Origin of the sequence: Burkholderia sp. SRS-25 (assembly GCF_004343765.1) — a bacterium.
Taxonomy (GTDB): Bacteria; Pseudomonadota; Gammaproteobacteria; order Burkholderiales; family Burkholderiaceae; genus Burkholderia; species Burkholderia contaminans.
On the sequence record NZ_PTXM01000022.1, the window covers coordinates 55,881 to 171,223 of the forward strand.

At 65.6% G+C, this 115,343-nt stretch carries 99 protein-coding genes, 1 tRNA gene, 3 pseudogenes and 1 riboswitch (1 of these 104 only partly in view); of the genes and pseudogenes, 79 read left to right on the plus strand and 24 right to left on the minus strand.

The annotated features are described in order from the left end of the window. The 9 genes from pilQ to ugpQ all read left to right on the plus strand — a co-directional run. A protein-coding gene (gene pilQ, locus C5O79_RS28775) for a type IV pilus secretin PilQ (protein WP_122473506.1) crosses the window boundary here: on the plus strand, nucleotides 1–218 show its 3' portion. Its footprint begins 1,414 nt before the window's first position; the window shows 218 of its 1,632 coding nt (coding positions 1,415–1,632); its start codon lies beyond the left edge, outside the window; it ends in the stop codon at nucleotides 216–218. Between the two features lie 40 nt (nucleotides 219–258). Then, complete coding sequence (gene aroK / locus C5O79_RS28780; protein WP_039366741.1) at nucleotides 259–813, plus strand: shikimate kinase AroK; 555 nt, start codon at nucleotides 259–261, stop codon at nucleotides 811–813. Continuing rightward, nucleotides 810–1,889 (plus strand): 3-dehydroquinate synthase, encoded by a 1,080-nt coding sequence (gene aroB / locus C5O79_RS28785; protein WP_122473507.1) that lies wholly within the window; start codon nucleotides 810–812, stop codon nucleotides 1,887–1,889. Before aroK ends, aroB begins: the two co-directional genes overlap by 4 nt. Nucleotides 1,890–1,930: 41 nt before the next feature. Further along, entirely contained in the window at nucleotides 1,931–3,139 is a 1,209-nt protein-coding gene (locus C5O79_RS28790) for a deoxyguanosinetriphosphate triphosphohydrolase (RefSeq protein WP_081421164.1), read from the plus strand. Nucleotides 3,140–3,229: 90 nt separating this feature from the next. Then, nucleotides 3,230–4,564, plus strand: a complete 1,335-nt coding sequence (ugpB, locus tag C5O79_RS28795; protein WP_046544777.1) for a sn-glycerol-3-phosphate ABC transporter substrate-binding protein UgpB — start codon at nucleotides 3,230–3,232, stop codon at nucleotides 4,562–4,564. 103 nt (nucleotides 4,565–4,667) lie between these two features. After that, a complete protein-coding gene (gene ugpA, locus C5O79_RS28800) occupies nucleotides 4,668–5,552 on the plus strand; it encodes a sn-glycerol-3-phosphate ABC transporter permease UgpA (protein ID WP_039366730.1) in 885 nt (294 codons plus the stop codon). Continuing rightward, the gene (ugpE, locus tag C5O79_RS28805; RefSeq protein WP_039366729.1) at nucleotides 5,549–6,394 is read left to right on the plus strand and encodes a sn-glycerol-3-phosphate ABC transporter permease UgpE; all 846 of its coding nucleotides are present in this window, start codon (nucleotides 5,549–5,551) and stop codon (nucleotides 6,392–6,394) included. Before ugpA ends, ugpE begins: the two co-directional genes overlap by 4 nt. Nucleotides 6,395–6,426: 32 nt before the next feature. Beyond that, nucleotides 6,427–7,512 carry a sn-glycerol-3-phosphate import ATP-binding protein UgpC gene (locus C5O79_RS28810; protein WP_039366725.1) on the plus strand — a complete coding sequence of 362 codons (1,086 nt, stop codon included), beginning with the start codon at nucleotides 6,427–6,429 and terminating at the stop codon, nucleotides 7,510–7,512. Between the two features lie 28 nt (nucleotides 7,513–7,540). Further along, a complete protein-coding gene (ugpQ, locus tag C5O79_RS28815) occupies nucleotides 7,541–8,311 on the plus strand; it encodes a glycerophosphodiester phosphodiesterase (RefSeq protein WP_122473508.1) in 771 nt (256 codons plus the stop codon). A 188-nt stretch (nucleotides 8,312–8,499) separates the two neighbouring features. Here the strand turns inward: ugpQ and C5O79_RS28820 are convergent, their stop codons facing one another. Further along, the gene (locus tag C5O79_RS28820) at nucleotides 8,500–9,225 is read right to left on the minus strand and encodes an OmpW family outer membrane protein (protein ID WP_046544779.1); all 726 of its coding nucleotides are present in this window, start codon (nucleotides 9,223–9,225) and stop codon (nucleotides 8,500–8,502) included. Nucleotides 9,226–9,418: 193 nt separating this feature from the next. Between C5O79_RS28820 and C5O79_RS28825 the strand changes: the two genes are divergently transcribed. The 5 genes from C5O79_RS28825 to thpR all read left to right on the plus strand — a co-directional run bounded on the left by C5O79_RS28825 (nucleotide 9,419) and on the right by thpR (nucleotide 19,089). Beyond that, nucleotides 9,419–10,132 carry a transposase gene (locus C5O79_RS28825; protein WP_006477151.1) on the plus strand — a complete coding sequence of 238 codons (714 nt, stop codon included), beginning with the start codon at nucleotides 9,419–9,421 and terminating at the stop codon, nucleotides 10,130–10,132. Nucleotides 10,133–10,421: 289 nt separating this feature from the next. After that, nucleotides 10,422–15,125, plus strand: coding sequence for a glutamate synthase-related protein (locus C5O79_RS28835; RefSeq protein ID WP_122473509.1), 4,704 nt, complete (start codon nucleotides 10,422–10,424; stop codon nucleotides 15,123–15,125). A gap of 85 nt (nucleotides 15,126–15,210) precedes the next feature. Continuing rightward, nucleotides 15,211–16,677 (plus strand): glutamate synthase subunit beta, encoded by a 1,467-nt coding sequence (locus C5O79_RS28840; protein ID WP_046544782.1) that lies wholly within the window; start codon nucleotides 15,211–15,213, stop codon nucleotides 16,675–16,677. A 358-nt stretch (nucleotides 16,678–17,035) separates the two neighbouring features. After that, entirely contained in the window at nucleotides 17,036–18,526 is a 1,491-nt protein-coding gene (locus C5O79_RS28845; protein WP_046544783.1) for a sodium:alanine symporter family protein, read from the plus strand. Next, on the plus strand, nucleotides 18,523–19,089 hold the full coding sequence (gene thpR, locus C5O79_RS28850; RefSeq protein WP_047851547.1) for an RNA 2',3'-cyclic phosphodiesterase: 567 nt from the start codon (nucleotides 18,523–18,525) through the stop codon (nucleotides 19,087–19,089). Before C5O79_RS28845 ends, thpR begins: the two co-directional genes overlap by 4 nt. A gap of 100 nt (nucleotides 19,090–19,189) precedes the next feature. Here the strand turns inward: thpR and C5O79_RS28855 are convergent. From C5O79_RS28855 to C5O79_RS28870, 4 genes and pseudogenes are all read right to left on the minus strand, one after another. Beyond that, nucleotides 19,190–20,521: pseudogene (locus tag C5O79_RS28855) on the minus strand (D-amino acid dehydrogenase); the annotation flags it as partial. A gap of 13 nt (nucleotides 20,522–20,534) precedes the next feature. After that, on the minus strand, nucleotides 20,535–21,797 hold the full coding sequence (locus C5O79_RS28860; RefSeq protein ID WP_046544786.1) for an MFS transporter: 1,263 nt from the start codon (nucleotides 21,795–21,797) through the stop codon (nucleotides 20,535–20,537). A gap of 234 nt (nucleotides 21,798–22,031) precedes the next feature. Next, on the minus strand, nucleotides 22,032–22,808 hold the full coding sequence (locus C5O79_RS28865) for an SDR family oxidoreductase (protein WP_122473510.1): 777 nt from the start codon (nucleotides 22,806–22,808) through the stop codon (nucleotides 22,032–22,034). After that, nucleotides 22,805–24,574: an ABC transporter ATP-binding protein/permease gene (locus C5O79_RS28870; protein WP_046544788.1), complete on the minus strand. Its 1,770-nt coding sequence runs from the start codon at nucleotides 24,572–24,574 to the stop codon at nucleotides 22,805–22,807. The genes C5O79_RS28865 and C5O79_RS28870 overlap by 4 nt, the downstream gene beginning before the upstream one ends. A gap of 269 nt (nucleotides 24,575–24,843) precedes the next feature. After that, nucleotides 24,844–24,967, plus strand: a riboswitch (TPP riboswitch). Between the two features lie 225 nt (nucleotides 24,968–25,192). On the opposite strand from C5O79_RS28870, the gene C5O79_RS28880 reads away from it, so the two are divergent. The 29 genes from C5O79_RS28880 to tatC all read left to right on the plus strand — a co-directional run bounded on the left by C5O79_RS28880 (nucleotide 25,193) and on the right by tatC (nucleotide 46,651). After that, complete coding sequence (locus C5O79_RS28880) at nucleotides 25,193–26,329, plus strand: FAD-dependent oxidoreductase (protein WP_122473511.1); 1,137 nt, start codon at nucleotides 25,193–25,195, stop codon at nucleotides 26,327–26,329. A gap of 32 nt (nucleotides 26,330–26,361) precedes the next feature. Then, entirely contained in the window at nucleotides 26,362–26,559 is a 198-nt protein-coding gene (thiS, locus tag C5O79_RS28885; RefSeq protein WP_039366679.1) for a sulfur carrier protein ThiS, read from the plus strand. Nucleotides 26,560–26,597: 38 nt separating this feature from the next. Beyond that, complete coding sequence (locus C5O79_RS28890) at nucleotides 26,598–27,413, plus strand: thiazole synthase (protein WP_122473512.1); 816 nt, start codon at nucleotides 26,598–26,600, stop codon at nucleotides 27,411–27,413. Beyond that, the gene (thiE, locus tag C5O79_RS28895) at nucleotides 27,410–28,534 is read left to right on the plus strand and encodes a thiamine phosphate synthase (protein WP_122473513.1); all 1,125 of its coding nucleotides are present in this window, start codon (nucleotides 27,410–27,412) and stop codon (nucleotides 28,532–28,534) included. The genes C5O79_RS28890 and thiE overlap by 4 nt, the downstream gene beginning before the upstream one ends. An 84-nt stretch (nucleotides 28,535–28,618) precedes the next feature. After that, a complete protein-coding gene (locus tag C5O79_RS28900; protein WP_006477138.1) occupies nucleotides 28,619–29,440 on the plus strand; it encodes an ABC transporter ATP-binding protein in 822 nt (273 codons plus the stop codon). After that, nucleotides 29,437–30,204, plus strand: a complete 768-nt coding sequence (gene mlaE / locus C5O79_RS28905) for a lipid asymmetry maintenance ABC transporter permease subunit MlaE (RefSeq protein ID WP_039366670.1) — start codon at nucleotides 29,437–29,439, stop codon at nucleotides 30,202–30,204. Before C5O79_RS28900 ends, mlaE begins: the two co-directional genes overlap by 4 nt. Nucleotides 30,205–30,228: 24 nt before the next feature. After that, nucleotides 30,229–30,789: an outer membrane lipid asymmetry maintenance protein MlaD gene (mlaD, locus tag C5O79_RS28910; protein WP_039366668.1), complete on the plus strand. Its 561-nt coding sequence runs from the start codon at nucleotides 30,229–30,231 to the stop codon at nucleotides 30,787–30,789. Nucleotides 30,790–30,817: 28 nt separating this feature from the next. Then, nucleotides 30,818–31,783, plus strand: coding sequence for a VacJ family lipoprotein (locus C5O79_RS28915; RefSeq protein WP_046546273.1), 966 nt, complete (start codon nucleotides 30,818–30,820; stop codon nucleotides 31,781–31,783). Nucleotides 31,784–31,894: 111 nt separating this feature from the next. After that, nucleotides 31,895–32,524 (plus strand): ABC transporter substrate-binding protein, encoded by a 630-nt coding sequence (locus C5O79_RS28920; protein WP_046546274.1) that lies wholly within the window; start codon nucleotides 31,895–31,897, stop codon nucleotides 32,522–32,524. Beyond that, on the plus strand, nucleotides 32,521–32,796 hold the full coding sequence (locus C5O79_RS28925) for an STAS domain-containing protein (protein WP_039366665.1): 276 nt from the start codon (nucleotides 32,521–32,523) through the stop codon (nucleotides 32,794–32,796). The genes C5O79_RS28920 and C5O79_RS28925 overlap by 4 nt, the downstream gene beginning before the upstream one ends. Nucleotides 32,797–32,988: 192 nt before the next feature. After that, the gene (locus tag C5O79_RS28930; protein ID WP_011350722.1) at nucleotides 32,989–33,915 is read left to right on the plus strand and encodes an ABC transporter ATP-binding protein; all 927 of its coding nucleotides are present in this window, start codon (nucleotides 32,989–32,991) and stop codon (nucleotides 33,913–33,915) included. Next, nucleotides 33,912–34,667 carry an ABC transporter permease gene (locus C5O79_RS28935; protein WP_039366662.1) on the plus strand — a complete coding sequence of 252 codons (756 nt, stop codon included), beginning with the start codon at nucleotides 33,912–33,914 and terminating at the stop codon, nucleotides 34,665–34,667. Before C5O79_RS28930 ends, C5O79_RS28935 begins: the two co-directional genes overlap by 4 nt. Nucleotides 34,668–34,723: 56 nt before the next feature. Further along, on the plus strand, nucleotides 34,724–34,963 hold the full coding sequence (locus C5O79_RS28940; RefSeq protein ID WP_006477131.1) for a BolA family protein: 240 nt from the start codon (nucleotides 34,724–34,726) through the stop codon (nucleotides 34,961–34,963). 14 nt (nucleotides 34,964–34,977) lie between these two features. Further along, nucleotides 34,978–36,327, plus strand: coding sequence for a UDP-N-acetylglucosamine 1-carboxyvinyltransferase (gene murA / locus C5O79_RS28945; protein ID WP_122473514.1), 1,350 nt, complete (start codon nucleotides 34,978–34,980; stop codon nucleotides 36,325–36,327). Further along, nucleotides 36,324–36,977, plus strand: a complete 654-nt coding sequence (gene hisG / locus C5O79_RS28950; protein WP_011350725.1) for an ATP phosphoribosyltransferase — start codon at nucleotides 36,324–36,326, stop codon at nucleotides 36,975–36,977. The genes murA and hisG overlap by 4 nt, the downstream gene beginning before the upstream one ends. 24 nt (nucleotides 36,978–37,001) lie before the next feature. Further along, nucleotides 37,002–38,318 (plus strand): histidinol dehydrogenase, encoded by a 1,317-nt coding sequence (gene hisD, locus C5O79_RS28955; protein WP_122473515.1) that lies wholly within the window; start codon nucleotides 37,002–37,004, stop codon nucleotides 38,316–38,318. A 144-nt stretch (nucleotides 38,319–38,462) separates the two neighbouring features. After that, nucleotides 38,463–39,536, plus strand: coding sequence for a histidinol-phosphate transaminase (gene hisC / locus C5O79_RS28960; RefSeq protein WP_122473516.1), 1,074 nt, complete (start codon nucleotides 38,463–38,465; stop codon nucleotides 39,534–39,536). A 65-nt stretch (nucleotides 39,537–39,601) separates the two neighbouring features. Then, entirely contained in the window at nucleotides 39,602–40,189 is a 588-nt protein-coding gene (hisB, locus tag C5O79_RS28965; protein WP_011350728.1) for an imidazoleglycerol-phosphate dehydratase HisB, read from the plus strand. Nucleotides 40,190–40,255: 66 nt separating this feature from the next. Then, the gene (locus C5O79_RS28970) at nucleotides 40,256–40,876 is read left to right on the plus strand and encodes a YchE family NAAT transporter (RefSeq protein ID WP_039366649.1); all 621 of its coding nucleotides are present in this window, start codon (nucleotides 40,256–40,258) and stop codon (nucleotides 40,874–40,876) included. Beyond that, the gene (hisH, locus tag C5O79_RS28975) at nucleotides 40,873–41,514 is read left to right on the plus strand and encodes an imidazole glycerol phosphate synthase subunit HisH (RefSeq protein ID WP_011350730.1); all 642 of its coding nucleotides are present in this window, start codon (nucleotides 40,873–40,875) and stop codon (nucleotides 41,512–41,514) included. Before C5O79_RS28970 ends, hisH begins: the two co-directional genes overlap by 4 nt. 163 nt (nucleotides 41,515–41,677) lie before the next feature. Beyond that, a complete protein-coding gene (hisA, locus tag C5O79_RS28980; protein ID WP_039366646.1) occupies nucleotides 41,678–42,433 on the plus strand; it encodes a 1-(5-phosphoribosyl)-5-[(5-phosphoribosylamino)methylideneamino]imidazole-4-carboxamide isomerase in 756 nt (251 codons plus the stop codon). A gap of 105 nt (nucleotides 42,434–42,538) precedes the next feature. After that, on the plus strand, nucleotides 42,539–43,312 hold the full coding sequence (gene hisF, locus C5O79_RS28985; protein ID WP_039366643.1) for an imidazole glycerol phosphate synthase subunit HisF: 774 nt from the start codon (nucleotides 42,539–42,541) through the stop codon (nucleotides 43,310–43,312). Next, a complete protein-coding gene (gene hisI / locus C5O79_RS28990) occupies nucleotides 43,312–43,728 on the plus strand; it encodes a phosphoribosyl-AMP cyclohydrolase (protein WP_039366640.1) in 417 nt (138 codons plus the stop codon). Before hisF ends, hisI begins: the two co-directional genes overlap by 1 nt. After that, nucleotides 43,725–44,090: a phosphoribosyl-ATP diphosphatase gene (locus C5O79_RS28995; protein ID WP_006485344.1), complete on the plus strand. Its 366-nt coding sequence runs from the start codon at nucleotides 43,725–43,727 to the stop codon at nucleotides 44,088–44,090. Before hisI ends, C5O79_RS28995 begins: the two co-directional genes overlap by 4 nt. Before the next feature lie 69 nt (nucleotides 44,091–44,159). Next, nucleotides 44,160–44,552, plus strand: a complete 393-nt coding sequence (locus C5O79_RS29000; RefSeq protein WP_046544796.1) for a membrane protein — start codon at nucleotides 44,160–44,162, stop codon at nucleotides 44,550–44,552. Nucleotides 44,553–44,583: 31 nt separating this feature from the next. Beyond that, on the plus strand, nucleotides 44,584–44,949 hold the full coding sequence (locus C5O79_RS29005; RefSeq protein WP_122473517.1) for a histidine triad nucleotide-binding protein: 366 nt from the start codon (nucleotides 44,584–44,586) through the stop codon (nucleotides 44,947–44,949). A 93-nt stretch (nucleotides 44,950–45,042) separates the two neighbouring features. Further along, entirely contained in the window at nucleotides 45,043–45,273 is a 231-nt protein-coding gene (gene tatA, locus C5O79_RS29010; RefSeq protein ID WP_021161850.1) for a Sec-independent protein translocase subunit TatA, read from the plus strand. Between the two features lie 26 nt (nucleotides 45,274–45,299). After that, nucleotides 45,300–45,821: a Sec-independent protein translocase protein TatB gene (gene tatB / locus C5O79_RS29015; RefSeq protein ID WP_046544798.1), complete on the plus strand. Its 522-nt coding sequence runs from the start codon at nucleotides 45,300–45,302 to the stop codon at nucleotides 45,819–45,821. Between the two features lie 41 nt (nucleotides 45,822–45,862). Continuing rightward, complete coding sequence (gene tatC, locus C5O79_RS29020; RefSeq protein WP_122473518.1) at nucleotides 45,863–46,651, plus strand: twin-arginine translocase subunit TatC; 789 nt, start codon at nucleotides 45,863–45,865, stop codon at nucleotides 46,649–46,651. A 207-nt stretch (nucleotides 46,652–46,858) separates the two neighbouring features. On the opposite strand, the gene C5O79_RS29025 is transcribed toward tatC, so the two are convergent. Beyond that, nucleotides 46,859–48,064, minus strand: coding sequence for a Do family serine endopeptidase (locus C5O79_RS29025; protein WP_039366626.1), 1,206 nt, complete (start codon nucleotides 48,062–48,064; stop codon nucleotides 46,859–46,861). Between the two features lie 21 nt (nucleotides 48,065–48,085). On the opposite strand from C5O79_RS29025, the gene C5O79_RS29030 reads away from it, so the two are divergent. The 7 genes from C5O79_RS29030 to C5O79_RS29060 all read left to right on the plus strand — a co-directional run bounded on the left by C5O79_RS29030 (nucleotide 48,086) and on the right by C5O79_RS29060 (nucleotide 53,227). Continuing rightward, nucleotides 48,086–48,832 carry a Nif3-like dinuclear metal center hexameric protein gene (locus C5O79_RS29030; RefSeq protein ID WP_122473519.1) on the plus strand — a complete coding sequence of 249 codons (747 nt, stop codon included), beginning with the start codon at nucleotides 48,086–48,088 and terminating at the stop codon, nucleotides 48,830–48,832. A 218-nt stretch (nucleotides 48,833–49,050) separates the two neighbouring features. Continuing rightward, complete coding sequence (petA, locus tag C5O79_RS29035; protein WP_039366620.1) at nucleotides 49,051–49,671, plus strand: ubiquinol-cytochrome c reductase iron-sulfur subunit; 621 nt, start codon at nucleotides 49,051–49,053, stop codon at nucleotides 49,669–49,671. Beyond that, nucleotides 49,668–51,050 carry a cytochrome bc complex cytochrome b subunit gene (locus C5O79_RS29040; protein ID WP_122473520.1) on the plus strand — a complete coding sequence of 461 codons (1,383 nt, stop codon included), beginning with the start codon at nucleotides 49,668–49,670 and terminating at the stop codon, nucleotides 51,048–51,050. Before petA ends, C5O79_RS29040 begins: the two co-directional genes overlap by 4 nt. A gap of 21 nt (nucleotides 51,051–51,071) precedes the next feature. Then, nucleotides 51,072–51,830, plus strand: coding sequence for a cytochrome c1 (locus C5O79_RS29045; protein WP_039366615.1), 759 nt, complete (start codon nucleotides 51,072–51,074; stop codon nucleotides 51,828–51,830). Between the two features lie 92 nt (nucleotides 51,831–51,922). Beyond that, entirely contained in the window at nucleotides 51,923–52,534 is a 612-nt protein-coding gene (locus tag C5O79_RS29050; protein ID WP_006400565.1) for a glutathione S-transferase N-terminal domain-containing protein, read from the plus strand. A 71-nt stretch (nucleotides 52,535–52,605) separates the two neighbouring features. Then, nucleotides 52,606–53,133 (plus strand): ClpXP protease specificity-enhancing factor, encoded by a 528-nt coding sequence (locus C5O79_RS29055; RefSeq protein ID WP_071335457.1) that lies wholly within the window; start codon nucleotides 52,606–52,608, stop codon nucleotides 53,131–53,133. Between the two features lie 18 nt (nucleotides 53,134–53,151). Further along, nucleotides 53,152–53,227, plus strand: a tRNA-Thr gene (locus C5O79_RS29060). Nucleotides 53,228–53,568: 341 nt separating this feature from the next. Here the strand turns inward: C5O79_RS29060 and C5O79_RS29070 are convergent. From C5O79_RS29070 to C5O79_RS29085, 4 genes are all read right to left on the minus strand, one after another. After that, nucleotides 53,569–54,027, minus strand: a complete 459-nt coding sequence (locus tag C5O79_RS29070; protein ID WP_081421166.1) for a hypothetical protein — start codon at nucleotides 54,025–54,027, stop codon at nucleotides 53,569–53,571. Between the two features lie 444 nt (nucleotides 54,028–54,471). Beyond that, nucleotides 54,472–54,729 (minus strand): hypothetical protein, encoded by a 258-nt coding sequence (locus C5O79_RS29075; RefSeq protein WP_124473431.1) that lies wholly within the window; start codon nucleotides 54,727–54,729, stop codon nucleotides 54,472–54,474. A gap of 560 nt (nucleotides 54,730–55,289) precedes the next feature. Further along, nucleotides 55,290–56,024 (minus strand): LytTR family DNA-binding domain-containing protein, encoded by a 735-nt coding sequence (locus tag C5O79_RS29080; protein WP_122473521.1) that lies wholly within the window; start codon nucleotides 56,022–56,024, stop codon nucleotides 55,290–55,292. 1 nt (nucleotide 56,025) lies between these two features. Further along, nucleotides 56,026–57,111, minus strand: a complete 1,086-nt coding sequence (locus C5O79_RS29085; protein WP_236862306.1) for a histidine kinase — start codon at nucleotides 57,109–57,111, stop codon at nucleotides 56,026–56,028. A 414-nt stretch (nucleotides 57,112–57,525) separates the two neighbouring features. Here C5O79_RS29085 and C5O79_RS29090 point away from each other — a divergent pair, with 414 nt between their 5' ends. Continuing rightward, the gene (locus C5O79_RS29090; RefSeq protein ID WP_122473522.1) at nucleotides 57,526–58,068 is read left to right on the plus strand and encodes a hypothetical protein; all 543 of its coding nucleotides are present in this window, start codon (nucleotides 57,526–57,528) and stop codon (nucleotides 58,066–58,068) included. Between the two features lie 356 nt (nucleotides 58,069–58,424). After that, nucleotides 58,425–58,628, plus strand: coding sequence for a hypothetical protein (locus C5O79_RS29095; protein WP_011350748.1), 204 nt, complete (start codon nucleotides 58,425–58,427; stop codon nucleotides 58,626–58,628). Nucleotides 58,629–58,687: 59 nt separating this feature from the next. On the opposite strand, the gene C5O79_RS29100 is transcribed toward C5O79_RS29095, so the two are convergent. After that, the gene (locus C5O79_RS29100) at nucleotides 58,688–59,488 is read right to left on the minus strand and encodes a transporter substrate-binding domain-containing protein (protein ID WP_046544806.1); all 801 of its coding nucleotides are present in this window, start codon (nucleotides 59,486–59,488) and stop codon (nucleotides 58,688–58,690) included. Between the two features lie 323 nt (nucleotides 59,489–59,811). Between C5O79_RS29100 and tssI the strand changes: the two genes are divergently transcribed. From tssI to C5O79_RS29125, 4 genes are all read left to right on the plus strand, one after another. Then, nucleotides 59,812–62,991 (plus strand): type VI secretion system Vgr family protein, encoded by a 3,180-nt coding sequence (gene tssI, locus C5O79_RS29105; RefSeq protein WP_122473523.1) that lies wholly within the window; start codon nucleotides 59,812–59,814, stop codon nucleotides 62,989–62,991. A 37-nt stretch (nucleotides 62,992–63,028) separates the two neighbouring features. Beyond that, complete coding sequence (locus C5O79_RS29110) at nucleotides 63,029–67,690, plus strand: RHS repeat-associated core domain-containing protein (protein ID WP_236862307.1); 4,662 nt, start codon at nucleotides 63,029–63,031, stop codon at nucleotides 67,688–67,690. Further along, the gene (locus tag C5O79_RS29115; protein WP_122473524.1) at nucleotides 67,691–68,176 is read left to right on the plus strand and encodes a DUF4265 domain-containing protein; all 486 of its coding nucleotides are present in this window, start codon (nucleotides 67,691–67,693) and stop codon (nucleotides 68,174–68,176) included. 1,034 nt (nucleotides 68,177–69,210) lie between these two features. Next, nucleotides 69,211–69,528 (plus strand): hypothetical protein, encoded by a 318-nt coding sequence (locus tag C5O79_RS29125; RefSeq protein WP_046544809.1) that lies wholly within the window; start codon nucleotides 69,211–69,213, stop codon nucleotides 69,526–69,528. An 89-nt stretch (nucleotides 69,529–69,617) separates the two neighbouring features. Here the strand turns inward: C5O79_RS29125 and icmH are convergent, their stop codons facing one another. From icmH to tssJ, 3 genes are all read right to left on the minus strand, one after another. Further along, the gene (gene icmH / locus C5O79_RS29130) at nucleotides 69,618–70,400 is read right to left on the minus strand and encodes a type IVB secretion system protein IcmH/DotU (RefSeq protein WP_046544810.1); all 783 of its coding nucleotides are present in this window, start codon (nucleotides 70,398–70,400) and stop codon (nucleotides 69,618–69,620) included. Further along, nucleotides 70,397–71,743, minus strand: a complete 1,347-nt coding sequence (gene tssK / locus C5O79_RS29135) for a type VI secretion system baseplate subunit TssK (RefSeq protein ID WP_039352024.1) — start codon at nucleotides 71,741–71,743, stop codon at nucleotides 70,397–70,399. Before tssK ends, icmH begins: the two co-directional genes overlap by 4 nt. Nucleotides 71,744–71,846: 103 nt before the next feature. Beyond that, the gene (tssJ, locus tag C5O79_RS29140; protein WP_039352027.1) at nucleotides 71,847–72,458 is read right to left on the minus strand and encodes a type VI secretion system lipoprotein TssJ; all 612 of its coding nucleotides are present in this window, start codon (nucleotides 72,456–72,458) and stop codon (nucleotides 71,847–71,849) included. A 374-nt stretch (nucleotides 72,459–72,832) separates the two neighbouring features. Here tssJ and C5O79_RS29145 point away from each other — a divergent pair, with 374 nt between their 5' ends. The 13 genes and pseudogenes from C5O79_RS29145 to C5O79_RS29210 all read left to right on the plus strand — a co-directional run bounded on the left by C5O79_RS29145 (nucleotide 72,833) and on the right by C5O79_RS29210 (nucleotide 90,555). Continuing rightward, the gene (locus C5O79_RS29145; protein ID WP_046544811.1) at nucleotides 72,833–73,462 is read left to right on the plus strand and encodes a tetratricopeptide repeat protein; all 630 of its coding nucleotides are present in this window, start codon (nucleotides 72,833–72,835) and stop codon (nucleotides 73,460–73,462) included. 46 nt (nucleotides 73,463–73,508) lie between these two features. Continuing rightward, nucleotides 73,509–74,024, plus strand: a complete 516-nt coding sequence (gene tssB, locus C5O79_RS29150) for a type VI secretion system contractile sheath small subunit (RefSeq protein ID WP_027783377.1) — start codon at nucleotides 73,509–73,511, stop codon at nucleotides 74,022–74,024. Between the two features lie 15 nt (nucleotides 74,025–74,039). Beyond that, on the plus strand, nucleotides 74,040–75,530 hold the full coding sequence (gene tssC, locus C5O79_RS29155; RefSeq protein ID WP_006477094.1) for a type VI secretion system contractile sheath large subunit: 1,491 nt from the start codon (nucleotides 74,040–74,042) through the stop codon (nucleotides 75,528–75,530). A 70-nt stretch (nucleotides 75,531–75,600) separates the two neighbouring features. Next, on the plus strand, nucleotides 75,601–76,104 hold the full coding sequence (locus tag C5O79_RS29160; protein ID WP_006477093.1) for a type VI secretion system tube protein Hcp: 504 nt from the start codon (nucleotides 75,601–75,603) through the stop codon (nucleotides 76,102–76,104). 62 nt (nucleotides 76,105–76,166) lie between these two features. Then, nucleotides 76,167–76,652, plus strand: coding sequence for a type VI secretion system baseplate subunit TssE (gene tssE / locus C5O79_RS29165; RefSeq protein ID WP_046544812.1), 486 nt, complete (start codon nucleotides 76,167–76,169; stop codon nucleotides 76,650–76,652). A 77-nt stretch (nucleotides 76,653–76,729) separates the two neighbouring features. After that, nucleotides 76,730–78,565 (plus strand): type VI secretion system baseplate subunit TssF, encoded by a 1,836-nt coding sequence (gene tssF, locus C5O79_RS29170; RefSeq protein WP_039352038.1) that lies wholly within the window; start codon nucleotides 76,730–76,732, stop codon nucleotides 78,563–78,565. Further along, entirely contained in the window at nucleotides 78,529–79,629 is a 1,101-nt protein-coding gene (gene tssG / locus C5O79_RS29175; RefSeq protein ID WP_047851559.1) for a type VI secretion system baseplate subunit TssG, read from the plus strand. Before tssF ends, tssG begins: the two co-directional genes overlap by 37 nt. Nucleotides 79,630–79,672: 43 nt before the next feature. Continuing rightward, nucleotides 79,673–82,342 carry a type VI secretion system ATPase TssH gene (gene tssH / locus C5O79_RS29180; protein WP_047851560.1) on the plus strand — a complete coding sequence of 890 codons (2,670 nt, stop codon included), beginning with the start codon at nucleotides 79,673–79,675 and terminating at the stop codon, nucleotides 82,340–82,342. A 42-nt stretch (nucleotides 82,343–82,384) separates the two neighbouring features. Next, the gene (gene tssA, locus C5O79_RS29185) at nucleotides 82,385–83,503 is read left to right on the plus strand and encodes a type VI secretion system protein TssA (RefSeq protein ID WP_131931954.1); all 1,119 of its coding nucleotides are present in this window, start codon (nucleotides 82,385–82,387) and stop codon (nucleotides 83,501–83,503) included. A gap of 121 nt (nucleotides 83,504–83,624) precedes the next feature. Then, a pseudogene (locus C5O79_RS29190) lies at nucleotides 83,625–86,182 on the plus strand (type VI secretion system Vgr family protein). After that, on the plus strand, nucleotides 86,182–87,231 hold the full coding sequence (locus C5O79_RS29195) for a DUF4123 domain-containing protein (RefSeq protein WP_047851563.1): 1,050 nt from the start codon (nucleotides 86,182–86,184) through the stop codon (nucleotides 87,229–87,231). Before C5O79_RS29190 ends, C5O79_RS29195 begins: the two are co-directional and overlap by 1 nt. Nucleotides 87,232–87,386: 155 nt before the next feature. Then, nucleotides 87,387–88,307 carry a DUF3304 domain-containing protein gene (locus tag C5O79_RS29205; RefSeq protein ID WP_165935651.1) on the plus strand — a complete coding sequence of 307 codons (921 nt, stop codon included), beginning with the start codon at nucleotides 87,387–87,389 and terminating at the stop codon, nucleotides 88,305–88,307. Further along, on the plus strand, nucleotides 88,294–90,555 hold the full coding sequence (locus C5O79_RS29210; protein WP_046544819.1) for a DUF2235 domain-containing protein: 2,262 nt from the start codon (nucleotides 88,294–88,296) through the stop codon (nucleotides 90,553–90,555). Before C5O79_RS29205 ends, C5O79_RS29210 begins: the two co-directional genes overlap by 14 nt. 81 nt (nucleotides 90,556–90,636) lie before the next feature. On the opposite strand, the gene C5O79_RS29215 is transcribed toward C5O79_RS29210, so the two are convergent. From C5O79_RS29215 to C5O79_RS29230, 4 genes are all read right to left on the minus strand, one after another. Beyond that, a complete protein-coding gene (locus tag C5O79_RS29215; protein ID WP_122473528.1) occupies nucleotides 90,637–91,599 on the minus strand; it encodes an OmpA family protein in 963 nt (320 codons plus the stop codon). Between the two features lie 4 nt (nucleotides 91,600–91,603). After that, a complete protein-coding gene (tagF, locus tag C5O79_RS29220; protein WP_131931956.1) occupies nucleotides 91,604–92,593 on the minus strand; it encodes a type VI secretion system-associated protein TagF in 990 nt (329 codons plus the stop codon). Next, entirely contained in the window at nucleotides 92,590–96,534 is a 3,945-nt protein-coding gene (tssM, locus tag C5O79_RS29225) for a type VI secretion system membrane subunit TssM (RefSeq protein ID WP_122473529.1), read from the minus strand. Before tssM ends, tagF begins: the two co-directional genes overlap by 4 nt. A gap of 301 nt (nucleotides 96,535–96,835) precedes the next feature. Next, nucleotides 96,836–97,681 carry a M15 family metallopeptidase gene (locus tag C5O79_RS29230; RefSeq protein WP_046544823.1) on the minus strand — a complete coding sequence of 282 codons (846 nt, stop codon included), beginning with the start codon at nucleotides 97,679–97,681 and terminating at the stop codon, nucleotides 96,836–96,838. Between the two features lie 121 nt (nucleotides 97,682–97,802). Here C5O79_RS29230 and C5O79_RS29235 point away from each other — a divergent pair, with 121 nt between their 5' ends. Next, nucleotides 97,803–98,759, plus strand: coding sequence for a hypothetical protein (locus C5O79_RS29235; protein ID WP_047851565.1), 957 nt, complete (start codon nucleotides 97,803–97,805; stop codon nucleotides 98,757–98,759). Between the two features lie 207 nt (nucleotides 98,760–98,966). Then, the gene (locus C5O79_RS29240; protein WP_131931958.1) at nucleotides 98,967–99,992 is read left to right on the plus strand and encodes a transporter; all 1,026 of its coding nucleotides are present in this window, start codon (nucleotides 98,967–98,969) and stop codon (nucleotides 99,990–99,992) included. Nucleotides 99,993–100,019: 27 nt separating this feature from the next. On the opposite strand, the pseudogene C5O79_RS29245 reads toward C5O79_RS29240, so the two are convergent. Further along, nucleotides 100,020–100,169 (minus strand): annotated as a pseudogene (locus C5O79_RS29245) (DUF1427 family protein); the annotation flags it as partial. A 24-nt stretch (nucleotides 100,170–100,193) separates the two neighbouring features. Then, the gene (locus C5O79_RS29250; RefSeq protein ID WP_046544825.1) at nucleotides 100,194–101,171 is read right to left on the minus strand and encodes a zinc-binding alcohol dehydrogenase family protein; all 978 of its coding nucleotides are present in this window, start codon (nucleotides 101,169–101,171) and stop codon (nucleotides 100,194–100,196) included. A 161-nt stretch (nucleotides 101,172–101,332) separates the two neighbouring features. Between C5O79_RS29250 and C5O79_RS29255 the strand changes: the two genes are divergently transcribed. Then, nucleotides 101,333–102,253 carry a LysR family transcriptional regulator gene (locus tag C5O79_RS29255; protein WP_046544826.1) on the plus strand — a complete coding sequence of 307 codons (921 nt, stop codon included), beginning with the start codon at nucleotides 101,333–101,335 and terminating at the stop codon, nucleotides 102,251–102,253. Between the two features lie 123 nt (nucleotides 102,254–102,376). Here C5O79_RS29255 and C5O79_RS29260 read toward each other — a convergent pair whose 3' ends face one another. After that, a complete protein-coding gene (locus C5O79_RS29260; RefSeq protein WP_046544827.1) occupies nucleotides 102,377–104,545 on the minus strand; it encodes a M1 family metallopeptidase in 2,169 nt (722 codons plus the stop codon). A gap of 644 nt (nucleotides 104,546–105,189) precedes the next feature. Here C5O79_RS29260 and C5O79_RS29270 point away from each other — a divergent pair. The 3 genes from C5O79_RS29270 (at nucleotide 105,190) to C5O79_RS29280 (ending at nucleotide 107,925) form a co-directional block, all read left to right on the plus strand. Then, a complete protein-coding gene (locus C5O79_RS29270; protein ID WP_046544828.1) occupies nucleotides 105,190–105,684 on the plus strand; it encodes an LEA type 2 family protein in 495 nt (164 codons plus the stop codon). A gap of 127 nt (nucleotides 105,685–105,811) precedes the next feature. Continuing rightward, entirely contained in the window at nucleotides 105,812–106,945 is a 1,134-nt protein-coding gene (locus C5O79_RS29275; RefSeq protein WP_131931960.1) for a class I SAM-dependent methyltransferase, read from the plus strand. A gap of 89 nt (nucleotides 106,946–107,034) precedes the next feature. Continuing rightward, entirely contained in the window at nucleotides 107,035–107,925 is an 891-nt protein-coding gene (locus tag C5O79_RS29280; protein WP_039352243.1) for an SAM-dependent methyltransferase, read from the plus strand. 100 nt (nucleotides 107,926–108,025) lie between these two features. Here C5O79_RS29280 and C5O79_RS29285 read toward each other — a convergent pair whose 3' ends face one another. After that, complete coding sequence (locus C5O79_RS29285; protein ID WP_041492730.1) at nucleotides 108,026–108,598, minus strand: DUF1415 domain-containing protein; 573 nt, start codon at nucleotides 108,596–108,598, stop codon at nucleotides 108,026–108,028. Between the two features lie 55 nt (nucleotides 108,599–108,653). Continuing rightward, the gene (locus C5O79_RS29290) at nucleotides 108,654–109,274 is read right to left on the minus strand and encodes a TetR/AcrR family transcriptional regulator (RefSeq protein ID WP_046544831.1); all 621 of its coding nucleotides are present in this window, start codon (nucleotides 109,272–109,274) and stop codon (nucleotides 108,654–108,656) included. 219 nt (nucleotides 109,275–109,493) lie between these two features. Here C5O79_RS29290 and C5O79_RS29295 point away from each other — a divergent pair, with 219 nt between their 5' ends. From C5O79_RS29295 to C5O79_RS29305, 3 genes are all read left to right on the plus strand, one after another. Further along, nucleotides 109,494–110,777 carry an MFS transporter gene (locus tag C5O79_RS29295; protein WP_046544832.1) on the plus strand — a complete coding sequence of 428 codons (1,284 nt, stop codon included), beginning with the start codon at nucleotides 109,494–109,496 and terminating at the stop codon, nucleotides 110,775–110,777. A 164-nt stretch (nucleotides 110,778–110,941) separates the two neighbouring features. Further along, on the plus strand, nucleotides 110,942–111,547 hold the full coding sequence (locus tag C5O79_RS29300) for a nitroreductase family protein (protein ID WP_046544833.1): 606 nt from the start codon (nucleotides 110,942–110,944) through the stop codon (nucleotides 111,545–111,547). A 187-nt stretch (nucleotides 111,548–111,734) separates the two neighbouring features. Beyond that, nucleotides 111,735–112,985 carry an Hsp70 family protein gene (locus tag C5O79_RS29305; protein WP_046544834.1) on the plus strand — a complete coding sequence of 417 codons (1,251 nt, stop codon included), beginning with the start codon at nucleotides 111,735–111,737 and terminating at the stop codon, nucleotides 112,983–112,985. 99 nt (nucleotides 112,986–113,084) lie between these two features. Here the strand turns inward: C5O79_RS29305 and C5O79_RS29310 are convergent, their stop codons facing one another. After that, entirely contained in the window at nucleotides 113,085–113,288 is a 204-nt protein-coding gene (locus C5O79_RS29310) for a cold-shock protein (RefSeq protein WP_006477070.1), read from the minus strand. A 420-nt stretch (nucleotides 113,289–113,708) separates the two neighbouring features. Here C5O79_RS29310 and C5O79_RS29320 point away from each other — a divergent pair, with 420 nt between their 5' ends. Next, nucleotides 113,709–115,307, plus strand: a complete 1,599-nt coding sequence (locus C5O79_RS29320) for an APC family permease (protein ID WP_131931962.1) — start codon at nucleotides 113,709–113,711, stop codon at nucleotides 115,305–115,307. Nucleotides 115,308–115,343 lie beyond the last annotated feature (36 nt).

The window sequence follows — 115,343 nt, forward strand, 5'->3', positions numbered from 1 at the left end:
ATGTGACGCGCGTGCCGCTCTTGGGCAAAATACCGTTTCTGGGCGCGCTTTTCCGGCACCGCGCGCAACGCGATCAGCGTAACGAACTGGTCGTCTTCATCACGCCGACCGTCGTCGATGCGCGCTGCAATGCGCGCGGCGCGGGCGGCGCGGATGCCGAGAAAACGGGGCCTGAAGCCGCCGGCGCAGGCTCGACAAGGCAGCCGCTTTGCCAGTAAGCTGCGCCACACACCAGCAAGATTGAAGCAGAGGAAGCCGTTGCAAGCGCGGGACCCACATGCAAACGTATTTTTCGTCGGCCTTATGGGAGCGGGTAAGACCACCGTGGGCCGTGCGGTCGCGCGTCGTCTCGACAGGACGTTCTTCGACTCCGACCACGAAATCGAGGCCCGCACGGGCGCGCGCATTCCGGTGATCTTCGAAATGGAGGGCGAGGCCGGGTTTCGCGATCGCGAAACGCAGGTGATCGCCGATCTCACGCAGCGCGAGAACATCGTGCTCGCGACGGGCGGCGGTGCGGTGCTGCGCCCGGAAAACCGCGACTGCCTGAAAAGCCATGGGATCGTCGTCTACCTGCGCGCCAATCCGCACGATCTGTGGCTGCGCACGCGCAAGGACAAGAACCGCCCGCTGCTGCAGACCGAAGATCCGAAGGGGCGTCTCGAAGCGCTGTACGAGGTACGTGACCCGCTGTACCGCGAATGCGCGGATTTCGTCATCGAGACCGGCCGTCCCTCGGTCAACGGTCTCGTCAACATGGTGCTGATGCAACTCGAACTGGCCGGCGTCATCGCCAAACCGCTACAAGCATGATTACTGTCAACGTCGACCTGGGCGACCGCGCCTACCCGATTCACATTGGCGCCGGCCTGATCGGCCGCGCCGAGCTGTTCGCCCCGCACATCAAGGGTTCGTCCGTCACGATCGTCACGAACACGACGGTCGATCCGCTCTACGGCGATGCACTGCGCGCGGCGCTTGCGCCGCTCGGCAAGCGCGTGTCGACGGTCGTGCTGCCGGACGGCGAGGCGTACAAGAACTGGGAAACGCTGAACCTGATCTTCGACGGCCTGCTGACCGACCGCGCGGACCGCAAGACGACGCTCGTCGCGCTCGGCGGCGGCGTGATCGGCGACATGACGGGCTTTGCGGCCGCGTGCTACATGCGCGGTGTGCTGTTCATCCAGGTGCCGACGACGCTGCTGTCGCAGGTCGACTCGTCGGTCGGCGGCAAGACCGGCATCAACCACCCGCTCGGCAAGAACATGATCGGCGCGTTCTACCAGCCGCAGGCCGTGATCGCGGACATCGGCGCGCTGACGACACTACCCGACCGTGAACTGGCGGCCGGCGTCGCCGAAGTCATCAAGACCGGCGCGATCGCCGATGCTGAATTCTTCGACTGGATCGAGGCGAACGTCGACGCGCTGAACCGTCGCGATCCGGCTGCGCTCGCACATGCGGTGAAGCGCTCGTGCGAGATCAAGGCGAGCGTGGTGGCAGCCGACGAACGCGAAGGCGGCCTGCGCGCGATCCTGAACTTCGGCCATACGTTCGGTCATGCGATCGAGGCCGGGCTCGGCTACGGTGAGTGGCTGCACGGCGAGGCGGTCGGCTGCGGGATGGTGATGGCGGGCGACCTGTCGGTGCGGCTCGGCCTGCTCGACGAAGCTTCGCGGCAGCGCCTCGATGCGGTGATCGCGGCCGCGCATCTGCCGACCCGCGGGCCCGCGCTCGGCGACGCGCGCTACATGGACCTGATGCGCGTCGACAAGAAGGCCGAGGCCGGAGCGATCAAGTTCATCCTGTTGAAGCGATTCGGCGATACGCTGATCACGCAGGCGCCGGACGAGGTCGTGTCCGCTACACTGGCGCAGACCACCCGCTAACGGCGGCCCGGATGCCCCGGCGCCCCAGACATGGAGGAGACGTGAGCGAGACATCCAGCAGCACACTGCCCGAAGCCGGTCGCGCATCCGCTGCGCCGGTTGCCGAGCCGCCGACGCTGGCGGCGCTGGAAGCCCATCTCGCTCCGTATGCCGCACACGCGTCGCAGTCGCGCGGCCGCCGCCATCCGGAGACGCCGCCGGCGGCGCGTACCGAATTCCAGCGCGACCGCGACCGCATCGTTCACTCGACCGCATTTCGCCGGCTCGAATACAAGACGCAGGTCTTCGTCAATCACGAAGGTGACCTGTTCCGCACTCGCCTCACGCACAGCCTCGAAGTCGCGCAGATCGCGCGCTCGGTCGCGCGCAACCTGCGTCTGAACGAGGATCTCGTCGAGGCGATTTCCCTCGCACACGATCTCGGCCATACGCCGTTCGGCCATGCCGGGCAGGACGCACTGAATGCCTGCATGCGCGACCACGGCGGCTTCGAGCACAACCTGCAGAGCCTGGCGGTCGTCGACGAGCTCGAGGAGCACTATGGCGCGTTCAACGGACTGAACCTGTGCTTCGAGACGCGCGAAGGCATTCTGAAGCACTGCTCGCGCGAGAATGCGCGCAAGCTCGGCGCACTCGGCGAGCGCTTCCTGCAGGGCCGCCAGCCATCGCTCGAAGCGCAGCTCGCCAACATCGCGGACGAGATCGCGTACAACAACCACGACGTCGACGACGGCCTGCGTTCCGGCCTGATCACGATCGAGCAACTCGCGGAAGTCGAGCTGTGGCAACGCCACTACGAGGCTGCGCTCGCCGAATTCCCGAACCTCGAAGGCCGCCGCCTCGTGCACGAGACGGTGCGCCGCATCATCAACACGCTGATCGTCGACCTGATCGACGAAACCACGCGCAATCTCGCGCGCGTCGCGCCGGCGTCGCTCGACGACGTGCGCGCCGCGCCGCCGCTCGTGTCGCACAGCGAATCTGTCGCCGCGCAGGCGGCCGCCCTCAAGCGTTTCCTCTTCAAGAACCTCTATCGCCACTACAAGGTGATGCGCATGGCGAGCAAGGCGCAGCGCGTCGTCACCGGTTTGTTCGATGCGTTCATCGACGATCCGCGCCTGCTGCCGCCGCCTTACCAGTCCGACGACGCCGCGCAGCAGCCGCGCCTCGTTGCGCACTACATCGCCGGCATGACCGACCGCTTCGCGCTGAAGGAGTATCAGCGCCTGTTCGTCATCAGCGACAACTGACTGTCACAAACGATCACTAGACTTCGCCGGTTCAATGGCGACGGGAATGTTGCACACGCTGTTGGTAACGTTTTCATAGGAGAGAGGTCGATGAAGAAGAAGCCTGCGGGGACACTGGTTCGTTCGATCGCGCTCGGCGGCGCGCTGATGTTCGGGGCGCAGCACGTGGCGCTCGCCGCGACTGAAATCCAGTTCTGGCATGCGATGGAAGCCGCGCTCGGCGAGCGGGTCAATGCGATCGCCGACCAGTTCAACGCGTCGCAGAGCGACTACAAGATCGTGCCGGTATTCAAGGGCACCTACGACCAGGCGCTCGCAGCCGGCATCGCCGCCTATCGCAGCGGCAACGCACCGGCGATCCTCCAGGTCTATGAAGTCGGCACGGCCACGATGATGCAGGCGAAGAAGGCCGTCGTGCCGGTCTACGACGTGTTCAAGCAGGCCGGCGTGCCGCTCGACGAGAAAGGGTTCGTGCCGACCATCGCGAGCTACTACAGCGACGCGAAGACGGGCCATCTCGTATCGATGCCGTTCAACAGCTCGACGCCGGTGCTGTACTACAACAAGGACGCGTTCAAGAAGGCCGGCCTCGATCCGAACCAGCCGCCGAAGACGTGGGCCGACGTGCAGGCCGATGCCGAGAAGCTGCGCAAGTCGGGGATGGCATGCGGCTTCACGACCGGCTGGCAGGGCTGGATCCAGCTCGAGAACTACAGCGCGTGGCACGGGCTGCCGTTCGCGAGCCGCAACAACGGCTTCGACGGCGCCGACGCCGTTCTGGAGTTCAACAAGCCGCAGCAGATCGCACACATCTCGTTCCTGCAGCAGATGGCGAAGGACGGCACGTTCACGTACGCGGGCCGCAAGGATGAAGCGTCGGCGAAGTTCTACAGCGGCGACTGCGGGATCATGACGACGTCGTCGGGCGCGCTCGCGAACGTGCAGAAGTTCGCGAAGTTCAGCTACGGCACGGGCATGATGCCGTACGACGCGAACGTGAAGGGTGCACCGCAGAACGCGATCATCGGCGGCGCGAGCCTGTGGGTGCTGGCGGGCAAGGATCCGGCGACCTACAAGGGCGTCGCTAAATTCCTCGCGTTCCTGGCCTCCCCGGCGGTTGCCGCGAAATGGCACCAGGACACGGGTTACCTCCCCGTGACGACCGCCGCGTACGACCTCACGCGCCAGCAGGGCTTCTACGCGAAGAACCCGAGCGCCGAAACCGCGATCAAGCAGATGCTGAACAAGCCGCCGCTGCCGTACACGAAGGGGCTGCGTCTCGGCAACATGCCGCAGATCCGCACGGTGGTCGACGAGGAGTTCGAACAGGTCTGGGCGCAGAAGAAGTCGCCGAAGGACGCGCTCGATTCGGCCGCGTCGCGCGGCGACGAACTGTTGCGCCGCTTCGAGAAGTCGGGCGGCTGAGCCCGCATCGCACCGTGCCGCCTGCCGCGTCGCATCCTGTCCGGATGCACGCGCCGGCTGGCGGCACGGCCACCTTTCCGTTGCGCCTGACCGGATATCCGCGATGCAATCCCGTTCCCGTTTCGGTACGAGCCTGTTGCCGTACCTGCTGATCGCGCCGCAGCTCGCGATCACCGCCGTGTTCTTCCTGTGGCCGGCCGGCGTCGCGCTGTGGCAGTCGACGCAGATGCAGGACGCGTTCGGCACGTCGAGCGAATTCGTCGGCCTCGCGAACTTCACGCACCTGTTCGCCGATCCGCTGTATCTCGATTCGTTCCGCACGACGCTCGTATTCAGTTCACTCGTTACGGTGAGCGGACTGGTCGTGTCGCTGATTCTCGCCGCGTGCGCCGATCGCGTGATCCGCGGCGCGCGCGTGTACCGCACGCTGCTGATCTGGCCGTATGCGGTCGCGCCGACGATCGCAGCCGTATTGTGGGCATTCTTGTTCAACCCGAGCATCGGCTTGATCACCTATGCGCTCGCGAAGAGCGGCATCGTGTGGAACCACGCGCTGAACGGCGGCCAGGCGATGTTCCTGGTCGTGCTCGCGTCGGTGTGGAAACAGGTGAGCTACAACTTCCTGTTCTTCTACGCGGGCCTGCAGGCAATCCCGCGCTCGCTGATCGAGGCGGCCGCGATCGACGGCGCCGGGCCGGTGCGGCGCTTCTTCAACATCGTGCTGCCGCTGCTGTCGCCCACCAGCTTCTTCCTGCTGGTCGTGAACCTCGTCTATGCATTCTTCGACACGTTCCCGGTGATCGACGCAGCCACCGGCGGCGGCCCGGCGCAGAGCACGAAGACGCTGATCTACAAGATCTTCGCGGAGGGCTTCCAGGGGCTCGACATCGGCAGCTCGGGTGCGCAGTCGGTCGTGCTGATGATCATCGTCGTCGGACTCACGGTGATCCAGTTCCGCTTCGTCGAACGCAGGGTGCAATACGCATGATCGAAAATCGCAAGGGCTTCGACCTGTTCTGCCACGCGGTGCTGATCGCGGGTGTGGTGCTGATCGTGTTTCCCGTCTACGTCGCGTTCTGCGCGGCGACGATGAATGCGCAGGAAGTGTTCACGGTGCCGCTGTCGCTCGTGCCGAGCACGCACCTGTTCGAGAACGTCGCGTATATCTGGGGGCACGGCAGCGGCGGCACGACGGCGCCGTTCGGCCGCCTGCTCGTGAACAGCTTCGCGATGGCGCTCGGGATCGCGGTGGGCAAGATCGCGGTGTCGATCCTGTCCGCGTACGCGATCGTCTATTTCCGCTTCCCGTTCCGCAACACGGCGTTCTGGCTGATCTTCGTCACGCTGATGTTGCCGGTGGAAGTGCGGATCTTCCCGACCGTGCAGGTCGTGTCGACGCTGCATCTGACGAACACCTACGCGGGGCTCACGCTGCCGCTGATCGCATCGGCCACCGCGACGTTCCTGTTCCGCCAGTTCTTCATGACGCTGCCCGACGAGCTGATGGATGCCGCGCGCATCGACGGCGCGGGGCCGCTGCGGTTCTTCTGGGACGTCGTGCTGCCGCTGTCGAAGACGAGCATCGCGGCGCTGTTCGTGATCACGTTCATCTACGGCTGGAACCAGTATCTGTGGCCGATCCTGATCACGACGGAGGCCTCGCTGTCGACGGCGGTGGTGGGCATCAAGACGATGATCGCGAGCGGCGACGCCGCGACCGAATGGCAATACGTGATGGCGGCGACGCTGCTGGGAATGATCCCGCCGCTCGTCGTCGTGCTGGCGATGCAGCGCTGGTTCGTGCGCGGCCTCGTCGATTCCGAGAAATGAATGACGGACGGCAACCGGGAGAAAGACCAAGAATGGCTGCGCTGAGCTTGAAGGGCGTCAGGAAATCCTACGACGGCAAGCAGCACGTGCTGCATGGCATCGACGTGGAGATCGCCGACGGCGAATTCATCGTGCTGGTCGGCCCGTCGGGCTGCGGCAAGTCGACGTTGCTGCGGATGATCGCGGGGCTCGAGACGGTGACGGACGGCGAGATCGCGATCGGCGAGCGCGTCGTCAACGCGCTGGAGCCGAAGGATCGCGACATCGCGATGGTGTTCCAGAACTATGCGCTGTACCCGCACATGACGGTTGCGCAGAACATGGGCTACGGGTTGAAGATCCGCGGGATCGAGCGCGCGACGATCGACTCGCGGGTGGCCGCGGCCGCGAAGATCCTCGAACTCGAGCCGCTGCTCGCGCGGCGCCCGCGCGAACTGTCTGGCGGCCAGCGCCAGCGCGTCGCGATGGGGCGCGCGATCGTGCGCGAGCCGTCGGTGTTCCTGTTCGACGAGCCGTTGTCGAACCTCGATGCGAAGCTGCGCGTGCAGATGCGGCTCGAGATCCAGCGGCTGCATGCGCGGCTCGCGACGACGAGCGTGTACGTGACGCACGACCAGATCGAGGCGATGACGCTCGCGCAGCGCGTGATCGTGATGAACCGCGGCTACGCGGAACAGATCGGTGCGCCGGTCGACGTGTACGAGAAACCGGCGACGGTGTTCGTCGCGGGCTTCATCGGCTCTCCCGCGATGAACCTGATGCACGGCCGGCTGTCGGAAGACGGCGCGACCTTCACGGTCGCGGGCGGCGGCCCCGCGCTGCCGGTCTCCGGCGCGCCCGGCATCGGCCGCGAGATCGCCGTCGGGCGCGACTGGGTGCTTGGCGTGCGGCCCGAACACATGACGCCGCAGCCGGGCGTCGCGCAGGCGACGCTGCCGGTCGATTCATGCGAGCTGCTCGGCGCGGACAATCTCGCGCACGGCCGTTGGGGCAATCACGACGTCGCGGTGCGCCTGCCGCACGCGGATCGCCCGGCGCGCGGCACGGCGCTGGCGGCCGCGCTGCCTGCGCACCGGCTGCATTTCTTCGATCCCGAGACCGGCAAGCGTGCCGGCTGAACCTGCTGACCAAGCCAAGAGACCGACGATGATCACCCGTACCGACTGGCCCTATCCGCGCGTCGTCGCTCATCGCGGCGGCGGCACGCTCGCGCCGGAGAACACGCTTGCCGCGCTCGACGAGGGCGCGCGGCGCGGTCACAGGATGGTCGAGTTCGACGCGAAGCTGTCGGCCGACGACGTGACGTTCCTGCTGCACGACGACACGGTCGACCGGACCTCGAACGGCCACGGAGCGGCGGCGGGCATGCGTTATGCGGCGCTGGCCGCGCTCGATGCTGGCGCGTGGCGCGATGCGCGCTTCGCGGGCGAACGGATGCCGACGCTGGAGGCTGCAGCGGCGCGCTGCATCGCGCACGGGCTGGCCGCGAATGTCGAGATCAAGCCGTGCCCGGGGCGCGAGCGCGAAACAGGGCGGCGCGTGGCGGCCGACGCGGCCGCGTACTGGCGCGATGCCGCCGTGGCGCCGCTGTTGTCGTCATTCTCGTTCGACGCATTGCAGCAGGCGCGCGTGACCGTGCCCGGCCTGCCGCGCGGGATGCTCTACGAAGTCGTGCCGAACGACTGGCATGCGCAGGTGATCGATGCGCTGGACTGCGTATCGTTGCATGCAGACCACAGCCGGCTCGACGAACCGCTCGTGCGCGCGATCAAGGCTGCCGGGCTGCGCATCCTGGTTTACACGGTGAACGACCTCGAACGGGCACGCGAACTCGCGCGCTGGGGCGTCGATGCCGTCTGCACGGACCGTATCGACCTGATCGAGCCCGATGCGCTGGACGACATCGACGTCGTCTGATGGCCCCGGCCACGGCGTGAGCCATGGCGGCATCCGGCGAAACCCTTGCGCGGAACGTGCCTGACGCGAAAAAACGACGCCCCGACGGGATTTCCGCCGGGGCGTTTTGCATCGTGGAGACGTTACGCCAGGAAAAATCCGCTACAAATTGCAGCAGGATTAACCATTCCCCAAATATTCGACTACGCTTAGAAGCGGTAGCCGACGTTCAGGTACGTGACGATCGGGTTCAGCGAGATGTGGGCCTTCGACGTTTCCGTCAGCGTGCCGACCGGCGTCCGGCGGGCCGTCGTAAAGGTCGCCGTCACGCTGACCGGGATGTACGAGAGCGACAGGCCTGCGAACCAGTGTTTCGTGAAGTTGTACGTGAAGCCGGCGTTGAAGACAGGCGCCCACTGGTTGCTGGTCGTGGCGCTGGTCGGGCCGCCGAGCACGCCGTTCTCGAAGCTGCTGTTCGTGATCTTTGCACCGGTGAACCAGACGTACGTCGCGCCGATGCCGACATACGGACGGAACTTCGCGTTGGCGTCGTTGAAGTGGTAGCGCAGCAATACGGCGGGGCTCCACTGGTACGCACGGCCGAGTACGCCGAATCTTTCGAACTGACCCTTGCCGGTAATGTCGAACTTCGGCGGTATCCCCATGACGAGCTCGGTGGAGATATGGTCGGTGATGAAGTAGCCCGTTGCGAGCCCAAGCGTATCAGCGTCGTTGATGCCGGCACCGGTGTTGGGAATCGATTGGTTGATGGGCGTGCCGCCTACGCCGTAGACGAACAGCGGGTCGCTGCTGTCCTGCGGCGCGAGGTGGAACCAGCCGGTGCTGACGTAGAAATCACCTGCGGATTGTGCATGTGCCGTACCGCCCGCGAATGCGAGCGCTGCGGCCCCCGTAATGGCCAGTTTTCGTTTCATTGTGTCTCCTCCGATCAAAGGCGTGCTCATTATGACGACTGCGTTTAAAACCAAACAAGCTCGTAAGTTAGAGTTTTCTCCCTAGGTTTCGTACGACCGTACGCTTTCGCGCCCAGCGGGGACAGGCATTCTACGCAGGTGCGCAATTTCGGACCCCCGGGTATTTCCTAACGCGTTCAAACGGACATTCAGCATGGCACGGTTAGCACGACTCTACGTTCCCGACCAGCCGCAGCACGTGATACTGCGCGGCCTGGATCAGCAACCCGCGTTCGTCGACGACCAGGACTACGAACTCTTCATCGATTGCCTGAAGGCCGCCGCGCGCGATCATCACCTGTCGGTGCATGCCTACGTGCTGCTGCCGCGCCAGGTGCAACTGCTCGTGACGCCGAGCGACGAAGCCAGCCTGCCGAAGGCGATGCAGGCCGTCGGCCGTCGCTACGTCGCCCATTTCAACCGGCGCTATTCGCGGCGCGGCACCCTGTGGGAAGGCCGCTATCGCGCGACCGTGATCGAAGGCGAGCGCTATTTCTTGCTCGCGAGCCGCGTGGTCGAGATGAGCCCGGTGCGCGCGCAGCTCGTCGCGACGCCCGAGGCCTATCGCTGGTCGAGCTACCGGCACCACGTCGGGCTCACCGTCGACAGCCTGATCACCGACCATCCGCTCTACTGGGCGCTCGGCAATACGCCGTTCGACCGCCAGCGCGCGTACAAGGAGCTGTGCGAACAGCCGCTCGACGAGCGGCAGGCCGACCAGCTGCAGCAGGCGACGTTGAAGGGCTGGGTGCTCGGCGGCGAGAATTATCGCGAGTGGGCGGCGCGTACCGCGAACCGGCGTGTGTCGCCGCTGCCGCGCGGACGCCCCAGAAAGGTGCGTGAAAACACGCCGCCGATCCAGCAGTAACGCAGGAACGGCGGTTCAGGAGGCGGCGCTGCGGGCGCCGCTTCTTTTTGCACCAAAACGATACGGCCCCAATAAAACGGCACCAGATCGAGGCGTCCTTTTAATTGGGGATCAATCAAGCGGTTTTTGTTGCTATTCCTTTGATTCGTCGCGTATATTCCGAATTCCGGTGGCCCGGGCGAAGCATGCCCATCCACTGTCGGCCGTGCCGTCTCCCGTCGGGAGCGGGATCGACGGCAACAAGAAAATGGTTCAACGGCCTCCAGGCCCCCTTTACGACGGTGTCCCCATGAACGACCACCAGCAGCCGCTCGCCGCGGTGCCCGCCGCACAAGGTCTGTACGACCCGCAAAACGAACACGACGCCTGTGGCGTCGGCTTCGTCGCTCACATCAAGGGCAAGAAGAGCCACGAGATCATCCAGCAGGGTCTGAAGATCCTCGAGAATCTCGATCACCGTGGCGCGGTCGGCGCCGATCCGCTGATGGGCGACGGCGCGGGCATCCTGATCCAGATTCCGGACGCGTTCTATCGCGAGGAAATGGCGAAGCAGGGCGTGGACCTGCCGCCGGCCGGCGAATATGGGGTCGGCATGATCTTCCTGCCGAAGGAAAACGCATCGCGTCTCGCGTGCGAGCAGGAGCTCGAGCGGACGGTGAAGGCCGAAGGCCAGGTGGTGCTCGGCTGGCGCGACGTGCCGGTCGACCATGCGATGCCGATCTCGCCGACGGTCAAGGCGAGCGAGCCGCTGATCCGCCAGATCTTCATCGGCCGCGGCAAGGACATCATGGTGACGGACGCGCTCGAGCGGAAGCTGTACGTGATCCGCAAGACCGCGAGCCACCGCATCCAGGCGCTGAAGCTCAAGCACGGCAAGGAATACTTCGTGCCGTCGATGTCGGCGCGCACGATCGTCTACAAGGGGCTGCTGCTCGCGGGCCAGGTCGGCGTGTACTACCGCGACCTGCAGGACGCGCGCGTCGTGTCGGCGCTCGCGCTCGTGCACCAGCGCTTCTCGACCAACACGTTCCCGGCATGGGAACTGGCTCACCCGTACCGGATGATCGCGCACAACGGCGAGATCAACACCGTGAAGGGCAACGTGAACTGGCTGAACGCGCGTACCGGCGCGATCGCGTCGCACGTGCTCGCCGACGACCTGCCGAAGCTGTGGCCGCTGATCTACCCGGGCCAGTCGGATACCGCATCGTTCGACAACTGCCTCGAACTGCTGGTGATGGCCGGCTACCCGCTCGTGCATGCGGTGATGATGATGATCCCGGAAGCGTGGGAACAGCACACGCTGATGGACGAGAACCGCCGCGCGTTCTACGAATACCACGCCGCGATGATGGAGCCGTGGGACGGTCCGGCCGCGATCGCGTTCACCGACGGCCGCCAGATCGGCGCGACGCTCGACCGTAACGGCCTGCGCCCGGCGCGCTACATCGTGACCGACGACGACCTCGTCATCATGGCGTCGGAAGCCGGCACCCTGCCGATCCCCGAATCGAAGATCGTCAAGAAGTGGCGCCTGCAGCCGGGCAAGATGTTCCTGATCGACATGGAACACGGCCGCATCATCGACGACAAGGAACTGAAGGACAACCTCGCGAACGCGAAGCCGTACAAGAGCTGGATCGACGCGGTGCGCATCAAGCTCGACGAGATCGAGCCGAAGGCCGAGGAAGTCGCGGCCGGCCGCACGCAGGGCGCCGCGCTGCTCGACCGCCAGCAGGCGTTCGGCTATACGCAGGAAGACCTGAAGTTCCTGATGGCGCCGATGGCGCAGCAGGGCGAGGAAGCCGTCGGTTCGATGGGCAACGACTCGCCGCTCGCGGTGATGTCGAACAAGAACAAGACGCTCTATCACTACTTCAAGCAGCTGTTCGCGCAAGTTACGAACCCGCCGATCGACCCGATCCGCGAGAACATGGTGATGTCGCTCGTGTCGTTCATCGGCCCGAAGCCGAACCTGCTCGACACGAACAACATCAACCCGCCGATGCGTCTCGAAGTGTCGCAGCCGGTGCTCGACTTCAAGGACATCGCGAAGATCCGCGCGATCGACCAGTACACGGGCGGCAAGTTCAGCGCGTACGAACTGAACATCTGCTATCCGGTCGCCTGGGGCAAGGAAGGCATCGAGGCACGCCTCGCGTCGCTGTGCGCGGAAGCCGTCGACGCGGTGAAGTCGGGCTACAACATGCTGATCGTGTCGGACCGCAAGACGGACGCCGAGCACGTCGCGATTCCGGCGCTGCTCGCCACGTCGGCGATCCACACGCACCTCGTCCAGCAAGGGCTGCGCACGAGCACGGGCCTCGTCGTCGAGACGGGCTCCGCGCGTGAAACGCACCACTTCGCGCTGCTCGCGGGCTACGGCGCGGAAGCCGTGCACCCGTACCTCGCGATGGAAACGCTCGCGAAGATGGCCGAAGGCCTGCCGGGCGACCTGTCGCCGGAGAAGGCCGTCTACAACTTCACGAAGGCGGTCGGCAAGGGCCTGCAGAAGGTGATGTCGAAGATGGGCATCTCGACGTACATGTCGTACACGGGCGCGCAGATCTTCGAAGCGCTCGGCCTGTCGAGCGACCTCGTCGAGAAGTACTTCAAGGGCACGGCGTCGAAGGTCGGCGGCATCGGCCTGTTCGAAGTCGCGGAAGAGGCGATCCGCCTGCACCGCGACGCGTTCGGCGACAACCCGGTCCTGCGCGACATGCTCGACGCGGGCGGCGAGTACGCATACCGCGTGCGCGGCGAAGACCACATGTGGACGCCGGATTCGATCGCGAAGCTGCAGCACGCGACGCGCAGCAACTCGTACCAGACGTACAAGGAATACGCGCACCTGATCAACGACCAGACCAAGCGTCACATGACGTTCCGCGGCCTGTTCGAGTTCAAGGTCGAGCCGACCAAGGCGATCCCGATCGAAAACGTCGAGTCGGCGAAGGACATCGTCAAGCGCTTCGCGACGGGCGCGATGTCGCTCGGTTCGATCAGCACGGAAGCGCACGCAACCCTCGCGATCGCGATGAACCGGATCGGCGGCAAGTCGAACACCGGTGAAGGCGGTGAGGACGAGAAGCGCTATCGTAACGAACTGCGCGGCATTCCGATCAAGTCGGGCGAGACGCTGAAGTCGGTGATCGGCGATGAAATCGTCAGCGATATTCCGCTGCAGGACGGCGATTCGCTGCGCTCGAAGATCAAGCAGGTCGCGTCGGGCCGCTTCGGCGTCACCGCCGAGTACCTGGCATCGGCCGACCAGATCCAGATCAAGATGGCGCAGGGCGCTAAGCCGGGCGAAGGCGGCCAGCTGCCGGGCCACAAGGTGTCGGAATACATCGGCAAGCTGCGTTACTCGGTGCCGGGCGTCGGCCTGATCTCGCCGCCGCCGCACCACGACATCTACTCGATCGAGGATCTGGCGCAGCTGATCCACGACTTGAAGAACGTGAACCCGAGTGCGAGCATCTCGGTGAAGCTGGTGTCGGAAGTCGGCGTCGGCACGGTCGCGGCAGGTGTCGCGAAGGCGAAGGCCGATCACGTCGTGATCGCCGGCCATGACGGCGGCACGGGTGCGTCGCCGCTGTCGTCGGTCAAGCACGCAGGCACGCCGTGGGAACTCGGCCTCGCCGAAACGCAGCAGACGCTGGTGCTGAACCGCCTGCGCGGCCGCATCCGCGTGCAGGCCGACGGCCAGATGAAGACCGGCCGCGACGTCGTGATCGGCGCGCTGCTCGGCGCGGACGAATTCGGCTTCGCGACGGCGCCGCTCGTCGTCGAGGGCTGCATCATGATGCGCAAGTGCCACCTGAACACGTGCCCGGTCGGCGTCGCGACGCAGGATCCGGTGCTGCGTGCGAAGTTCAAGGGCCAGCCCGAGCACGTCGTGAACTACTTCTTCTTCGTCGCCGAGGAAGTGCGCGAGATCATGGCGCAGCTCGGCGTCGCGAAGTTCGACGACCTGATCGGCCGTGCCGACCTGCTCGACACCCGCAAGGGCATCGAGCACTGGAAGGCGAAGGGCCTCGACTTCTCGCGTGTGTTCTATCAGCCGGAAGAGTGCGAGGACGTTGCGCCGCGTCACGTGGACGTGCAGGATCACGGCCTCGAGCGCGCGCTCGACCACGTGCTGATCGAGAAGGCGAAGGCCGCGATCGAGAACGGCGAGCATGTGTCGTTCATCCAGCCGGTGCGCAACGTGAACCGGACGGTCGGCGCAATGCTGTCGGGCGTGATCGCGAAGAAGCACGGCCACGACGGCCTGGCCGACGACGCGGTGCACATCCAGCTGAAGGGCACGGCCGGCCAGAGCTTCGGCGCGTTCCTTGCGAAGGGCGTGACGCTCGACCTCGTCGGCGACGGCAACGACTACGTCGGCAAGGGCCTGTCGGGCGGCCGGATCATCATCCGCCCGACCAACGACTTCCGCGGCAAGTCCGAGGAAAACATCATCTGCGGCAACACGGTGATGTACGGTGCGATCGAAGGCGAATCGTTCTTCCGCGGTGTGGCGGGCGAGCGCTTCTGCGTGCGCAACTCGGGTGCGACGGCGGTCGTCGAAGGCACGGGCGACCACGGCTGCGAATACATGACGGGTGGCACGGTCGTCGTGCTCGGCGAGACCGGGCGCAACTTCGCGGCCGGCATGTCGGGCGGTCTCGCGTACATCTACGATCCGGAAGGCACGTTCGCGGCCAAGTGCAACAAGTCGATGGTCGCGCTCGAGCCGGTGCTGCAGCAGGCCGAGCAGGAGCGCACGGTCGACCGCGCGCTCTGGCACGAAGGCACGACGGACGAAGCGCTGCTCAAGGGGCTCGTCGAGCGTCATTTCCAGTTCACGGGTTCGCCGCGCGCGAAGTCGCTGCTGGAAAACTGGGACGCGGCGCGCCGCCAGTTCGTGAAGGTGTTCCCGCACGAATACAAGCGCGCGCTGGGCGAGATCGGTGCGAAAAAGGCGGCGAAGGAAGAACTGGCCGCCTGAGCGACGAACGACATAGCGAATGCCGCGCGCGCATGACTGCCGCGCGCGGCTCCCCCACCCGATACACCGAACAGAAGAGCACCTTATGGGCAAGGCAACCGGTTTTCTGGAGTTCGAACGCCGCCACGAGGCGTACGAAGCACCGCTCACGCGCGTGAAGCACTACAAGGAATTCGTCGCGGCACTGACCGACGCGGACGCGAAGGTCCAGGGCGCGCGCTGCATGGATTGCGGCATCCCGTTCTGCAACAACGGCTGCCCGGTCAACAACATCATTCCGGACTTCAACGATCTCGTTTACCGCCAGGACTGGCAGCAGGCGATCGAAGTCCTGCATTCGACCAACAACTTCCCGGAATTCACGGGCCGCATCTGCCCGGCACCGTGCGAGGCAGCGTGCACGCTCGGGATCAACAACGACCCGGTCGGCATCAAGTCGATCGAGCACGCGATCATCGACAAGGCCTGGGCGGAAGGCTGGGTGAAGCCGCTGCCGGCCGAGCACAAGACGGGCAAGAAGGTCGCGGTCGTCGGCTCGGGCCCCGCGGGCCTCGCCGCCGCGCAGCAGCTCGCGCGCGCGGGCCACGACGTGACGGTGTTCGAGAAGAACGATCGTGTCGGCGGCCTGCTGCGTTACGGGATCCCCGACTTCAAGCTCGAGAAGTGGCTGATCGACCGCCGCATGCGCCAGATGGAAGCGGAAGGCGTGACGTTCCGCACCAGCGTGTTCATCGGCAAGGATCCACTGCCCGAGTCGATCGGCAGCCTGGCAAAGGAAACCATCTCGCCGGAGACGCTGAAGGAAGAATTCGACGCGGTCGTGATCGCGGGCGGCTCGGAAACGCCGCGCGACCTGCCGGTGCCGGGCCGCGAACTCGCGGGCGTGCATTACGCGATGGACTTCCTGCCGCAGCAGAACCGTGTGAACGCGGGCGACAAGCTCGTCGACCAGCTGCTCGCGAAGGGCAAGCACGTGATCGTGATCGGTGGTGGCGACACGGGTTCGGACTGCGTCGGCACGTCGAACCGTCATGGCGCGAAGCAGGTCACGCAGTTCGAGCTGCTGCCGCAGCCGCCGGAAGAGGAAAACAAGCCGCTCGTGTGGCCGTACTGGCCGATCAAGCTGCGCACGTCGTCGTCGCATGAAGAAGGTTGCGAGCGCGACTGGGCGGTCGCGACGAAGCGTCTCGAAGGCAAGAACGGCAAGGTCGAGAAGCTGATCGCGGTGCGTGTCGAGTGGAAGGACGGCAAGATGCAGGAAGTGCCGGGCTCCGAGTTCGAAATGAAGGCCGACCTCGTGCTGCTCGCGATGGGCTTCACGCAGCCCGCGGCACCGGTGCTCGAGGCATTCGGCGTCGCGAAGGATGCGCGCGGCAATGCGCGTGCGGCGACCGAAGGCGATCGTTCGTACTACACGTCGGTCGACAAGGTGTTCGCGGCGGGCGACATGCGCCGCGGCCAGTCGCTCGTGGTGTGGGCGATCCGCGAAGGCCGCCAGTGCGCGCGCTCGGTCGATGCGTACCTGATGGGGCATTCGAACCTGCCGCGTTAAGCGCGGGTCGGTAGCCGTCGTAGAAACCGGGCGTCCGAAAGGGCGCCCGGTTTTTTTGTACGCGCGATTCGGTGACAGGCCGCGTGGGCGCTGCGCGTTCCGTATGCGGCCGGCGTATCGGTGCGTCTGCCACCGCGCCGGACATATCACGACTCTTCTCGGTATCGCGGTTTCACGATCCTGGTACCTCCGCATTTTCGCGAAGCGTCGCCTAATCTGGTCACATCCGGCCGCAATTTCCCGTCATCTCAAATCTTTCGTTTTGTAATGATCCTTGCAAATTGTCATATCATGTCGCCCCTCGGGCCGTGAAGCGAGCGGCCATCACATGTGACGACCCTATTTACAAGGATTCTGGATGGAAGCACTCGTGCAAGGGCTGATCGACGCCGTCAACGGCGTGTTGTGGAACTACGTGCTGATCGCGCTGCTGCTCGGCGTAGGCCTGTGGTTCACGTTGCGGTTCCGGATGATCCAGCTGAAGGCGCTGTTGCTCAGCGTGAAGCTGGTCGGCAGCAAGGGTGAGCCGGGCAGCATCTCGTCGTTCCAGGCGTTCGCGACCGGGCTCGCGAGCCGCGTGGGCACCGGCAACATCGCCGGCGTCGCGGTTGCGCTGACGGTTGGCGGTCCGGGCGCGATCTTCTGGATGTGGATGACGGCGCTCGTCGGGATGTCGTCCGCGTTCGTCGAGGCGACGCTCGCGCAGATCTTCAAGGTGTCGCACCCGGACGGCAGCTATCGCGGCGGCCCCGCGTACTACATCCAGACGGGCCTGCGCTCGCGCGGCTTCGGTGTGCTGTTCTCGCTGTCGCTGATCCTCGCGTTCGGCTTCGTGTTCAATGCGGTGCAGGCCAACGCGATCGCCGATGCATTCGACACGTCGTTCGGCTGGAGCCGCGCGAGCGTCGGTCTCGGGCTCGTGCTGCTGACCGCGCCGATCATCTTCGGCGGAATCCGCCGGATCGCGGCGGTTGCCCAGGTGATCGTGCCGCTGATGGCGATCGGCTACCTCGCGCTGGCGGTCTATGCGGTCGCGACACATATCGCGCTGGTGCCGGGCGTGATCGCGCTGATCGTGAAGAGCGCGTTCGGTCTCGAGCAGGCGGCGGGTGGCCTGACGGGCTATGCGGTTAGCCAAGCAGTTGCGATGGGTGTGAAGCGCGGGCTGTTCTCGAACGAGGCCGGCATGGGCAGCGCGCCGAATGCGGCGGCAACGGCCAGCACGCGGCATCCGGTCGTGCAGGGGCTGATCCAGATGCTCGGCGTGTTCGTCGACACGATCGTGATCTGCAGCGCGACCGCCTTCGTGATCCTGCTGTCGGGCCAGTACGAGCTGGGCACCGGCATGGAAGGCGCGGCGCTCACGCAGCGCTCGATCGCGAGCCACGTCGGCGACTGGGGCGGCATCTACATGGCGTTCGCGATCTTCTTCTTCGCGTACTCGTCGGTGATCGGCAACTACGCGTATGCGGAAGGCAACGTCGAATTCATCACGAAGCGGCGCGGCGTGCTGCCGCTGTTCCGCGTCGCGGTGCTCGCGATGGTGATGTTCGGCAGCGTCGGGCAACTGCCGCTCGTGTGGGCGATGGCCGATACGAGCATGGGGCTGATGGCGATCATCAACCTGATCGCGATCCTCGCGCTCGGCAAGTACGCGCACGCGGCATGGCGCGACTATCGCCGCCAGCGCGCGGAAGGCGTGGCTGATCCGGTGTTCACGCGCAACACGATTCCGGAACTCGCGAACGTGTTGCCGATCGACGTATGGGGCGAGCATGGCCCGCTGCCGCAGCGTCCGGTCGCGACTGATCCGACGCGCGTGCCGCGCGCGGTGGCGAGCGAGTCATGAACGGCGACCGGCTGCGCGTGTTCGTTGCGCTGATGCCCGATGCGGCATCGCGCGACGCGCTGCACGCGTTGCCGGTTACCCGGGGCGCGCGGCGTCCGCTGCCCGCTCAACTGCACGTGACGCTCGCGTTCGTCGGGGCGATCGAGCGGGTGTGCTGCGACGAACTGGCCGCGTGCCTGCCGGCGCTTGCGGCCGCGCATGCGCTGCCGTTGATGCCGGTCGAACGGATCGCATGGTGGCCGAGCCTGCCGCGCGCACGGCTGATCGTCGCGGAACTGGCCGCCGAGCCGGCGTGTGCGGCGTTGAATGCCGCGCTGTCGGCGAAGCTGCGCGAGCTCGGCGTGCCGGCCGACCGGCGGCCGTTCCGCCCGCATGTGACGCTCGCGCGGTTGCCGCACGATGCGGTCGGGCAGCCGGCGCATGGCGGTGCGGTGAAGCGGCCGGTCGCGCTGCGGTTCGACGCGCTCACGCTGTTCGAAAGCCGGCTGTCACATGAGGGCGTGTCGCATCGGCCGATCGTGTCGGCGCCAATTGCGCGGGCGGATGGCGAGGCGGCGGGTTGAGCCGTTGTGGCGAGACCTGGCGATGGCCCGCCGTCACCGTTGTCATGCCTCATGCGGGTGGATTGCTGCGCTTCGGTGACGTTGCGCGACGTTCGGCCTGCTACCCGTAGCGCGCGAGCGTCAACCCCGACAGATCGATCTCCGGTTCTCGCCCCGTGACGAGATCCGCCACCACCTTCCCCGACCCCATCGACATCGCCCAGCCCGTCGAGCCGTGGCCGACGTTCAGCCAGAGTCCGTCGATCCCGCTCGCGCCCAGCAGCGGCGGCCCGTCGGGCGTCATCGGCCGGCGGCCGACCCAGAAGCGTGCCGATGCCCGATCGGCCGCGTGCGGGAACCAGTCGTCGAGCACCTTCATCAGCGTATCGAGCGCCTGCTGGCGCAGCGCTGCGTGCCGGTTGCCGAGTTCCGCGGTACCCGCGACGCGCAGCGTCGGGCCGAAACGCGTGATCGCCGTCTTCAGCGATTCGTCCATCAGCGCGGCGTGCGGCGATTTTTCGTCGTCGACGACGGCGAGCGTCGCCGAGTAGCCCTTCACCGGATACAGCGGCACGTCGATGCCGTGCGGCCGCAGCAGGCCGGCGCTGTCGACGCCGAGCGCGACGACGATCGCATCGGCCGCAAGCCGCGCGTCGCGGTGCCGGCCGCCGGGGTTCGATGCGTGCGGATGCGGTCCGCCGTCCTCGTCGCCGTCGCCGTTGCCGACGATTCGCACGCCGCGCACCCGGCCGGCTTCAACGTCGAGCGCCTGCACTCCCGTGCGAAAGCGAAACGTCACGCCGTTGTTTTCGCACAGCGCTCGCAGTTCGCGCGTGAAGCGTGCGCAGTCGCCGGCTTCGTCGTCGGGCAGGTAGATGCCGCCGACGGGCGCCTGTCGTGCCCACCGCAAACCCGGCTCGATTGCCGTGCAGCCGGCCGCGTCGAGTTCGCGAAACGCGATGCCGGCGTCGCGCAGCACCTTCAGCGCGGGCTGCACCATCTCGACGTCGAACGCGCCGCGCAGCAGTTGCAGGTAGCCGCGGCTTGCGCCGTAGTCGAACGGATGGCTGTCGCGAAACGCATGCAGGCACGCGCGGCTGTAATACGCGATGCGTTGCATCCGCTGCTTGTTCACGCGGAACCGCTCGAATTCGCATTCGCGCAGCCAGCGCGCGATCCAGCGCCACTGCGCGGCGTCGAGCGTCGGCCGGAAAATCAGCGGCGAAGCGGGCTTGAACAGGTACTTGAGGATCTTGCCGGGCATCCCGGGCGCGGCCCATGGCGTCACGTAGCCGGGCGCGATCACGCCCGCGTTGCCGAGGCTCGTCGCCTGCGCGACATCGGACTCGCGCTCGATCACGGTGACGTCGCAGCCTGCTTCGCGCAGGTGCCAGGCGGTGGTGACGCCGATCACGCCGGCGCCGAGAACGATCACGTGCATGCGGTTTCCGGAACGAAGAGGCCGCTCACGACGCGACGGCCGGGTCGTCGACGAGCGACTTGCCGCGCGTTTCCGGCAGCACGAGCGCGGCGACGATCACGAGCAGGTAGCCGCCGCCCGCCACGAGGCCGATCGCCTTCACGAGCGACATCGACTGCGACAGCGAGCCGACGAGGATCGGGAAGAACGAACCGAGCCCGCGCCCGAGGTTGTAGCAGAAGCCTTGTCCCGAACCGCGGATCGCACCCGGATACAGCTCCGACAGGTACGCGCCGACGCCCGCGAAGATCCCCTGCACGACGATGCCGAGCGGGAAACCGAGCAGCAGCATCGCGGTGTCGGTGATCGGCAACATCGTGTACGCCATGCCGAGCGAGAACGAGCCGATCGCGAACAGGATGAACGACGCGCGGCGGCCGAGCCGGTCGGACAGGATCGCACCGACCACGTAGCCGACGAACGAGCCGACGATCAGCACGACGAGATAGCCGCTCGTGTTGAACACCGACAGGTGGCGGACGGTTTTCAGGTAGGTGGGCAGCCACGTCGTGATCGCGTAGTAGCCGCCGAGCATTCCGGTGCACAGCGCACTGCCGAACAGCGTCGCGCGCAGGTGCGGTGGCGAGAAGATCTCGAGGAAGTGGCCCGACACGCGACCTTCGTCGCGCGCGCGGCGGGTGGCCGTGTAAACGTCGGGATCGGTGACGTTGCGGCGGATGTACAGGATCCACAGCGCGGGCACGATGCCGATCCAGAAGCACGCGCGCCACGCGACCTGCTCGGGCAGCAGCGCGAAGAACGCCCAGTAGAGGATCGCGGCCGCGCCCCAACCGAACGACCAGCTGCTCTGCACGGTGCCGACCGCTTTCCCGCGGTGCTCGGGCGAGCGAATCGTCTCGGCCATCATGATCGTCACGACCGACCATTCGCCGCCGAAGCCGAAGCCCTGCAGCGTGCGCGTCGCGAGCAGTTGCCAGAACGAATGCGTGAAACCGGACAGGCAGGTGAACAGCGCGAAGGTCGCAATGGTCCACTGCAGCACGCGCACGCGGCCGTAGCGGTCGGCGAGGATGCCGGCGACCCAGCCGCCGAGCGCCGACGAGATCAGCGAGCTCGTCGCGATCATCCCGGCCTCGCTCTTCGTCATGCCCCAGGTGGCGATCAGCGTCGGGATCAGGAACGAATAGATCATGAAGTCGAACGCATCGACCGCGTAGCCGCCGAAGCCGGCGTACAGCGTCCTGCGTTCGCGCGTCGACAGTTCGTTGAACCACTGGAATGCCTGCATGCTTGCCGCCCCCTCTTTTGTCTCGTCTCGCGCTGCCGTCTGGCGGCTATTTTACGGGCGCGATGCGGGGTGCCAAAAAGGCGGGTGCGGGTGCGTGGCGGCGCAATGAACGGTGCGGGCGGTGGGCGTGCTTTCGGGGAAAGCGTGATGACCCGATCCGGTCGCGCTCGGGCGCCACGCAGGCCCGGGCAACGGTGTGACGGCCCGTGCGCCGGCACGGCGCACGCCCTTGCTTCAGAGCGTCAGGCCACCGTCGACATGAATGACCTGGCCGGTAATCTGTCGCGCGGCGTCCGACAGCAGGAACGCGATCAGCGCGGCGACGTCGTCGGGTTCGGCGATCCGGCCGAGCGGTGTCGCCTGTTCGGCCTGCACCCATGCGGCGGCGTTGCCGGCGCTCGGCCCATGGTCCTTGCGCGTGAAGCCGGGCGCGACCGCGTTGACGGTGATGCCGCGCGCGGCGAATTCGGCAGCGGCGGAGCGCACGAGCGATTCGAGCGCCGCCTTCGCCGCGGCGGTGGCCGCGAACGGTGCGTCGGCGCGGTAGCGGTGCGCGACGAACGAGCTGACCGCTACGATCCGCGGCGCCACCGACGCTTCGAGAAGCGGCCGCGCGCGGCCCGCGAGCGCGGAGAACGCGCCGGGCATCGCCGCGAAGGCGGACGCGAGCGCGTCCGAGGAAAGACCGGAAAGGGATTGCCGGGCGGCGAAGCCCGCGTTGGCGACCAGGTGATCGAGCCCGCCGAAGCGTGATGCGGTTGCATCGACGAGCGACGCGGCGACGCCCGGCTCGCCGAGATCGCCGGTGAGCGTGACGCATTCCGCGCCGGCCGCCGTGCACGCGTGGGCGACCTCGGCAAGCCGGGCGCGCGCCGCTTCGTCCGCGCCGCGCGCGTGCAGCGCCAGCGCGATGCCAGGCGCCGCGAGCCGCCGCGCGAGCGCCGCGCCGATCCCGGAACCCGCGCCGGTGATCAGCGCAATCCGTGCGATGTGCGCGGCGCGTGCGCTCAAGCCGCGACCTTGTCGCTGTCGTTCACGCGCTCGACGTTGATCGTGCCGACGTGGAACGCGGCCAGCGATTCGCGGTGCGCGATGCTGACGATCGCGGCCTTCGGCAGCCGTTCGGCGAACAGGTGGTACAGGCGCGCTTCGTTGTCGGCGTCGAGCGCGCTGGTCGCTTCGTCGAGGAACAGGAAGTCGGGCTTGTGCAGCAGTACGCGCGCGCCGGCCAAGCGCTGCTGTTCGCCCGGCGACAGCACGCGGGTCCAGTGCGCGGTCTCGTCGAGGCGGTCGACGTAATCCTCGAGGCGGCAAGCGCGCAGTGCGTCGCGGCAGGCTTCGTCGCTGAACGCGTCGGCCGTCGCCGGATAGGTGAGCGCGGCCTTCAGCGTGCCGATCGGCAGGTAGCTCGTTTGCGGCACGAACATCATCCGCGCGCCGACCGGCGCATCGATCGCGCCGTCGCCGAACGGCCACAGGCCCGCGAGCGCGCGCATGAACGTGCTCTTGCCGGAACCCGACTTGCCGATCACGAGCCAGCGCGAGCCGGGCTCGATCGTGACGCTGCCGATGGTCGCGAGCGCGTTGCCGTTCGGCAGCGCGAGCTTGAGCGACGACGTCGACAGCTTCGCATCGTCGACGTAGTGCAGGTTGATGCCGCCGTGCTCGGTCGCGGGCGACAGGCTTTCCTTCAGGTGCGACGTGCGCATCACGCGCTTGAATTCGCGCAGACGGTTGACGGTGGCGCGCCACTCGACGAGGGTCGAGTAACTGTTGATGAACCACGAGAATGAATCGCTGACGGTGCCGAACGCGGACGAGATCTGCATCAGCACACCGAACGAGAACGCGCCCGCGAAATAGCGCGGCGCGGCGACGACGAGCGGGAAGATGATCGCGATCTGCCCGTAGAAGCTCAGCACGAACGTGAGCCGCTTCGTGTACTTCATCACGCGCCACCAGTTGTCGCGGATGCGCATGAAGAGGTTTTGCGCGTTGCCGGTCTCGGTCTTCTCGCCGTCGTAGAACGCGATCTGCTCGGCGTTCTCGCGCACGCGGATCAGCCCGAAGCGGAAGTCGGCCTCGACGCGCTGTTGCTGGTAGTTGATCGATACGAGCGGATGGCCGACCTTCTGGATGATCAGCGAGCCGACCACCGCGTACAGTGCGGCCGCCCACACCATGTAGCCGGGGATCGCGATCGGCGTCGCGCCGAGCGAAATCGTCAGCGCGCCGGCGAGCGACCACAGGATCGTGATGAACGACACGAGCGTGACGACCGTCGACAGCAGGTCGAGCGACAGCGCGAGCGTGGTCGTCGCGAACGACTGGAGGTCGTCGGTGATCCGCTGGTCGGGGTTGTCGGCGAGGCGGTCACGCTCGATCCGGTAGAACGCGCGATCGCCGAGCCACTGGCCGAGAAAGCGGTCGGTGAGCCACTGGCGCCAGCGAAAGCCGAGCATCTGCCGCAAGTAGCGGCCGTACACGGCGAGGATGATGAAGGCGAACGCGAGCGCGGAGAATTGCATCAGCAGGTTCGGGAAGTCGTGGACGTCCTTCGACTGCAGCGCGTTGTAGAACTCCGCGTTCCATTTGTTCAGCCGGACGTTGATCCAGACCACGCAGAGGTTGATCGCGATGATCGTGACCAGCAGGCCCCACGCGATTTTCCATTCGGACGATACCCAGTAGGGCTTGATGAGGCTCCATGCGGATACCGGGCGCTCGTCCTGCGGCGCGTCGGAGGCGGAGCGGACGGGATCGATCGATTGGGTCATGTGCTTCCTGATGAGTAGCCGGCGCGCGGGCCGGGCGAAGCCGGGCGCGCGCCGCGATACGGCATGCCGGGACGCGGCGCCGACTGACGGCGGGCGTCCGGATGGTCGCCCGCGCGACTTAAACGGCACTTAAGGCCGGCGGTGACGCGGCAACCGGCCGCTCGCGCGGCCGGCCTGCGGGCATTGTGCCAGAGCGGCGCGGCACGACGGCGAATTTGCCGCAAGGGGGACAGTTTGCGGCGCTTTCCGCTTTTATGGTCTAATGGCCGACGACGAAACAGGGGTGCTTCGTGGCGCGGCCGGCAGATGTTCCGGACAGCGCGATGAGGCTGAGAAAGACCCTTCGCACCCGATCCGGGTAATACCGGCGAGGGAAGTTTCTGATCCCGCCGGGTCGCGCTGGCTGCCATCCCACATGGTCAGCGCCCTTGTCCCGCCCGGCCGGCCTTTGCTGCCGGTTTCGTCCTTTTGGGTACGCGCCTTGCGCGTTACGGAAGGAATGATGACCGCACAATCTTCAGTCTTTTGCATGGTTTCCGGCCCGATGCCGCGTGCGTTCGCATGCGGCGGCGCGTGCGCGTCGACGCTCGTCGTGCGTGCTCGTGCGGAGGGCGCGCGATGAACGCCCGGGATTCCCGACCCGATTTCGCGGTACTCGGCGGCGGCCTCGTCGGCCGCCTGATCGCCTGGCGGCTCGCACGCGACGGGCATCGCGTCGCGCTTTACGAGCGCGGCGGCCCGGACGGCGAGCAGTCGGCCGCGTGGATCGCGGCCGCGATGCTCGCGCCGCTCGCGGAGGCGGCGAGCGCGGAGCTGCTGATCACCGAGCTGGGCGCCGCGTCGCTTGCGCGCTGGCCGCAGTGGCTCGCGGAACTGCCCGAACCCGTCTTCTTCCAGCATCACGGCACGCTCGTCGTCTGGCATCACGCCGATCGCGCGGAGGCGCCGCTGTTCGAGCGGCGCGTGCGTGCGAATGCGCCGGCCGACCTGCTCGACCGCGGTTTCGTCACGCTCGCCGGCGCGCAGGTCGACGCGGCCGAGCCCGTGCTCGCGGGCCGCTTCGCGCGCGGCCTGCTGCTGCCGAACGAAGGCCAGCTCGACAATCGCCAGGCGCTGCGTGCGCTCGCGGCCGGCCTCGCCGAGCGCGGCGTCGACCTGCACTGGCACGTCACGATCGACGATGCGAACCTGCCCGCCGCGCATTTCACGATCGATTGCCGCGGGCTCGGCGCGAAACCCGCGCTGCCCGCGTTGCGCGGCATCCGCGGCGAAGTCGCGCGTGTGCACGCGCCCGGCATCGGGCTCACCCGGCCCGTGCGGCTGCTGCATCCGCGCTACCCGCTTTACATCGCACCGAAGCAGGACGATCTCTATGTGATCGGCGCGACCGAGGTGGAGGGCGAGGACATGTCGCCCGTCAGCGTGCGCTCCGCGCTCGAACTGCTGAGCGCGGCGTTCTCCGTGCATCCGGCGTTCGGCGAGGCGCGCATCCTCGAGCTCAATGCGCAGTGCCGGCCGACGCTGCCCGATCATCGCCCGGCGGTGATCTGGGACGGCGCGTCGACGCTCGCCGTCAACGGCCTGTACCGGCACGGCTTCATGATCGCGCCGGAAGTCGCGCACGCGGCGGTCGCGGTCGCCGAAGGCGCGCTCGGCGGCGCGTTCGGCGATGCCGATGCGTTCGCCGCGTGGCGCGACGCCGAGCGCTGGCCGGCGCTCCTTCATCACCGCAACGACGCGCGCCAGCCGGCCTGACGCGTGCTGCCGACCGAATTCGACGAAGCCTCATGGATATCCAGATCAATCAACAGAACCTGACGTTGCCCGACGGCGCCACGGTGGCCGACGCACTCGCCGCGTACGGCGCGCGTCCGCCGTATGCGGTCGCGCTGAACGGCGACTTCGTCGCGCGCACGCAGCACGCGGCGCGTGCACTCGCGGCGGGCGACAAGCTCGACGTCGTGCACCCGGTCGCGGGCGGCTGAGCGCCGCCGGTTCGTCCCCGCTCTTTCAGGAAAACGACATGAAGTCCCTCACCTCCGCCGACGCGTTGACGCTGTACGGCGAAACTTTCGCAAGCCGCGTGCTGCTCGGCACGTCGCGCTATCCGTCGCTGCAGTCGCTGTCCGATTCGATCGCCGCGTCGCGTCCCGGGATGGTGACGGTCGCGCTGCGCCGCCAGATGACGGGCGGCACGGCCGAAGCCGGCTTCTTCGACCTGCTCAAGCGTCACGCGGTGCCGCTGCTGCCGAACACGGCTGGCTGCCAGACCGTCGCAGAAGCCGTGACGACCGCGCACATGGCGCGCGAGGTCTTCGGCACCGACTGGATCAAGCTCGAACTGATCGGCGACGACTACACGCTGCAGCCCGATCCGGTCGGCCTGATCGAAGCGGCCGCGCAACTGGTCAAGGACGGTTTCAAGGTGCTGCCGTACTGCACCGAGGATCTGGTGATCGGCCGGCGCCTGCTCGACGTCGGCTGCGAGGCGCTGATGCCGTGGGGCGCGCCGATCGGCACGGGCAAGGGCGTCGTGAACCCGTACGGCCTGCGTGTGCTGCGCGAGCGGCTGCCTGACGTACCGCTGATCGTCGACGCGGGGCTCGGCGTGCCGTCGCATGCGTGCCAGGTGATGGAGTGGGGGTTCGACGGCGTGTTGCTGAACACCGCCGTGTCGCAGGCCACGCACCCCGAGATCATGGCGCGCGCGTTTGCGCAGGGCGTCGAGGCCGGCCGTGCCGCCTATCTCGCCGGGCCGATGGATGCGCGCGAGACCGCGCATGCGAGCACGCCGGTCGTCGGGATGCCGTTCTGGCACCAGGACGGAGGCGGCGCATGAGCGCGCGTTTCGCCGATGCATTCTGGCCGCCGGCCGACGAACTGGCCGAAGCGGCCGAACGGATTCGCGCGCGGCTCGGCGACTGGCCGCGCGGTGCTGCGCCGTGGCGGCTCTGCGTCGCGGTGCCCGATGTGCCGGCCGATGGCGACGTGCTGATCGTTTCGGCAGGCGACCGCGCCGCGCAGGCGCGCGCGTCGGCTGCGTCGCGGCCCGCGGCGCCCGGCGCGGTCGCGATCGAATTCGCCGAGCAGGGCGCGGTGCTTCACACGGCGGGCGCGCGCTACGCACTCGACGCCGCGCATCCGCTCGGAGACGACTGGATCGCGGCGCTCGCGGCGTTCCTCGATTGCGGCTTCGCGCCGATCGACGCGCTGGTGCTGGCGCTGGCCTGGCGCGACGGCGATGAAACGCGCGCCGCCGATGCGTGGCCGGTCGACGCCGCACAGTTCCCGCGTGTTGCCGGGCTGCCGGCCGCGCCCGAACCTGCGTTCGCGCCGTGCCCCGCGCAACTCGGCCTCTATCCGGTCGTGCCGGACGCCGAATGGGTCGAGCGCGTGCTCGATTGCGGCGTGCGAACCGTGCAACTGCGTGTGAAAGGCGCGACGCCGGATGTGATGCGGCGGGAAGTCGTCCGCTCGGTGGCGGCCGGGCGCCGCTATCCCGATGCGCGCGTGTTCATCAACGATCACTGGAAGATCGCCGCAGAAGAGGGTGCATACGGCGTTCATCTCGGCCAGGAAGACCTCGAAACGGCCGATCTGGCCGCGATCGCGCGCGCGGGCCTGCGGCTCGGACTTTCGAGCCACGGTTATTACGAAATATTGCGGGCGCTGCATGAGCGCCCGAGCTACCTTGCGCTCGGCCCCGTGTACGCGACCGCGACCAAGGCCGTTGCTGCGCCGCCACAGGGCCTCGCTCGGATCGCCCGCTATGCGCGCTTCGCGGGCGCCCGGGCGCCGCTCGTCGCGATCGGCGGGGTGGGGCTCGATGAGCTGCCAGCCGTGCTGGCAACGGGCGTCGGCAGTGTCGCGGTAGTCAGTGCGGTGACGGGCGCGACCGACTATCGGGCTACCATTGGTGCGTTGCGGCAATGTTTTCCCGGACAATTTGACAATCATTGACCGCAGGGCCCGGAACGGCTTCACGACATCATTCCAATGCAGGCCCTATAATTCGGCGTTCTGCGTAAAAGGACTGTCAGCTCCGTGAGCCCCACTCCTACCGAGACACTGCTGGAACTTCGCGACGTCGACTTTGGCTACGGCGACCGCCTCGTCCTGTCCAACCTGAACCTGCGCTTCGGGCGTGGGCAGGTTGTTGCGGTCATGGGCGGGTCGGGTTGCGGGAAGACGACCGTGCTGCGCCTGATCGGCGGCCTCGTGCGCGCACGCCGCGGCCAGGTGCTGTTCGACGGTGCCGATGTCGGCGCGCAAACGCGCGACGGCCTGTACGCGCTGCGCCGCAAGATGGGCATGCTGTTCCAGTTCGGCGCGCTGTTCACCGACATGTCGGTGTTCGAGAACGTCGCGTTCGCGCTGCGCGAGCACACCGACCTGCCCGAAGACCTGATCCGCGACCTCGTGCTGATGAAGCTCAACGCGGTCGGGCTGCGCGGCGCGCGCGACCTGATGCCGTCCGAGGTATCGGGCGGGATGGCGCGCCGCATCGCGCTGGCCCGCGCGATCGCGCTCGATCCGCAGCTCATCATGTACGACGAGCCGTTCGCGGGCCTCGATCCGATCTCGCTCGGCATCACCGCGAACCTGATCCGCACGCTGAACCAGGCGCTGGGCGCGACGTCGATCCTCGTCACGCACGACGTGCCGGAATCGTTCGCGATCGCCGACTACGTGTATTTCCTGGCCAACGGCGGCGTGCTCGCACAGGGCACGCCCGACGAGCTGCGCGCGTCGACCGATCCGAGCGTGCGGCAATTCATCGACGGCGCGCCGGACGGCCCGTTCAAATTTCATTACACGAGCCCGCCGCTCGCAGCGGATTTCGGGCTCGGCGGAGGGCGCGCATGATCAGCGCGATCGGACGTTACGTCATCGGCGGCCTCGAACGCGCGGGCTACGGCACGCGGCTGTTCGTGCGCCTCGTGCTGGAATTCTTCCCGCTGCTGCGCCGGCCGCGGCTGGTCACGAAGCAGATCCACTTCCTCGGCAACTATTCGTTCGTGATCATTGCCGTGTCGGGGCTGTTCGTCGGCTTCGTGCTCGGCCTGCAGGGCTATTACACGCTGAACCGCTACGGTTCCGAGCAGGCGCTCGGCCTGCTGGTCGCGTTGTCGCTCGTGCGTGAGCTCGGGCCGGTCGTCACCGCGCTGCTGTTCGCGGGCCGCGCGGGCACGTCGCTCACGGCCGAGATCGGTCTGATGAAAGCCGGCGAGCAGCTCACCGCGCTCGAGATGATGGCGGTGGATCCGATCAAGAACGTGATCGCGCCGCGCATGTGGGCCGGCATCATCGCGATGCCGCTGCTGGCGGCGATCTTCAACGCGGTCGGCGTGCTCGGCGGTTACGTGGTCGGCGTCGTGCTGATCGGTGTCGATCCGGGTGCGTTCTGGTCACAGATGCAGGGCGGGGTCGAAGTCTGGGCCGACGTCGGCAACGGCGTGATCAAGAGCATCGTGTTCGGGTTCGCCGTGACCTTCATTGCACTGTTTCAAGGGTATGAAGCGAAGCCCACGCCCGAGGGCGTGTCGCGCGCGACGACCAAGACGGTCGTGTTCGCGTCGCTCGCCGTACTCGGCCTTGATTTCCTGCTGACCGCGCTGATGTTCAGCTAAGCCTCAGCCAAGCCAAATTTTGGGATGACGATGAAAAAGACTGCTCTCGACTTCTGGGTCGGCCTGTTCGTGGTGGTGGGCTTCCTTGCGGTGCTGTTCCTGGCCCTGAAGGTCGGCAACATGAGCTCGCTGTCGTTTCAGCCGACCTATTCCGTGAGGATGAAATTCGACAATATCGGCGGGCTGAAGCCGCGCGCGGCCGTGAAGAGCGCGGGCGTCGTGGTCGGCCGCGTGAAGTCGATCGGCTTCGACACGAATACGTACCAGGCACTTGTCACGATCGATGTCGACGGCCAGTATCAGTTCCCGAAGGATTCGTCGGCGAAGATCCTGACGTCGGGCCTGCTCGGCGAGCAATATATCGGCCTCGATCCGGGCGGTGACACCGAAATGCTGAAGTCGGGCGATACGATCACGATGACGCAATCGGCGATCGTGCTCGAGAACCTGATCGGCCAGTTCCTGTACAGCAAGGCCGCCGATGCGGGCGGTGCGAAGCCGGCAGCCGGTGCGCCGGCCGCACCCGCACCGGTGGCGGTGCCGGCGTCGGCGGTGTCCGCCGCGTCCGGTTCGGCGGCCCAATAACCACACGAGAGAACAAGAGGGAATGACCATGCAGACGATCCGCATCAGGCAGGCCGCGCTGGCGGTAGCGGCAGTCGCCGCGTTGAGCGGCTGCGCGACCGTGCAGACGCCGACCAAGGGCGATCCGCTCGAAGGCTTCAACCGGTCGATGTACAAGTTCAACGACACGGTCGACACGTATGCGCTGAAGCCGGTCGCGAAGGGCTACCAGTACGTGGTGCCGCAGCCGGTGCGCGACAGCGTGACGAACTTCTTCTCGAACATCGGCGACGTCTACATCGCGGCGAACAACATCGTGCAGTTGCGGATTGCCGACGGCGTCGGCGACATCATGCGCGTCGTGATCAACACGGTGTTCGGCGTCGGCGGCCTGTTCGACGTCGCGACGATCGCGAAGCTGCCGAAGCACACGGCCGACTTCGGGATCACGATGGGCCGCTACGGCATGCCGTCGGGCCCGTACCTCGTGCTGCCGCTGCTCGGCCCGAGCACGCTGCGCGACACGGCGGGCCTGGGCGTCGACTACGTCGGCAACCCGCTGACCTACGTGAAGCCGGATGGCCTGAGCTGGGGCCTGTTCGGCGTCAACCTCGTCAACACGCGTTCGAACCTGCTCGGGGCGGGCGACGTGCTGGATGCCGCGGCGCTCGACAAGTATTCGTTCGTACGTAATGCGTACCTGCAACGCCGCCAGATGCTGATCAGCAATGCGCGCGGCGAGGCGGCCGCGACGTCGAGCAACGATGCGCTGCCGAAGTACGACCTGCCGGAAGACGGCGCGGCACCGGCGGCAGCCGGCGCGGCCGGTGCGGCGGGCGCAGCGGCGGTGGGCGGTGCAACGGCGCCGGCAGGCGCATCGGGCGCGGCGGTGGCCGCGCCGGCTTCGGGCACGGCCGAATCGCCGAACCCGGCCAGCGAAACGAACGTGCCGGCGATGCAGGTCGCACCGCCGTCGCCGGGCGGGTTCCGCTTCCCGAGCATCCGGCTGCACTGACGGATTTACATTCGTTACAGCCGGAAACGATTCAGTCGGTAGCGTGCGCGAACTTGCGCGTAAGCTACCTGCTCCAACCTCCGCATCGACTCATTCATGCAGGTCACTATGATGAAAAAACTGTTCCTGATCCCCGTTTTCGCGGCGCTGTTCTCGTTCGGCAGCGCAGCCCACGCGCAAGTCGACCAGTCGAATCCGCAGGCGCTGATCAAGACGGCGACGCAGCAGGTGCTCGACGAAGTCAAGCAGCAGACGATCAAGCAGGGCGACACCAACCGCATCATCACGATCGTCAACAAGGACATCCTGCCGTACACCGATTTCCGCCGCACCACGCAGCTCGCGATGGGCCGCAACTGGCGCACCGCGACGGCCGAGCAGCAGCAGCAGGTTCAGGAGCAGTTCAAGCTGCTGCTGATCCGCACGTACTCGGGCGCACTGGCGCAGCTGAAGCCGGACCAGCAGATCCAGTACCCGCCGTTCCGTGCCGATCCGGCCGATACCGATGTCGTGGTCAAGACGGTCGCGATGAACAACGGCCAGCCGGTCCAGATCGATTACCGCCTGTACAAGACGGCCGGCGGCTGGAAGGTGTATGACCTGAACGTGCTCGGCGCATGGCTGATCCAGACGTACCAGCAGCAGTTCAACGAAAAGATTCAGCAAAGCGGCGTGGATGGCCTGATCCAGTTCCTCACGCAGCGCAACCAGCAACTTGCCGCCGGCAAGCAAGCGTCGTGAGCGGCTTCGAAGCCGGCTCCTCGCTGACCGTCGCAAGCGCGAAGTCCGCGCTCGCGGACGGTCTTGCGCGCATCGGCGGAGGCGCGACCGCCGTCGATTGCGCGACGCTGACGCAGTTCGACTCGTCCGCGCTCGCCGTGCTGCTCGCATGGCAACGTGCCGCCAAAGCGCGCGGCGCGACCCTCGACATCCTCAATCTCCCCCCGAAGCTCGCCAGCCTCGCGCGCGCCTACGGCGTCGACACGCTCATCGAAGGCACCGGGCGACATTGACGCTGTCCGACCGGAGCCTGCCGCGCCGCCCGGCGCGCGCAAGCTTCAGGCCGCGTGCCGCCGGCACCGGCTCCCCCAGCCGGTTTGCCCTATAATCAAGCGTTTTGCGGGGCAGCCAATCGGCGTCCGGCCCCCATTTTCATTCGCAGCAAGCACAGAATAGGCGTCGCGGCCCTGGCGTCGCGCACAGTCATGTCAGCCATAGAAATCCGTCACGTCAAGAAGCGCTACAAGTCGCTTCAGGCGCTCAAGGGCGTCAGCCTGTCGGTCGAGGAAGGCGAGTTTTTCGGTCTGCTCGGCCCCAACGGCGCAGGCAAGACCACGCTCATCAGTATCCTCGCCGGGCTCGCCCGGGCCGACGAAGGCAGTATCTCGGTGCGCGGTCACGACGTCGTCAAGGACTTCCGTGGGGCGCGCCGCGCACTCGGCGTCGTGCCGCAGGAACTCGTGTTCGATCCGTTCTTCACCGTCCGCGAGACGCTGCGAATCCAGTCCGGCTATTTCGGGCTGCGCCGCAACGACGACTGGATCGACGAAGTGATGGCCAATCTCGACCTCACCGAGAAGGCCGATGCGAACATGCGCGCGCTGTCGGGCGGGATGAAGCGCCGCGTGCTGGTCGCGCAGGCGCTCGTGCACCGGCCGCCCGTGATCGTGCTCGACGAACCGACCGCCGGCGTCGACGTCGAATTGCGCCAGACGCTGTGGAAATTCATCTCGCGCCTGAACCGCGAAGGCCACACGATCGTGCTGACCACCCATTACCTCGAGGAAGCCGAGTCGCTGTGCGACCGCATCGCGATGCTGCGCCGTGGCGAAGTGGTCGCGCTCGACCGCACCGACGCGCTGCTGCGCCGCTTCGCGGGGCTGCAGCTCTACCTGCGCCTCGCGACCGGCGCGCTGCCGTCCGAGCTGCGCGGGCTGGAGTCCGACCCGGCCGCCCGCGCGCCGGGCGAGCACCTGCTGCGCCTGACGAGCTACGACGATGTCGAGCGCATCCTCGCACAATGCCGCGCGGCGGGCTGCACGTTCGACGAGATCGAGGTCCGCAAGGCCGACCTCGAGGATGTGTTCGTCCAGGTGATGAACGGGGCAGACGTTATCGAGGGATTGGCATGAGTGGTTTTCAAACGCTGTTCTACAAGGAACTGCTGCGTTTCTGGAAGGTGTCGTTCCAGACGGTGTGCGCGCCGATCGTTACCGCGCTGTTGTACCTGACGATCTTCGGCCACGCGCTGTCGGGCCGTGTCGAGGTGTATCCGGGCGTCGAGTACGTGAGCTTTCTCGTACCGGGCCTCGTGATGATGAGCGTGCTGCAGAATGCGTTCGCGAACAGCTCGTCGTCGCTGATCCAGTCGAAGATCACCGGCAACCTCGTGTTCATGCTGCTGCCGCCGCTGTCGTATCGCGACATCTTCGGCGCGTACGTGCTCGCGTCCGTGGTGCGCGGGCTCGCGGTCGGCGCGGGCGTGTTCGTCGTGACGATCTGGTTTGTCCCGATGCATTTCGCGGCGCCGCTGTTCATCATTGCGTTCGCGCTGCTCGGCTCGGCGATCCTCGGCACGCTCGGCCTGATCGCCGGGATCTGGGCCGAGAAGTTCGACCAGCTCGCCGCGTTCCAGAACTTCCTGATCATGCCGCTGACGTTCCTGTCCGGCGTGTTCTATTCGACGCACTCGCTGCCGCCCGTGTGGCGCGAGATCTCGCGTCTCAATCCGTTTTTCTACATGATCGACGGCTTCCGTTTCGGGTTCTTCGGCGCGTCCGACATCAACCCGTTCGCGAGCCTCGCGATCGTCACCGGTTTCTTCGTGCTGCTCGCGCTGATCGCGATGCGGCTGCTCGCGACCGGCTACAAACTGCGTCATTGATATCGACAGGCAGCGGCCGCCATCCGGGCGGCGCGCGCCGACAGGAGCCTTACACCATGTTGCCGACTCCCGAACAGGTCAAGCAATACATCGCCGGCGGTCTCGCCTGCACGCATCTGGAAGTCGAAGGCGACGGCCAGCATTTCTTCGCGACGATCGTGTCGGCGGCCTTCGAAGGCAAGCGGCCGATCCAGCGGCACCAGCTCGTCTATGCGGCGCTCGGCGATCGCATGAAACAGGAAATTCACGCGCTCAGCATGAAGACGCTGACGCCCGCCGAATGGCAGAACGCATAACCGGAAATCACTGAGTGCAAGTCACCGTCAACGAGCGCGACGCCGTCCAGAGCGTCGCCACGGCACACCCGGCCGCCAACGGGGAAGCGCATGGCCATGGGATGGACAAGCTCGTGATCGAAGGCGGCCGCCGCCTGTCGGGCGAGATCGTCGTGTCGGGCGCGAAGAATGCCGCGCTGCCGATCCTGTGCGCGGGGCTTCTCACCGCCGATCCGGTCGATCTCGACAACGTGCCGAATCTCAAGGACGTGCGTACCACGCTGAAGGTGCTGAACCAGATGGGCGTGAAGAGCGAGACCGACGGCTGCCGCGTGCAGCTCGACGCGTCGCGCGTCGACAACCTCGTCGCGCCGTACGAGCTCGTGAAGACGATGCGCGCGTCGATCCTCGTGCTCGGGCCGCTGCTCGCGCGCTTCGGCGAGGCGAAGGTGTCGCTGCCGGGCGGCTGCGCGATCGGCGCGCGTCCGGTTGACCAGCACATCAAGGGCCTGCAGGCGATGGGCGCCGAGATCAGCATCGAGCACGGCTTCATCGAAGCCCGCGCGAAGCGCCTGACAGGCGCGCGCATCGTGACCGACATGATCACGGTGACGGGCACGGAAAACCTGCTGATGGCCGCGACGCTCGCCGACGGCGAGACGGTGATCGAAAACGCCGCGCGCGAGCCGGAAGTGAGCGATCTCGCACACTTGCTGGTCGCGATGGGCGCGAAAATCGACGGCATCGGCACCGATCGCCTCGTGATCCAGGGCGTCGAGCGGCTGCACGGCGCGCGCCATTCGGTGATCCCCGACCGCATCGAGGCCGGCACGTTCCTGTGCGCGGTCGCGGCGGCGGGCGGCGACGTGATGCTGACGGGCGTGCGCCCGCACATCCTCGACGCGGTGATCGACAAGCTGCGCGAAGCCGGCGTGTCGATCGAGGAAGGCGATAGCTGGCTGCGCGTGAAGATGGACCGCCGGCCGTCGGCGGTGACGATCCGCACGTCGGAATACCCGGCGTTCCCGACCGACATGCAGGCGCAATTCATGGCCCTCAATACGGTCGCGACGGGCACGGCGCAAGTCGTCGAAACCATTTTCGAGAACCGTTTCATGCACGTGCAGGAGCTGAACCGGCTCGGCGCGAACATCACGATCGACGGCAACACCGCGCTCGTGACGGGGGTCGAAAAACTGTCGGGCGCGAACGTGATGGCGACCGACCTGCGCGCGTCGGCGAGCCTCGTGATCGCCGGGCTGCGTGCCGACGGCGAAACGCTGGTCGACCGCATCTATCATCTGGACCGCGGCTACGACCGCATGGAAGCCAAACTGACCGCCGTCGGCGCGAACGTGCGCCGCCTTTCCGGGAGCCAAGCATGACCGCGCCGCTGACCCTTGCCCTGTCGAAGGGCCGGATTTTCGAGGAAACCCTGCCGCTGCTGGCCGCGGCCGGCGTGCAGGTGACCGAGGATCCGGAAACGTCGCGCAAGCTGATCCTGCCGACGACGAACCCCGATCTGCGCGTGATCATCGTGCGCGCGAGCGACGTGCCGACCTATGTCGAATACGGCGCGGCCGATTTCGGCGTGGCCGGCAAGGACGTGCTGGTCGAGCACGGCGGCTCGGGCCTGTACCAGCCGATCGATCTGAACATTGCGCGCTGCCGGATGTCGGTGGCCGTGTCGGCCGGTTTCGACTATGCGAGCGCCGTGCGCCAGGGCGCTCGCCTGCGCGTCGCGACGAAGTACGTCGAAACGGCACGCGAACACTTTGCCGCGAAGGGCGTGCACGTCGACCTGATCAAGCTGTACGGCTCGATGGAGCTCGCGCCGCTGGTCGGGCTGGCCGACGCGATCGTCGACCTCGTCAGCTCGGGCGGCACGCTGAAGGCGAACAATCTGGTCGAGGTCGAGGAGATCATGGCGATCTCGTCGCGCCTCGTCGTGAACCAGGCTGCGCTGAAGTTGAAGCGCACGGCGCTCAAGCCGATCCTCGACGCGTTCGAACGCGCGTCGCAGAATGGCGGTTGAGCGCATCACCGTAACGGAACTCCCATGTCCATCACCATCCGCAAGCTCGATTCGACGAGCGAAGGCTTCGGCGCCGAGTTGCGCGCGCTGCTCGCATTCGAGGCGAGCGAAGACGCGGCGATCGAGCAATCGGTCGCGCAGATCCTCGCCGACGTGAAGTCGCGCGGCGACGCCGCGGTGCTCGAGTACACGAACCGCTTCGACCGGCTGAGCACGGCGAGCGTCGCCGCGCTGGAGCTGCCGCAGGACGCGCTGCAGACGGCGCTCGACGGCCTCGCGCCGAAGGCGCGCGCGGCGCTGGAAGCCGCTGCCGCGCGGGTGCGCGCGTACCACGAGAAGCAGAAGATCGAGTGCGGCACGCATAGCTGGCAGTACACGGAAAGCGACGGCACGGTGCTCGGCCAGAAGATCACGCCGCTCGACCGCGTCGGCCTGTACGTGCCGGGCGGCAAGGCCGCGTATCCGTCGTCGGTGCTGATGAACGCGATTCCCGCGCGCGTCGCGGGCGTCGGCGAGATCGTGATGGTCGTGCCGACGCCGGACGGCGTGAAGAACGACCTCGTGCTCGCCGCGGCGCTGCTCGGCGGCGTCGATCGCGTGTTCACGATCGGCGGTGCGCAGGCGGTCGGCGCGCTCGCATACGGCACGGCGACGGTGCCGGCCGTCGACAAGATCTGCGGCCCCGGCAACGCGTACGTCGCGTCGGCGAAGCGCCGCGTGTTCGGCACGGTCGGCATCGACATGATCGCCGGGCCGTCGGAAATCCTCGTGCTGTGCGACGGCACGACCGATCCGAACTGGGTCGCGATGGACTTGTTCTCGCAGGCCGAGCACGATGAACTCGCGCAATCGATCCTGCTGTGTCCGGACGGTGCGTTCCTCGAGCGCGTCGAAAAGGCGATCGACGAGCTGCTGCCGTCGATGCCGCGCCGGGACGTGATTCGCGCGTCTCTCGAAGGCCGTGGCGCGCTGATCAAGGTGCGCGACATGGCCGAAGCGTGCCGGATCGCGAACGACATCGCGCCCGAGCACCTGGAAATTTCCGCGCTGGAGCCGCAGCAATGGGGCCAGCAGATCCGCCACGCGGGCGCGATCTTCCTCGGCCGCTACACGAGCGAGAGCCTCGGCGACTACTGCGCGGGCCCGAACCACGTGCTGCCGACGTCGCGCACCGCGCGTTTCTCGTCGCCGCTCGGCGTGTACGACTTCATCAAGCGCTCGAGCGTGATCGAGGTCAGCGCGGAAGGCGCGCAGACGCTCGGCGAGATCGCGTCCGAGCTCGCGTACGGCGAAGGGCTGCAGGCGCACGCGAAGAGCGCCGAGTTCCGGATGAAGAACTGACCGCACGCTGCGCGGGGCCGCAGCCGGCGCTGATGTGCCGCCCGGCCGGCCCCCGAAGGCCGGGGCGGGAGACACCTGTGCAGGGCGGCAGCCGCCGCCCTGCCGACCCATTGACGCCGGCGCGACGTACGCCGGCTTGAGACCATGACGACGCCACAAGACATCATCCGCCGCGACGTGCTCGCGATGACGAGCTACCCGGTGCCGGACGCGAGCGGGTTCGTGAAACTCGACGCGATGGAGAACCCGTACCCGCTGCCCGAACCGCTCGCCGCGGCGCTCGGCGAGCGTCTCGCGCAGGTCGCGCTGAACCGCTACCCGGCGCCGCGCCCGACCGCGCTGCTCGACAAGCTGCGCCATGCGATGGGCGTGCCGGCCGGTTGCGACGTGCTGCTCGGCAACGGTTCGGACGAAATCATCAGCATGATGTCGATGGCCTGTGCGAAGCCGGGCGCGAAGGTGCTCGCGCCGGTGCCGGGCTTCGTGATGTACGAACTGTCCGCGAAGCTCGCGCAGCTCGAATTCGTCGGCGTGCCGCTGAAGGCCGACCTGACGCTCGACGTCGACGCGATGCTCGCGGCTGTCGCGGAGCATCGTCCGGCGCTCGTCTATCTCGCTTACCCGAACAACCCGACCGGCACGCTGTACGACGATGCCGACATCGAACGGATCGTCGCGGCCGCGCGGCACAGCCTGGTCGTGATCGACGAGGCGTACCAGCCGTTCGCCGTTCGCTCTTGGCTGCCGCGCGCCGCCGAGTTCGACAACGTCGTCGTGATGCGCACGGTGTCGAAGCTCGGCCTGGCGGGCATCCGCCTCGGCTATCTGGTCGGTTCGCCCGCGTGGCTGACCGAATTCGACAAGGTGCGCCCGCCGTACAACATCAACGTGCTGACCCAGGCGACCGCCGATTTCCTGCTCGACCACCTCGACGTGCTCGACGCGCAGGCGGCCGACCTGCGGGCGGAACGCACGCGTCTCGCACAGGAAGTGGCCTCGCTGCCGGGCACGACGGTGTTCCCGAGCGCCGGCAATTTCCTGCTGGTGCGCGTGCCGGACGCGGCCGCCGTGTTCGACGCGCTGCTCACCGAACGGGTTTTGGTCAAAAACGTGAGTAAAATGCATCCGTTGCTGGCTGAATGCGTGCGGCTGACCGTCGGTTCTCCCGACGAAAACGCGCGCCTGCTGGCCGCTTTGAAACTCGCGCTGCCCGGTTGAGCCTCTGGGCGCCGCAGCGCGAAACGATCAATCCCCATTTACATCGACTCAGTCAAGGAATTGCCATGCGTGTGGCGGAAGTCGTTCGCAATACCAGCGAAACGCAGATCCGTGTGAAGCTCAATCTCGACGGCACGGGCCAGCAGAAGCTGGCCACCGGCGTGCCGTTCCTCGACCATATGCTCGACCAGATCGCGCGACACGGTCTGGTCGATCTCGAGGTTGAAGCGCATGGCGATACGCATATCGACGACCACCACACGGTCGAAGATGTCGGCATCACGCTCGGGCAGGCCGTCGCGAAGGCGATTGGCGACCGCAAGGGCATCCGCCGCTACGGCCATTCGTACGTGCCGCTCGACGAGGCGCTGTCGCGCGTCGTGATCGACTTCTCCGGCCGGCCGGGCCTCGAATTCCACGTGCCGTTCACGCGCGCGCGGATCGGCACGTTCGACGTCGACCTGTCGATCGAATTCTTCCGCGGTTTCGTGAACCACGCGGGCGTCACGCTGCACATCGACAACCTGCGCGGGATCAACGCGCACCATCAGCTCGAAACGGTGTTCAAGGCCTTCGGCCGTGCGCTGCGCGCAGCGGTGGAGCTGGACGAGCGTGCGGCGGGGCAGATCCCGTCGACGAAGGGCAGTCTCTGAACCTGAACTGACCGGACGGAGCGTCAAGGACAACCTCACGGCTTCGGCGCGCGGCGCCGGCTTGCGATGGATCTGCTCAAATCGTTCATTTCGCTGCTGGCGCTGATCAACCCGGTCGGCGCGGTGCCGTTCTTCCTGAGCCTGACGGCGCAGCAGACGGATGCCGAGCGGCGGCGCACGATCCGGATCGCGTCGGTATCGGTGTTCTGCGTGATCACGGTGACGACGCTGCTCGGGCAGCAGATCATCGACTTCTTCGGCATTTCGGTCGGCTCGCTCGAAGTGGGCGGCGGGATCATCATGCTGCTGATGGCGATCAACATGCTGAACGCGCAGATCGGCAATACGCGATCGACGCCGGAGGAGCGCCACGAGGCCGAGCTGAAGGACAACATCGCGGTCGTGCCGCTGGCGATTCCGCTGCTCACGGGCCCCGGCTCGATCAGCACGGTGATCATCTATGCGGCGAACTCGCATCACTGGTATGAGCGGGCCGGGCTGGTCGCGATCGGCGCGGTCCTGGCTTTTCTGTGTTTCGTCGCGATGCGGCTCGCCGAGCCGATCGCGAACTGGATCGGCCGCACGGGCATCAACATCGCCACGCGGCTGATGGGTCTGATGCTGTCGGCGCTGGCGGTGGAATTCATCGTCAATGGACTGAGGGCGCTACTGCCTGCACTGAGATGAAAACTTCGATTGCGATTGTGGATTATGGGATGGGCAACCTGCGCTCGGTCGCGCAGGCGCTCAAGAAGGCCGAACCGGCCGCCGACGTGGCGATCGTCGACACGCCGGCCGCGATCCGCGCGGCCGACCGTGTCGTGCTGCCCGGCCAGGGCGCGATGCCCGACTGCATGCGCAGCCTCGGCGAATCGGGCCTGCAGGAGGCCGTGATCGAGGCCTCGCGCACGAAGCCGCTGCTCGGCGTGTGCGTCGGCGAGCAGATGCTGTTCGACTGGAGTGCGGAAGGCGACACGAAGGGCCTCGGCCTGTTGCCCGGCAAGGTCGTGCGTTTCGAGCTCGACGGCCGCCTGCAGGACGACGGCTCGCGCTTCAAGGTGCCGCAGATGGGCTGGAACCGCGTGCGCCAGTCGCAGCCGCACCCGCTGTGGGACGGCGTGCCCGACGACGCGTATTTCTACTTCGTGCACAGCTATTACGTGACGCCGGACAACCCGGCGCATACGGTCGGCGAAACGGCATACGGCGCGCCGTTTACGTCCGCGGTCGCGCGGGACAACCTCTTCGCGACCCAATTCCACCCCGAGAAAAGCGCGGAGGTCGGGTTGCGTCTGTATCGCAACTTCGTACACTGGAAACCGTAAACGTGGTGCGAGAACCACAGTCGGCAGGCCGGAAAGGCCCGTCGCGCGGGGCTTGCGCGCTTATGTGCCGAAAGAGTTGTACTAAACTAGCGAGACGGCGCGGTACCGGATTGGCCGGTACGCGCCGGATTCTTTTCTTTTTCCACGACGACACCCGATTGCTATGTTGCTGATTCCGGCCATCGACCTCAAAGACGGTCAGTGTGTGCGCCTCAAACAGGGCGATATGGACCAGGCCACGATTTTCTCCGAAGACCCGGCGGCGATGGCCCGCAAGTGGGTCGATCTCGGCGCCCGGCGGCTCCATCTCGTCGACCTGAACGGCGCATTCGCCGGCAAGCCGAAGAACCTCGAGGCGATCGAAGCGATCCTCGACGAAGTCGGCGATGAAATCCCCGTACAGCTCGGCGGCGGCATCCGCAGCCTCGAGACGATCGAGAAGTATCTCGACGCCGGCCTGTCCTACGTGATCATCGGTACGGCCGCCGTGAAGAACCCCGGCTTCCTGCAGGACGCGTGCACCGCGTTCTCCGGCAACATCATCGTCGGCCTGGACGCGAAGGACGGCAAGGTCGCGACCGACGGCTGGAGCAAGCTGACCGGCCACGAAGTGATCGATCTCGCGCGCAAGTTCGAGGACTACGGCGTCGAATCGATCGTCTACACGGACATCGGCCGCGACGGGATGCTGCAGGGCATCAACATCGAGGCGACCGTGAAGCTCGCGCAGGCGGTCGGCATCCCGGTGATCGCCAGCGGCGGCCTGTCGAACCTCACGGACATCGAGAACCTGTGCGAAGTCGAAGAGCACGGCGTCGAAGGCGTGATCTGCGGCCGTGCGATCTACTCCGGCGATCTCGATTTCGCGGCCGCGCAAAAGCGCGCGGACGAACTGAACGGCGAACTCGACAACGCGTAAGCGCGGTTGTCCCGCTCGCCGGGGCTGCCTGCAGGCGGCTCCACCGGAAGCCTCGCGCGAGGCTTCCGTAACCGGCCGTCCCAGCGCGGCATTTGGCGCAACATCATGGCTCTAGCTAAACGCATCATCCCCTGCCTGGACGTGACTGCCGGGCGTGTCGTCAAGGGCGTCAACTTCGTCGAGCTGCGCGATGCCGGCGATCCCGTCGAAATCGCCCGCCGCTACGACGACCAGGGCGCCGACGAATTGACGTTCCTCGACATCACCGCGACTTCCGACCAGCGCGACCTGATCCTGCCGATCATCGAAGCCGTCGCGTCGCAGGTCTTCATTCCGCTGACCGTCGGCGGCGGCGTGCGCGCCGTCGAGGACGTGCGGCGCTTGCTCAACGCGGGCGCGGACAAGGTCAGCATGAATTCGTCTGCAGTCGCGAACCCGCAGCTCGTGCGCGACGCGGCCGACAAGTACGGCTCGCAGTGCATCGTCGTCGCGATCGACGCGAAGCGCGTGTCGGCCGATGGCGAGACGCCGCGCTGGGAAGTCTTCACGCACGGCGGCCGCAAGAACACGGGCCTCGACGCGATCGAATGGGCCCGCAAGATGGCCGAACTCGGCGCGGGCGAGATCCTGCTCACGAGCATGGACCGCGACGGCACCAAGTCGGGCTTCGACCTCGCGCTCACGCGCGGCGTGTCGGATGCCGTGCCGGTGCCGGTGATCGCGTCGGGCGGCGTCGGTTGCCTGCAGGATCTCGCGGACGGCATCAAGGACGGCCGCGCCGATGCGGTGCTGGCCGCGAGCATCTTCCACTACGGCGAGCACACGGTCGGCGAGGCGAAGCGCTTCATGGCCGACCAGGGCATCCCGGTGAGGCTGTGATGAATACGGAAACGAATGCATTGCCCGCGTGGCTCGACAAGGTCCGCTGGGACGACAACGGTCTCGTGCCGGTGATCGCGCAGGAGGCGTCGACGAACGACGTGCTGATGTTCGCGTGGATGAACCGCGAGGCACTGGCGAAGACGATCGAGACGCAGCGCGCGGTCTACTATTCGCGCTCGCGCAAGCGCCTGTGGTTCAAGGGCGAGGAGTCGGGCCATGTGCAGCACGTGCACGAGGTGCGGCTCGACTGCGACGAGGACGTCGTGCTGCTGAAGGTCGAGCAGGTGTCGGGCATCGCGTGCCACACCGGCCGGCATTCGTGCTTCTTCCAGAAATTCGAAGGCACCGTCGACAGCGGCGATTGGGTCGCGGTCGAACCGGTGCTGAAAGATCCCGAACACATCTACAAATGACGCAATCGACCGAAGACACGCTGCTGCGCCTCGCGGCCGTGATCGATAGCCGCAAGGGCGGCGATCCCGATCAATCGTACGTATCGCGCCTGTTCCACAAGGGCGACGACGCGGTGCTGAAGAAGATCGGCGAAGAGGCGACGGAAGTCGTGCTGGCCGCGAAGGACGTGCGCCAGGGCGGCGCGCCGACCGCACTCGTCGGCGAGGTGGCCGACCTGTGGTTCCACTGCCTCGTGATGCTGTCGCATTTCGACCTGAGCCCGGCCGACGTGATCGCGGAGCTCGAGCGCCGCGAAGGGCTGTCGGGTATCGAGGAGAAGGCCCTGCGCAAGCGTCGCGAGCGCGAGGAAAACGGCGGGTGACAGGCCCTTGTCGCGGGATGGCGACAGTGCGGTAAGCTGTAAGAATTGTCATCTAACGGGGGTAGCATCATGACCGATACGCCAAGCCAGTTTCCGCCGCCGTCGGTGCCGGGGGCCGCGGACGCCGAGCGCCTGAACGGGCTGCGCACGCTGACTCACGTGCTCTACGGCCTCTATGCGTTTCATTGGCTGACGGGCGGCGTCACGGGCATCATCGCGATCATCATCAACTACGTGAAGCGCGACGATGTGGCCGGTACGCCGTATGCGGCTCACTTCGAGTGGCAGATCCGCACGTTCTGGCGTGCGCTGATTGCGTACGTGATCGGGTTCGCGCTGATGTTCGTGGTGGTCGGATTCGCCGTGATGTTTGTCACATGGATTTGGACGCTGTACCGTATCATCAAGGGTTGGCTGTACCTGAACGACAACAAGCCGCTCGATCCGCAGGCCTGGTTCTGACCGGCCGCGGGCGGGCGTCTGCAGGAGCAACATGAGTCACGATCCGAATTGCCTGTTCTGCAAGATCGCGGCAGGCGAGATCCCGAGCACGAAGGTGCACGAGGATGACGAATTCGTCGCGTTCCGCGACATCCGCCCGGCGGCCGAGACACACGTGCTCGTGATTCCGCGCCAGCATCTGCCGACGCTGTCGGCGGCGAGCGACGACGATGCACCGATGCTCGGCCGGCTGATGCTGCTCGTCTCGCGTCTCGCCAGCCAGCTCGGCGTCGCGTATACGGGGGGCGAAACCGGTTTTCGTACGGTGATCAACACGGGCCCGGGCGGCGGGCAGGAGGTCTACCACCTGCACGCGCATATCCTGGCCGGCCCGCGCCCCTGGCAGCGGATGGGTTGACGGCGCGGGGCGTTTCCCCGCATCGATGGTCGAAGCCGGCGCGTTGCCGGCGATTTACGCCGCCTGGCGGCGTGGTTGAGGAGAGGTTTCATCATGGGTGGATTGAGCATTTGGCACTGGCTGATCGTGCTGCTGATCGTCGCGCTGGTTTTCGGTACGAAGAAGCTGCGCAACATCGGCAACGATCTCGGCAGCGCCGTGAAGGGTTTCAAGGACGGCATGAAGGACGGTGAAGCACCGGCGGACGCGCAGCAACTGCCGCGCTCGGGCTCGGTCGACGTCAACGCGAAGGAAACGACGCGTTCCGACTCGAACAAGGCGTAACGCCGTTACGCTGACAGGCATTCGCGATGCTGGATCTCGGTCTTTCGAAGATGGCGCTGATCGGCGTCGTCGCGCTCGTGGTGCTCGGCCCCGAGCGCCTGCCGCGCGTTGCGCGTACGGCAGGCGCGCTGTTCGGCCGTGCGCAGCGGTACATCAACGACGTGAAGGCCGAGGTCTCGCGCGAAATCGAACTCGACGCGCTGCGGACGATGAAGACCGATTTCGAGACGGCCGCGCGCAATGTCGAGACGACGATTCACGACAACCTGCGTGAGCACGAGAAGGACCTGAACGACACGTGGCATTCCGCGGTCGGCGGTCTCAACGAAGCGGCGGGCGACGCCGGTTCGACGGGTTCCGACATGCCGTCGTGGCGCGGCAGTACGGCCGCGCTCGCGCCGAAGCGCCGCAACTGGCGCGTCAAGCAGGCGGCTGCGCCTGCCTGGTACAAGCGCGCGACCACCCGCCGTACGCACGTGCAGTCGGGCGCCGCGCGTGTCGCGCGCCACCAGCCGGCCAGCTTGCGCCGGCCGACGCGCTTCTTCTGAGCCGAGCGCATGCTCGCTCGTCAATCCTACCGAGGGCCGGCGTGAGCGACCCCCAGCAGAACCCGGGCGACGCCCCGGAAGAAACCTTCATTTCCCATCTCGTCGAGCTTCGCGATCGCATCATTCGCGCGGGCGCGGCCGTGATCATCGTGTTCCTCGGGCTCGTCTACTGGGCGCCCGACATCTTCCGGCTGCTCGCGCGGCCGCTGATGGAGAACCTGCCGAAGGACGGCAAGATGATCGTCACCGACGTCACCGGCTCGTTCTTCGTGCCGATGAAGGTCACGATGCTCGTCGCGCTGGTGATCGCGCTGCCGATCGTGCTGTACCAGATCTGGGCGTTCGTCGCGCCGGGGTTGTACCAGCACGAGAAGAAGCTCGTCGCGCCGCTCGTCGGCAGCAGCTACCTGCTGTTCCTGTGCGGGATGGCGTTCGCGTACTTCCTCGTGTTCCCGACGATCTTCCGCGTGATGGCGCACTACAACGCGCCGCTCGGTGCGGAAATGACAACCGACATCGACAACTACCTGAGCTTCGTGCTCGGGATGTTCATCGCGTTCGGGGTCACGTTCGAGGTGCCGATCGTCGTCGTGCTGCTCGTCCGGATGGGCGTGCTGTCGCTGAAGAAGCTGAAGGAAATGCGGCCGTACGTGATCGTCGGCGCGTTCGTCGTCGCGGCGGTCGTCACGCCGCCGGACGTGTTCTCGCAACTGATGCTCGCATTGCCGCTGGTCGTGCTGTTCGAGATCGGGCTGCTGGCCGCGCGGTTCTTCGTGCCGAAAAAGCCGGCCGAGGAAGGCGAGGCGGAGAACGGCGAAGCCGCCAGTTGATGAGCGCGCCGGGCGGCGCGCGGCCGCCGGGCCTCCGGCGCCAGGCTTGAGTAAAACCCGGTGACGTAGTCGGCCGGGACGCGGATGGCGGGGCCATCTTCCTGGCAACAAGGGTCTTTCGATACAAAGTAAAAAGGGCAGCCGACCGGCTGCCCTTTTTACTTTCCGACGGTGTCCGGTATGCGCCCGTGCGCCGCTCGCCCGACGTCACTCGGTATCGCTGTCCTGCTCGTCGAGCGTCTGCTTCGGCGGCGGCGGCCGTTTGCCGATCACGACGCTCACATCGAGCTCCTTGCCCTTGCGCACGACGTGCACCTTGGTCGGCGTGCCGGGCTTGATCTGCGCGACGGTGTTCAGCAGCTTCGTGGTGTCGGTGATTTCGTCGCCGTTGACCGAGACCAGGATGTCGCCCGGCTTGATGCCAGCCTTGTCGGCCGGACCACCCTGCAGCACGCCGGCGACGATCGCGCCCGATTTCTGCGTCAGCCCGAACGACTCGGCGATCTCCGGCGTGACGTCCTGCGGCTCGACGCCGATCCAACCGCGCGTGACCGAGCCCGTCGTGATGATGCTTTCGAGCACCGTGCGCGCGGTCGACACGGGGATCGCGAAGCCGATGCCGAGCGAGCCGCCCGAACGCGAGTAGATCGCAGTGTTGATGCCGAGCAGGTTGCCGTTCACGTCGACCAGCGCGCCACCCGAGTTGCCGGGGTTGATCGGCGCATCGGTCTGGATGAAGTTCTCGAACGTGTTGATGCCGAGGTGGTTGCGGCCCAGCGCGCTGATGATCCCCATCGTGACCGTCTGGCCGACGCCGAACGGGTTGCCGATCGCGAGCACGACGTCGCCGACCCGCGACTGGTCCGAGCGGCCGAGCGTGATCGTCGGCAGGTTCGTCATGTTGATCTTCAGCACCGCGAGATCGGTCTCGGGATCGCTGCCGATCACCTTCGCGGTGGCGGTGCGGCCGTCGGCGAGCGCGACTTCGATCTGGTCGGCGCCGTCCACGACGTGCTGGTTCGTTAGAATGTAACCTTCAGGGCTCACGATAACGCCCGAGCCAAGGTTCGCGGCCGGTTCGTCCTGCTGCTTGCGGGCGTTGCGGTCGCCGAAGAAGTAGCGGAACAGCGGATCTTTCGCGCGCGGGTCGGGCGGTAGCGAGCCGTCCTTGCTGGAGAATACGTTGACGACGGCCGGCATCGCCTTTTGCGCGGCTTCGGCGTACGACGTGGTCGCCGGTGCGCCGCCGATGCCCGGCGCGACTTCTCGCAGCGCAACGATCGGCGTGGCGAGCTGCTTGCCGAGCTGTCCTTGCCGTTGCAGCCATTGCGGCTTGAGCGTCACGACGATGAACATCAGCGCGAGCAGTACGGTGACCGCCTGCGCGAAGAACAGCCAGAAGCGTCTAAGCATCTGAATGGATTAGAGGTTTATATGGATCGGATCGAACTTGAATTGTACTTGAACAATACCCTTGAAACCGCGCGCTTCAAGGACTATTGCCCGAATGGCCTCCAGGTCGAGGGGCGCCGCAAGATCGAGAAGATCGCCACCGGCGTGACGGCGTCGGTCGCGTTTCTTGAAGCCGCGCTCGAATGGGGGGCGGATGCCGTGCTCGTCCATCACGGCTATTTCTGGCGCAACGAACCGCCGCAGATCACGGGCCGCAAGTACCAGCGCCTGAAGCTGCTGCTCGCGAACGACCTGAACCTGTTCGCGTTCCACCTGCCGCTCGACGCGCATCCCGAATACGGCAACAACGCACAGCTCGGCGAGCGGCTCGGCCTGATCGGCGAGCAGCGGTTCGGCGAAGGCGACCTCGGCTGGATGGCGACGCTGCCGATGCCCGTCACGCTCGAGCACTTCGTCGCGAAGGTCGAGCGTACGCTCGGCCGCACGCCGCTCGTGCTCGGTGATCAGGACATGCAGTTGCGCCGCATCGGGTGGTGCACGGGCGCCGCGCAAAGCTATTTCGACGCGGCGATCGACGCCGGCGCGGACGTGTTCCTGACCGGCGAAGTGTCCGAATACGTGACGCACACGGCTGCCGAGAGCGGCGTCGCGTTCGTTGCGGCAGGGCACCATGCGACCGAGCGCTACGGAATCCAGGCACTTGGCGCCCACTTGTCCGAAGAATTCGATATCGAACACCTTTTTATCGATATCCATAACCCGGTCTGAATGCCGGATTTGCGGCAGCGCATCGAAATTTCGCAATGTAGCAGATGCTTAAAAGTGAAATGATTTAATCGCTCCGATAGTGGGGGAAAACCCTTGACTATCAATCACTTCGAAGGGATTTTCATCTCCGGGCCTTGTAAATGGCGACTCCATTCGCGCAAACTAGCGGCGGAATGAAAAGTCGTGACGGAAAATCCAACTCAGAAGTGGGGCGTGTGATGCGAGACAAGGAAGAGAAACGCGTCGACAGCGGCCGCCGTACCTGGCTGATTGCGACATCCGTAGCAGGTGGCGTGGGAGGCGTAGCCACCGTCATACCTTTCGCGGCGTCGCTTGCGCCGTCCGCGAAAGCGAAAGCGGCCGGTGCACCGGTCGAAGTCGACATCAGCGGGCTGAAGCCCGGTGAAATGGTGACCGTACCGTGGCGCGGCAAGCCGGTGTGGATCCTGAACCGCACCGACGCAATGCTGGCCGACGTGGTCAAGGCCGACAAGGAAGTGGCCGATCCGACCACCGAAAAGCCCTATACGATGCCGTTGCCCGCGTATTGCGCGAACGAATATCGCGCGCGGGCCGATCGCAAGAACATTCTCGTCGTGATGGCCGTGTGTACGCACCTCGGCTGCACGCCAAGCCAACGCTTCACGCCGGGTCCGCAGCCGAACCTGCCGGACGACTGGCCGGGCGGCTTCCTCTGCCCGTGCCATGGTTCGACCTACGACCTCGCCGGCCGTGTGTTCAAGAACAAACCGGCGCCTCAGAATCTCGACATCCCGCCCTACATGTTCACGTCGGCAACGACCCTCGTGATCGGCAAGGACGAGAAAGGAGAAGCGTGATGGCCGACAACAAGGAAGTCTCCACGACAGGTCTCACCGGCTGGATCGATCAGCGCTTCCCGCTCACGTCCACCTGGAAGAAACACGTTTCCGAGTACTACGCGCCGAAGAACTTCAACTTCTGGTACTTCTTCGGCTCCCTCGCGCTGCTGGTGCTCGTCAACCAGATCGTCACGGGCATCTTCCTGACGATGAACTACAAGCCCGACTCGACGCTCGCGTTCGCGTCGGTCGAGTACATCATGCGCGAGGTGCCGTGGGGCTGGCTGATCCGCTACATGCACTCCACGGGCGCGTCGATGTTCTTCGTGGTCGTTTATCTGCACATGTTTCGCGGGCTGCTTTACGGGTCGTACCGCAAGCCGCGCGAGCTCGTGTGGGTCTTCGGCTGCGCAATCTTCCTGTGCCTGATGGCCGAGGCGTTCTTCGGCTACCTGCTGCCGTGGGGCCAGATGTCGTTCTGGGGTGCGCAGGTGATCGTGAACCTGTTCTCGGCGATCCCGTTCGTCGGCCCTGACCTGTCGCTGTGGATTCGTGGCGACTACGTCGTGTCGGACGTCACGCTGAACCGCTTCTTCGCGTTCCACGTGATCGCGATTCCGCTCGTGCTGGTCGGCCTGGTGATCGCGCACCTCGTTGCGCTGCACGAAGTGGGCTCGAACAACCCGGACGGCATCGAGATCAAGGCGAAGAAGGACGAAAACGGCATTCCGCTCGACGGCATCCCGTTCCACCCGTACTACTCGGTGCACGATTTCCTCGGCGTGTGCGTCTTCCTGATGGTGTTCGCGCTGATCGTATTCTTCTCGCCGGAGATGGGCGGCTACTTCCTCGAGGCGAACAACTTCGTCCCGGCGAACCCGCTGCAGACGCCGCCCGAGATCGCGCCGGTCTGGTACTTCACCGCGTTCTACGCGATGCTGCGCGCGACCACCGACCCGTTCAAGATCGTGCTGATGATCGTGATCGTGCTGCTCGGCGTGCTCGCGCTGATCCGCGCGCGCGGCAAGTGGAAGGTCGGCCTGCCGGTTCTGGCCGCGGCGATCGTCGTGTTCATGTACCTGACGGAGTCGAAGTTCTGGGGCGTCGTCGTGATGGGGGCGGCGGTGATCACGCTGTTCTTCCTGCCGTGGCTCGACCGCAGCCCGGTGAAGTCGATCCGCTACCGGCCGCTGTTCCACAAGGTGTTCCTCGGGATCTTCGTCGTGGCGTTCCTGACCCTCGGGTTCCTGGGCACGCGGCCGCCATCACCGGCCTCGACACTGATCGCGCAGGCCTGTGCGCTGATCTACTTCGCGTTCTTCCTCGGCATGCCCGTCTGGACGCCGCTTGGCACGTTCAAGCAGCCGCCGGAGCGGGTGCGCTTCAAGCCCCATTAACGTGAGCGAGGAGAGAACGACATGAAGAAACTGCTTTCGACACTCGCGCTGATCGGGGCGACCGCCTGTGCGCTGCTGGTGGCGCCGGCGGTTCGGGCGGAAGGTAATTTTCCGCTCGACCGGGCGCCCGATAACACGGAAAATCTCGTTTCGCTTCAGCACGGCGCGCAATTGTTTGTAAACTATTGCCTGAACTGCCACAGCGCGAACCTGATGCGCTACAACCGTCTGACGGATCTGGGCATATCCCAGAAGGAGATCGAAAAGAATCTCCTGTTCACGACCGACAAGGTCGGCAACACGATGTCCGTTGCGATGCGGCCCGAAGACGCGAAGAACTGGCTCGGCACCTCGCCGCCCGACCTGTCGGTCGAGGAGCGCGCGCGCGGCCGCGACTGGCTGTATACGTATCTGCGGAGTTTCTACCGCGACGATACGCGGCCGAGCGGCTGGAACAACGCGGTGTTCGAGAACGTCGGCATGCCCCATGTACTGTGGCAGCTGCAGGGGCAGCGCACCGCCAAATTCGAAGACAAGACAGACGAGGAGACGGGCGAGAAGGTCCATACGCTCGTCGGCTTCCAGCAGGTCACACCGGGGACACTGTCCGCGGTGGATTATGATTCTGCGGTTGCCGACCTGGTGGCGTACATGACCTGGATGTCCGAGCCGGCTCAGCAGACCCGCAAACGCCTCGGCGTATGGGTGCTGATCTTTCTCGGTGTCCTGACTTTCCTGGCCTGGCGGCTCAATGCCGCGTACTGGAAAGATATCAAGTAATCACGCCTGACCGGCGTGGGGCCGGCGCAAGGTGGAACCCCGGAAGGAGTTCGCCGCGTGCCGGCCCTCGGCTTTTTTGAGGAAACGCAAACATGATGGTTCTGTATTCCGGCACAACTTGCCCGTTCTCCCAGCGTTGCCGGCTGGTGCTGTTCGAGAAGGGCATGGATTTCGAAATCCGTGACGTCGACCTGTTCAACAAGCCGGAAGACATTTCGGTGATGAACCCGTACGGTCAGGTACCGATCCTGGTCGAGCGCGACCTGATCCTGTACGAATCGAACATCATCAACGAGTACATCGACGAGCGCTTCCCGCATCCGCAACTGATGCCGGCCGATCCCGTGCAGCGCGCACGTGCACGCCTGTTCCTGCTCAATTTCGAGAAGGAACTGTTCGTCCACGTCAGCACGCTCGAGAACGAGAAGGGCAAGGCAGCGGAGAAGAACCACGAGAAGGCACGCCTCGCGATCCGCGATCGCCTGACGCAGCTCGCGCCGATCTTCGTGAAGAACAAGTACATGCTCGGCGAAGAATTCTCGATGCTCGACGTTGCGATCGCGCCGCTGCTGTGGCGTCTGGATCACTACGGCATCGAGCTGTCGAAGAACGCCGCGCCGCTGATGAAGTACGCCGAGCGGATCTTCAGCCGTCCGGCCTATATCGAAGCACTGACGCCGTCCGAAAAGGTCATGCGTCGTTGATGGTGCAATGAGTGCATGACGGAGAGGGCGGCGCGGCGTGCCGCGCCCCCGCTCCGGGTTCGAGGATTGTGATGCAAGAGATTTCAACGAAGCCTTATCTGCTGCGCGCGTTGTACGAGTGGTGCACCGATAACGGTTACACGCCGCATATCGCGGTGAGGGTCGACAACTCGACGCGCGTGCCGCGTCAGTTCGTGCGTGACGGCGAGATCGTGCTCAACATCAGCTTCGAGGCGACGAGCCAGTTGCAGATGGGCAACGAGTGGATCGAGTTCACGGCCCGGTTCTCGGGGAAGGCGCACAAGATCGAGATTCCGGTTGCCAACGTGCTCGCGATCTATGCACGCGAGAACGGGCAGGGCATGGCGTTCCAGGTCGATGCGGTCGCGGGTGAAGGCGCGGATTCGGGTGCGTTCGATGACGATGCGCCGCAGACGGATGATGCGCAGCGCGACGAAACGCCGGCCGTGTTGACGCCGGTGGCCGACAGCGGCGCGAACGAGGAACCCTCCGAAGGCGCCGACGAACCGCCGAAAACCGACGGCGATGGCGACGGTTCAAAAGGTGGCAGCAGACCTCGCCTCAAGATCGTGAAATGAGGTAGAATCTCGCGCTACGCCGGCTTAGCTCATCTGGTAGAGCAGTTGATTTGTAATCATCAGGTGGCGGGTTCGAGTCCTGCAGCCGGCACCATATCCAGCAAGGGGTTACGCGATGTTTGCGTAGCCCCTTCGCGTTTCCAATACCCTCTCATGTTTCCAATGCGCGTCGGCGAAACGGTTTAACCGGCCGTGTGCCGCGCACGTAACGCGCCGTCACGCCCGGTCCGCTGTGACCCGCCAGGCGTTGCCCGACTTCCAATCCTTCATGGTTCGTCTTGTGCGTCACGCCGCGCGCGCGGAGATCGCGGAATGGAAACGTCGCCTTGTCGAAGCGTGAAGGCAGCTTGCCCTTCCAAAGTGGGTAGCCCTTTTTGGTCGCGCAAGAGGTGGGGCGAGAGGTCGACCTTCGAACCGCGCCAGGCGAGCAGTCGCTCAAACAGCGCCGCGAGGGCGCCCGTAATCTGTACGTTGACAATGCTCCAGTCTTTTGCGTGCGGAAGAAGAGGTTGCCCGCACAATGTTGGCGCGCTGCATGCGCAGGATGTCCGAGGGGCGTTGTGCGCAGAGATTGGCCAGATCCATCGCGTTGCACAGCGGTTGGTAGGGCACGGCATAGACGGCCGCATACAGCTCGTCATCGATGAGGGCGTCCCGGCGCCCGGTCTCCTTCTTCCTGCGCACGCCGGCGCACGGGTTCGCGATTGCCATCATGCCCCACAGCCGTCCGCAGTTCAGGACCAGCGACAGCCCGGCCTTCGTGCGGTTCGCTGTCACGACGCCGCGCTTCTCTACCGTCGTGCGCCAGATCGTGGCGACGTCGCCCGGCGCGAGCGTATCGAGCTCGCGATCGCCGATGACGGCAGCGGGCCCGGACAGGAACAGGTCGTACATGCGCCGCAGCAGACTTCTGCAGCGCGGGGGGCAGGGCGGTTTCGGTATGTACTTCCATGTGCCTTAGTTATGCAGCATCGGCGCTTCCTGTCCTTTGTGCTCGGTTCGGTCACAATAATGGGCCGCTCACAATAGCGCCGGTCCCGAATGCTCCGAGTACTGGCCGACGATAGTCAGAATCGGCACTAAGGCCTCGCTAAATAAGGCTTTGCGGCGAAACCGCCAGATTTTGCACGAAAATGACGATTACCCCTGGCCGGACACTCCTGACGCTAGACGCCGCACTCCCAATATCCGGTAACGCGAGTCCGGTAATCAACTGCGATTGGAATTATCTGAAACTATATATTTTATAGAAAGTCAATTCGTCACGTAATTGAAAATGGTTTGGTGGCGGAGGCGTCACCAAACCATTAGGGTGATATCAAAGGACTATTTCGATCGTTACGTCAATTGGATCGTAAATCCTTCCTTCGAGCCTTCAAATGATACTCCGGATTGGAGGGGGCCCGACCCATACTTCCAGATAGCATACAGTGCCTTGGTTTTGCCTTTGGCGGGATCTCCGAATCGATTGGTCGCCAAAAAAGTGCGTGCTCCTTCGGCGAATTCCGTTTTGATGCCATTGGTGACATCGATTGTCTGGTTAAGATAGCCGTAGCCAGCATATACGATTGTCACTTCGTTTACCAGTTCAGTCATTTTTAACCTCGTAAGTGATCGCGATTATCGAAAACATATCGTTATATAAAGTCCGATATCCATCTAACTTCGAAGCCTGTCGGACATCTACGTAACGATATAAGAATCGGTTAGACGCCTTTCCAAATCAATTACAAGTAATTACGCGAGTGACAAGTTGGCGGAAACGCTGAGCTCCTTTGTCTACGCAAACATGCAAACTTCATCGCGAACCGAGCGGGTAGCCATCGCTTGGATTCGGACGTGGTGGAAGGCGGCTAACGAAACCAGGGCAAAACTGCTGAAACCGCGGCGGGCAGGCGCTTCCAATTCGAACCAAAGCCCGGACAGATAAGGCTGACAAGCCGGCATAGTCTGTAGTTTTGGAAACGCGAAATACAGCTAATTCACTGTAATCGTTGATTTTTTCAAGTGCCTTGTAATCATCAGGTGGCGGGTTCGAGTCCTGCAGCCGCACCACATTGAACGAAGGGCTACGAGATCTTGTCTCGTAGCCCTTCGTCGTTTTCAGGCCAGTTTCCAGCGGGGCTGCTGAACAGGCATCCCCCGCCCGATCTGCATCACATCTTCCTGAACAACCCCGCATATGCTCGACTGACCGGCAGCATCTCCCGCTGCCCGTGCACGCGAATCCGCAACCTTCCCAACAGATCGCGCTCGACACGATCGATCGCTGCGTACGCGACGATCACGCCGCGATGCACCTGCGCGAACCGCTCGGGATCGAGCCGCAGCATCAGCTCTCTCAGCGGCGTGCGAATCACGAGCCGTTCGCTGGCCGTCACGATTTCCGTGTATTTCTCCGAAGCCTGGAAATACAGCACGTCATCGACCGAGACGAGCCGCGTTGCATCCTTCACGCCTACCGTCAGCCAGCGGATCGGCGCCGCGTCCCGCGCTTGCGCCGCCTGCGCGAGCGCATCGGCATGCGCAAGCGCCGGCCCGCCGCGCTGCAGCTTCGCGATACAGCGCAGCAGCCGCTCGTCGGTCACCGGCTTCAGCAGGTAGTCGACCGCCGCACGATCGAACGCATCGACCGCATATTCGTCGTAGGCCGTGACGAACACGACGTGGACGTCGGGTGCCAGCGCCGCGAGCTTCAGGCCGTCGATGCCGGGCATCCGGATGTCGAGAAACGCGATGTCCGGGCGCGGCGACGCGTTCAGCGCGGCCAGCGTTTCGATGCCGTTGCGCGGCATCGCGACGATGTCCAGTTCGGGCCAGAGCTGACCCAGCCGCTGCGCGAGCGAGGCGGACAGGTTTGGTTCGTCGTCGGCGATGAGGGCGGTCGGCATGTCAGGCGATCGGGATCAGAAGGGTCGCAGTGACGCCATGCGCGGCGGCGGCATTCGTCTCGACGCAGACGCGGCCGCGCTCGCCGTGCAGCGTCCGGATGCGCGCGGCGACGTTGGCAAGGCCGACGCCGCCATGCAGGCGCGTGTCGCTTTTCCCTAGGCCGACGCCCGTATCGATCACGTTCAGTTCCAGGCAGTCGCCCCGCATCCTGCCGCGAATCACGATCACGCCGCCGTCGATCGACGGCTCGATCCCGTGCAGCAGCGCATTCTCGACGAGCGGTTGCAGCAGCAGCGGCGAGAACGGCAGTGCATGCAGATCCGCCGGCACGTCGATCGCATATGAAAGCCGGTCGCCGAGCCGGATCGACGCGATCTTCAGCAACGCGTCGACGAGCTCGATCTCCTCGCCGAGCGTCGACGTCGCATCGCGCGTGCGTCGCAGGCTCGCACGCAGGTAGCGGTTCAGGCTGTCGAGCATCGTCGACGCGCGCGCCGGATCGCGCTCGATCAGGCTCTGCACGTTCGCGAGCGTATTGAACAGGAAGTGCGGTTCGATCTGCGCCTGCAGCAGCGCCAGGCGCGCCGCCGTCTCGGCCTGGCGGGCTTCGGCGGCTTCGCGGCGCTCGGTCTCGAGCGTCGCGCGCATGCGCATCGACTGCAGGAACAGCGACACGCACACGAACAGAATCGCCGAGATGAGAAACGACGGCCCGTAGTTGTCCCACGTGCCGATGCGCGCGCGCCCGAACACGTGCGGCACGTTTCCGCTGGTGAGCGCTGCCGTGATCTCGAAACCGATGAGCACGCTGGCCGGTGCGATCACGATGGCCTTGATCGCGAGCCCCGGCTTGCGCGGCAGGAGCCAGTCGGCGGCGTGACTGAGCAGCAGCGCGGAGAAACCGATCGCGTTCGCGACGACAAGGTCGGGCAACAGCGGCTCCTGGAAATGGAGCGCCCAGAAACCCAGGCCGACGACCGAGTTGAAGCACGCGAACGCGAGCAGTGCGGCCGGATCGCGCAGCAATCGCGGCTCGGCGCCGGCGGGTGGCTGCGGAATCGGCGAAGGGTCGGACGTGGCTCGCATGGTGTCGGGTGAGGATGGCGCGCGATGCGCTGATGGTCGGACCTTACTGCCGGACGGCCCGACTGCGCACGCATTGCGACGAACGGCGCGCGGCCTCGACGAAGCGCTTCCGCTGCCGACGGTTGGCCGGTTTCCGTCACGAGTGTAGTGGAAGGGGTTGCCGAAGGACACTGGGCGCGGCCGGTTTCGCGTCGAGCATGAAGCGTCGGCCGGCTCGTCAAAGGCCGACTTTTCGGTTCGGAAGTTGCCGGCCTCCGGATTCGTGGGCGCATCGGTCTGCCCGATCAGGCGAACGATCATCGTCGCGACGCGCCACTCGTCCGCGAATTCCGGCCGCCCGTCGCAAGCCCCGCCGCCTGCCGCGATCGGGCGGTACGGTGTTGCCGTGTCCATTCCGATCTGGCGACTCCGACCATGTCCGCGCTCCTTCACCTGAAGCCTTACGTGTACGTGATGTTCTGCGTGCTGCTCTATATCGGCATCAAGCGCTGTTTCCCGCGCGAGGTGCCGGCCGTCCGACCGTTGATCTCGCCGGTCGCATTCGGGGTGCTCGGCATCGCCAGCCTGAACGGACTTTTTCCGCATGCGGGTGTCGACGCGAATGCGATCGCGCTGGCAGCCGTCCTGGGCGGCGCGGCGCTGGGCTGGCTGCACGCGAGCCGGTGGCGGCTCAAGTACCGCCGGGCCTCGTCGGGCCTGCGCGTGCGCCTGCCCGGCGACGCGAGCCTGCTCGTCACGCTGATGCTGACGTTCGTCGCCGAAACCGGCATCCATTACGCGGTCGCCGTGCATGCACCGTGGGCGGCGACGGGCGGTTTCGTGATGGTGTCGTTCGCGGTATGGGGCGTGCTCGTCGGGATGACGCTTGGGCGCGCGGTGAACGTGGTCGTGCGCTGCATGCGCCATGCGAACGGATCGGAGCATGGGAGTTTCCCGTATTCGGTCGATCCGCGATGAAGGGTGCGAAACGGCCCGCGAGCGGACACCTGACGGCCTGACAGGCGCTACGGCCCGTCTTCGTCAATCGGGGGCGGCATCGAACCGAAGCGGCGTGTGACGGGCCCCGATTTGCACCCCGTTTCCTGTCACGGTCGCGTCATGGGGCGCCCATAACGTTGCACGTTCCCGTCGCGGCGGCACCGCCGGACTGGGAACGTGCGCAACCCGTTCGCGACGACGTGCCCAAGTCGCAGGTGGGAGCCGACCGGGATCTCGCGCCCGGCGGCGCAGCGGTCATGCGTCGCGCCATTTCATTCGAAAATACGATCGGCGACGGTTCGAACCGGACCGCGGACGATCAGGAGACAGGGACCATGCTGAGTCCGCATGAATTCTCGATGCTGCTGCGCGTCGCGCGTGCGCCGGACAGCGTCGATCCGTCGAATCCGGCTTTTGCCGTGCTGGTCGAGAAGCGGCTGGTCGACGATACGCAGGTACGCATGAATGCCGTGGCCGCGCGCCCGGCGCTGACACCGATCGGACAGATGCTGCTGGCGCGCTTCGACGAAGCGGCTTGAGGGGCAGCGTCACGCCTTCGTCGGAACGAAGGACGTGACGCGTTGAAGCGCCGCGCCGCTTACTGCGCGACCGGCACGGTCACGTCGCTGCCGAACCAGTGCATCGAGATCTTCTTCAGCGTGCCGTCCTTGTGAAGCGAATCGAGCGCGTCGTTGATCGCTTTCTCGAACTTCGGATTGCCCTTGCGGAACGGGATCGCCATTTCCTGCTTGCCGCCGTTCAGCACCGCGCCCGCGCGCAGCGGCAGGTTCGACGTCTTGATCATGTACGGCAGCATCAGGCGGTCGTCGAGCGTCGCCTCGATCCGGCCCGCGGCGAGGTCGCGCAGCTTCTCCGGCGCGCCCGGATACGTCTGCACCTCGATACCGGGCACGGTGCGCGCCATCTGGTCGTAGTTGGTGCCGAGCGTCACGCCGAGCTTCTTGCCCTTGAAGTCGTCGAGCGACTTGAAGTTGCGCGAGTCGTCCTTGCGCTGGATCAGCTGCGCGGCCGAATACGTGTACGGCTGGCTGAAGTCGAGTGCTTCCTTGCGCTGCGGCGTGATCGTGACCTGGTTGACGATCACGTCGAACTTGCCGGCCTGCAGGCCGGCGATGATGCCGCTCCATTCGGTCGGGATGAACTGCGTCTTCACGCCGAGCTTGCCGGCGACCGCGTTCGCGACGTCGACGTCGAAACCCTCGAGCTGGCCTGACGTGCCGCGCGAGTTGAACGGCGGATACGTGCCTTCGAGGCCGACGCGCAGCACGCCGGCTTTCTTCACCGAGTCGAGCAGGTCTTCCGCGTGCGCGGCGACGGCCGTGAAGCCGAGGGCTGATGCGAGCAGCAGGCCCGACAGCAGGAACTTCGAACGTTTCATCGCAGATCTCCAGTGGACAGCGTGGTGTTGGGGGGAACGCCGGGCGCCGGGTGGGCGCGGCGGGCCGCAATACGGGCACGTAGACACTACTCGCAACCGGGCCGCACCGAAACCGGAATTGGCCCTGATTGAAATCGATTTCATCGATGTGCCGGACGGCGGGCGTGGTTGCCGCCCACCTGCGTGGTACGCGGGCTGATCGGATTCCGCTCGTTTAAATCAGGTCGGATTTGAGGGCGTGCGAAGTTTTGTCTGTAAAATCGCGCGAGCAAAATCGAATGCTCGCGCCATCCGAGGGCGCGTCAAAATAAAAAAGGCCGTTCATGAACATGCAGAATTCAATCGCCGCCCTACGCGGCGGATTGCTTCAGCAGGACCGGTTGCTGAAGTTCGATACGCCATTGGGGCCCAACGTCCTGACCGTGCAGCGGGCAGTCGGTCGCTCACGTATCGGGCGCGCGTACGAGTTCACGCTCGACGTGCTGTCGACCGACAGCGATGTGGAACTTAAAAAGCTGATCGCACAGCCCGTCACGTTGTGGATCCAGCAAGGCGATCTTCGTTACCGGCCGATCAACGGGTACGTGCACACCGCGCGCCGGCTCGGTGCCGACGGTGGGCTCACGACCTATCAGCTCACGTTTGCCGATTTCACCCACTTCCTGAAGTTCCGTCGCGATCAGCGGCTCTGGAACGACACGACCGTCGACCAGATCATCAGCGACGTGCTGAACCAGCATCCGCAGGCGCAGGGCCATTTCCGGTTTGCGCTGTCGAAGCCGCTGCCGAACCGCTCCTACACGCGCCAGCACGACACCGACTGGCATTTCGTGCATCGGCTGATGGAGAACGAGGGGCTCTACTGCGCGTGGCAGCAGGCCGACGACGGCAAGTCGCATACGCTCGTGATCACCGACAACCTGCAGGCGTTCGCGCCTCTGTCGCCGGAAACTGTGCGTTTCTATCGCGGCGACGCGGCCAGCGAACCTGACGCGTTCACGCAATGGTCGGGTACGCGCACGCTGCAGAGCGTGACGCGCACGACGCGCACGTTCGACTACAAGAATCCGTCGCAGCCGTCGAACCCGAAAGGCACGTCGCTGCCGACGATGGGCGGCCAGGGCGAGTTGCCGGATCAACTCGAAGTCTACGAGTACACGGGCGCCTACACGTATCTCGACCAGACGCGCGGCGACCATCTGACGAAGGTCAAGATGGAGGAGTGGGAGTCGCGGGCGAAGCGTTTCCATGCCGCGGGCGGGGTGCGCGCGATGGATGCCGGCCGGCGCTTCACGCTGGCCGACCATCCCGAGCACGATCGCGATCCCGCCGATCAGCGTGAATTCGCCGCGATCGAGGTGGCGTGGTGGATCGAGAACAATCTGCCCGTCGCAAGCGACAGCGCGGACTTTCCGTACAGCCTGCGCGAAGCGTTGACGCAGGCACAGGACAACTACGGTACCGATCCCGCGTTTCGCGTGCAGCACGACGACGGATCGGCCGGGTTCTATCTCGTCGAAGTCGAAGCGCAGCGCGTGAGCGTGCCGTATCGCAGCCCGTTCGAGCATCACAAGCCGGAGATGCACCTCGAGACGGCGATCGTCGTCGGGCCGCAGGGCGAGGAGGTCTATACCGACGAGTTGAACCGGATCCGCGTGCAGTTCGTGTGGGACCGGTTGAATCCGGGTAACGAGAACGCGTCGTGCTGGGTGCGCGTCGTGCAGTCGGATACGGGCGGCGGCTACGGCGGCGTGCATGTGCCGCGCATCGGCGAGGAAGTGCTGATCGACTACGTCGGCGGCGACTGCGACCGGCCGCTCGCGGTCGGGCGCGTGTACAACGGTGCGAACCAGCCGCAATGGCATACCGACGGGATCCTGTCCGGGTATCGCTCGAAGGAGTATTCGGGCGGCGGCTACAACCAGCTCGTGATGGACGACGCGACCGGGCAGAACCGCGTGCAGCTGATGAGCAGCAGCGCGAACAGCCTGCTGCATCTGGGCTACATCATCGACCAGAACGGCAATTCGCGCGGGTCGTATCTTGGCAGCGGGTTCGACCTGCGCTCGGATGCGTACGGCGCGGTGCGGGCGAGCCAGGGCCTGTACGTGACGACGCACCCGAAGGCGGCGAACAGCCAGCCGCTCGACGTGAAGGAAGCGCAGCAGCAGCTCGTGACGGGCGAGAGCCTCGTCGAGGCGATGTCGGACCTGAGCGAGCAGCATCAGGCGGAAAGCATGAAGGACGCGCAGGACACGATGCGCGCGTTCACGGATGCGACGCAGGACAGTGCATCGGGCAGCGCGTCCGGCGGGCGCACGGCAGGCGGCGGCACGGGTAACGCGAACGCGTTCAAGGAGCCGGTGATGCTGTTCGGCAGCCCATCGGGGATCGGGATGTCGACGCAGCAGTCGCTGCACATGGTCGCGAACGATCACGTGAACGTGGCGAGCGGGCAGAGCGTGCACGTTGCGGCGGGCAAGTCGCTGATCGGGAGCATCGGGCAGAAGCTGAGCCTGTTCGTGCAGAACGCTGGGATGAAGCTGTTCGCGGGCAAGGGCAAGGTGGAGATCCAGGCGCAGTCGGACAACATCGAGGTGACCGCGCAGAAGGCGGTGAAGGTGGTGTCGGCGACGGACCGGATCGAGATCGCGGCTGATCAGGGGATCCTGCTGACGAGCGGCGGCGGGTATATCCGCATTCAAGGCGGGAACATCGAGATTCATACGCCGGGCGCGGTGGATGTGAAGGGGGCGTCGCATACGTTCGCGGGGCCGGCGAGCATGGGATATCCGTTGCCGAGCCCGCGGCCGGATCAGCCGGGGCAGTTGGAGTTGTTGCATACGTACGGGAACGGCCAACCGGTGAAGGGCGGCTTGTTCTCGGTGTTCGATGCGAATGGCGGGCTATTGAAGAAAGGAGCGCTCGACAACAACGGGCACATGATCGTGAGCGGCCTGCCACCGGGGGCGGTGCAGGTCAAGTTCGGGGAGGATCCGCGCTCGCAGGATCAGCAGTCGAGCCGTTTCGACGTGGCGCCGTGGCCGGCCAATCCGGCGCCGGCGGCAGGCGCCGCGGAAACCGCGCAGGCGCAGCTCGGCTCGTTTCTGCCGGTGGCTGGCAGTGCCGCCGGCGCGCTGACGGGCCTGGCCGGTGCGGCGACGCAGGGTGGCGCGGCGCTGGCGAAGGCCGCCGTTGGTCAAGGCTTGGGCATGGCGCAGCAGGCGGTAGGCGGCATGTTGCCGGCGGGTGCGTCGAATGCACTGGGGGCGGCGAAAACGGTCGCGGGATTGGCGAGCTCGGCGTCGCAGGGCGGAGCCGCGTTGGCGAAGGCGGTGGCAGGCCAGGGCCTCGGTATCGCACAGCAGGCTGCGACCAATATGCTGCCGGCGGGCGCGCAGGCGGCGCTGTCGCAAGCGGGCCAGTTGAGTGCCGCCGCCCAGCAGGTCAGCGGTCTCGCGCAGACGGCGCGTAGCGCCGCAGCCGTGCTGAAAATGAGCTGAGCGTCGCCCCTTTCACCTATTCGAGAACAGAAAAATCATGACCGCTGCGGGCGTCCTTCAACCCAAACCTACTGATGTGTTCGTGTCTCCGATCATGAAGATCACGGAGGCCGACGTACAGGCCGGCATCGATTCATTCGACAAGTGGCTGATCAAGGTCAGCGGCGGCGTCGTCAACGTCGGCCGGCTGAAGACAGTCGCGGAGAACGTGCCGGTCCTGGCCAACATCTTTGCGGCAGTCGATGCGGTGCTCGATATCAAGGCGATGATCGAGCATGGCGACAAACCGATCGACATGTTCGACTGGGTCAACCTCGGTCTCGACCTGATCGGGGTCGTGCCGCTGCCGCCGGCTACGGCCGAGCTTCGGCTTGGCGCGCGCCCGGTGCTGAAGCTGATTCGACAGAAGGTCGTCGAGAGCGGCAAGGCAGCAGGGGAGGCTGCCATGCTGGCGCTGCGCGATTCGATCATCTCGGCGATGGTGGCGAACGTGCAGGAGCGTTACGCGGGCGAGATCGAGAAATTCCTGAAGGTGATACGTGACGGGCTGAAGGAACTGCTCGACCACTGCGCCAAATTCATCGGCGATCTGATGAAGGCGATCGCCGACGTGTTCGCACACGCGGCGGGGAAGAAGTACGAAGTCGGGCACAACGTGAAGTCGGCCGGGTCGCATCTGAAGGGTGTCGGGGCGGCTATCGTCGCGTATGACGGCAGGAAGGTCCTCGACAATATCGGTGGATTCTTCTCGGACATTCGGAAGGTCGAGGGGAAGGTCGTTATCAACACGGTGACCTCGGCTGCTGATTTGATCGACTCGAATTCGACGAAGAAGCTGCAGCTCTTCGCTGACGATATCTACAAGCGGATTCCGACGGTCCAGAAGTGCATTCGCGAGCTCGATGGGAACGATGCGGGCAAGATCGGGTGGATCATCACGATCGGTGAAGACGGCATGCGGAGCTGGCGCAAGCGCAATCCGAAGCCGCACGCCACGGGGGTTCAGGAACACAAGACGACGAAGGTCGAGGAAAAGCGGGCGGAGCATCGCGTCGAAGCGCTTCAACAGACCACTGAAGCGCATCATCCGGGGCCGAACTGTTGCCTGACACGTACCCCGGTGAAGACGCCGCCTGTCGCCACCCCGCGTTCAATCGGATTCGCGCTCGGCGACGAGCAGATCAATCACGAGGATTTCACGATCGACGGGCCGTTGCCTATTGTCTGGCTGCGCACCTATCGATCGTTCTTCGACGCGAACGACGAGCACGGCGAATTGGGCGCACGCTGGATTACGCCCTATACGACTCGTTTCGATATTGCCGCAGAAAAACTCGTCTATCACGATGCCACCGGACGAAGTATCGAGTACCCGTTGCTCGGCGTCGGAAGTGCGCACGATGATCTTTCCGAGGGGCAAACGTTACTGCGGCTGGACGAGCAGTGGTTGACGGTGACGCAAGACCATACGCTGCTTGAAGCGTACGAGCGGCAAGGCAACGTGTTCCGTCTCGCATTCGTCAAGGACCGCGCCGGCAATCAGTTGACGCTCGACTACGACGCCGAAGGACGATTGCATCGCCTGATTGCATCGCACGCACAGGTTGCGTTCCGACACGACGCACGGGGGCGGATCGTTGGCGTCACGCATCATGACGCACAAGGCGAATACGTCGGCACGCTTGCGAACTACGAGTACGACGACCAGAACGACCTGATCGGGGCGACGGACCGCTACGGTAATCGCCGCGAATACCGTTATCGACACCACCTCGTGACGCGATATACCGATCGTACCGGCCGAGGTGTGAATCTCGAGTGGAACGGCGATGGGCCGAAGGCAAAGTGCTTCCGCGAATACGCCGATGACGGCAGCGATGAGGTGCGTCTCGCGTGGCATCCGGATTTCCGGATGGTCAGCGTGACCGACGCGCTCGGCAATGTCACGCACCACTACTACGACAGCAAGGGCTATTCGTTCCGTGTGATTCATCCGGACGGTAGCGAAGAGTGGATGTACCGGGACGCGAACGACAAACTCGTTCAGTACATCCATCGTGACGGTACCGTCGAGCACATGGAATACGATGTGCGCGGCAACTTCGTACGCCATCAACGTACTGACGGCAGCGTGGTCGAGATGGCGTATGACCAGAAGGACCAGCTCGTCCGCGTGACCGATCCGCTTGGGCACCCGTGGCTGCGGGAATATGACGATGCGGGGAACATGGTTGCGGAGGTCGACCCGCTCGGCCACAAGACCGAGTATGCGTACGACGGGCGAGGGCTGCTTACCCGGATCAAGGATGCGAAGGGTGGCGCGAAAACCCTGAAGTACGACGACGTCGGCCACTTGACCAGCTATACCGATTGTTCGGGCAAGACGTCGCAGTGGGCGTATGACGCCCACGGGCGCCTGTCGGAAGCGAAGGACGCAGCGGGCGGAGTGACCGCGTACCGTTACGGTGCGAATGGCCAGTTGGTCGAAGTCGTGTCACCCGCGGGGCGCGAGCAACTGAGCTACGACGCGGAAGGGCGTCTGCTGACCCATATCGATCCGCTGAACCGCAACACGCGTTACGGCTACGACGCGAGCGGGCGCATCAATATCCGCACCGATGCATTGGGGCAATCGCTGTCGTATCGCTATGACCGGCTCGGGCGGGTCGTTGCGCTGACCGACCAAAATCGTGCGAATTACACGTTCCGCTATGACGCGACAGGCCGATTGATCGAGGAGATCGATTTCGACGGGAAGGCCACGCGCTATTCGTATGACGAGGCGAGCAGCCGTCTCGAGTCGGTCGACGAGGCGGGACAAGTCATGACGATGTCCCACGATCGCGGTGGACGGCTTGATGGCCGTTCGGTCGGCGAAGAGGCGGAGCGTTTCGCCTACGATCCGTTGGGACGATTGATCGAGGCCAGCAATCGATATAGCCGCGTTCAACGGTTCTTTGACCCCGTCGGCAATCTGGTGCGCGAGCATCACGCTTACGACCTGTTCGGCGCGAGCCGGAGCTTCGTGTGGCATCACCAGTACGACGAAATCGGTAACCGAATCAGAACGGTCAGGCCGGACGGCCATGCTGTCGACTGGCTCACGTATGGCTCGGGACACGTCCACGGGCTGATGCTGGACGGCAAGGAACTCGTTCAGATCGAGCGGGACGATCTGCATCGCGAGACATTGCGTACCCTGCCGAGCAAGATCGATCAACGCACGGCATACGATCGCGCAGGGCGGTTGGCGCAGCGTACGGTACAGCGTGCGAATGCACCCGCGCCGCTGGCAGAGCGCCGGTATCGTTACGACGCGGCGGGCCAACTCGTGCAGATTGAAGACAATCGCAGAGGATTGACGGACTATCGTTACGATCCGGTCGGGCGGTTGCTGGAGTCGATCGGACCGGCGGGCACGGAACGATTCGCGTTCGATCCGGCCAGCAATATCATCGACCCGGCACGTGTTGAAGCACCTCGCACGGAGAGCCGGCCGAGTCCGGTGCGTGCTGCGGAGAGTACGTTGCCTGCGGAAGTGCCCAAGGTGCTGGGCAACTTGCTGAAGCAATATGCGGGGGAACATTTCGCGTACGACGCGCGAGGCAATCTCGTTCACCGCAGATCGCCGGCGGGTGAGCAGCGTTACGAGTGGAACGCGTTCAACCGGCTGACTGCGGCGACAGTTGACGAGGTCGCTCGCAGGAGCGAGTCGCGGTACTACTACGATGCACTGGGCCGTCGCATCGCGAAAGAGGTGAACGGCGAGCGCACGGTGTTCGGGTGGGATGGGGATACGCTGGCGTATGAGAGTGCGGAGCAGGGCAGCACGCATTACGTTTATGAAGCGGGCTCGTTCGTGCCGATGGTGCAGTACGCGAGTGCACGGGTAGATGGGTTCGAGACGCCGTCACGCAGTGCGACCGATCGCTATGTACCGGAGGACGATCCGCTGCAACGGTTGCCGGAACGGGTTGGTGAGGCGCACGCGTTCTATTACCACTGCGACCAGATCGGCACACCGCAGCTGCTGACGGATGACGAAGGCGACGTGGTGTGGGAGGCGTCGTACAAGGCGTGGGGTGAAGCGCGGGAGGTGATTGCGCGGGCGTCGAAGGCGGCGGGGATCGTGCCGAGGAATCCGTTGCGGTTTCAGGGGCAGCAGGTTGATGATGAGACGGGGCTGCACTATAACCGGCATCGGTACTATGATCCGATTAGCGGACGGTTCGTATCGAAAGACCCCATCGGGCTGGCGGGCGGGATCAACGTCTATCAATACGCAAGCAACCCCGTACAATGGGTCGATCCATTCGGATTAGCTCCAAAGCCGCGGTCTCCCGTTGCTCGCGCCGATGGCGCAGGTGCAACTCCGGCAGAACTTGCAGCAAGCGTTGGTGGACCGACTGCCGGATCGCGGGTTGGCATCTCTGATTGTCGGCAAGCGCTAATTGAGGAAGCCAACAAGAATGCGAATGGATTGTACCGCTGCTGGAGGTGCGGCCATACGTCAACGAATCCTGCCGACATGCACGTTGGTCACAAGAATGTGCCTGTTTCCAAGGGCGGAAATTTATCACCGGAGAATACAGCCCTTGAAGGTGCAGCTTGCAATCTCAGTGCTGGTAATCGAGGCGCGCCATCGCTGGGAATGTCGTGTGCCGAAAGAGGTAGTTGTGGAGCGCCCTATGGGCGATAAATGAATATGGATCTGATAGAAATATTTGCAGGACTGGCCTCGAACGGTGAAGTAGTTCGCGAAGAGCTGCCTGCTCGCAAACTCGATGAGAACATCTACGAACTTCTCGCGTCGCCTGGTTTGGCATTGCACGTTGCAAAAGGCGACATTATCAAGATTGCCTCGCCTTTGGTGCCGGTAGAGATAGTTCGCCGGGGGGGGAACGTGTGCGTGCAGATATTCGCTGAAAGCGATTTGTCTAGTGACGAGCGCAGGAAAATCGACGAAGCTTTCCATTCGGCGCTACTAGGAAGCGTCGACGGCGAGACCGCTAAAAATATGTGTTTTTCAGTGCCTGTTCGTGTTGGATTTCCAGCGATTGAACGCTTCTTTAACGAGGTGTCGGATCGGTGCAAACATGTCAGTTGGTATTTCGGAAACGTCTATGCCGACGACGGGATCACACCGCTGAACTGGTGGGTGCCGGACGATAAAAGGGAAGCGTGAAGGAGGCGAACGGGGGCTGCACTCTGCGCGGGCGGATTACTACTGTTTCGGCTACGGAGCGATTGGTGACGCCGGAGAGCCTGTTGTAGTTCTTTGGTCGCATTAGACCGGCCGAACGCCGGCGATTGACGACAGCTTTGCAGCCTTCGTGACGACACCTGGCCTTCCTGGATGGCAACGAGGCGCCACGCGAGCGGGCCTTGCTGTTTCTGAACGACGCAGCTTCTGCGTGACTCGGTAAATTGGGTCTGTGGGCCTATGCTGATTGGCCTGATTCTAGCCATGAAAATACGAATGGCGCACTCGGCGGGTTAAGGTCAATCTGTGTAGTCCTTTCGTCACGGATTGGCCACAAACGAAATCGCCGCGAAGCAAGGCACGGCCAAGATCTACGAAACGATCCGATACCAATCCTGATTTCGACATTGGCGACGGTCCACTATTCCTCTCTCAACGCCGCGTTTCAGGCACATCCGGTCAGGATCGCTGACTGGGGGTACGTCCGCTGTCGGGAAGTAGACCTGACCCCATCCGGCGTCGCGTTTTTCGACGATATCGAGGATCCCGGAGCCTGTCGACGCGCCGCATTTGCGGCGGATGGAGGCGGTCTAATCGTGTTGACTATTCACTCTGCCTCGGCGGGAGGCGTAGTCATGTTTGCATCCGACAGGCGCATCGATTCCGCGCGGCATTGGCGTGCCGTGGCGCCGGACGAGTTCGCACGCTGGATTGAAGCTTTTGACTTCGTGTACTTCGGGGAGCCGATATAAGGTCGCTTCGTTACGCGCATTCGGTCCGTCCCATTACCCGTGCCACTGGCTTCGTCAAACGAGGAATCCGACCGCGAGCGACTTGACCGGCAACAACGGCTGGCGGATCTCACGGGTACTAAATTGGCATAATCACGGCTCGCTGCACGAGTGCGGTAGTAACCACGCGCGTGCGCCGTTACGTAATCGGAGGCGGAGAAGTGGGCAATTCGCCACCTCGATCCACGCCCCGACGCATTTGCCTCAGCTATAACCGCACTACCCATGTTGACTACTTCCGTGACTGAAGCATCTCTGAAACACATCCTCGAACGCCCGGGCGACTTCGCCGGTTGGCTCTACTTGCCACCCATGCCGTGGTCGCTCGATACCGAAGGCGTGTTCGCCGAAGACGCCGAGGATGCGGAGGACGACGCTGTACCTGCCGTCGCGAATCAACCCGGCTGGCAGATCACCTTGGACAGCGCGACGATCGAGGACATCGTGATCAACGCGCACGACCAGATCGACGAACCGAGCGCGGCGCAGTTATTCGACGCGTTCGTATTCTATGTCGACAACGACGCGTTCATCCTGTTCTGACGTCACGCCGCGAGCACGTCGCAAACAAAAAAGGACCGCCAAGCGGTCCTTTTTTCATGAAGCATCAGCGCCGGAGCGAAGCCCACCCCTCAAGGCAACGAAATCGTCAAATTAGCCGACTCCGGCCCGACCTTGATGACTTGGGAGTAGGGCGCTAGCGCCTGCAGCGTCTTGTCCTTCAGATACGTGTTGAGCCCGAGATACCCAAGCAGCGCAACCAGCGCAAAAACCGCCCCGATCGCCCAAACCGGCACCTCACGCTTGAGTCGATGCGCGATCTGATCCGGCAACGGCCAATGCGGCGCAAACGGCGCCCGCTTGCCCTTCATATGCGCAATCTCGTCGCCCAGCCGCGCAGTGAGGTAAGCCAGCTTCTCCGGCCCCTCGAGCAGATACTTCCCCTGGAACCCGAGCAGCAGGCACATATGAAACACCTCGAGCGACTGCAGCCGCGCCGCACCCTGCGCGCGACAATCCTCGAGATACTGGAAGAACTTCTCGCCCGCGAGCTGCTCGCCGAACAGCACGAGCTGCAGCGGCCGGCGTTCCCACTCCGTGCGGATCTTGAACTGCGACGACAGTACCATCTCGTCGATCGCCGCGCAGAACGCGAATTTCGCGCCGTACACGTCTTCAGCGGCGATATTCAGCTTCTTCGCGCCGCGCTCGAAATCCGACAGGAATTCCTGGATCCGCGTGCTGAACTCGCCCGCGCTCTCCGGCTCCCGCCCGTTCTTGAGCAGGAACAGCATGAAGAACCCGTCGTACAGCAGGTCGAGCAGCGAGCGGGCCTGGAACGAGGCGTCCGTCGACGCCGGGGTGTGCAGCGGTGCCGGCGCGTTGCCGCCGAACAGGGAAGGCGCGTAGCTCATGATGTGACCGCGATCAGTTCGAATTTCAGGTCATTGATGCCAGTCGGCGCGTAGATCATCGCGGACTGGGCCTGCAGCATGCGCTCGTACAGCGGGCTACGCGAATCGAGCGCGAAGTAGCACGCGCCGGGGCGCACCGGAATCGCGGGCGGCACCTGCGGCGTGTACGAGAGCCGCACGCCGGGCATGGCCGACAGCACGAGCTTGTCGACGTCGTCGGGCGCGCCGACCTTGAAACGGGCCGGCACTGCATCGACGAGCTCGACGCTCGGCATGTCCGCGGACACCGCCAGGTAGAACTCGGTCTTGTCGTCGATCTTGCCCGAATCGAGGCGGCCGAGGTGGAACGACGGGCGCACCTCGTCGAGCGTGATCGCGAAGTAGCGCGTCGAGATCACGGTGTCGAGCAGCTCGCGCAGCATCAGGTCGAGACGCGCAAAGCTCGGGCCCGGATCATCGTGGCGGTACACCGGCAGGTCGGCGAGCGTGTAGCCCTTCGAGAACGTCATCAGCTGGCCCGCGAGGCGCAGCAGTTCCTGGAACAGCCGCTCGGGGTGCAGCGCCGAATGCTGGTGCAGGTGCGCGAGCGTCGCGAACGCGGCGTTCGCGGTGTGCAGCAGCCAGAACGACGCGATGTCGCCCGAGCGGAATTCGATGATGTTCTTCGACGGCTCACGGTGGAAGCCATACAGCGCGTTCACCTTCGCCTGCAGCGCGTCGACGAGCTGGCGCAGCCGCTGGTGGAGGATCGGCGACGCGTCGATCGCGAGGCACGGCGGCACGAAGCTGTCGTCGATCTCGAAACCGGACGTCGCGGTGCGGCGCACGCGCACGAGCGGAACGGACAGCAGCTGGTCGCGCGGTTCGCTGTGCGCGATCAGCTTGACCTGCGTCTTCAGGAACGTGATGTCGGCTTCGGCGGCGTCGGTGAAGTTGTCACCGACGCTCGTCTGCTCGCTGACGAAGCGCGTCATGAAGCCGGCGGCCGGATCGTCGCTGTAGTTGGTGCCGTTCTCGCGCAGCGGGTGCAGCGCGAGATAGAACACGAATTCGTTGATGCCGTCAGGCAGCGTGTCCAGCGCGATCGGCGGCGGCAGGTCGTCGGCCTGCGGCGCGGCATACAGCGCGCCGTCCGGGAACACGAGCGCCAGCTCGGCCACCCGCAGCACGTTGCTGCCGAGCGCGTCGCGGTCGATGCGCACCGAGCGCACGCCCCAGTTGTACGGCTGGATCGCCTGGATCGATTCGAACAGGCGCGCTTCGTGGTACGCGTCCTGCCGCTGAAAGTGTTGAGGCCGGAGGAACAGCCCTTCCCCCCACAGCACCTTGGCCGAATAACTCATGTCAAATCCGGTTAATGTCGCGTTGCGATGTAATCGATTTGTTCGTGCCCGAATTAAATCGGCAATTGTTAACTCTTGTTAATTGACATTCGTGCGTCATTGTTTAACCGCAGGAGACCGAAGAAAGCAAATTCAGCGGTTGTGAAGGCGCACCCTGTTGCGGTGCGATGACAGTGCCGTCGGTGACCGTCATCGCGCAATTATGCAGGCCGATGATTATGCCGGATTTCTCCGACTTCACCGGGTCGAACGTCAGTTTCCATCGTTGCAGTGCGGGATCGCGGAACAGCGCGACGATGCCGAATGCCTGCGCCTCGCGCGAAACCTTCTCGGTCGCCGTATAGCGCTGGCCCGGAATCAGCGTGATTTCACGCACGTTCAGCAGATCCGCGCCCAATGCGGCCTTTTCCTTGGTCGGATCCGTGAATGCGTCGAACGGCGCCTGCTGGAACGACGTCGGGTCCTTCAGCGTATAGAGCCGCACGACGAGCGCGAGCGGCTTGTTGTCGGTCGCGGCATTCAGGTTCGGCGCCGCGGCGAGCGTGATGCCGAGGTTGCGCGGGGGTTTCTGCGCGTCGGGCAGCTCGGGCTTGCCGATGCCGGCCGCGGACATCACGGCGCTGGCGGCGGAGCCGAGCAGCGGGGCGGCCGCGCATCCGGCCAGAAGGGCGCAGGCAACCAGTGGCAGCGCGTAGCGAATCATTAGCGATCTCATCGTATATCCGGCGGGCTGCCTTTTATCCCTGTCAAATCTGCCGGGTATTTCCGCGTTCGCTGCGTATCCCCGACATTGCACCGTTCAACTATTAAGCACGCCCGCGTCATGGCAGGCGCCCGGAAATTTTTTCCGCCATCCGGGCGGCACGTCGCCAAACCAGTAAAACTTGCCCATTCCGGCCGCCGGAAAAATCGCTGCGAGCCCGCTGCGAGAGGCCATTGGAGGGGGTAGCGCCCGGTTTTAAAAGGAATTACTCTTCACACGACGATTGAATTATGAAAAATTGATCGGTACTATACCCGCGCGCTTCTTGCAAAGCAAAAGAACCAGATTCTCAACGATTTAAAACTCACGCGCCGGTGGATATAACGATGAAAGACCGTCTCTTCGCAAAACTGTCTGGGGTAGTGGTGGCTTGCGGCGTGATCGCCGGTTGTGCGAGCCAGCCTCCCGCACCGCCGACCGCCGAAGTGTTCAACAAGTCGCTGGCGGATGCGGACGCAGTTGCGAAGGCAGGGGACCAGGACAAGGCCCTCGGCCTGTATCAGCAACTCGCGAAGTCGGATCCGACGCGCGAAGAGCCGTGGTCGCGCATCGCGCAAATCCAGTTCGCCCAGAACCACTACGGTCAGGCAATCGTTGCCGCGCAGGAAGCGCTGCAGCGCGACGCGACCGACCGTCAGGCGAAGAGCGTGCTGGCCGTGGCCGGCCTGCGGATCGCGACGCAGTCGCTCGGCGAGCTGCGCCAGGATTCGTCGCTCGCGGGTGACGCGAAGTCGGATGCGCAGGCGCTCGCGAAGCAGCTGCGCGATACGCTGGGCGAATCGGCGCTGTTCCCGCCGGAAACGAAGGTCGTGAAGCCGCGCCCGCCGCGCCGTGCCGTTCATCGTGCGAAGAACGGCGCTGCACCGGCGGCCGAAGCAGCGGCGACCAGCACGCCGACGCCGCCCGCCACGCAGCAGAAGGGCGGCGCGGACCCGTTCGGCGCACTGCGCAACTGACCGCAAAACTGACGCGATAACCACAACTAACCTGGGAGCCGTCGAGATGGCCAAGAAAGAAAGCATTCAGAAAAGCTTGCAGAAAATACGGCCGCCGCGCGTCCAATTGACCTACGAGGTCGAGAAGGGCGATGCGATCGAGGTGAAGGAACTGCCGTTCGTCGTCGGGGTCGTCGGCGATCTGGCGGGCCAGTCCGAAATCGAGCAGCCGAAGCTGCGCGACCGTAAATTCGTCAACATCGATCGCGACAATTTCGACGACGTGATGAAGGCGATCGAGCCGCGTGCCGCGTTCCAGGTGGAAAACCGCCTGAGCCCGGAAGGCGGCAAGTTCGCGGTCGACCTGAAGTTCCGTTCGCTGTCGGATTTCAGCCCGGACGAAGTCGTCGAACAGGTCGAGCCGCTGCGCCGCCTGCTCGAGGCGCGCTCGAAGCTCGCCGACCTGCGCAACAAGCTCGCCGGCAACGACAAGCTCGAGGATCTGCTGTCCGAGGTGCTGAAGAACACGCAGCAGCTGCAGGAGCTCGCGAAGGGCACGGGCAGCGACAAAGACGGCGAATGACGACGGAGTGTTGAGATGAACCAGCAAACGGCTGCGGCCCAAGCGAGCGGCGCGGAATACGCCGCCGGGACTTCGCTGCTCGACGACATCGTCGAGAAGAGCAAGGTCGCGAAATCCGATTCCGAGCATGCGCGTGCGAAGGACCTGATCGGCGAACTCGTGCACCAGGTGCTCGACGGCACGGTGATCGTGTCGGACAACCTGTCGGCCACGATCGACGCGCGCGTCGCGGAACTGGACCGCCTGATTTCCACGCAGCTTTCCGCAGTGATGCACGCGCCGGAATTCCAGCGCCTCGAAAGCACGTGGCGCGGGATGGATTACCTGGTCAAGGAAAGCAACACCGGCCAGACGATCAAGATCAAGGCGCTGCACGCACCGAAACGCGACCTCGTGCGCGATTTCAAGGGCGCGAGCGAGTTCGACCAGAGCGCGCTGTTCAAGAAGGTCTACGAAGAAGAGTTTGGCACGTTCGGCGGCTCGCCGTTCGGTGCGCTGATCGGCGATTACGAGATCTCGCGCCAGCCGGAAGACATGTACTTCATCGAGCAGATGTCGCACGTTGCAGCGGCCGCGCATGCGCCGTTCATCGCATCGGCATCGCCCGAGCTGCTCGGCCTCGAGTCGTTCTCCGACCTCGGCAAGCCGCGCGACCTCGGCAAGGTGTTCGATACGGTCGAATATGCGAAGTGGAAGTCGTTCCGCGACGCCGAAGATTCGCGCTACGTCGGCCTGACGCTGCCGCGCTTCCTCGGTCGCCTGCCGTTCAATCCGAAGGACGGCCAGACCGCGGAGAACTTCAACTTCGTCGAGGACGTCGACGGCACCGACCACGACAAGTACCTGTGGTGCAACGCCGCGTGGGCGTTCGCTGCGCGCCTGACGGCCGCATTCGACGACTTCGGCTGGTGCGCGGCGATCCGCGGCGTCGAAGGCGGCGGCCTCGTCGAGGACCTGCCGACCCACACGTTCAAGACCGACGACGGTGAAGTCGCGCTGAAGTGCCCGACCGAAATCGCGATCACCGATCGCCGCGAGAAGGAGCTGAGCGACCTCGGCTTCATCCCGCTCGTCCATTGCAAGAACTCAGATTACGCCGCGTTCTTCGCTGCGCAGTCGGTGCAGAAACCCAAGAAATACAGCACCGACAGCGCGAATGCGAACGCCGTCCTGTCCGCCCAGCTTCAGTACATCTTCTCGGTATCGCGCGTCGCGCACTACCTGAAGGCGATGATGCGGGACAAGATCGGCAGCTTCGCATCGGCGCAGAACGTGGAGACTTTCCTCAACCGGTGGATTTCGCAGTACGTCCTGCTCGACGACAACGCCTCGCAGGAACAGAAAGCGCAATTTCCGCTGCGCGAGGCATCCATACAAGTGTCGGAGATTCCGGGCAAGCCGGGCTCGTATCGTTCGGTCGCGTTCCTGCGCCCGCACTTTCAGCTCGACGAACTCTCGATTTCTCTGCGACTTGTCGCTGATCTGCCCAAACCGGCAAATTCATAAGCGAGTAAATCGCCCGGGCGGGCCGCCTGGGTAGGACGTTAAAACCACCTCTTTGGGGAGTCGAAGGGCCATGTTACATATGCACTTGCAGTTTGGTAGTCCCGCGGTGAAGGGCGAATCCGCGGACAAGGACCACCAGGGCTGGATCGAGCTGAAATCGTGGGATCACTCGATCGTTCAGCCGCGTTCGGCAACCGCATCGACCGCTGGCGGTCACACGATGACGCGTTGCGAACACGGCGACATGATCTTCACGAAGGAAATCGATTCGTCGAGCCCGCTGCTGTACCAACACGCTTCGGGCGGCACCACGTTCGACGAGGTGACGGTCCATTTCTCGCGCGCTGACGGTGAAGGCAAGCGCGTGCAGTATCTGGAAGTCAAGCTCAAGTACGTGATCATCTCGAGCATCGCCCCGAGCGTACGCGAAGAAGGTCTGCCGCTCGAGACGTTCTCGCTGAAGTACGCAGCTGTGCAGTGGAAGCAAACCCAGCAGAAGATCGGCGGCAACCAGGGCGGCAACACGCAAGGCGCCTGGAGTCTGACGAAGAACGACAAGACCTACGCGGTCTAAGGTCGGTTGCGGCAACGGGGCGCACGGCGTCCCGTTGCCGTTTTCGCTGTACATACCGGCCGATGAAACGATTCGAACCCAGTTTTCTCGACAAGCTGTTCGACGACGAACCGCACCTGCCGGCCTCGGCAGCGATGCGGCAATTGTCGCTGGATGAGCTCAAGAGCACGGTCGCCCGCGACGTCGAGGCGATCCTCAATACCCGTATCGCGCACACCGAGAACGAGCTTGCCACGCTGCCGGAGTGCCAGAAGTCGGTGCTGACCTACGGGCTGAACGATTTCGCGGGGCTGAGCCTGGCGAGTCACTACGATCGCGCGTTCATCTGCAAATCGATCCAGCAGGCCATCGCGCGCCACGAGCCGCGCCTGCAGCAGGTGCAGGTGACGTTCGAGCTGAACGAGCAGGCCACCAACGCGCTTTATTTCGCGATCCAGGCGCTGCTCGTCGTGCACCCGGCCGAGGAGCCGGTGAGTTTCGACGCGATGCTGCAGCCCTCGACGCTGCAGTATTCGGTCACGCGCGCACGCGCCGCAAGAATGCAGTAAATCAAGCCGCCGAGCGGGCCGGACCGCCCGGTGGTGGATCAGGGTCCGGCAGGAAATATTGAGGTTCGGGGTCGTCGATGGAAGAATTGCTGCCGTATTACGAGCGCGAATTATCGTTTTTGCGGCGCTATTCGCGAGATTTCGCCGAACGCTATCCGAAGATCGCGGCGCGGCTCGCGCTGTCCGGCGAGCATTGCGAGGATCCGCACGTCGAGCGGATGATCGAGTCGTTCGCGCTGCTCGGCGCGCGCATCAACAAGAAGCTCGACGACGACTACCCGGAATTCACCGAAGCGCTGCTGGAAGTGCTGTATCCGCACTACCTGCGGCCGTTCCCGTCGTGCTCGATCGCGCAGTTCACGCCGGCGTCGCCCGGCCAGCAGACCGAACCGGTCGTGATCGATCGCGGCACCGAGCTGAAGAGCCGCCCGATCCGCGGCGTGCAATGCCGGTTCCGCACCGCCTATGACGTGACGCTCGCGCCGATCCGCATCTCGGAAGCCCGCTACACGCCGGTCGCGCTCGCGCCGAGCGCGACGGTGCTGCCGTCGAACGCGACGGGCGTGATCTCGATCACGTTCGAATCGCTCGCCGCGCAGCTCGATCTCGGCGCGCTGAAGCTGCCGACGCTGCGCGCGCACCTGCACGGCGAGCAGTCGTTCGTCGCCGCGTTGACCGACTGCCTGTTCGTCAACGTGCTCGGCGCGTATGTCGAGCCCGAGCGCAACGGCCGCTGGACCGCGCTGCGCAAGCTGCCGATCGCGCACGCCGGCTTCGACGAGGACGATGCGCTGATCGACTACCCGGCGAAATCGCATCCCGCGTACCGGCTGCTCACCGAATACTTCGCGTTCCCCGACAAGTTCGATTTCGTCGACTTCGACCTCGCGGCGATCGCGCGCGCGAGCGGCCGCTGCCAGCGCGCGACGCTGCATCTCGTGCTGCAGGACGTGCGCAGCGATTCGCACGTCGCGCGGCTGCTCGAACTGCTGACGGCGAGCCATTTCCGGCTGTTCTGCACGCCGATCGTCAACCTGTTCCGCCAGCACGGCGAGCCGATCCGCATCACGCACCGCGCGGTGTCCTACCCGGTGATCGCCGAGGCGCGGCGCGCGTTCGCGTACGAGGTGTATTCGATCGATTCGGTGAAGCTCGTCAGGCAGCAGGCGCACGAGGAGTCGGTGATCGAGTTCCGGCCGTTCTATTCGCTGCATCACGGCGAATCGGCGCGGATCGGCCATTACTGGTTCGCGCGCCGCAACGACTGGGTCGCGCAGAAGAGCCCCGGCTACGAAACCGAGATCTCGATCGTCGACATCGATTTCGAGCCGACGTCGCCGCAGACCGACACGCTGAGCCTCGACCTCACCTGCACGAACCGAGACCTGCCGGCGATGCTCGCGTTCGGGCTCGAAGGCGGCGACCTGTTCCAGGAAGGCGGTGCGCAGACGAGCGGCATTTCACTGCTGCGCCGCCCGACGCAGAGCGTGCGCTTCGAGCGCGGTCGCGCCGCGCACTGGCGGCTCGTGTCGCACCTCGCGCTCAATCACGTGTCGCTGGTCGCGCACGGCCTCGCGCCGCTGAAGGAAATGCTGACGCTGTACGACCTGCGGCGCACCGCCGTGTCGATGCGCCAGATCGACGGCCTCGCCGGCGTCGAGCAGCGCGGCGCCGTGCAGTGGTTGCCCGGCAAGCCGTTCGCGACCTTCGTGCGCGGCATCGAGATCCGCCTGACGATCGACGAGGAACACTTCGTGGGCGCGAGCCTGGCCTCGTTCGTGCGTGTGCTCGACAGCTTCTTCGGGCTGTACGTGCACCTCAACAGTTTCGTTCAACTAGTCGTCGTGTCGAAGCGCACCGGCGAGGAGATCATCCGATGCAAGCCCCGGACCGGCGAATCGATCCTGGCGTAGTCGACGCGCTGCTCGACGAACCGCACCGCTTCGAGTTCTTTCAGGCCGTGCGCGTGCTCGAAGGGCTGTTCGCGCGACAGGCGTCGGATGCGCCCGGCGCGTGGCGGCAGGGCGACGTGGTCGCGCAGCGCATCGAATTCCGCAACACGCTGTCGCTCGGCTTTCCGCCGAGCGAGATCGAAGGCGCGCGCTCGTTCGACGACGACGGCACCCACCTCGAGACGGGCGAGGCGCGCGGCGCCGCGCTCGCGGCCGGCGAGCTCGGCCACGTCGAGCTGACGCCCGCGTTCTTCGGGCTGCTGGGCGGGCAGGGTGCGCTGCCGCTGCATTACACCGAGCAGATCGTCGCGCGCGAGCATCTGAAGCGCGACCATGCGGCGCGCGCGTTCTTCGACGTGTTCTCGAACCGCGCGACCGCGCTGTTCTATGCCGCGTGGAAGAAGTACCGGCTGCCGTTCCACTACGAGCTCGACCGCGACGAACGCTATCTGCCGCTGCTGCTCGCGATCGCGGGCGTGCCGAGCGACGAGGTGCGCGACAGCCTGGCGGCCGGCGTGGGCGGCGTGCTCGACGAGGCCGTGGCCGGCTATGCGCTCGCCGCGCGGCACCGCCCGATGTCGGCCGCCTACCTGCAGCGCACGCTGTCCGACTATTTCCGCGTGCCGGTGAAGATCGACCAGTTCGTCGGCAAGTGGTACGACGTACCGCCCGATCAACTGAGCGTGCTCGGCGAAGTCAACGCGGTGCTCGGCGCGACGGCGCTCGTCGGCGAACGCGTGTGGCAGCGCGACATGCGCGCGCGGATCGTCGTCGGCCCGCTGTCCAAGCGCGACTACGAGGCGTTCCTGCCCGGCGGCGCGCACGCCATCGCACTGGAGCGGATGCTGACGCTGCTCGCCGGCGTCACGCTCGAATACGAAGTGAAGCTCGTGCTCAAGCGCACCGAAGTCGGCGCGAGCATGCTCGGCGCAGGCTCGCGGCTCGGCTGGGACGCATTCCTCTGCACGCGCGACGCGATAGAGGACCGCTCCGACGCCCGCTACGAACTGCACGTGATTCACTGATTCCGAACGACAACAACACGCAATCGAACCTGAGATCGACGCCATGAGCACGCCTCTGAAGACCCTGATCACGAAACTGAACCCGCTCTGCCGCCACGCGACCGAGCGTGCGGCGAGCGCGTGCCTGGCGCGCGGCCATTACGAGGTCGATCTGGAGCACCTGTTCCTCGCGTTGCTCGAGGAAGCGACGGGCGACCTGCCGCTCGCACTGCGCGCGAGCCGCGTCGATCCGCACGCGCTGCACGCCGATCTCGAACGCGAACTGACGCGCCTGAAGACGGGCAACACGCGCACGCCGGTGTTCTCCGTGCACCTGATCGCGCTGTTCGAACAGGCATGGCTGATCGCATCGCTCGACTCGCAGCTCGGCCGCATCCGTTCGGGGCACTTGCTGCTCGCGCTGTTGACCGCACCCGATCTCGCGCAGTTCGCGCAACGGATGTCGTCGCAGTTCGCGGAAATGAACGTGACGGACCTGAAGCACAAGTTCGACGAGATCATGGCCGGTTCCAGCGAAGCCGAGCCGCGCCAGGCGGACGACGCGGGGAGCGACGTCGCGCCGGCCGCCGACGGCTTCGCCCCCGCGGCCGGCCCGTCGAAGACGCCCGCGCTCGACACGTATACGACCAACCTCACGCAGCGCGCACGCGACGGCAAGATCGACCCGGTGATCGGCCGCGAAGCCGAGATCCGCCAGGCGATCGACATCCTGATGCGCCGCCGCCAGAACAACCCGATCATGACCGGCGAGGCCGGCGTCGGCAAAACGGCGGTCGTCGAGGGCCTCGCGCTGCGCATCGCGGCCGACGACGTGCCGCCGCCGCTGCGCGGCGTCGCGCTGCACGTGCTCGACATGGGGCTGCTGCAGGCCGGCGCGAGCGTGAAGGGCGAGTTCGAGAACCGCCTGAAGAGCGTGATCGACGAGGTGAAGAAGAGCGCGCATCCGATCATCCTGTTCATCGACGAGGCGCACACGATCATCGGCGCGGGCGGCCAGGCCGGCCAGAACGACGCGGCGAACCTGCTGAAGCCGGCGCTCGCGCGCGGCGAGCTGCGCACGATCGCCGCGACGACGTGGAGCGAATACAAGAAGTACTTCGAGAAGGACGCGGCGCTCGCGCGGCGCTTCCAGGTCGTGAAGGTCGAGGAGCCGAGCGAGCCGCTTGCGGCGGCGATGCTGCGCGGGATGTCCGGCCTGATGGAGAAGCACTTCAACGTGCGGATCCTCGATGACGCGATCACCGAGGCCGTACGCCTGTCGCATCGCTACATCAGCGGCCGCCAGCTGCCGGACAAGGCGATCAGCGTGCTCGACACCGCGTGCGCGAAGGTCGCGCTTGCACACAGCGCGACGCCGGCGGCGATCGACGACACGAAGAAGCGCATCGAGCGGATCGACGCGGAGATCGCGTCGCTGGAGCGCGAGGCGGCCGGCGGCGCGTCGCACGACGAGCGGCTCGGCGAGTTGCGCGGCGCGCGCGACGCGGCGCTCGAACAACTGACGAAGGACGAAGCGCGCTATGAGGCCGAGCGCGTGATCGTCGCCGAGATCACCGAACTGCGCGAAGCGCTCGACAAGGCACGCGGCCCGTCGGAAGACGGCCAGCCGGTCGACGTGCAGGCCACCCGCGACAAACTCGCCGAACGCGTCGCGGCGCTGCACGCGCTGCAGGGCGGCGAGCCGATGGTGCCGCTGCAGGTCGACGGCCACGTGGTGGCCGAGATCGTCGCCGCGTGGACGGGCATTCCGCTCGGCCGGATGGTGAAGGACGAGATCGACACCGTGCTGAACCTGCAGCCGCTGCTCGCCGCGCGCGTGATCGGCCAGGACCATGCGCTGGAGGCGATCGCGCAGCGCGTGCGCACCGCGACCGCGAGCCTCGAGGATCCGAACAAGCCGCGCGGCGTGTTCATGTTCGTCGGGCCGTCGGGCGTCGGCAAGACCGAGACGGCGCTTGCGCTGGCCGACATCCTGTACGGCGGCGAGCGCAAGATGGTCACGATCAACATGAGCGAGTACCAGGAAGCGCACAGCGTGTCGGGCCTGAAGGGCTCGCCGCCGGGCTACGTCGGCTACGGCGAAGGCGGCGTGCTGACCGAGGCCGTGCGCCGCAACCCGTATTCCGTCGTGCTGCTCGACGAGGTCGAGAAGGCGCACCCGGACGTGCTGGAGATGTTCTTCCAGGTGTTCGACAAGGGCGCGATGGACGATGCGGAAGGCCGCGAGATCGACTTCCGCAACACGCTGATCATCCTGACGTCGAACGTCGGTTCCGCCGCGGTGATGCAGGCGTGCCTGAACAAGCCGGCCGAAGAGCTGCCCGATCCGGACGCGCTCGCGGAGACGCTGCGCCCGCAGCTGTACAAGACCTTCAAGCCCGCGTTCCTCGGGCGGATGAAGGTCGTGCCGTACTACCCGATTTCCGACGACGTGCTGGCCGAGATCATCGAGCTGAAGCTCGAGCGGATCCGCCGCCGGATCGAGACGAACCACAAGGCCGCGTTCGAATGGGACGAGTCGCTCGTCGATGCGGTGCTCGCACGCTGCACCGAAGTCGATTCGGGCGCCCGCAACGTCGACCACATCCTGAACGGCACGCTGCTGCCGGAGATCGCGGGCCACGTGCTCGGCCGGATCGCCGACGGCGAGGCCATCGCGCGCATCGCGGTGCGCGCGGACGAGGCCGGCGAATTCACGTACACCGTCGAATGAGCGCGGCCGAGCAACGCAAGCATTTGATGAACTGACCGAACCATGCCGATCAATCTCCCCGAGCTGCTGACGCCGATCAGCGATGCGTCGCCCAGCGGCGACGACCTGCTGTTTTCGAACGAATTCGACGCGATCCAGGATGCGCGGCGCTACGACGATCCGACGCTCGACCAGGGCGAGTGGGTGACCGAGATCAAGGAGGCCGACTGGGGCTTCGTGGTCGACCATGCAGGCGAGCTGCTGCGCTCGCGCACGAAGGATCTGCGGCTCGCCGTGTGGCTGACCGAGGCGCTCGCGCTCGAAGACGGCATTACCGGCCTCACCGAAGGCTATGCGCTGCTCGAGGGCCTGTGCCGCGACTTCTGGGACACCGTGCACCCGCTGCCCGAGGACGACGACACCGAGCACCGGCTTGGCAACGTCGCGTGGCTGTCCGGCCGCACGGCCGAGCTGCTGCGCGCGGTGCCGATGACGGACGGCGCGTCGAACGCGTTCAGCACGCTCGACTGGGAAGTGGCGCAGCACGTTGCCCAGGCCATCAAGCGCGACCCGGAACACGCGGACGAAATCGCGCGCGGCAAGCCGTCGATCGAGCAGATCGATTCGTCGCGCCGCGTGACGTCGATCGCGTTCTACACCGCGTTGCTCGCGAACCTGAAGGCGTTCGAATTTGCGCTCGATGCATTCGAGGAGCGGCTCGTCGAGCGCGCGGGCGATTCGGCGCCGAGCTTCCGGCAGGCGCGCGACGCGTTCGAGACCGTGTACCGGCTCGCCGAGCGCTTTGCGCGCGAGCAGGGCTATACGGGCAGCGCGCCGCATACGTCGGCACCGCAGGCGCAGCCCGAGCGCATCGAGCCGGTGTTCGGCAACCCGATCCAGACGGAGGAGACTCACGTGCAGCCGCAGCCCGTTCCGCGCGCCCCGGTGACGCAGATGATCGCCGGCATCCAGAACCGTGCGCAGGCCGTCGACCAGTTGCGCGCGGTCGCCCGTTACTTCCGCCAGACCGAGCCGCACAGCCCGGTCGCGTATCTCGCGGACAAGGCCGCCGAATGGGCCGACATGCCGCTGCACAAGTGGCTCGAGAGCGTCGTGAAGGACGACGGCTCGCTGTCGCATATTCGTGAGTTGCTGGGCGTGAGGCCGGACGAGCAGTCGTGAAGACGATGTGGTGGCGGCGCGCGTGACGCGTGCCCGGACGCCGTCGTGCGGTGAGAGAAGGGCTCGTTCCTGAGAGCGCGGACCCGGGCGGGTCCGCGGCAAACAAGAAGATGAGTGACGCATGAACATGACAGAACTGGCGCAGGCGATTCGCGGTGGCCTGATTCAGCAGGATCGCCTGCTGAAGACAGACATCCCGTCGCTGCCGAACAACGCGCTGGTGCCGCGCCGGGCCGTGATCTGTTCCGAACTGGGCTGAGACTTCAGCGTGACGCTCGATCTCGTGTCCACCGCGAGCGACGTCGAGCTCAAGACGCTGATCGCGCAGCCGATGACGCTGTGGATCCAGCAGGTGGACCGGTCGTATCTCCCGATCAACGGCTACGTCCATACGGCGCGCCGGCTCGGCACGGACGGCAGCCTGTCGGGCTACCAGCTTACCTTTGCGTCGTGGATGCACTTCCTCAAATTCCGCAGCGACATGCGGTACTGGCAGGACAAGCCGGTCGACGCGATATTGGCTGACGTATTCGATACGCATCCACAGGCCAAGGGGCGCTATCAGTTTGCGTTGTCAAAGCCGCTGCCGTCGCGGTCCTACTGTCGCCAGAGCGAAACCGACTGGAACTTCGTGCATCGCCTGATGGAAGACGAAGGGCTGTTCGGGTTCTGGCGGCATGCCGAGGACGGCAGCGCGCACACGCTCGTCATCACCGACGACCTGCACGCGCTCGACGAAGTGTCGCCGAATGTCGTCCGGTTCGACCGCTCCGGAGCCGGGAGCGAAGCCACCGGATTCACGCAATGGGCCGCGTCGCGCACCTTGCAGAGTGCGCAGCACACCACGCGCACGTTCGATTACAAATCGCCGTCGACGCCCGGCAATCCGAACGGCACGATGTTGCCCACGAAGGCCGGCCAGGGCGATCTGCCGGGCCAGATGGAAATCTACGAATACACCGGTGCATACACGTACGCGGGGCAGGACCGCGGCGAACATCTGTCGAAGATCCGCCTCGAGGAATGGGAGTCGCGCGCGAAACGCTTCTTCGGCGTGGGTGGTGTGCGGGGGATCGACGCCGGGCGACGCTTCACGCTGGCCGATCATCCCGAACACGACCGCGATTCGGCGCAGGACCGGGAATTTGCGGCCTTGAAGGTGTCGCGGTACATCGAGAACAACCTGCCGATCTCGGACCACGAAGCGAACTTCCCGCACAGCCTGCAGGCGCGGCTCGCGCAGGCGAAAGCCGGTCACGGTTCGGCGGTTGCGTTTGAAGTCGGGCGCGAAGACGGTTCGGCCGGGTTCTATCTCGTCGAGGTCGAAGCGCAACGTGCGGCGGTGCCGTATCGCAGCCCGTTCGAGCACAAGAAGCCCATGATGCAGCTCGAGACGGCCGTCGTCGTCGGGCCGAAGGGCGAAGAGGTGTATACGGACGAGCTGAACCGGATCAAGGTCATGTTCGTCTGGGACCGGCAGAACGGGGGCACCGAAACCGCATCGTGCTGGATGCGTGTCGTGCAGTCGGATACCGGCGGCGGCTACGGGGCTGTCCATATTCCGCGGGTCGGCGAGGAATGATGATCGGCTACATCGGTGGGGACTGCGACCGGCCGATCGTCATGCATCGCGTCTACAACGGGGCAACCAAGCCGCAGTGGCATAGCGACGGCATCCTGTCGGGCTTCCGGTCGAAGGAGTACGCGGGGTCGGGGCACAACGAGATGGTGCTCGACGACGCGACCGGCCAGAACCGTGCACGCCTGTTCAGCAGCAGTGCGAATTCGCTATTGCATCTCGGCTACCTGATCGAGCAGAACGGCAACACGCGGGGTGCGTATCTCGGCTCGGGGTTCGACTTGCGCACCGATGCGTATGGTGCCGTGCGTGCCGGGCAGGGGCTGTACGTCACGACGCATCCGAAGCAGGCGAACAGCCAGCCGCTCGACGTGCGCGAGACGCAACAGCAGCTCGTCAATGCCGAGGGGCTGATCGAATCGTTGTCGCAGGTCAGCGAAGCGCATCAGGCGGAAAGCCTCGGCAACGGCCAAGACGCGCTGAAGACGTTCACCGACGCGACGCAGGAGAGCGTGGCGGGCGCGTCGTCGGGCGGCCGGACCGCCGGCGGCGGGACGGGGAACGCGAATGCGTTCAAGGAGCCGGTGATGCTGTTCGCGAGCCCGGCGGGGATCGGGATGGCGTCGCAGCAGTCGGTGCACGTCGCGAGCGACCAGCAGACCAATATCGTCAGCGGTCAAAGCACCTTCATCACGAGCGGCAAGTCGCTGATCGCCGGCATCCGCGACCGCATCAGCCTGTTCGCGCAGAATGCCGGAATGAAGCTGTTCGCCGCGAAGGGCAACGTCGAGGTTCAGGCGCACGCAGACAACATCGAGCTGACCGCGCAGAAGACGGTGAAGCTGGTGGCGGCGACCGAGGCCATCGATGTGGCTGCGAAGCAGGAGGTCCTGCTGACGTCGGACGGCGCCTATATCCGGATCAAGGGCGGCAACATCGAGATTCACGCGCCGGGGAAGATCGATATCAAGGGCGCGCAGCACCAGTTCAGCGGGCCGACGAGCATGCCGTATCCGCTGCCCGCGATGCCGGGCGGCACGTGCAAGCAATGCGTGCTGAACGCGCATAGCGGGCGCGAATCGATGGTCGAGGCGGATTGATGGACGAGGTCAACGACACGGGCGACGCGGTCGATCGGGACGACGCCGTCGAGCCAGGCGAAGTCGTCGACACCGCACCGAATCCGCGCGAGCCGGCGTGGCCGGCGTTCCTGGAATCACTGAAGGCTTCGCTGGCGCATGCGGACGACGACGGCAGGGCGATGCGGCTTTATGTGCTCGTCGATACGCGCGGCTATCAGGAGCTGGATGTGCAGCTCGCGATGGTGCGCGGCCTGCGCTATGCGTCGCTCTGGATCGATACCGGGCTCGATGCCTATACCGATATCGCGCCGTACCTGATCGCGTTCGAGCGCGACGCGCTCGACGACGAGCATGGCGGGCAGCATCGGCTGCTGCGTCAGCTGTGGCTCGATGCAGTCGATCTGCATGCGGTGACGTGGCTTTGGTCGACGTGGACGTTCGATGCGCTCGACGCGCATCTGCGCCGGTATGTGCAGTACAAGCTGCCCAATGGTCGCTCGTACTACCTGTTTTTCTTCGACAACCACGTATTCGAACGTATGCGGCAGGTGTGGAGCGATGAGCAGGCGCGGCAGTTCGTTGCGCCGTTCACCGAGATCCGGTATCGCGATCGGCGGCTCGACGAGGTCGTGTGGCGCAACGATGCGCCGGCGATCGAAGGCGCGGCGCCGGCAGGCGATGCACCGGGCCTGAGCGAGCAGCAGCACGCTCGGTTGATCGAGCTCGGGTATCCGGACAAGCTCGTGCTGAAGTTTCGCGAGACGATGGGGGCGTCGATCGAGCACCTGTCCGATGTGGAGCTGTATGAGCGGGTCGTCGAGCAACTGGCACGCGCGGCCAACTACGGGATCGTCGACGAGCAGCAGACGCTGTATTACGTATTGACCGGCGTGCAGGTCGCCCCCCGATTCGACGAGCATCCGGAAGTGCAGGCTTGCCTTGTGGCCGTGTCTTGCGGAGAGAAGAGCCTCGACGATGCGCTGTTGACGATCGATGACGCGACGTGGAATGCAATTCGTGAAGACTACGATCGCAGCCTTCTGGAGGAACGCAGCGGTGTGGCGTAAGTCTGCGATTGCCGCTTGCGACGGCAAGGTCGATACACGCACGCCGTGGATGCCGAAGAGGCCGCTGCTCGACTCGACGAACGAAAATATCAAGCTGGTCGCCGTACCGGCAGGTCCCGACGGCATGCTGCCGCGGCCATGTGAAGAGAGTGCTTATGCCTGATGTCATGCAATACGCTGCACCGGAATTCCGTGCGATCGATCCAGGCCGACGTGGTGCGCGCGCCGCTCGCGGACGGTTCTCCGCGGCGTTGCGAGTCGCCGCGGCAGGCTTGTTGTTCGTGTCGATGGCGGCATGCAGCAAGTCCGATCCGACCTACACCAGCATTTCGACCGAGGCGCTGAATTACCTGCCGTACAACCTCGTTCGGTTCACGATCACCGACCAGTTCGGCAACAAGGCACGCGGCGGCGGCGATCTCGAACCTGGGGCAGGCGAGGGCAGCATCGCCTGTTGCTACTTGTTGAAGGGCACCGATTTCAAGGTTCAATGGACGTATTACGATGCCGACGACTGGCGCCCGGGTGAGCAGGTGAAGAAACAGCAGGCGGAAGCGGACGTTTCGTTCCCGCCGACCAAGCAGCCGGATTCGATCGGCTCGCGCATTTTTGAGGTTCACTTCTATCCCGATCATCATGTCGAATTGGCATTTCCCGGTCAGATGCTGGGCAGTAGCCGATTGCCGATCGTCGACGTGTCGCGTGACCTGACGAAACGGTACGGCGAGCGGCTCGACAAGAAGTACGAGGACAGTGACGCACAGTCGCATCGCCGGATTTCGAGAACCGTTGCGGAAGCCTGGATCAAGTACCGCTTCACCGATCGGCGCGACCTCGAGCAATACGCGTATTACGCGCTTCTGGTGAATCCGCGGTTCGACGCGCACCCGGAGGTGCAGAAACTCATTCAGTCGAGCAAGGGGAAACCGGGTGCATTTGCGAAGGCCGTCGCCGCACTGTCGCCGGCGGTAGTGAAGGCGCTCGGGCAGAACCAATTCCAGGCGGTCGCGGTGCCGTCGATTCCGGCGGGGCTGGTGCCGCCGCCACGTGAGGAGAATGGTCATGGCCGGAGCTAACGATCGAAACGCCATTCGACTCGATCCGGACGATGCTACGCCGCAGAGTGTTCGAATGGCCGTCGACAGGATGGCGACGGCCAACTATCCGAAAGGGGACTGTCTGCCGTGCGGGGCGACGATCCGTATCGGCGTGTTCTTCGATGCGTTCGGTCGCAGCAAGGACGAGGACGATCCGGACAGCGGGCTGTACTCGAACATTTCACGCCTTTACGATGCGCACCGCATCAACACGGACATCGACCGTCCCGTGAATCAGTTCTGGTTCCGGCTCTACTATTCGGGTCTCGGGACGGATCTCAATGCGGATGCCAAGTCGAACGCCTGGCTCAATGCCGGTCTCGCCGCGGGGAAAATACTCGGCAAGAAGGCGCTCGACGCAGCGAAGGGCGTCGGGGAGTCGGTCGCTCGCGTGAATCAGCCGATCAAGCAACTGGACGTCAAAGGTCGCATGACGACAGCAGCCAAGCAGTCCGCCTCGGAGTTCTCGTTTCGGCCGATGCTGAATGCGTTCAGCGACTTCAAGAAAGACATCCAGAACATTCCCCGAACCGCGCGCCGCATCGCGAACGTGCTGGATGCGTCGCCGGAGCGGATCTGGGAGCGCACGAAGGCGGGCGGCATCGCCGTGTTTCGGAACGCGAAGAACGACTTGAAGCACAATCCGCTCAAGATCGTGCAATCGACAGTTCGTCAGGTTATTACGGGAATCGCGATCGAGAATGTACCGATCGTGCGCGACTCCCAGGTCATGAGCGCGTACTTCGGTACCGGGGTCGATTCACGGCTCGTTGCCGCGAAGGATCAGCTGGAAAAGGCGATCGAGGCGGTCAAGGGGCAGACGTCGAAGATTCGAAAGATCGAGGTATCGGTGTTTGGCGCGGATCGCGGTTGCGTCCTGGCGCGCACGTTCGTCAACGATCTGGCGACCAAGTACAAACGTCGCGACGACCAGGATCTTGCGATCAATGGCGTATCGCTGGAAATAAAGTTCGTCGGTCTGCTGGATGCGGTGTCGTCGATCATGTCGGAAGAGGCCGGCGAGATTATCGGCATCCTGCCGTTTCTCGGGACCATCAAGCCGAATTACAAGGACCGGTCGCTGGCCGTGCCCGCAAGCGTTCAGCGATGTGTGCATTTCGCCGCCGCTCACGAGATGCGCATGTACCAGCGCCTCGACAGCCTGGAGAAGACGCGTGCCGAGCAGCGACTCTATCCGGGAACGAGCAGCGATATCGCGGGCGGCTCGTTGCATGGCTCGCTGGGTTTCAATGCGGAGCTCATGCGCATTCCGCTCAGGGACATGCTGTTCGAAGCGCTCAAGGCCGGGAGTGCACTACTCGACATGGAAACGCTGGCCAAGCGGCGGCCTGACGTATTCAGCCGCTTTTCGATTGCGACGCCGATCACCTACGAAGGCAAGCAATACAAGATCAAGGCGCTGGTCGACGCGTACCGCAAGGTCGTTCCGGATACACAGGGCGTGAACTTTCTGCCGCATGCGGAGGTATTCCTGCGCTGGATCGCCGTGCGATACCAGGATCCGGAATTCCGTCACTCGGTGACCGATCCGGCGACCGAGTGGCGCAAGGACGTCGAAAAGGCTGATTACGACCGGCGCGACGCAAAGGCGAAGCTTGACTGGGCGATGATGGGCAGCCAGCGGATGGACTCGCCCGAGATCCAGAAGCTGAAGCTCGCGAAGCAGGCGGCGGACAAGCGCTACAACGATCTATGGAGTGACGTCCCGCCGAGCAACTACACGACGGTCTGGCAGCGCCTCGACAAGGAAGCGAAGGAGATGACCGGCAAGTGGGAGAAGATGCGGCCGGAATACGAGGCTCAACAGCAGCGCCGCTTCACGCAGTCGTTCAACAACAAGCTGACGTATACGCCGCTGTTCCTCGCGCCTGCGTTTGCTCGCCACGTCGAGCTGAATGAGGACGAAGTGGCGCTGGTCAAGGCCTGGGAGCAGGGGTATGCGGGGAAGAACCCGCTTCCGTCGGAGGTGATGGCGATGTTCGACATGCTCGTCCACGATACGTTGCTGACGAGTTGGCAGGATCACGTGCTCGCGCCGTCACTGTACTTCAGGACACGGGACAAGGACGTGTTCGGAAAGACGGACTATGCGAAGGAAGACAAGCAGCGCAAGAGCGACGATCTCACCGCCGAACGGATCGAACAGGCGAGCAAGCAGAGCCAGCAATGGGCGAAAAGCTACCAGGGGACACCGCCGAAACATTGACGTCATTCAGCGGTGCGCGATCGTGTACCGCTGACACCCCGTGACACCGGGGCGGCTCATCGCGAGCCGCCCTCCGCAAATTTACTGCCCCACCCGGAACTCGATCCGCCGATTCCTCGCCCGCCCATCCGCCGTATCGTTCGGCGCAATAGGCTGATCCGGCCCGACGCCCGTCGTCGTCATCTGCTGCGGCGGAATGCTCTTCGTGATCAGATAACCCTTCACCGCATCCGCGCGCGCCTGGCTCAGCGCGATGTTCGACGTGCGGTTCCCCGAGTTGTCGGTGTGCCCGATGATGTCGACCGTGCGGTTCTGCATCTTCGCGAGCGCGGCCGCCATCTGGTCGAGGATCAGCTTGCCCTGCGGCGTGAGCGTCGCGCTGCCCGTCTCGAACTCGATCGTACGGTTCGCGAGCGTCTGGTCGAGCACGCCCTGTTCGGACGCCGACACGCGCAGCCCGTTCTTGATCGTATACGTCGGGTTCAGCGTGTTCGCCATGTCGCTTGCGAGCTGCTGGCGTTGCGCCTCGTTGTGCACCTCGCCCTTCATCTCGATCTGCGTGCCGTTGATCTTCAGCTGCCCCTTGCTGATCTGCTTGAGCTGCGTGCCGAGCAGCTTCTGCACGTTCGCGCTCCAGTTCGGCGGCGTTGCGACGTCGCCCACCTCGATCTGGTCGACGACGTTCGTCGTGCCGTAGGTATCGCGAAGCTTCTGCAGCACGGCGGCCTTGGTCGCTTCGTCGGGCACCTTGCCGCCGACGACCACCTGGCCGGGCGTCGCGGTCGCGGGCGGTGGCGTGACGGTGTTCGCGGTGCCGGCCGTGCCGTGCACGACGGCGCCGGAGGCCGTCCCCGGCGCGGCGCCGGGGTTCGCGGAGAGCGCGGTTGCCGCAACCGTACCGTTGCCGACCGGCGTGACGGTCGCGCCCGTGTTCTGCGCGAAGGCCGCGCCGCTGGCGAACAGCCCGGAGGCGAGAAGGGCGGCGACGGCAGGCGAGAGCGCGGCCGAAAAGCGCGCGCGCCGGATTTGAATCGTGCGATGCATCCCGTCAGCCTCCGACGAACGCTTCGCGGAACGCGTCGATGGCGACGCGCAGCGAGAGTTGCGGTTGGTCGAGGTAGCTGACGAGCTTGCTGATCTGCTGATCGTTTTGCGCATGGGCGTCGATCCACTCGGGATCGTCGATGTCGATGTTGTGGGCGGCGTAGGTCTGCGGGTCGACGACGCTCAGCAGCGTCTTGGCCGACGCGCCGTTGAAGCCGATGATGAGCCGTTCGCGCTCGGCGATCGTGCCGATGAAGATCGCGAGCTCGAAGTCGGCCTGCGCGACGAACGGCGCGATCAGCTCGAGCCAGAACGCGGCGACGAGGCTGCGATAGAACGGATCGACCGGCAGCGGCAGCGTGAGGCCGCGCTCGATGTGCGACGAGCCGCTCTGCATCACCGGCCGCAGCAGCGAGCCGAGCGCGAGCATCGCGCCGCGCAGCCGCACCGGATGACCGCTTTCGAGCAGCATCTCCTGCAGGCCGTGCAGCGTCTGGTGTTCGATGAAATCGTTGAAGGTGCCGTCATGCGACGTGCCGGGGCCGCCGATGTCGATCGGCACCTGCGTGTCGCCGAGTGCCTGCAGTGCGCCGGGCGGCTCGTCCTTGCCGAGCAGCGGCGGAATCTGCGCGGCGACGCGCGACCACAGCCGCGCGAACGCGAGCGGGCTGCGCGCGAGGAACGCGACCGGCCGGTCGACCTCCAGCGCGGTGGCACCGAGGAACGGGAAGCGGCGCATCGACACGTCGTGGCTCGCGACCATGTGGCCCGCGATCGCGAGCTTGCTGCGCGAGCCGAGGAACGCGAAATGCATCGGCTTCGCGTCCTCGTAGACGATCTTCCAGCGCGGATCTTCCGCGAGCAGCTCCAGCGCCTGCGCGATCCAGCGATCGAGCGTCTGCAGCAGTTGCGGATTGTGCGCGCTCTTCACGAAGTCGCCGCGCGACGGAATCTTGCCGAAGTAGGCGATCTGCGCCTGTACGGTTTGCGTCATTGCGCCCCCTGTGCATTCGTTGCGTTGGCGGCCGCGACGGCCGGCGCGGCGGCCGGCGTGCCCGTGCCGGCGGTCTGGGTTGCGTTCTGCGCGGCGCCCGCGCTTGCGTCGGCGACCGACGACGGCAGCTGCAGGCCACGCAGGCTCTGCTGCTGCGGCTGGTCACCGCCGCCGCCGGACGGTTGCGACGTGCTGATGATGCGCATCGTCACCGACACGTTCACGCTGCCCTGCGCCCACGTCAGGTCGAAGGTGCCGTCCGGACGGCGCTTGCGTTGCGCCGAATTGATCAGCTTCTCGAGACCGTAGCGGCCCGGCTCGTTGACGAGCTGCACCGTGCGGCCGTCGAAGGTCGTCGCGGACAGCGTCGCGCCCGGCGAGCCCTGCGGGTTCGGCCACACGAAGTTGGTCCACTGCGGCGGCGTGTTGCGGTAGCGCAGTTGCTGGCCGTCGATCGCGATCGTGTACTCCGTCGTGCCCGTGCTCGGCTGCGGCAGGATCTGGAACACGGTCTGCGGCTCGGACGATGCGGCGGCGCTGCCTGCCGCACCGCCGGCAAGCGGCGCGACCCAGCGTGCGAAGCCGTTCGTGAAGTCAGGCGTGAGGCCGATGCCCATGTCGCCCCACGTGCGGGCGGCGAGGGTATCGCCGCGGCGCACCGCGAGCGGCCCGAGCGTGGTGCCGACGAACTTCGCGATCGAGCCGTCCGGGCCGAACACCTGCGCGATTTCACCGGCGCCGGCCTCGACCTTCGCGCTCGCCGCGAACGGGTACTTCGTCGCGAGCGAGTTCTGGAACGGCTGGTAGACCTGCGCGTTCCACACCTTGTTGACTTCGGCGCTGGCCGGCTGGATCACGACCGCGAACGCCTGCATCAGCGGCCGCACCAGCAGCGGACGCAGCGACTTGCGTTGCGAATCGGTGAGGCCCGTCAGCATCTGCTCGTCGACCAGCTTCAGCGAATCGGCGAGTTCCGAACCGTTGCCGTCGAGTGTCTGCTGCATCAGCTGGCGCGCGCCCGGGCCCGGGTCGCCCTGGTTCTTGATCACGTTGAAGCGCGTGCGGACCTTCGACAGCGAATCCATGTAGCCCTTGAGCATCGACGTGCCGTCGTGCGTCGCGACGATCCGCGCGAGACCGATGAACTCCTGGCCGATCGGACCCATCGGCACCTCGGCCGGATTGCCGTTGATGTCGATGTTGGCGGCCGCCACCTGGCCGGCCTGCGAGCGCGAGAACAGTTGCTTGACCCAGTTCACGACGCCCGTCTGCGCCTTCTTGATCGTCACGTTCGCGAGCGACGGGTTGTCCCACGAGGTCTGGTCGTACGCGGTCTCGAGGATCTTGCGGATCGGCGAATCCTGCGGGTCGCCGAGGCGGTTCATCCCGTCGACGGCCTGGCCGAAGCTGCTGAAGCCCTGCACCGCGATGCCCTGCATGAACTTCTGCCAGTGCTGCGCGTACTCGGTCTTGTACATGCCGACCAGCGTCTTCTGGATCTGCTCGGGGCTGCCCTCGAGCGTCAGGTCGTCCTGCGTCGACGTGTTCAGCACCCAGTCCTTCGCCTGCAGTTCCTTGGTCGCCGCGTCGCGGATCGCCGGCTGCACGTAGTCGAACCACGCTTCGCGCGTGAACGTGCCCGGAATCGCGTAGCTGCCTGCCACGAGCCCCTGGTTGCCGTCGCCGACGATACGCGCGATGGTCATCGGCGCGAAGCGGGTCGACGCGCGCGCCTTGATTTCCTCGTACACGCGCTGGCGGGCCGGCATCCCGCGCACGACGTGGCGCAGGTTCTCGCGGGTCTGGTCGACGAGCGCGAGGTTCGCGTCGATCATCGGCCAGTCGTCGTCGTTCACGCGCGACAGGTAGAACGAGATCATGCGCTCCGCGCTCTTGATCATCTCGTCACGTGGCATGTTGCCGCGATTCGTCTCGAGCCAGCCGCGCCAGAAGCGGGCGAGCTGGTCGGTCAGGTGCGCCTGCTCGACGTGGCGCTTGTCGGACAGCATCAGGTACGTCTTGAGCGCGTTGTACGCGTCCTGCACGTTGGTGGGCGACGCGTCGCTATAGAGGCCGCCCTGCGGTGCGGCCGGCTGCTGCGCTGCGGCCGGCGCGGCGCCGGACGCGGCCAGTGCGGCACCGGCCTGCGGCGCGGCACCCGCCGCGTTGGTCGAGACCGGCATCGTGCCGCCCTGCACGGCGCCCGATTCGGGCGGGCGCGTCATCGGCACGAGCTGTTCGGGGTGCGCGTTCACGTCCTTCATGAACGACGCGAGGTTCTGCGACACCGGGGCCAGCAGGATCTGGCGCACGCCGTTGTAGTACTCGGTCAGCAGGTGCTGCTCGAGACGGTCGCCCTGGTACAGGCCGAGCGACACCGAAATCGGCTTGTCGCGGCGGAACTGCTCGAGCTGCTCGATCCGGTCTTCGAGGATGTCCATCGCCTGCAGGCGCGACTGCAGGTCGTTGCGTCCATGCTGCAGGCGCGTGACGTTGTCGAGGTCGGCCTGCACGTTCGCGACGAGCTGCTGGTTGCCGATCGTCGACCAGGTCCAGCCGCCGAGCGCGAGCGCGAGCGCCGCGACGAAGCCGAAGAAGGTCGCGTAGCGCAGCCGCGTCTTGGTCGGGCTGGCAAACTGGCGCACCGTCTGGCGGTCCGCGAAGATCACCTTCGAGAACAGGTCGCGCAGGAAGAAGCCGTTCTTCGAGAACGCGCTGTGCGGCTTCGGCAGCGCGGTGCCGTCGAGGCCGAAGCGATGCGCGATGCGCTGCGCGGCCGCGCTGTTGGTTTCGCCTTCCTGCAGCGCGCTGGTGAAGTAGAAGCCGCGGAAGATCGGCTTGTACTGGAACGGGTTGTTCTCGAACAGCGTCGCGAGGAATGCGCGCAGCGACGGCTTGATCGTCGAGAATTCGAGCGGGAAGCTCAACTGGCCCGGCGACAGCTGGTTGCCGCGCGACAGCGACAGCTGCGCGACGCTGATTTCCTTCAGCCCTTCGTACAGTTCCTCGAAGTGCGTGTCGAACTGCGCGACGACGTCGCGCTTGTCGTCCGGTTCGTAGGGCAGGGTGGCGCCCCACACGCGGTCGTACTCGTGCTTGTCGCTGCTGCTGAAGAATTCGGTGAAGCCGGTGATCAGGTCGGCCTTCGTGAACATCACGTAGACCGGCGCGAACACTTCGAGCTTCTCCGTCAGCTCCTGAACGCGCTGGCGGAGGTTTTTCGCGAGGTTGATCGCGAATTCGGGGCGGTTGCCGGTGAGTTCGGCGATGCTCGCGGTGACGATGATGCCGTTGATCGGCGCCTTCGGGCGGTAGCGCTTGAGCAGGCCGAGGAAGCCGAGCCACTCGCTGCGGTCTTCCTCGTGCACCGAATAGCGGCCGGCCGTGTCGAGCAGGATCCCCTCGGTCGTGAAGAACCAGTCGCAGTTACGCGTACCGCCGATGCCGTGGATCACGGCGCTGTTCTTGTCCGCGAACGGGAACTGCAGGCCGGAATTGAGCACGGCGCTGCTCTTGCCCGCGGCCGGGTTGCCGATCACGATGTACCACGGCAGTTCGTACAGCGCGGAGCCGCCCGACACCTGGCCGATCTTCGACGTCTTGATCGTCTTCACCGCATCCGACAGGCGCGTGCGCAGCACGTCGAGGTCGGCGGTCTTCGCGTCGGGGGCGAGGGCGGCGGCGGCGGGCGCGGCGATCTTGCCGGTTTCCGCCTGCTCTTCCAGCACCTGGCCGAGCTGCTGGTTCGCGCGCTTCACGCGCCAGCGGCGCCACAGCGCGACGACGAGCCACAGCGCGAGGATCGCCGCGAAGGCGATCGCCGCCCACAGGAGCGGCAGCTGCAGCATGTCGGCGACGATGAAGAGAATGGCCGCTAGCGCGACGATCCCGACGATCGAGAGCGTACGCGGATGAGTCAGCACGTTGAGGATGCGTTGCATAGGACGTTCAGGTTCCGGTGCGATTCGATGAGGCGACGCAGGCGCGCCGAGCGGCAAGAGTGGCGCCGCGATGTGTCGCCATGCTGTCAAACGGGATGAAGGGGGCTGGCATCAATGCGCCCGCGGCATCGGAGAAGGCGCGCGCATTAACGAAAGGACGCTGTGAGATTTAAAACGGAAGCGGCGGCCGGAAAAAATCGCGCACCGGAATGCCCGATTGTTTGCGCCGCCCAAATCGTTTCCTGCCGGGTGATTAAAAAGCCCCATGCCGCCCTCATTATTTCTTGTCCGGCCGCCCTGACTAGCTGCCGCGTCCCAGTTTAAAACCGGGTTTATGGTATTCCACGTGCCCGAGATCCATCATTTTCCATCGGCCGCCCCACGTGAGGCCGACTTGCTCGGCGACCTGGCCGTACAACTGGTAGCCGCGCATCGCCCATGGATCTTTCTCGGAAATGACCAGCTTGCCGTCGCGCAGGAATGCGTTGTCGGCCGCCAGCCCGAACTGGTGATAACTCTGGAAGGCGGCCGCGTTGGTCACGTTGCTGCCCATCTGCGCCAGCCGGTTCTGCCGTTCCGGGCTCCGATAACCTTCCAGCAACGCCATTTCATAGCCATATTGTTCGTGCATGATCTTGTAGACCAGCAGCAAACGCGTACGGAAATCCGGATCCAGCAGGTTCCAGTCGCGGCTCGCATCCTTCAGCGCCGGGCGTACCTGCTCGACCTCCTTGGTGGCGAAGACTTCCGGCGGCAACGGCGGGGGCGGCACGAGCTGTTCGCCCTGCAGCAGCGCGGCGATCTTCTCGTCGGGCACGCGCGCCGTGTCGTCGTACTGGAACAATTGCCGGCCGCGTAACGCAATGGCGACCAATGGCGGCGTCGCAAGAATACCTGCCGATACCATAATCATCAAGCGCCGGCGAACCAGTAAATTTTGCACGTCGTTTAAAGCGCCGCGCGTAGCGCTTGCCGATTTAACAATCTGACTTCGCGTACGCGAGGCGCGATCGTTCGCACGGCGCGTCAGGCGGCCGTGAAACTGGGCGACGGATTCGAATACGGTCGCGCGGATACCCGGTAAAAGCAACAGTGCCGCAACCGCTACGGCAAGGGCGAAATAGGCGACGAGTGCGACGGCAATCAAAGAAATCCCCGGAAATTAGAATTGATTGTGTTTTGCAATGCTTGCTCTTAGAATCAGGCTGCTTCGAGAGGCCGGGCTATATTATCGCGGTGAATTAAACCAGGATTCAATGAGACGCTGAATGAGTGCGCCGGAAAATTCAAATTCGAAATCTCCGCCCAGCCTGCTGTCCGATACCAAACCGGCAGGCGACGGAGCTCAGCAGTCGCGCATTCTCGCGAATCTGGAAGGACGTGTCACGCCGCCGGCCGAGCCGCCGCGCCGTTCGCTGAAGGCGCCGGTCGCTGCCGTCGTGGCCCTGGTGGTCGCCGTCGGCGGCTGGGGCGCATGGCGCATGCAGCATGCGGGCGAGCAGGCCCCCGCCGTCACGGCCGAGGCTGCGCCGGCAGCCGCCGCACCGGCGAAGGCCGCAGCGGCCAGCGATGCCGCCGTGCAGGTCGCGCAGAATGCCGCGTCCGCCGCATCCGCCGTGCAACCGGCCACGATCGTCAACGACGACGCAGCTTCCCGGACAGTTGCGTCCGCATCGTCCGCGCCCGCCGCGGACAGCAGCCGCCTGTCGCGTGCGCTCGCCAATGGCGCCGACGACGCATCGGGTGCGGCCACGGCCGGTGCGGCCGCCGCCGCCGCTGCTGCCACGACCAAAACCGCCAAGGCCGACGCCGCGAAGGGCGCGAAGGTCGCCGCGCACGGCAAGACCGATACGAAGGCTGATGCGAAAGCCGAGGCCCGCAAGCGTCACAAGGAACAGCAGGCCGAACTCGCGCAGGCAAAGAAGCATCGCGACGCGACGCCGGCACGTACCGCGAAGGCGGGCGCGAAGGACGATCCGGATGCGGACCTGCTCGCGGCGCTCGTCGCGCGCACGAAGCCGGCCGACAAGAAGCTCGCTGCGCAGAAGGCGCAGGCCGTGCCGACCAAGACGGCCGCGACGACCGGCTCGCTGGCGTCGCGCGTGAAGGAGTGTTCGGAGCGCGGTTTCTTCGAGGATCAACTGTGCCGCTGGCGCGTCTGCGATGGTCACTGGGGCAAGGACTCCGCGTGCCCGAGCGCCGCGCAGTCGGAGACGCGGCAGTAACGCGTCCCGCGCGTGTCGACCCGCCGCACCTGCGCCGCCCGTTGGGCGGCGCGTTGCTTTTGGGGGCACGGAATCGGCCGGTATGATGCGGCGTGACGCTGTCACCGGCGCGTCATGCCCGTCGGGCATACGTCTCCTTTCCTTTTCCGGCGCGGGCGCGCGACCCGCTTTGCGCGGCGCGCCGTGCGCCGCACGACCTTCGACACGATGGACCTGATCGTACAGACTTACGGCGCCGATACGTCCGGCATGGTGTGCGGATTCCGCTTCGTTCCCGGCGGCTCCGGCGCAACGCTCGATGCGGACGCGGCTGCGGCCTGGCTGCGCACGTGCCGTGAGCACGATGCCGCGTCGGACGATTTCGTCTGGCTGCACTTCAATCTCGCGCACGGCGCGAGCGAGCGCTGGATGCGCACGCACCTCGGTCTGCCCCACAGCTTCTTCGAATTCCTCCACGAAGGCTCGCGCTCGACGCGCATCGAGCAGGAGGACGGCGTGCTGCGTGCGATCGTCAACGACGTGATGTTCAACCTCGAACTGACGCCGTCGGAGATCGCGACGCTGTTCGTCCACGTCGAGCGGCGCATCATGGTCACCGCGCGCCTCAAGCCGCTGCGCTCGGTCGACACGCTGCGCGCGTGCGTGCGCGACGGCGAGCAGTTCAGGTCGCCCGCGGAACTGCTCGTGCACCTGCTGCGCGACCAGGCCGACCTGCTGATCCAGATCATGCGGCGCACGAGCGTCGACGTCGACCGCATCGAGGATCGCTTCCTGTCGCAGCGGCTCACGTCGAGCCGCATCGAGCTCGGTGCGATGCGCCGCACGCTGACGCGCCTGCAGCGCATGCTCGCGCCCGAGCCCGGGTCGATTTTCCGGCTGCTCGCGAAACCGCCTGCGTGGCTGCATCTGCAAGACGTGCAGGAGCTGCGCGAATCGACCGAAGAGTTCTCGCTGGTGCTGGCCGATCTGGCGGGACTCAACGAGCGGATCAAGTTGTTGCAGGAAGAGATCGGTTCGCGTCTCGACGAGCAGAACAACCGGACGCTGTTCACGCTGACGCTCGTGACCGTGATCGCGCTGCCGATCAACATCGTCGCCGGCTTCTTCGGGATGAACGTCGGCGGCGTGCCGTTCTCGGAGAACAAGCACGGCTTCTGGCTGATGGTGCTGCTCGTCGCGGGTTTCACGGGGCTCGCCGCATGGTGGGCGTTCCGCCGGCGCGACGATCGCTAGCACCACCGGCGCCGCCTCGGCGCGTCAGCGCAGCAGCGCGATCGCGCGTTCGCCGATCACCATCCCGAGCAAGCCCACGAGCGCGACGAGCGGCGGGGCCGGCGAGCGCACGTGCAGCAGCGCGTACAGCACGCCGACGCCGAGGCCCACTGCGAGCGAAATCACGTAATCCGTCATGGCAGTCTCCCGTGTGGTCTGGCGTCAGGGCTTGAGGATGACGCGCTCGCGCGCACCGGCCAGCACCGCGCGATACGCGTCGTGTGCCCGCTCGAGCGGGTACACGTAGTCGTCGCCGATCGGGAACGGGCGCAGCGTGCCGTTGCCGAAGCCGGGCGCGAGCGTGTCGAGGATCTGCGCCACCGTGGCGCCGTCGAGCTGCAGCGAATCGACGCCTACGAACGTGTGCTGGCCGCGATAGAACGCGAAGATGTCGAACGGCACGCTGCGGTCGATCGTCGAGATGAAGATCTGCCGCGCGCCGATCGCCATCGACGCGTTCGCCGCTTCGAAGTACGGGCTGCCGACCGTGTTGTAGACGATGTCCGCGCCGTGGCCACCGGTGGCCGCGCGGACCGCGTCGGCCACCGGTTCGTTCGACGCATCGATCATGCGCACGTCGCCCGATGCGTGGCCGCGATAGCCGCCGGCGCTGCGCTCGACGCCGATCACGGTCGCGCCGTGCGCGGTCGCGAGCTGGATCGCCGCCTGGCCGACTTTCCCGTTCGCGCCGAACACGAGCACGACGTCGCCGGCCTTCGGCATGCCGGCGCGACGCAAGCCTTCATAGGCGGTGACGAACGGCACGCCGACGCCGGCTGCCTCGTCGAGCGTCAGCACGGCGGGCTTGCGGCGCACCAGGGCCGCGTCGAGCACGAGCCACTCCGCGTGCGAGCCGTCGCGATGCACGCCGAGATCGCCGCCCGAGCCCCACACCGGCGCGCCGATCCAGCCGTCCGGGCCGCTGCGCACGATGCCGGCCCAGTCGCGCCCGGGCGTGCGCGGCCACACCGCGTGGGGCATGCGACCGAGCGCGGCCTTCACGTCGCTCGGGTTCACGCCGGCCGCGCGCACCTCGATCAGCATCTGGCCGTCGGCCGGGACGGGCGGGTCGATTTCCCTGACCCGCGCGTCGAGCGACTCGATGTCGGCGGCGGGGGCGTCGAAGCGGATGCTGCGCATGATGATCTCCGTGGCGGATGGCTGTCGCGCGGCCCGATGGGGCGGGGCGGGCAGCGGGTGAAAAGGATGCATGCAGTCTAGTCGGCCCGGTTTGACGCGGAAACGTGCAAAGGCGGATGATTGCTTTGCGTGAAACGCATAGCCAATTCCGAAGGCCCCGAATGGACGACTTCCTTTCCCCCCATCTGGCGCTGTTCGTCGACGTGGTCGACCAGCAGAGCTTCTCGGCGGCCGCGCGCCGGCTGGGTGTCGCCGCGTCGTCGGTCACGCGGCGCATCGACCGGCTCGAGGCGCAGTTCGGCATCCGCCTCCTGCATCGCACGACGCACGCGCTGCGGCCGACCGAGGCCGGACAGTTGCTGTACGGGCGCGCGACGCGGATGCTGGCCGAGCTCCGCGGCCTGCAGGAAGACCTGCACAGCCAGCACGACGAGCCGAGCGGGCTGCTGCGCGTCGACTGCCCGGCGCCGTTCGGCCGGCGGCACCTGATGGCCGCGCTGGCTGCCTTCATGCAGCGCCATCCGGCGCTGCAGGTCGACCTGGTGCTGACCGACAGCATGGTCGACCTGCAGGGCGCGCGGCTCGGCTCCGACGTCGATCTCGCGGTGCGTATCGGCCCGCTCGAGGACACGCGCTTCGTCGCGACCGTGCTGGCGCCGCAGCGGCGCGTGCTGTGCGCGAGCGCGGCGTATCTCGCGCGGCGTGGCGAGCCCGAGTCGCCCGACGCGCTCGCCGGCCATGACTGCCTCGCATGGCACGGTGCGCCGCCCCCGGGCGCGTGGCGTTTCGGCGAGCGCCGCCACGTGCCGGCGCAGCCGCGGTTTCGCAGCAATCATTCGGAAGCGTTGCTCGAAGCCGCGCTCGACGGGCTCGGTCTCGCGCACCTGCCGACCTGGCTCGCGGGCGACGCGCTGCGCGACGGACGCTTGCGCGCGGTGCTGCCGCAGTTCGCGGCGGCGCCCGAGCCGGCGACGATCCACGTGTTGCGCCAGCAGGCGCGCGGCACCGCGCGCGCGTCGCGGCTCGTCGCGTTTCTCGCAACGTGGTTCGCGCAGCCGGCGTGGGATGCCGCGTGGGCATGACGGCGGGCGGGCGCCCGTGCCGAAAGAAAAAAGGGCCTCGCATGCGAGGCCCGTCAAAGGTCGGAGAAGCCGGTACGCCGGCCGGCAGCCGCAGGCTGCGCGGCGCCGGCCGGACGCGCACCGTTACTGCGTCACTACCTTGCGCGGCTTGAAGATGCCCTGGTAGTGCAGTGCCGGGCGTTCCTTCGTCACCGGCTCGAGGCCGCCGAAGGTCGGCGTCTGGCGCAGCTTCATCGCGGCCGGCGAAGCGACCGAGCCGATCGACGTCGAGCGCGATGCCGGCGCGAGGTTGTTCGCGACGAGCAGTGCGGCCTCGCTCTTCAGGTTCGCGAGCAGGACCGGATCGGTCGAGCCGTTGACCTGCGTGAGCAGCCCGCTCCAGGCCGCGTCGCTGTAGTTCACGACGTAGTAGTCGAGCCCGCTCGGGTCGGCGACCACGCCCGTGCAGCCGTCGACGCGCGTTTGCGTCTGCGTATCCTTCAGCGCGAGCGTCGTGCGTTTCGCGAGACCCTGGCCGTACGCGAGCGTGATCGGCACCGTCCATTGCAGGCCCGGATACGCGTTCTTGTTCGGGAACGGCTGCTGCTTCAGCGTGATGACCGTCTGGTTCTTCGTCAGGTCGCACTGCGTGTCGAGCGAGATCAGCGGCACGCCGGTCTGGCGGACGTAGCTGTCGCCGATCGCGCCGATCGCCTGGCCGCTTTCCTTCGACAGCGCATCCCACAGACGCTTCGGCGTACCGTTGCCGAACGAGTAGTCGACCAGGTACTGCTGCAGACCCTTGCGCAGCGTCTGCTCGCCGAGATAGTTCTCGAGCGTCTTCAGCACGTGGCCGCCCTTGTCGTACGTGAACGCGCTGGCGCTCAGCACGAAGTCGTTCGACGCCCAGCCGTTGAAGTTCGGTGCGACCGGGAACGCGTTCGGGCCGATGTCACGATTGATCACGCGGTACTTGTTCTTCACCTGGTCGAGCCAGCTGAACTCGTCGGGGAAGAACTGGATCGTCGTCTTCGTCTCGAAGAACGTCGCGAACGATTCGTTGAGCCACACGTTGTCCCACCAGTCGGTCGTGACCAGATCGCCGAACCACTGGTGCGCGACTTCGTGCGTCAGCACCTCGTTGCCGTAGTGCGACATCGGCTGGCCCGGCTGCGGCAGGATGTCGTCGGCGAACTCGAGGATCGATCCCCAGTTTTCCATACCGCCGAAGTTCAGGTCCTTCTGCTCCTTGAACGCGTCGTTCGCGGCCACCGTGTCGAACTTCGTGAGCGGCAGCGCGATGCCCGTGTAGCGGTAGTAGAAGTCGAGCGCCTGCTTGGTGCGGTCCATCGCCGGCTTCGCCCAGTCGCTCATGCCCGGCGGCGTGAACACGCGCAGGTGCAGGCCGCCCTTGCCGCCCGGCAGCGGGCTCGAGAAGTCGTCCTCGTAGGTGTCGAACAGGCCGCCGCCGAAGAACAGCAGGTACGACGGCATCGGCGGGGTCTTCTCGAACTGCACGAGCTTGTAGCCGCCGCCGACGTTGGTCGACGGCTTCTCGGCCGCGTTCGACACGACCCGCCAGCTTTGCGGCACTTCTGCCGTCACTTCATAGGTCGGGCGGAAGGCCGGCTCGTCCCAGCCGGGGAACCACTGGCGCGACAGGTTGGTTTCGCCCTGGGTGAGGATCGCGCCGCTCGTCTTGCCGTCGGTGCCCTTCAGGTCGACGCGGAAGACGCCTTCCGCTGCCGAGCAGCCCGGGTACGGGTCGTTGCCGCAACTGCCGCCGGTGTGGTTGACCGGATCGTCATACGACTTGAAGTTGATGATGCCCGACCACTCCATGTGCAGCGAATAGTTGCCCGGCGAGATCGTGCCGCTCACGGGGCGCAGCTGGTAGAAGTCGCCCTTGTCCTGCGGTGTCGCGATCAGCTGGATGTTGCCCGGCTGCAGCGTGATGCGGCCGTTCGTGAACTGGATCCGGTGGCCGGCGATCACGATGTTGTTGACCGGCTTCAGCACCTTGATCTCGACGTCGGCGCGGCCGTCGAACGCGTTCAGCGCGTCGTTCGGGCGGAACCACAGCCGGTAGTTCACGGGTACCACGGTGTCCGGCAACTCGACAGGCGAGACGCTCTTGTCGACATTGGATGCGCTCGGCGGCGCGGTGACGGTGGGCGACGAGCCCGAGTGCGGCGCGCCGGCGGAGCTGAGCGCGGAAGCCGAGCCCGCGCCGCCGTCGTCGCCGCCGCACCCGGCTAGCGCGAGCGCGGCAACGATCGGCAGATAACGCATCTTGCGAATGTTGATCGACATGACTGAAACCTCGATTGTTGAAAGAATCGTTCAGTGCTGCGAAAACGCCGGCAAAAACAATCCCCTCGCCGTTAATCAACAGCGATGAAAATGCCAATGACGGATTATTCGAAAAGACGGCGGCCGACTACGTGAAGGTAATCATGGTTTACTGCCCCCTCTGGATTTCCGGATATTGGTTAACTTGCCGGTTCAAAATGGCCGGGCGCGTGTTGTACTGAATTGATTTCGCGCGCACGACACGGAGCCGCACGCCCTGGGCGGGCGCGCTTTCCCCTTTGAACAGACGACCTACGGGGCTGGCCGGGCCTCGTCGCAGGATGGCAGGAAGGCATGTCGCCGTTCCGTAAAATCACCGTCATGCGGCTTCAAGGTTTGTCGGCTTGCTCGAAGGATGCGTAAATATACTTGATGGTTTTAGGTAAAGGAAACGAAAAATTTAGAAATTGCATCTATTGAATTCGCCGTGCTTCATTGAATGCTGGGAGGCATTAATGCGCTTTCCGTCCGTCTGTTATTTTCGTAGTTTTAATCTATTAACGATCTCGCGGGACTGCGAAAACTACGAAACCCGGCGTACCGGGGCGTGCTCGGTACAATGCAGCGACGATCCGCTCACCGATTTGCCGCGAGGAGGCTCTCCCATGCCACGAACCCTGTTCCGTATCGCGCCGCTGCGCGCCGTGCTGCTGCTGTTCACCGCCGTGCTCCTGCTCGGCGGCTGCGCGGGGCTGACGCGCGACCCGGTGCGCGTGACGGTCGCCGGGCTCGACCCGCTCGTCGGGCAGGGCCTCGAGATGCGTTTCAGCCTGAAGCTGCGCGTACAGAACCCGAACGACGCGCCGATCGACTACGACGGCATCTCGGTGGCGCTCGACTTGAACGGCACGCCGTTCGCGAGCGGTGTCAGCGATCGCTCGGGCACCGTGCCGCGTTTTGGCGAGGCCGTGCTCGACGTGCCGGTTTCCGTGTCGGCGTTCGCTGCCGCGCGGCAGGCGTGGAACCTGCCCGGCGCCGCCGCGAGCGGCGAGTTGCCGTATGCGCTGCGCGGCAGGCTCGCGGGCGGCGTGCTCGGCACCGTTCACTTCAACGATGCCGGTACGCTACGCTTGCCCGCGATGCCGGGGTGGGGCGGCTGAGCCGGGCGAGCGCGGCGCGGGCCGGCCCCGTGCTTTGCCGCGCGGGCAAAGCGCGGTATGGTGTGAGCCGCGCGGCGCCCGCAATACAGTCGCGCCGCCCGTTGAAGCCAACCGTAACCGAGTTCGCGTGACCGATTTCCCTGTTTTCCACTGGACCGACGCCGACGGCGCCGATCATGCCGTGCGCTGGCGCTCCGAAGCCGGCGTGCAACCGCCGAAGCGCGCGGTGCCCGCCGACGACCGCCTCACCGCCGACGCGGCCTACCGTCTCGCCTGCGAGGGCACCGCGCTCGTCTGGCAGGGCGATTTCCAGAATGCGCGCCAGCTCGTGCAGGCGATGGCGCGCCGTGTCGAGCGCAAGCCGAAGAAGGCGAAAGCCACGGCCGGCGTCGACGCATTCAACCTGCATCGTCTCGCGCAGTCGCAGCGCGCCCGCACGCTTGGGATGCTGCTGATCCCCCTCGACGCCGACTACACGATTCCGCTGCGCCGCGCGCCCGACGTGCGCGCCGCATGCGAAGAGGCGTATGGGCCCGGCGGCGCGCCGTCTGTCGTATCGCTGCGCGAACTGCTCGGCCTCGTCGGTGCGCACGAATGGCGCAAGAAAGGGGTGCCGATTCCGGCGCTCGGCGGCGCGCCGATCCACCCGCACTACGGCGTGTTCTCGCCGGTGCGCGGCGAATACGTCGAACTCGTCGCGCGCGCGCCGCTGCCGGCGACGTCGCTCGCGTTCGATATCGGCACGGGCACCGGCGTGCTGGCGGCCGTGCTTGCGTCGCGCGGCGTCGAGCGTGTCGTCGCGACCGACCAGGATCCACGTGCGCTCGCCTGCGCGCGCGAGAACGTCGAACGGCTGGGCCACGCGCGCCGTGTCGAAGTCGTCGAGGCGGATCTGTTCCCGGCCGGCCGTGCGCCGCTCGTGGTCTGCAACCCGCCGTGGGTGCCGGCCCGGCCGAGCGCACCCATCGAATACGCGGTCTACGATCCGGACAGCCGCATGTTGCGTGGTTTTCTCGCAGGGCTCGCTGCGCACCTCGCGCCGGGCGGTGAAGGCTGGCTGATCCTGTCCGATTTCGCCGAGCATCTCGGCCTGCGGCCGCGCGACACGCTGCTGCAATGGATCGACGAAGCAGGCCTCGTCGTGCTCGGCCGCGACGACATCCGCCCCGCGCACCCGAAGGCGATGGATGCCGACGATCCGCTGCACGCGGCACGCCAGGCCGAGGTCACGTCGCTCTGGCGGCTCGGCGCACGAGCCTGACCGCACATTTTCGGTAAACTACCGCCATTCCTCACGAATTCCCGCCGCCGGGCCGTGGTCGACCGACCGTGGCCCGGCGCCGCTTCACGATGTCGAACAAGACCCACGAAATCCGCCCGGAGCAGTCCGTCGAGCTGCTGAAGGAACTGCACATCCTCACCCGCGACGGGAAGCTGAACCAGGACAGCCGCCGCAAGCTGAAGCAGGTCTATCACCTGTTCCAGTTCATCGAGCCGCTGCTCGCCGGCGTGCAGGCCGAGCGTGGCAGCGTGACGCTCGTCGATCACGGCGCCGGCAAGTCGTATCTCGGCTTCATCCTGTACGACCTGTTCTTCAAGCAGCAGCCGGGGCACGGCACGCCGGCGTTCGCGTCGCACGTGTACGGGATCGAGACCCGCGAGGAGCTCGTTACGCGCTCGGCCGAGCTTGCCGCGCGGCTCGGGTTCGGCGGCATGTCGTTCCTGAACCTGTCGGTCGCCGATTCGATCACGTCGCCGAAACTGCCTGAAACGGTCGACGTCGTCACCGCGCTGCACGCGTGCGACACGGCGACCGACGACGCGATCCGCTTCGCGCTCGCGAAGCGCGCGCAGCACATCGTGCTGGTGCCGTGCTGCCAGGCGGAAGTCGCCGGCGTGCTGCGCAAGAACAAGGGCAAGTCGCTCGCGAATGCGCTGACGGAAGTGTGGCGGCATCCGCTGCATACGCGCGAATTCGGCAGCCAGATCACCAACGTGCTGCGCTGCCTGCAGCTCGAAGCGCATGGCTACCAGGTCAGCGTGACCGAGCTGGTCGGCTGGGAGCATTCGATGAAGAACGAGCTGATCATCGCGCAATACAAGAACCTGCCGCGCCGGCGGCCCGGCGAGCGGTTGAACGAGATCCTCGGGATGTTCGGGCTCGCCGAGCTGAACGCGCGCTTCTTCGTGCCGGAGGCCGCGGCGGCGGGCGGCGAGGCCGTCGAGCCGGCCGCCAGCTGACCTGCGGGCGGGCGCGTCGCGCACGTTGTACGCCACCCGTTACACGTCGCACGTCGCCCGTTGCACGTCGCACGCTACACGCCGTCCGTTGCACGCCGCGTCAGACGTCGTCGCCCGGCCGGCGCATCCATTCGCGCCAGCCGTCATGGCCGAGGCGCCGCAGCGTTTCCTGATTCTTTTCGTAGATCGCGGACGCGTCCGGGAACGCGTCGACCGCGCGCGCGATGCTGTCCTCGCGCAGCAGGTGCAGGATCGGATACGGCGCGCGGTTCGTGTAGTTCTCGATGTCGTCGGGCTCGCTGCCCTCGAACCGGTAGTCCGGATGGAAGCTCGCGATCTGCAGCACGCCGTCGAGCCGCAGCTGCCGCACCAGTCGGTCGGCAAAGAACAGCGCATCGTTGTAGTCGATGAAATCGGCGAACGCATGCGGGAAGATCACGAGCGTCGTGTCGACCTGCTGCGGGTCTGCCGCGTCGAGCGCACGCAGCTCGGTTTCGAGTTCGGCGAGCGCATCTTCCAGCGTCGTCGCTTCGCTGATCGCGTAGCGCACCTGTTCCTTCACATAGACGCTTTTCGCGAACGGGCACAGATTGAGCCCGATCACCGCGCGCGCGAGCCAGTGCCGCGTGGCGGCGAGGATGTCGTCGTGCGATTCGGGGCGGGTGTCGGTCATCGTGAAACCAGTCGGGCGGAAGGGCGGCGAGGGCCGCATTGTAGCGGGCGAGCCGTCACGCGCAGGCGGCTTCGATCAACTGCGTGACGAGCGCGGGCGCGACGCCGATCGGCGTTTCGCCGTGCCGATAGGTCTGGCTTGCCGCGTAGATGCCTTCGATCACCAGCGCGAGCGAGTCGGCAAGCGCCTGCGGCTGCCGCGCGCCGGCGTCTTCGCACAGTGCGACGAGCCGCTTCATCAGCTGTTCCTTGTTCTGCGCGACGCGCTCGCGCGCCGGGTGCGACGCATCCGGGAATTCGGCCGCGACGTTGACGAACGGGCAACCGCGGTAATCCTGCTGCGTCGCGCGCTCGGCGAGATCGACGAAATACTGGATCAGTTGCGCTTTCGGCTGGCCCGGGTGCTTCGCGACGCTCGTGTTGAAGCGGTCGAAGAAACACGCATCCATCCGCTCCAGGTACGCGAGGATCAGCTCGTCCTTCGACGAGAACTGCCGATACAGGCTCATCTTGTTGACGCCCGCCCGCTCCACGACCGCCTCGACGCCCACCGACCGAACACCTTCCTTGTAAAACAGTTCCTCGGCGGCGCGCAGCAGGTGCTCCTGCGCGGTGGCGCCGTCGATCGGCCGGCGCGTGCGGCGCGGCAGCGGTTTGGCGATCTCGATGCCCGACATGATGACCCTCGACTGCATATTGGATTGCTTGACATGTTACCGATTGGTCACTACGATCGCAACACACTTGTGACCGGTCGGTAACAATGCCGATCGGGTCGATAGACAAATGCCAAGCGTCGGCCCGGGTCAGCCGATGCAGCGTGCGGCGGAGGTGGCCTGGCAGGGCGAGCGGCGCGGGTGCGGAGGCACCGGAGCCGCCAACAGGAGAACGCGAAGATGAACTGGGCGGTGACACGAATCGGCGGGCGCTTCCACTACGGATGGCTCGCGGCGGCGGTGGTATTCCTGATCCTGCTGGCGGCGGCCGGCACGCGCGCGACGCCGAGCGTGCTGATGGTGCCGCTCGAACGCGAGCTCGGCTGGAGCCGCGCGGCGATTTCGCTGGCGATCTCGGTGAATATCGCGCTGTACGGACTGACGGGCCCGTTCGCGGCTGCCGCGATGCAGCGCTTCGGGCTGCGCCCGACCATTCTCACCGCGCTCGTGACGATGAGCGCGGGCGTCGCGCTGTCGTCGATGATGACGCAGAGCTGGCAGATGGTGGTGATCTGGGGCCTGATGGTCGGCTGCTCGACGGGCGTGGTCGCGCTGACGCTGTCCGCGACCTTCGTCACGCGCTGGTTTCATGCGCGGCGCGGCCTCGTGATGGGGATCCTGACTGCGAGCACGGCCACCGGCCAGCTCGTGTTCCTGCCGATGCTCGCGGCGATCGCACAGCGCCATGGCTGGCGCCCGGTCGTGCTGGTCGTCGCAGTCGCGGCCGCGATCGTGATTCCGCTGGTTGCGTTCCTGTTGCCCGAACGGCCGGCCGACGTGCAGTTGCGCCCGTACGGCGAGCCGGCCGATGCGCCGCCCGCGCCCGAGGCGACGAAGGAGAACCCGCTCGCGGTCGCGTTCCGAACGTTGCTGACGGCGAGCCGTTCGCGCGATTTCTGGCTGCTGTTCTTCAGCTTCTTTATCTGCGGTGCAAGCACCAACGGCTATGTCGGCACGCACCTGATCGCGATGTGCAGCGACTACGGGATGACGGAAGTGCAGGGCGCGTCGCTGCTCGCGGCGATGGGCGTGTTCGACCTGTTCGGCACGACGCTGTCGGGCTGGCTGTCCGACCGTTACGACAACCGCGTGCTGCTGTTCTGGTACTACGGGCTGCGCGGGCTGTCGCTGATCTACCTGCCGCACGCGTTCGGGATCGATTTCTTCGGGCTGCCGCTGTTTGCGATGTTCTACGGGCTCGACTGGATCGCGACCGTGCCGCCGACCGTGCGCCTCGCGACCGACGTGTTCGGCAAGGCCGCGGCGCCGGTCGTGTTCGGCTGGATCGTCGCCGGCCACCAGCTCGGCGCGGCGTTCGCGGCGCTCGGCGCGGGGCTGCTGCGCGCGAGCCTTGGCACCTACACGATCGCGTCGATGATTTCGGGCGGGCTGTGCATCATCGGCGCGCTGATCGTGCTGCGGATCAACCGCGGCCCGTCGCGCGCAGCCGCGCAGGCGGCCTGACCGCGCCAATCCGTGAGCCGCGCCGGCCGCGCGGCGAACGGCCGGCCAACGCACGCACGGAGATTTGCATAGCGCGGGAGGATCGGGCGCGCATCGGCTCAAGCGGGTATGCTTGCGGTTCGTCAGGCGTTCGCGCCCCTTCTTCGATGTCAGCGAGGATTCGCATGTCCGTCAAACCTGCTCCCACTACTGTTTCGATTCATGATCTGATCGCGGGCCGCTGGAGCCCGCGCGCGTATTCGGATGAAGCCGTCAGCGCCGGCGATCTGCACGCGGTGCTCGAAGCCGCCCGCTGGGCGCCGTCCGCCTACAACGCGCAGCCGTGGCGCTTCATCGTATTCGACCGCACGCAGGACGAAGACGCATTCAAACGCGCGTTCGCGACGCTGGTGCCGTTCAACCAGGGCTGGAACGCACCGGCGCCCGTGCTGATCGCGGTGACCGCGCACACACTCACGCCGAAGGGTGAGCCGGCTCCCACCGCGCTGTACGACGCGGGCGCCGCCGCGATGTCGCTGGTGCTGCAGGCGCACGCACTGGGCCTGGCCGCCCACCAGATGAGCGGCTTCGATGCGAAGGCGTTCCGCGATGCGTTCGCGATTCCGGCCGACGTCGCGATTCCGTCGATCATCTCGCTCGGTCACTACGGCAACGTCGACAAGCTCGATCCCGTGTTGCGCGATCGCGAGAAGGCGCCGCGCACGCGCCATGCGATCGGTGAGGTCGTCTATGCGGGCGCGTGGAAGAAGGGTTTCGACGCGGCAGCGTGACCTGCCTGGCGGACGGGCTGCATCGCGCATCCCGCCCGCATGTTCTCCCGGCGCGTCAGGCCGCGCGCCGTCCCGCCGAGGCCCGTTGCGCCGTACCGGTGGCCGGCCCCGGTTGTGATCCCGCGGGCTTCATGTTAAAAAGCCCGTCCTTTCCGTTTTCGCGCCGGCCCTGCTGCGGCAACTTCCCATGACTTACTGCGCGATCGATTTCGGCACGTCCAATTCCGCCGTGGCGCTGCCCGACGGCGACGGCATGCGCCTCGCGCCCGTCGAGGGCGACCACCTGACGCTGCCCACCGCGATCTTCTTCAACAACGACGAAGAGACGGTCGAATACGGCCGTGCGGCGCTGGCTTCGTACATCGACGGTTTCGACGGCCGGCTGATGCGGTCGATGAAGAGTATCCTCGGCTCGCCGCTCGCGGAAACGACGACCGATCTCGGCGACGGCAGCGCGATCGCGTACACCGAAATCATCGCGCGCTTCCTGACGCACCTGAAGCGCAAGGCCGAAGCCCGCGCGGGCGCGCCGATCGGCCGTGCGGTGCTCGGCCGGCCGGTGTTCTTCGTCGACGACGATCCGCGTGCCGACCGCCTCGCCCAGGACCAGCTCGAGGCCGCCGCGCGATCGGTCGGCTTCGCGGACGTCCAATTCCAGTACGAACCGATCGCGGCCGCGTTCGACTACGAGTCGCGCCAGCAGGCGGAGCGACTCGTGCTCGTCGCCGACATCGGCGGCGGCACGTCCGACTTCTCGCTGGTGCGTGTCGGGCCCGAACGGATGGCGCGGCTCGAGCGCAAGGACGACGTGCTGGCTCACCACGGCGTGCACGTCGCGGGCACCGATTACGACCGGCGTGTCGAGCTGGCGGCGATCCTGCCCGCATTCGGCTACCGTTCGCTCGACCCGGAAGGGCGCGAACTGCCGAACAAGATCTACTTCGATCTCGCCACCTGGCACCTGATCAACACGGTCTACACGCCGAAGCGGCTCGGCGAGCTGAAGCTGATGAAGCACCTGTACCGGGATGTGCGGCAGTACGACCGGCTCACGAGCGTGGTCGAGCAGCGGCTCGGGCATGCGCTGATGGCGCGCGCGGAAGAAGCGAAGATCGGCGTCGCGGCGGGCGGGGAGACGATGATCGACCTGAACGACGTGGAAGAGGATCTGCAGATCGCATTCGATGCCGACCGGCTCGTCGATGCGAGCCACGACGACACCGCACGCATCGTCGACGCCGCGCGCGAGACGGTGCGGCTTGCGGGCGTGGCGCCGCGCGATGTCGGCGCGCTCTACTTCACCGGCGGCTCGACGGGGCTCGCGTTCCTGTCGGGCGCGCTGGCGGGTGCATTCCCGGATGCGCAGCCGGTGTTCGGCGACCGCCTCGCGAGCGTCGCGACGGGCCTCGGCATTCACGCGCAGCGATTGTTCGGTTGAATGCGGGCGGCTGAAAGGCCGCCATGCCGGTCGACCGGCGCCGAAAAACAAAAAGCCCCGCCGAAGCGGGGCTTTTTTTCACGAATTATCGCGCCAAGCTTAGACCGGACGGATGTTCGCAGCTTGCAGACCCTTCGGGCCCGTCTTCACTTCGAATTCAACCTTCTGGTTTTCTTGCAGCGTCTTGAAGCCTTCGACGCGGATTTCCGAGAAGTGCGCGAACAGATCGTCGCCGCCGCCTTCCGGGGTGATGAAGCCGAAGCCCTTTGCGTCATTGAACCACTTGACGGTACCGGTTGCCATGTTACTTGTTCCTAAAAAGATAAAACGGGGCCGAGGCCCATGGGGTGCGGAAAATCAAGGAAGGGGTAATAGGACCAACCGGAGTACCGTTGATGGGCGAACTACGAAAGAACCAATTCACTCGCCACTTGAAATCCTGCGAAGTCCTTTATACGGCTTATCAACCGTGTGGTCAACCGTATTTCCATGGACTCAGGGTTATTGCGGAGATCAGGTTTACAAAGCTTGCAAACGATGCGAATTTTTTGTAGGGGCCGAACGATTTTGGCGCCACGTTTGAGGTGCAACCGTTAAACTACGCGCCGCGTGGACGGGTTGCCCCGATCGGGTGACGCGCCCCCCCAAAATTGCATGCGCGGTGCAGTCCGAGCCGATCCCGGACCGCGGGCCGACGATGCTTTTTGAGACACAGGAGAGGATGTGAAGAGTTCTATTCAACGGAACATCGGCCCGTTTGCATTGATGCTGACGGGGCTGGGTTCGATTATCGGTTCGGGCTGGCTGTTCGGCGCCTGGAAGGCCGCGAAGATTGCCGGTCCGGCGGCGATCTGCGCTTGGATCATCGGCGCTGTCGTGATTCTCGCAATTGCACTGACTTACGCGGAATTGGGCGCGATGTTCCCCGAGTCGGGCGGCATGGTGCGCTATGCGCGCTACTCGCACGGTTCGCTGGTGGGTTTCATCAGTGCGTGGGCGAACTGGATTGCGATCGTATCCGTGATCCCGATCGAGGCTGAAGCGTCGATCCAGTACATGAGCACGTGGCCGTATCCGTGGGCGCATGCATTGTTCGTGAACAGCGAATTGCAGACACTCGGCCTGCTGCTGTCGGCCGTACTGGTCGTCATCTACTTCATGTTGAACTACTGGGGCGTCAAGGCCTTCGCGCGGGCGAACACGGCGATCACGATCTTCAAGTTCCTGATTCCCGGCCTCACGATCCTCGGCCTGATGCTGACGAGCTTCCATGCTGAGAACCTCGGCACCGCATCCAATGCGAGCTTCGCGCCGTACGGTTGGTCGGCCGTGCTGACCGCAGTCGCGACGAGCGGCATCGTGTTCGCGTTCAACGGCTTCCAGAGCCCGGTGAACCTGGCCGGTGAAGCGCGCAACCCGTCGCGCAGCGTGCCGTTCGCGGTGATCACGTCGATCCTGCTCGCACTCGTGATCTACGTGCTGCTGCAGATGGCCTACATCGGTTCGGTGAATCCGGCCGACGTCGCGAAGGGCTGGGCGCATTTCAATTTCTCGTCGCCGTTCGCGGAACTCGCGATCGCGCTGAACCTGAACTGGCTGGCGATCCTGCTGTACGTCGACGCGTTCATCAGCCCGAGCGGCACCGGGACGACCTACATGGCGACGACCACCCGCATGATCTACGCGATGGAGCGCAACAACACGATGCCGAAGATGTTCGGCAACGTGCACCCGATCTACGGTGTCCCGCGCCAGGCGATGTGGTTCAACCTGCTCGTGTCGTTCATCTTCCTGTTCTTTTTCCGCGGCTGGAGCTCGCTCGCGGCGGTGATCTCGGTCGCGACGGTGATCTCGTACCTGACCGGCCCGATCAGCCTGATGGCGCTGCGCCGCTCCGCGACCGACATCGAGCGTCCGTTGTCGATTCCGCTGATGAAGCTGATCGCGCCGTTCGCATTCGTGTGCGCATCGCTGATCCTGTACTGGGCGAAGTGGCCGCTGACGGGCGAAATCATCCTGCTGATGATCGTTGCGCTGCCGGTGTACTTCTACTTCCAGGCGAAATCGGGCTGGACCGGCTGGGGCGCCGACCTGAAGGCCGCATGGTGGCTGGTCGCGTACCTGCCGACGATGGCCGTGCTGTCGCTGATCGGCAGCAAGGAATTTGGCGGTCACGGCTACCTGCCGTACGGGTGGGACATGCTGATCGTCGCGGCGATCTCGCTGGTTTTCTACTTCTGGGGTGTGAATACGGGCTACCGGACCCAGTATCTCGACGAGCGCGAGTCGCACGACGAGATCCTCGAAGGGGTCGGTGCCTGACGCGTGACCTGCCGCCGGATCCGGCGGCGGCAGCAA

Coding starts and splice junctions, on each gene's coding strand:
- aroB (WP_122473507.1), top strand. CDS start 810: ATGATTACTGTCAACGTCGACCTGGGCGACCGCGCCTACCCGATTCAC.
- ugpB (WP_046544777.1), top strand. CDS start 3,230: ATGAAGAAGAAGCCTGCGGGGACACTGGTTCGTTCGATCGCGCTCGGC.
- ugpA (WP_039366730.1), top strand. CDS start 4,668: ATGCAATCCCGTTCCCGTTTCGGTACGAGCCTGTTGCCGTACCTGCTG.
- ugpE (WP_039366729.1), top strand. CDS start 5,549: ATGATCGAAAATCGCAAGGGCTTCGACCTGTTCTGCCACGCGGTGCTG.
- C5O79_RS28810 (WP_039366725.1), top strand. CDS start 6,427: ATGGCTGCGCTGAGCTTGAAGGGCGTCAGGAAATCCTACGACGGCAAG.
- ugpQ (WP_122473508.1), top strand. CDS start 7,541: ATGATCACCCGTACCGACTGGCCCTATCCGCGCGTCGTCGCTCATCGC.
- C5O79_RS28820 (WP_046544779.1), bottom strand. CDS start 9,225: ATGAAACGAAAACTGGCCATTACGGGGGCCGCAGCGCTCGCATTCGCG.
- C5O79_RS28825 (WP_006477151.1), top strand. CDS start 9,419: ATGGCACGGTTAGCACGACTCTACGTTCCCGACCAGCCGCAGCACGTG.
- C5O79_RS28835 (WP_122473509.1), top strand. CDS start 10,422: ATGAACGACCACCAGCAGCCGCTCGCCGCGGTGCCCGCCGCACAAGGT.
- C5O79_RS28840 (WP_046544782.1), top strand. CDS start 15,211: ATGGGCAAGGCAACCGGTTTTCTGGAGTTCGAACGCCGCCACGAGGCG.
- C5O79_RS28845 (WP_046544783.1), top strand. CDS start 17,036: ATGGAAGCACTCGTGCAAGGGCTGATCGACGCCGTCAACGGCGTGTTG.
- thpR (WP_047851547.1), top strand. CDS start 18,523: ATGAACGGCGACCGGCTGCGCGTGTTCGTTGCGCTGATGCCCGATGCG.
- C5O79_RS28860 (WP_046544786.1), bottom strand. CDS start 21,797: ATGCAGGCATTCCAGTGGTTCAACGAACTGTCGACGCGCGAACGCAGG.
- C5O79_RS28870 (WP_046544788.1), bottom strand. CDS start 24,574: ATGACCCAATCGATCGATCCCGTCCGCTCCGCCTCCGACGCGCCGCAG.
- C5O79_RS28880 (WP_122473511.1), top strand. CDS start 25,193: ATGAACGCCCGGGATTCCCGACCCGATTTCGCGGTACTCGGCGGCGGC.
- thiS (WP_039366679.1), top strand. CDS start 26,362: ATGGATATCCAGATCAATCAACAGAACCTGACGTTGCCCGACGGCGCC.
- C5O79_RS28890 (WP_122473512.1), top strand. CDS start 26,598: ATGAAGTCCCTCACCTCCGCCGACGCGTTGACGCTGTACGGCGAAACT.
- thiE (WP_122473513.1), top strand. CDS start 27,410: ATGAGCGCGCGTTTCGCCGATGCATTCTGGCCGCCGGCCGACGAACTG.
- mlaE (WP_039366670.1), top strand. CDS start 29,437: ATGATCAGCGCGATCGGACGTTACGTCATCGGCGGCCTCGAACGCGCG.
- mlaD (WP_039366668.1), top strand. CDS start 30,229: ATGACGATGAAAAAGACTGCTCTCGACTTCTGGGTCGGCCTGTTCGTG.
- C5O79_RS28915 (WP_046546273.1), top strand. CDS start 30,818: ATGCAGACGATCCGCATCAGGCAGGCCGCGCTGGCGGTAGCGGCAGTC.
- C5O79_RS28920 (WP_046546274.1), top strand. CDS start 31,895: ATGAAAAAACTGTTCCTGATCCCCGTTTTCGCGGCGCTGTTCTCGTTC.
- C5O79_RS28930 (WP_011350722.1), top strand. CDS start 32,989: ATGTCAGCCATAGAAATCCGTCACGTCAAGAAGCGCTACAAGTCGCTT.
- C5O79_RS28935 (WP_039366662.1), top strand. CDS start 33,912: ATGAGTGGTTTTCAAACGCTGTTCTACAAGGAACTGCTGCGTTTCTGG.
- C5O79_RS28940 (WP_006477131.1), top strand. CDS start 34,724: ATGTTGCCGACTCCCGAACAGGTCAAGCAATACATCGCCGGCGGTCTC.
- hisG (WP_011350725.1), top strand. CDS start 36,324: ATGACCGCGCCGCTGACCCTTGCCCTGTCGAAGGGCCGGATTTTCGAG.
- hisD (WP_122473515.1), top strand. CDS start 37,002: ATGTCCATCACCATCCGCAAGCTCGATTCGACGAGCGAAGGCTTCGGC.
- hisC (WP_122473516.1), top strand. CDS start 38,463: ATGACGACGCCACAAGACATCATCCGCCGCGACGTGCTCGCGATGACG.
- hisB (WP_011350728.1), top strand. CDS start 39,602: ATGCGTGTGGCGGAAGTCGTTCGCAATACCAGCGAAACGCAGATCCGT.
- C5O79_RS28970 (WP_039366649.1), top strand. CDS start 40,256: ATGGATCTGCTCAAATCGTTCATTTCGCTGCTGGCGCTGATCAACCCG.
- hisH (WP_011350730.1), top strand. CDS start 40,873: ATGAAAACTTCGATTGCGATTGTGGATTATGGGATGGGCAACCTGCGC.
- hisA (WP_039366646.1), top strand. CDS start 41,678: ATGTTGCTGATTCCGGCCATCGACCTCAAAGACGGTCAGTGTGTGCGC.
- hisF (WP_039366643.1), top strand. CDS start 42,539: ATGGCTCTAGCTAAACGCATCATCCCCTGCCTGGACGTGACTGCCGGG.
- hisI (WP_039366640.1), top strand. CDS start 43,312: ATGAATACGGAAACGAATGCATTGCCCGCGTGGCTCGACAAGGTCCGC.
- C5O79_RS28995 (WP_006485344.1), top strand. CDS start 43,725: ATGACGCAATCGACCGAAGACACGCTGCTGCGCCTCGCGGCCGTGATC.
- C5O79_RS29000 (WP_046544796.1), top strand. CDS start 44,160: ATGACCGATACGCCAAGCCAGTTTCCGCCGCCGTCGGTGCCGGGGGCC.
- C5O79_RS29005 (WP_122473517.1), top strand. CDS start 44,584: ATGAGTCACGATCCGAATTGCCTGTTCTGCAAGATCGCGGCAGGCGAG.
- tatA (WP_021161850.1), top strand. CDS start 45,043: ATGGGTGGATTGAGCATTTGGCACTGGCTGATCGTGCTGCTGATCGTC.
- tatB (WP_046544798.1), top strand. CDS start 45,300: ATGCTGGATCTCGGTCTTTCGAAGATGGCGCTGATCGGCGTCGTCGCG.
- C5O79_RS29025 (WP_039366626.1), bottom strand. CDS start 48,064: ATGCTTAGACGCTTCTGGCTGTTCTTCGCGCAGGCGGTCACCGTACTG.
- C5O79_RS29030 (WP_122473519.1), top strand. CDS start 48,086: ATGGATCGGATCGAACTTGAATTGTACTTGAACAATACCCTTGAAACC.
- petA (WP_039366620.1), top strand. CDS start 49,051: ATGCGAGACAAGGAAGAGAAACGCGTCGACAGCGGCCGCCGTACCTGG.
- C5O79_RS29045 (WP_039366615.1), top strand. CDS start 51,072: ATGAAGAAACTGCTTTCGACACTCGCGCTGATCGGGGCGACCGCCTGT.
- C5O79_RS29050 (WP_006400565.1), top strand. CDS start 51,923: ATGATGGTTCTGTATTCCGGCACAACTTGCCCGTTCTCCCAGCGTTGC.
- C5O79_RS29055 (WP_071335457.1), top strand. CDS start 52,606: ATGCAAGAGATTTCAACGAAGCCTTATCTGCTGCGCGCGTTGTACGAG.
- C5O79_RS29070 (WP_081421166.1), bottom strand. CDS start 54,027: ATGTACGACCTGTTCCTGTCCGGGCCCGCTGCCGTCATCGGCGATCGC.
- C5O79_RS29075 (WP_124473431.1), bottom strand. CDS start 54,729: ATGACTGAACTGGTAAACGAAGTGACAATCGTATATGCTGGCTACGGC.
- C5O79_RS29080 (WP_122473521.1), bottom strand. CDS start 56,024: ATGCCGACCGCCCTCATCGCCGACGACGAACCAAACCTGTCCGCCTCG.
- C5O79_RS29085 (WP_236862306.1), bottom strand. CDS start 57,111: ATGCGAGCCACGTCCGACCCTTCGCCGATTCCGCAGCCACCCGCCGGC.
- C5O79_RS29090 (WP_122473522.1), top strand. CDS start 57,526: ATGTCCGCGCTCCTTCACCTGAAGCCTTACGTGTACGTGATGTTCTGC.
- C5O79_RS29095 (WP_011350748.1), top strand. CDS start 58,425: ATGCTGAGTCCGCATGAATTCTCGATGCTGCTGCGCGTCGCGCGTGCG.
- C5O79_RS29100 (WP_046544806.1), bottom strand. CDS start 59,488: ATGAAACGTTCGAAGTTCCTGCTGTCGGGCCTGCTGCTCGCATCAGCC.
- tssI (WP_122473523.1), top strand. CDS start 59,812: ATGAACATGCAGAATTCAATCGCCGCCCTACGCGGCGGATTGCTTCAG.
- C5O79_RS29110 (WP_236862307.1), top strand. CDS start 63,029: ATGACCGCTGCGGGCGTCCTTCAACCCAAACCTACTGATGTGTTCGTG.
- C5O79_RS29115 (WP_122473524.1), top strand. CDS start 67,691: ATGAATATGGATCTGATAGAAATATTTGCAGGACTGGCCTCGAACGGT.
- C5O79_RS29125 (WP_046544809.1), top strand. CDS start 69,211: ATGTTGACTACTTCCGTGACTGAAGCATCTCTGAAACACATCCTCGAA.
- icmH (WP_046544810.1), bottom strand. CDS start 70,400: ATGAGCTACGCGCCTTCCCTGTTCGGCGGCAACGCGCCGGCACCGCTG.
- tssK (WP_039352024.1), bottom strand. CDS start 71,743: ATGAGTTATTCGGCCAAGGTGCTGTGGGGGGAAGGGCTGTTCCTCCGG.
- tssJ (WP_039352027.1), bottom strand. CDS start 72,458: ATGAGATCGCTAATGATTCGCTACGCGCTGCCACTGGTTGCCTGCGCC.
- C5O79_RS29145 (WP_046544811.1), top strand. CDS start 72,833: ATGAAAGACCGTCTCTTCGCAAAACTGTCTGGGGTAGTGGTGGCTTGC.
- tssB (WP_027783377.1), top strand. CDS start 73,509: ATGGCCAAGAAAGAAAGCATTCAGAAAAGCTTGCAGAAAATACGGCCG.
- tssC (WP_006477094.1), top strand. CDS start 74,040: ATGAACCAGCAAACGGCTGCGGCCCAAGCGAGCGGCGCGGAATACGCC.
- C5O79_RS29160 (WP_006477093.1), top strand. CDS start 75,601: ATGTTACATATGCACTTGCAGTTTGGTAGTCCCGCGGTGAAGGGCGAA.
- tssE (WP_046544812.1), top strand. CDS start 76,167: ATGAAACGATTCGAACCCAGTTTTCTCGACAAGCTGTTCGACGACGAA.
- tssF (WP_039352038.1), top strand. CDS start 76,730: ATGGAAGAATTGCTGCCGTATTACGAGCGCGAATTATCGTTTTTGCGG.
- tssG (WP_047851559.1), top strand. CDS start 78,529: ATGCAAGCCCCGGACCGGCGAATCGATCCTGGCGTAGTCGACGCGCTG.
- tssH (WP_047851560.1), top strand. CDS start 79,673: ATGAGCACGCCTCTGAAGACCCTGATCACGAAACTGAACCCGCTCTGC.
- tssA (WP_131931954.1), top strand. CDS start 82,385: ATGCCGATCAATCTCCCCGAGCTGCTGACGCCGATCAGCGATGCGTCG.
- C5O79_RS29195 (WP_047851563.1), top strand. CDS start 86,182: ATGGACGAGGTCAACGACACGGGCGACGCGGTCGATCGGGACGACGCC.
- C5O79_RS29205 (WP_165935651.1), top strand. CDS start 87,387: ATGCCTGATGTCATGCAATACGCTGCACCGGAATTCCGTGCGATCGAT.
- C5O79_RS29210 (WP_046544819.1), top strand. CDS start 88,294: ATGGCCGGAGCTAACGATCGAAACGCCATTCGACTCGATCCGGACGAT.
- C5O79_RS29215 (WP_122473528.1), bottom strand. CDS start 91,599: ATGCATCGCACGATTCAAATCCGGCGCGCGCGCTTTTCGGCCGCGCTC.
- tagF (WP_131931956.1), bottom strand. CDS start 92,593: ATGACGCAAACCGTACAGGCGCAGATCGCCTACTTCGGCAAGATTCCG.
- tssM (WP_122473529.1), bottom strand. CDS start 96,534: ATGCAACGCATCCTCAACGTGCTGACTCATCCGCGTACGCTCTCGATC.
- C5O79_RS29235 (WP_047851565.1), top strand. CDS start 97,803: ATGAGTGCGCCGGAAAATTCAAATTCGAAATCTCCGCCCAGCCTGCTG.
- C5O79_RS29240 (WP_131931958.1), top strand. CDS start 98,967: ATGGACCTGATCGTACAGACTTACGGCGCCGATACGTCCGGCATGGTG.
- C5O79_RS29250 (WP_046544825.1), bottom strand. CDS start 101,171: ATGCGCAGCATCCGCTTCGACGCCCCCGCCGCCGACATCGAGTCGCTC.
- C5O79_RS29255 (WP_046544826.1), top strand. CDS start 101,333: ATGGACGACTTCCTTTCCCCCCATCTGGCGCTGTTCGTCGACGTGGTC.
- C5O79_RS29260 (WP_046544827.1), bottom strand. CDS start 104,545: ATGTCGATCAACATTCGCAAGATGCGTTATCTGCCGATCGTTGCCGCG.
- C5O79_RS29270 (WP_046544828.1), top strand. CDS start 105,190: ATGCCACGAACCCTGTTCCGTATCGCGCCGCTGCGCGCCGTGCTGCTG.
- C5O79_RS29280 (WP_039352243.1), top strand. CDS start 107,035: ATGTCGAACAAGACCCACGAAATCCGCCCGGAGCAGTCCGTCGAGCTG.
- C5O79_RS29285 (WP_041492730.1), bottom strand. CDS start 108,598: ATGACCGACACCCGCCCCGAATCGCACGACGACATCCTCGCCGCCACG.
- C5O79_RS29290 (WP_046544831.1), bottom strand. CDS start 109,274: ATGTCGGGCATCGAGATCGCCAAACCGCTGCCGCGCCGCACGCGCCGG.
- C5O79_RS29295 (WP_046544832.1), top strand. CDS start 109,494: ATGAACTGGGCGGTGACACGAATCGGCGGGCGCTTCCACTACGGATGG.
- C5O79_RS29300 (WP_046544833.1), top strand. CDS start 110,942: ATGTCCGTCAAACCTGCTCCCACTACTGTTTCGATTCATGATCTGATC.
- C5O79_RS29305 (WP_046544834.1), top strand. CDS start 111,735: ATGACTTACTGCGCGATCGATTTCGGCACGTCCAATTCCGCCGTGGCG.
- C5O79_RS29310 (WP_006477070.1), bottom strand. CDS start 113,288: ATGGCAACCGGTACCGTCAAGTGGTTCAATGACGCAAAGGGCTTCGGC.